At 60.1% G+C, this 113,586-nt stretch carries 114 protein-coding genes and 2 pseudogenes (1 of these 116 only partly in view); 43 read left to right on the forward strand and 73 right to left on the reverse strand.

The genetic code is table 11. The annotated features are described in order from the left end of the window. Positions 1–453: 453 nt before the first annotated feature. The 6 genes from ACAX43_RS29535 to ACAX43_RS29560 form a co-directional block, all read right to left on the reverse strand. Positions 454–2,775, reverse strand: a complete 2,322-nt coding sequence (locus tag ACAX43_RS29535; protein ID WP_370711880.1) for an SMC family ATPase — start codon at positions 2,773–2,775, stop codon at positions 454–456. Further along, positions 2,763–3,317, reverse strand: a complete 555-nt coding sequence (locus ACAX43_RS29540) for a hypothetical protein (protein WP_370711881.1) — start codon at positions 3,315–3,317, stop codon at positions 2,763–2,765. The genes ACAX43_RS29535 and ACAX43_RS29540 overlap by 13 nt, the downstream gene beginning before the upstream one ends. 204 nt (positions 3,318–3,521) lie before the next feature. Continuing rightward, a complete protein-coding gene (locus ACAX43_RS29545) occupies positions 3,522–4,904 on the reverse strand; it encodes an exonuclease SbcCD subunit D (protein WP_370711882.1) in 1,383 nt (460 codons plus the stop codon). A gap of 118 nt (positions 4,905–5,022) precedes the next feature. Beyond that, positions 5,023–5,265, reverse strand: a complete 243-nt coding sequence (locus tag ACAX43_RS29550; protein WP_370711883.1) for a hypothetical protein — start codon at positions 5,263–5,265, stop codon at positions 5,023–5,025. A gap of 156 nt (positions 5,266–5,421) precedes the next feature. Beyond that, positions 5,422–6,816 (reverse strand): hypothetical protein, encoded by a 1,395-nt coding sequence (locus ACAX43_RS29555; protein ID WP_370711884.1) that lies wholly within the window; start codon positions 6,814–6,816, stop codon positions 5,422–5,424. Next, complete coding sequence (locus ACAX43_RS29560; RefSeq protein ID WP_370711997.1) at positions 6,813–7,079, reverse strand: hypothetical protein; 267 nt, start codon at positions 7,077–7,079, stop codon at positions 6,813–6,815. The genes ACAX43_RS29555 and ACAX43_RS29560 overlap by 4 nt, the downstream gene beginning before the upstream one ends. A gap of 622 nt (positions 7,080–7,701) precedes the next feature. Between ACAX43_RS29560 and ACAX43_RS29565 the strand changes: the two genes are divergently transcribed. Together ACAX43_RS29565 and ACAX43_RS29570 are read left to right on the forward strand one after the other, a co-directional pair. After that, positions 7,702–8,331, forward strand: a complete 630-nt coding sequence (locus ACAX43_RS29565) for a DUF1845 domain-containing protein (protein WP_370711885.1) — start codon at positions 7,702–7,704, stop codon at positions 8,329–8,331. Positions 8,332–9,301: 970 nt separating this feature from the next. Continuing rightward, complete coding sequence (locus tag ACAX43_RS29570) at positions 9,302–9,697, forward strand: polymer-forming cytoskeletal protein (RefSeq protein ID WP_370711886.1); 396 nt, start codon at positions 9,302–9,304, stop codon at positions 9,695–9,697. 134 nt (positions 9,698–9,831) lie between these two features. Here ACAX43_RS29570 and ACAX43_RS29575 read toward each other — a convergent pair whose 3' ends face one another. The 14 genes from ACAX43_RS29575 to ACAX43_RS29640 form a co-directional block, all read right to left on the reverse strand. Beyond that, a complete protein-coding gene (locus tag ACAX43_RS29575) occupies positions 9,832–10,572 on the reverse strand; it encodes a hypothetical protein (RefSeq protein WP_370711887.1) in 741 nt (246 codons plus the stop codon). A gap of 15 nt (positions 10,573–10,587) precedes the next feature. Then, complete coding sequence (locus tag ACAX43_RS29580; RefSeq protein WP_370711888.1) at positions 10,588–12,294, reverse strand: ATP-dependent helicase; 1,707 nt, start codon at positions 12,292–12,294, stop codon at positions 10,588–10,590. Between the two features lie 15 nt (positions 12,295–12,309). Then, positions 12,310–13,191, reverse strand: coding sequence for an ATPase (locus tag ACAX43_RS29585; protein ID WP_370711889.1), 882 nt, complete (start codon positions 13,189–13,191; stop codon positions 12,310–12,312). Between the two features lie 609 nt (positions 13,192–13,800). Next, complete coding sequence (locus tag ACAX43_RS29590; protein ID WP_370711890.1) at positions 13,801–14,406, reverse strand: DUF4400 domain-containing protein; 606 nt, start codon at positions 14,404–14,406, stop codon at positions 13,801–13,803. Next, positions 14,396–14,680, reverse strand: coding sequence for a hypothetical protein (locus ACAX43_RS29595; RefSeq protein ID WP_370711891.1), 285 nt, complete (start codon positions 14,678–14,680; stop codon positions 14,396–14,398). The genes ACAX43_RS29590 and ACAX43_RS29595 overlap by 11 nt, the downstream gene beginning before the upstream one ends. Then, entirely contained in the window at positions 14,637–15,155 is a 519-nt protein-coding gene (locus tag ACAX43_RS29600; protein ID WP_370711892.1) for a hypothetical protein, read from the reverse strand. Before ACAX43_RS29600 ends, ACAX43_RS29595 begins: the two co-directional genes overlap by 44 nt. A 10-nt stretch (positions 15,156–15,165) precedes the next feature. Next, the gene (gene traD, locus ACAX43_RS29605) at positions 15,166–17,034 is read right to left on the reverse strand and encodes a conjugative transfer system coupling protein TraD (RefSeq protein WP_370711893.1); all 1,869 of its coding nucleotides are present in this window, start codon (positions 17,032–17,034) and stop codon (positions 15,166–15,168) included. Then, complete coding sequence (locus tag ACAX43_RS29610) at positions 17,031–18,419, reverse strand: TraI domain-containing protein (RefSeq protein WP_370711894.1); 1,389 nt, start codon at positions 18,417–18,419, stop codon at positions 17,031–17,033. The genes traD and ACAX43_RS29610 overlap by 4 nt, the downstream gene beginning before the upstream one ends. After that, on the reverse strand, positions 18,416–19,456 hold the full coding sequence (locus tag ACAX43_RS29615; RefSeq protein WP_370711895.1) for a type IV secretion system protein: 1,041 nt from the start codon (positions 19,454–19,456) through the stop codon (positions 18,416–18,418). Before ACAX43_RS29615 ends, ACAX43_RS29610 begins: the two co-directional genes overlap by 4 nt. A 20-nt stretch (positions 19,457–19,476) precedes the next feature. Further along, on the reverse strand, positions 19,477–20,211 hold the full coding sequence (locus tag ACAX43_RS29620) for a DUF4141 domain-containing protein (protein ID WP_370711896.1): 735 nt from the start codon (positions 20,209–20,211) through the stop codon (positions 19,477–19,479). 175 nt (positions 20,212–20,386) lie between these two features. After that, positions 20,387–22,849, reverse strand: coding sequence for a VirB4 family type IV secretion system protein (locus tag ACAX43_RS29625; RefSeq protein WP_370711897.1), 2,463 nt, complete (start codon positions 22,847–22,849; stop codon positions 20,387–20,389). Beyond that, positions 22,843–23,106 carry a conjugal transfer protein gene (locus tag ACAX43_RS29630; protein WP_370711998.1) on the reverse strand — a complete coding sequence of 88 codons (264 nt, stop codon included), beginning with the start codon at positions 23,104–23,106 and terminating at the stop codon, positions 22,843–22,845. Before ACAX43_RS29630 ends, ACAX43_RS29625 begins: the two co-directional genes overlap by 7 nt. Before the next feature lie 40 nt (positions 23,107–23,146). After that, entirely contained in the window at positions 23,147–23,524 is a 378-nt protein-coding gene (locus ACAX43_RS29635) for a TrbC/VirB2 family protein (RefSeq protein WP_370711898.1), read from the reverse strand. A gap of 17 nt (positions 23,525–23,541) precedes the next feature. Next, positions 23,542–24,591, reverse strand: coding sequence for a CpaF family protein (locus ACAX43_RS29640; protein ID WP_370711999.1), 1,050 nt, complete (start codon positions 24,589–24,591; stop codon positions 23,542–23,544). A gap of 287 nt (positions 24,592–24,878) precedes the next feature. Between ACAX43_RS29640 and ACAX43_RS29645 the strand changes: the two genes are divergently transcribed. The 3 genes from ACAX43_RS29645 to ACAX43_RS29655 all read left to right on the forward strand — a co-directional run bounded on the left by ACAX43_RS29645 (position 24,879) and on the right by ACAX43_RS29655 (position 26,296). After that, entirely contained in the window at positions 24,879–25,337 is a 459-nt protein-coding gene (locus ACAX43_RS29645; protein WP_370711899.1) for a zinc-finger-containing protein, read from the forward strand. A gap of 12 nt (positions 25,338–25,349) precedes the next feature. Next, complete coding sequence (locus tag ACAX43_RS29650) at positions 25,350–25,814, forward strand: hypothetical protein (protein WP_370711900.1); 465 nt, start codon at positions 25,350–25,352, stop codon at positions 25,812–25,814. 173 nt (positions 25,815–25,987) lie between these two features. Beyond that, on the forward strand, positions 25,988–26,296 hold the full coding sequence (locus tag ACAX43_RS29655; RefSeq protein WP_370711901.1) for a hypothetical protein: 309 nt from the start codon (positions 25,988–25,990) through the stop codon (positions 26,294–26,296). 76 nt (positions 26,297–26,372) lie between these two features. Here ACAX43_RS29655 and ACAX43_RS29660 read toward each other — a convergent pair whose 3' ends face one another. The 22 genes from ACAX43_RS29660 to ACAX43_RS29765 all read right to left on the reverse strand — a co-directional run bounded on the left by ACAX43_RS29660 (position 26,373) and on the right by ACAX43_RS29765 (position 43,682). Continuing rightward, positions 26,373–27,596, reverse strand: coding sequence for a VWA-like domain-containing protein (locus ACAX43_RS29660; protein WP_370711902.1), 1,224 nt, complete (start codon positions 27,594–27,596; stop codon positions 26,373–26,375). A 7-nt stretch (positions 27,597–27,603) separates the two neighbouring features. Further along, entirely contained in the window at positions 27,604–28,530 is a 927-nt protein-coding gene (locus ACAX43_RS29665; protein WP_370712000.1) for a hypothetical protein, read from the reverse strand. 100 nt (positions 28,531–28,630) lie between these two features. Beyond that, the gene (locus tag ACAX43_RS29670) at positions 28,631–29,689 is read right to left on the reverse strand and encodes an ATP-binding protein (protein WP_370711903.1); all 1,059 of its coding nucleotides are present in this window, start codon (positions 29,687–29,689) and stop codon (positions 28,631–28,633) included. 123 nt (positions 29,690–29,812) lie between these two features. Continuing rightward, positions 29,813–30,058 (reverse strand): DUF3717 domain-containing protein, encoded by a 246-nt coding sequence (locus ACAX43_RS29675; protein ID WP_370711904.1) that lies wholly within the window; start codon positions 30,056–30,058, stop codon positions 29,813–29,815. 243 nt (positions 30,059–30,301) lie between these two features. After that, positions 30,302–30,766 carry a hypothetical protein gene (locus tag ACAX43_RS29680; RefSeq protein ID WP_370711905.1) on the reverse strand — a complete coding sequence of 155 codons (465 nt, stop codon included), beginning with the start codon at positions 30,764–30,766 and terminating at the stop codon, positions 30,302–30,304. Between the two features lie 134 nt (positions 30,767–30,900). Next, positions 30,901–31,221 (reverse strand): hypothetical protein, encoded by a 321-nt coding sequence (locus tag ACAX43_RS29685; RefSeq protein WP_370711906.1) that lies wholly within the window; start codon positions 31,219–31,221, stop codon positions 30,901–30,903. Between the two features lie 30 nt (positions 31,222–31,251). Next, positions 31,252–32,775 (reverse strand): hypothetical protein, encoded by a 1,524-nt coding sequence (locus ACAX43_RS29690; protein ID WP_370711907.1) that lies wholly within the window; start codon positions 32,773–32,775, stop codon positions 31,252–31,254. Positions 32,776–32,857: 82 nt separating this feature from the next. Beyond that, on the reverse strand, positions 32,858–33,268 hold the full coding sequence (locus ACAX43_RS29695; RefSeq protein ID WP_370711908.1) for a hypothetical protein: 411 nt from the start codon (positions 33,266–33,268) through the stop codon (positions 32,858–32,860). Between the two features lie 219 nt (positions 33,269–33,487). Further along, a complete protein-coding gene (locus tag ACAX43_RS29700) occupies positions 33,488–33,961 on the reverse strand; it encodes a hypothetical protein (protein ID WP_370711909.1) in 474 nt (157 codons plus the stop codon). 8 nt (positions 33,962–33,969) lie between these two features. Then, positions 33,970–34,362: a hypothetical protein gene (locus ACAX43_RS29705; protein WP_370711910.1), complete on the reverse strand. Its 393-nt coding sequence runs from the start codon at positions 34,360–34,362 to the stop codon at positions 33,970–33,972. Positions 34,363–34,454: 92 nt separating this feature from the next. After that, complete coding sequence (locus tag ACAX43_RS29710) at positions 34,455–34,916, reverse strand: hypothetical protein (protein ID WP_370711911.1); 462 nt, start codon at positions 34,914–34,916, stop codon at positions 34,455–34,457. 73 nt (positions 34,917–34,989) lie between these two features. Further along, positions 34,990–35,376 (reverse strand): hypothetical protein, encoded by a 387-nt coding sequence (locus ACAX43_RS29715; protein ID WP_370711912.1) that lies wholly within the window; start codon positions 35,374–35,376, stop codon positions 34,990–34,992. Positions 35,377–35,777: 401 nt separating this feature from the next. Next, on the reverse strand, positions 35,778–36,608 hold the full coding sequence (locus ACAX43_RS29720; RefSeq protein WP_370711913.1) for a PRTRC system ThiF family protein: 831 nt from the start codon (positions 36,606–36,608) through the stop codon (positions 35,778–35,780). After that, positions 36,605–37,246 carry a PRTRC system protein A gene (locus tag ACAX43_RS29725; RefSeq protein ID WP_370711914.1) on the reverse strand — a complete coding sequence of 214 codons (642 nt, stop codon included), beginning with the start codon at positions 37,244–37,246 and terminating at the stop codon, positions 36,605–36,607. The genes ACAX43_RS29720 and ACAX43_RS29725 overlap by 4 nt, the downstream gene beginning before the upstream one ends. 3 nt (positions 37,247–37,249) lie before the next feature. Further along, entirely contained in the window at positions 37,250–37,972 is a 723-nt protein-coding gene (locus ACAX43_RS29730; RefSeq protein WP_370711915.1) for a PRTRC system protein B, read from the reverse strand. Continuing rightward, positions 37,969–39,129: a PRTRC system protein F gene (locus ACAX43_RS29735; RefSeq protein WP_370711916.1), complete on the reverse strand. Its 1,161-nt coding sequence runs from the start codon at positions 39,127–39,129 to the stop codon at positions 37,969–37,971. The genes ACAX43_RS29730 and ACAX43_RS29735 overlap by 4 nt, the downstream gene beginning before the upstream one ends. A gap of 96 nt (positions 39,130–39,225) precedes the next feature. Further along, positions 39,226–39,444 (reverse strand): PRTRC system protein C, encoded by a 219-nt coding sequence (locus ACAX43_RS29740; RefSeq protein ID WP_370711917.1) that lies wholly within the window; start codon positions 39,442–39,444, stop codon positions 39,226–39,228. Between the two features lie 8 nt (positions 39,445–39,452). After that, on the reverse strand, positions 39,453–39,908 hold the full coding sequence (locus tag ACAX43_RS29745; protein WP_370711918.1) for a PRTRC system protein E: 456 nt from the start codon (positions 39,906–39,908) through the stop codon (positions 39,453–39,455). A gap of 81 nt (positions 39,909–39,989) precedes the next feature. Then, entirely contained in the window at positions 39,990–41,654 is a 1,665-nt protein-coding gene (locus ACAX43_RS29750) for a PRTRC system ParB family protein (RefSeq protein WP_370711919.1), read from the reverse strand. A gap of 286 nt (positions 41,655–41,940) precedes the next feature. Continuing rightward, complete coding sequence (locus ACAX43_RS29755) at positions 41,941–43,002, reverse strand: N-6 DNA methylase (RefSeq protein ID WP_370711920.1); 1,062 nt, start codon at positions 43,000–43,002, stop codon at positions 41,941–41,943. After that, positions 42,999–43,379 (reverse strand): hypothetical protein, encoded by a 381-nt coding sequence (locus ACAX43_RS29760; protein WP_370711921.1) that lies wholly within the window; start codon positions 43,377–43,379, stop codon positions 42,999–43,001. Before ACAX43_RS29760 ends, ACAX43_RS29755 begins: the two co-directional genes overlap by 4 nt. 81 nt (positions 43,380–43,460) lie before the next feature. Further along, positions 43,461–43,682: a hypothetical protein gene (locus tag ACAX43_RS29765; protein ID WP_370711922.1), complete on the reverse strand. Its 222-nt coding sequence runs from the start codon at positions 43,680–43,682 to the stop codon at positions 43,461–43,463. Positions 43,683–44,192: 510 nt separating this feature from the next. Between ACAX43_RS29765 and ACAX43_RS29770 the strand changes: the two genes are divergently transcribed. The 10 genes from ACAX43_RS29770 (at position 44,193) to ACAX43_RS29815 (ending at position 50,756) form a co-directional block, all read left to right on the forward strand. After that, positions 44,193–44,717 (forward strand): hypothetical protein, encoded by a 525-nt coding sequence (locus ACAX43_RS29770; RefSeq protein ID WP_370711923.1) that lies wholly within the window; start codon positions 44,193–44,195, stop codon positions 44,715–44,717. A gap of 154 nt (positions 44,718–44,871) precedes the next feature. Next, positions 44,872–45,069, forward strand: a complete 198-nt coding sequence (locus ACAX43_RS29775) for a hypothetical protein (protein ID WP_370711924.1) — start codon at positions 44,872–44,874, stop codon at positions 45,067–45,069. Between the two features lie 37 nt (positions 45,070–45,106). Further along, positions 45,107–45,817, forward strand: coding sequence for a hypothetical protein (locus ACAX43_RS29780; protein ID WP_370711925.1), 711 nt, complete (start codon positions 45,107–45,109; stop codon positions 45,815–45,817). Further along, the gene (locus tag ACAX43_RS29785; protein WP_370711926.1) at positions 45,802–46,245 is read left to right on the forward strand and encodes a hypothetical protein; all 444 of its coding nucleotides are present in this window, start codon (positions 45,802–45,804) and stop codon (positions 46,243–46,245) included. The genes ACAX43_RS29780 and ACAX43_RS29785 overlap by 16 nt, the downstream gene beginning before the upstream one ends. Before the next feature lie 65 nt (positions 46,246–46,310). Continuing rightward, complete coding sequence (locus ACAX43_RS29790) at positions 46,311–47,546, forward strand: DUF1173 family protein (RefSeq protein ID WP_370711927.1); 1,236 nt, start codon at positions 46,311–46,313, stop codon at positions 47,544–47,546. A 60-nt stretch (positions 47,547–47,606) separates the two neighbouring features. Next, positions 47,607–47,969 (forward strand): hypothetical protein, encoded by a 363-nt coding sequence (locus ACAX43_RS29795; protein WP_370711928.1) that lies wholly within the window; start codon positions 47,607–47,609, stop codon positions 47,967–47,969. Then, positions 47,966–48,325 (forward strand): ASCH domain-containing protein, encoded by a 360-nt coding sequence (locus tag ACAX43_RS29800; RefSeq protein WP_370711929.1) that lies wholly within the window; start codon positions 47,966–47,968, stop codon positions 48,323–48,325. The genes ACAX43_RS29795 and ACAX43_RS29800 overlap by 4 nt, the downstream gene beginning before the upstream one ends. A gap of 274 nt (positions 48,326–48,599) precedes the next feature. Beyond that, complete coding sequence (locus ACAX43_RS29805) at positions 48,600–49,094, forward strand: hypothetical protein (protein ID WP_370711930.1); 495 nt, start codon at positions 48,600–48,602, stop codon at positions 49,092–49,094. Then, positions 49,091–49,975: a phage Gp37/Gp68 family protein gene (locus ACAX43_RS29810; RefSeq protein ID WP_370711931.1), complete on the forward strand. Its 885-nt coding sequence runs from the start codon at positions 49,091–49,093 to the stop codon at positions 49,973–49,975. The genes ACAX43_RS29805 and ACAX43_RS29810 overlap by 4 nt, the downstream gene beginning before the upstream one ends. Before the next feature lie 106 nt (positions 49,976–50,081). Continuing rightward, positions 50,082–50,756: a Lar family restriction alleviation protein gene (locus ACAX43_RS29815; protein WP_370711932.1), complete on the forward strand. Its 675-nt coding sequence runs from the start codon at positions 50,082–50,084 to the stop codon at positions 50,754–50,756. Positions 50,757–50,978: 222 nt separating this feature from the next. Here the strand turns inward: ACAX43_RS29815 and ACAX43_RS29820 are convergent, their stop codons facing one another. Further along, positions 50,979–52,121 (reverse strand): integrase domain-containing protein, encoded by a 1,143-nt coding sequence (locus ACAX43_RS29820; RefSeq protein ID WP_370711933.1) that lies wholly within the window; start codon positions 52,119–52,121, stop codon positions 50,979–50,981. A gap of 1,111 nt (positions 52,122–53,232) precedes the next feature. On the opposite strand from ACAX43_RS29820, the gene ACAX43_RS29825 reads away from it, so the two are divergent. From ACAX43_RS29825 to ACAX43_RS29840, 4 genes are all read left to right on the forward strand, one after another. Next, positions 53,233–54,249 carry a PRTRC system protein D gene (locus ACAX43_RS29825; RefSeq protein WP_370711934.1) on the forward strand — a complete coding sequence of 339 codons (1,017 nt, stop codon included), beginning with the start codon at positions 53,233–53,235 and terminating at the stop codon, positions 54,247–54,249. Then, on the forward strand, positions 54,246–54,605 hold the full coding sequence (locus ACAX43_RS29830; RefSeq protein WP_370711935.1) for a hypothetical protein: 360 nt from the start codon (positions 54,246–54,248) through the stop codon (positions 54,603–54,605). Before ACAX43_RS29825 ends, ACAX43_RS29830 begins: the two co-directional genes overlap by 4 nt. Before the next feature lie 97 nt (positions 54,606–54,702). Further along, positions 54,703–54,849: a hypothetical protein gene (locus ACAX43_RS29835; protein ID WP_370711936.1), complete on the forward strand. Its 147-nt coding sequence runs from the start codon at positions 54,703–54,705 to the stop codon at positions 54,847–54,849. Between the two features lie 3 nt (positions 54,850–54,852). After that, positions 54,853–55,107 carry a hypothetical protein gene (locus ACAX43_RS29840; RefSeq protein ID WP_370711937.1) on the forward strand — a complete coding sequence of 85 codons (255 nt, stop codon included), beginning with the start codon at positions 54,853–54,855 and terminating at the stop codon, positions 55,105–55,107. Between the two features lie 65 nt (positions 55,108–55,172). Here ACAX43_RS29840 and ACAX43_RS29845 read toward each other — a convergent pair whose 3' ends face one another. From ACAX43_RS29845 to ACAX43_RS29870, 6 genes are all read right to left on the reverse strand, one after another. Further along, positions 55,173–55,397: a hypothetical protein gene (locus tag ACAX43_RS29845; RefSeq protein ID WP_370711938.1), complete on the reverse strand. Its 225-nt coding sequence runs from the start codon at positions 55,395–55,397 to the stop codon at positions 55,173–55,175. A 98-nt stretch (positions 55,398–55,495) separates the two neighbouring features. Beyond that, positions 55,496–56,641 (reverse strand): primase-helicase zinc-binding domain-containing protein, encoded by a 1,146-nt coding sequence (locus ACAX43_RS29850; RefSeq protein WP_370711939.1) that lies wholly within the window; start codon positions 56,639–56,641, stop codon positions 55,496–55,498. A 238-nt stretch (positions 56,642–56,879) separates the two neighbouring features. Further along, positions 56,880–57,455: a single-stranded DNA-binding protein gene (locus ACAX43_RS29855; protein WP_370711940.1), complete on the reverse strand. Its 576-nt coding sequence runs from the start codon at positions 57,453–57,455 to the stop codon at positions 56,880–56,882. Between the two features lie 10 nt (positions 57,456–57,465). After that, the gene (locus ACAX43_RS29860) at positions 57,466–58,296 is read right to left on the reverse strand and encodes a hypothetical protein (protein WP_370711941.1); all 831 of its coding nucleotides are present in this window, start codon (positions 58,294–58,296) and stop codon (positions 57,466–57,468) included. 8 nt (positions 58,297–58,304) lie between these two features. After that, entirely contained in the window at positions 58,305–58,733 is a 429-nt protein-coding gene (locus ACAX43_RS29865; protein WP_370711942.1) for a hypothetical protein, read from the reverse strand. 119 nt (positions 58,734–58,852) lie between these two features. Further along, on the reverse strand, positions 58,853–59,233 hold the full coding sequence (locus ACAX43_RS29870; protein WP_370711943.1) for a hypothetical protein: 381 nt from the start codon (positions 59,231–59,233) through the stop codon (positions 58,853–58,855). A gap of 549 nt (positions 59,234–59,782) precedes the next feature. On the opposite strand from ACAX43_RS29870, the gene ACAX43_RS29875 reads away from it, so the two are divergent. The 6 genes from ACAX43_RS29875 (at position 59,783) to ACAX43_RS29900 (ending at position 65,028) form a co-directional block, all read left to right on the forward strand. Beyond that, the gene (locus ACAX43_RS29875) at positions 59,783–60,481 is read left to right on the forward strand and encodes a nuclease-related domain-containing protein (protein WP_370711944.1); all 699 of its coding nucleotides are present in this window, start codon (positions 59,783–59,785) and stop codon (positions 60,479–60,481) included. A gap of 245 nt (positions 60,482–60,726) precedes the next feature. Beyond that, positions 60,727–61,983, forward strand: coding sequence for a hypothetical protein (locus ACAX43_RS29880; protein WP_370711945.1), 1,257 nt, complete (start codon positions 60,727–60,729; stop codon positions 61,981–61,983). 41 nt (positions 61,984–62,024) lie between these two features. After that, positions 62,025–63,218 carry a FlhC family transcriptional regulator gene (locus ACAX43_RS29885; protein ID WP_370711946.1) on the forward strand — a complete coding sequence of 398 codons (1,194 nt, stop codon included), beginning with the start codon at positions 62,025–62,027 and terminating at the stop codon, positions 63,216–63,218. After that, entirely contained in the window at positions 63,202–63,384 is a 183-nt protein-coding gene (locus tag ACAX43_RS29890; RefSeq protein WP_370711947.1) for a hypothetical protein, read from the forward strand. Before ACAX43_RS29885 ends, ACAX43_RS29890 begins: the two co-directional genes overlap by 17 nt. Positions 63,385–63,400: 16 nt before the next feature. Next, the gene (locus ACAX43_RS29895) at positions 63,401–63,766 is read left to right on the forward strand and encodes a hypothetical protein (protein ID WP_370711948.1); all 366 of its coding nucleotides are present in this window, start codon (positions 63,401–63,403) and stop codon (positions 63,764–63,766) included. A gap of 257 nt (positions 63,767–64,023) precedes the next feature. Then, on the forward strand, positions 64,024–65,028 hold the full coding sequence (locus ACAX43_RS29900; protein ID WP_370711949.1) for a CAP domain-containing protein: 1,005 nt from the start codon (positions 64,024–64,026) through the stop codon (positions 65,026–65,028). 890 nt (positions 65,029–65,918) lie between these two features. Here ACAX43_RS29900 and ACAX43_RS29905 read toward each other — a convergent pair. From ACAX43_RS29905 to ACAX43_RS29975, 15 genes are all read right to left on the reverse strand, one after another. After that, positions 65,919–67,115, reverse strand: a complete 1,197-nt coding sequence (locus ACAX43_RS29905) for a hypothetical protein (protein ID WP_370711950.1) — start codon at positions 67,113–67,115, stop codon at positions 65,919–65,921. A 10-nt stretch (positions 67,116–67,125) separates the two neighbouring features. After that, positions 67,126–67,719 carry a type 4 pilus major pilin gene (locus tag ACAX43_RS29910; RefSeq protein WP_370711951.1) on the reverse strand — a complete coding sequence of 198 codons (594 nt, stop codon included), beginning with the start codon at positions 67,717–67,719 and terminating at the stop codon, positions 67,126–67,128. Between the two features lie 12 nt (positions 67,720–67,731). Then, on the reverse strand, positions 67,732–68,862 hold the full coding sequence (locus ACAX43_RS29915) for a type II secretion system protein (RefSeq protein ID WP_370711952.1): 1,131 nt from the start codon (positions 68,860–68,862) through the stop codon (positions 67,732–67,734). Beyond that, entirely contained in the window at positions 68,859–71,057 is a 2,199-nt protein-coding gene (locus tag ACAX43_RS29920; protein ID WP_370711953.1) for an ATPase, T2SS/T4P/T4SS family, read from the reverse strand. The genes ACAX43_RS29915 and ACAX43_RS29920 overlap by 4 nt, the downstream gene beginning before the upstream one ends. Before the next feature lies 1 nt (position 71,058). Continuing rightward, entirely contained in the window at positions 71,059–71,631 is a 573-nt protein-coding gene (locus ACAX43_RS29925) for a hypothetical protein (RefSeq protein ID WP_370711954.1), read from the reverse strand. Further along, the gene (locus tag ACAX43_RS29930; protein WP_370711955.1) at positions 71,618–72,910 is read right to left on the reverse strand and encodes a hypothetical protein; all 1,293 of its coding nucleotides are present in this window, start codon (positions 72,908–72,910) and stop codon (positions 71,618–71,620) included. Before ACAX43_RS29930 ends, ACAX43_RS29925 begins: the two co-directional genes overlap by 14 nt. 8 nt (positions 72,911–72,918) lie before the next feature. Then, entirely contained in the window at positions 72,919–74,547 is a 1,629-nt protein-coding gene (locus ACAX43_RS29935) for a type II secretory pathway protein (RefSeq protein WP_370711956.1), read from the reverse strand. Between the two features lie 4 nt (positions 74,548–74,551). Next, on the reverse strand, positions 74,552–75,109 hold the full coding sequence (locus tag ACAX43_RS29940) for a toxin co-regulated pilus biosynthesis Q family protein (RefSeq protein WP_370712001.1): 558 nt from the start codon (positions 75,107–75,109) through the stop codon (positions 74,552–74,554). 12 nt (positions 75,110–75,121) lie between these two features. After that, entirely contained in the window at positions 75,122–75,547 is a 426-nt protein-coding gene (locus ACAX43_RS29945) for a lytic transglycosylase domain-containing protein (RefSeq protein ID WP_370711957.1), read from the reverse strand. Next, positions 75,544–76,803 carry a TrbG/VirB9 family P-type conjugative transfer protein gene (locus tag ACAX43_RS29950; RefSeq protein ID WP_370711958.1) on the reverse strand — a complete coding sequence of 420 codons (1,260 nt, stop codon included), beginning with the start codon at positions 76,801–76,803 and terminating at the stop codon, positions 75,544–75,546. The genes ACAX43_RS29945 and ACAX43_RS29950 overlap by 4 nt, the downstream gene beginning before the upstream one ends. Further along, a complete protein-coding gene (locus tag ACAX43_RS29955; protein ID WP_370711959.1) occupies positions 76,800–77,606 on the reverse strand; it encodes a transglycosylase SLT domain-containing protein in 807 nt (268 codons plus the stop codon). Before ACAX43_RS29955 ends, ACAX43_RS29950 begins: the two co-directional genes overlap by 4 nt. After that, a complete protein-coding gene (locus ACAX43_RS29960; protein WP_370711960.1) occupies positions 77,599–78,888 on the reverse strand; it encodes a TrbI/VirB10 family protein in 1,290 nt (429 codons plus the stop codon). Before ACAX43_RS29960 ends, ACAX43_RS29955 begins: the two co-directional genes overlap by 8 nt. An 11-nt stretch (positions 78,889–78,899) precedes the next feature. Further along, positions 78,900–79,781: a TrbG/VirB9 family P-type conjugative transfer protein gene (locus ACAX43_RS29965; RefSeq protein WP_370711961.1), complete on the reverse strand. Its 882-nt coding sequence runs from the start codon at positions 79,779–79,781 to the stop codon at positions 78,900–78,902. After that, positions 79,778–80,479, reverse strand: a complete 702-nt coding sequence (locus tag ACAX43_RS29970) for a type IV secretion system protein (RefSeq protein ID WP_370711962.1) — start codon at positions 80,477–80,479, stop codon at positions 79,778–79,780. The genes ACAX43_RS29965 and ACAX43_RS29970 overlap by 4 nt, the downstream gene beginning before the upstream one ends. A 237-nt stretch (positions 80,480–80,716) precedes the next feature. Continuing rightward, positions 80,717–80,971 carry a hypothetical protein gene (locus ACAX43_RS29975; protein WP_370712005.1) on the reverse strand — a complete coding sequence of 85 codons (255 nt, stop codon included), beginning with the start codon at positions 80,969–80,971 and terminating at the stop codon, positions 80,717–80,719. 117 nt (positions 80,972–81,088) lie between these two features. On the opposite strand from ACAX43_RS29975, the gene ACAX43_RS29980 reads away from it, so the two are divergent. The 4 genes and pseudogenes from ACAX43_RS29980 to ACAX43_RS29995 all read left to right on the forward strand — a co-directional run bounded on the left by ACAX43_RS29980 (position 81,089) and on the right by ACAX43_RS29995 (position 84,304). After that, positions 81,089–82,348, forward strand: a complete 1,260-nt coding sequence (locus ACAX43_RS29980) for a tyrosine-type recombinase/integrase (protein ID WP_370711963.1) — start codon at positions 81,089–81,091, stop codon at positions 82,346–82,348. Next, on the forward strand, positions 82,345–82,779 hold the full coding sequence (locus ACAX43_RS29985; protein WP_370711964.1) for a hypothetical protein: 435 nt from the start codon (positions 82,345–82,347) through the stop codon (positions 82,777–82,779). The genes ACAX43_RS29980 and ACAX43_RS29985 overlap by 4 nt, the downstream gene beginning before the upstream one ends. Before the next feature lie 14 nt (positions 82,780–82,793). Beyond that, positions 82,794–83,156: a tyrosine-type recombinase/integrase gene (locus ACAX43_RS29990; protein WP_370712002.1), complete on the forward strand. Its 363-nt coding sequence runs from the start codon at positions 82,794–82,796 to the stop codon at positions 83,154–83,156. A gap of 141 nt (positions 83,157–83,297) precedes the next feature. After that, a pseudogene (locus tag ACAX43_RS29995) lies at positions 83,298–84,304 on the forward strand (tyrosine-type recombinase/integrase). Positions 84,305–84,404: 100 nt separating this feature from the next. Here the strand turns inward: ACAX43_RS29995 and ACAX43_RS30000 are convergent. From ACAX43_RS30000 to ACAX43_RS30010, 3 genes and pseudogenes are all read right to left on the reverse strand, one after another. Continuing rightward, a pseudogene (locus ACAX43_RS30000) lies at positions 84,405–85,776 on the reverse strand (IS66 family transposase); the annotation flags it as partial. Between the two features lie 52 nt (positions 85,777–85,828). Next, positions 85,829–86,062 (reverse strand): IS66 family insertion sequence element accessory protein TnpB, encoded by a 234-nt coding sequence (gene tnpB, locus ACAX43_RS30005; protein WP_370712003.1) that lies wholly within the window; start codon positions 86,060–86,062, stop codon positions 85,829–85,831. Positions 86,063–86,172: 110 nt separating this feature from the next. Beyond that, positions 86,173–86,637, reverse strand: a complete 465-nt coding sequence (locus tag ACAX43_RS30010; RefSeq protein ID WP_370711965.1) for a transposase — start codon at positions 86,635–86,637, stop codon at positions 86,173–86,175. Between the two features lie 272 nt (positions 86,638–86,909). On the opposite strand from ACAX43_RS30010, the gene ACAX43_RS30015 reads away from it, so the two are divergent. Beyond that, positions 86,910–87,863 (forward strand): IS5 family transposase, encoded by a 954-nt coding sequence (locus tag ACAX43_RS30015; RefSeq protein WP_370711966.1) that lies wholly within the window; start codon positions 86,910–86,912, stop codon positions 87,861–87,863. A 364-nt stretch (positions 87,864–88,227) separates the two neighbouring features. Here ACAX43_RS30015 and ACAX43_RS30020 read toward each other — a convergent pair whose 3' ends face one another. Together ACAX43_RS30020 and ACAX43_RS30025 are read right to left on the reverse strand one after the other, a co-directional pair. Then, complete coding sequence (locus ACAX43_RS30020) at positions 88,228–88,443, reverse strand: hypothetical protein (RefSeq protein WP_370711967.1); 216 nt, start codon at positions 88,441–88,443, stop codon at positions 88,228–88,230. A gap of 193 nt (positions 88,444–88,636) precedes the next feature. Further along, positions 88,637–90,043 (reverse strand): replication initiation protein, encoded by a 1,407-nt coding sequence (locus ACAX43_RS30025; protein WP_370711968.1) that lies wholly within the window; start codon positions 90,041–90,043, stop codon positions 88,637–88,639. A 1,063-nt stretch (positions 90,044–91,106) separates the two neighbouring features. Between ACAX43_RS30025 and ACAX43_RS30030 the strand changes: the two genes are divergently transcribed. Beyond that, entirely contained in the window at positions 91,107–92,318 is a 1,212-nt protein-coding gene (locus ACAX43_RS30030; RefSeq protein WP_370711969.1) for a ParA family protein, read from the forward strand. Then, complete coding sequence (locus tag ACAX43_RS30035; protein ID WP_370711970.1) at positions 92,315–93,292, forward strand: ParB/RepB/Spo0J family partition protein; 978 nt, start codon at positions 92,315–92,317, stop codon at positions 93,290–93,292. Before ACAX43_RS30030 ends, ACAX43_RS30035 begins: the two co-directional genes overlap by 4 nt. 1,383 nt (positions 93,293–94,675) lie before the next feature. Here the strand turns inward: ACAX43_RS30035 and ACAX43_RS30040 are convergent. After that, the gene (locus ACAX43_RS30040) at positions 94,676–95,821 is read right to left on the reverse strand and encodes a hypothetical protein (RefSeq protein WP_370711971.1); all 1,146 of its coding nucleotides are present in this window, start codon (positions 95,819–95,821) and stop codon (positions 94,676–94,678) included. A 42-nt stretch (positions 95,822–95,863) separates the two neighbouring features. Further along, the gene (locus tag ACAX43_RS30045) at positions 95,864–96,445 is read right to left on the reverse strand and encodes a hypothetical protein (protein WP_370711972.1); all 582 of its coding nucleotides are present in this window, start codon (positions 96,443–96,445) and stop codon (positions 95,864–95,866) included. Between the two features lie 1,233 nt (positions 96,446–97,678). Between ACAX43_RS30045 and ACAX43_RS30050 the strand changes: the two genes are divergently transcribed. Genes ACAX43_RS30050 through ACAX43_RS30065 form a run of 4 tightly spaced genes read left to right on the forward strand, consistent with a single transcriptional unit; the run spans position 97,679 to position 101,316 of the window. Beyond that, on the forward strand, positions 97,679–98,317 hold the full coding sequence (locus ACAX43_RS30050) for a hypothetical protein (protein ID WP_370711973.1): 639 nt from the start codon (positions 97,679–97,681) through the stop codon (positions 98,315–98,317). Then, positions 98,314–100,314, forward strand: coding sequence for a hypothetical protein (locus tag ACAX43_RS30055; protein ID WP_370711974.1), 2,001 nt, complete (start codon positions 98,314–98,316; stop codon positions 100,312–100,314). The genes ACAX43_RS30050 and ACAX43_RS30055 overlap by 4 nt, the downstream gene beginning before the upstream one ends. A 5-nt stretch (positions 100,315–100,319) precedes the next feature. After that, positions 100,320–100,712, forward strand: a complete 393-nt coding sequence (locus ACAX43_RS30060) for a hypothetical protein (protein WP_370711975.1) — start codon at positions 100,320–100,322, stop codon at positions 100,710–100,712. After that, entirely contained in the window at positions 100,690–101,316 is a 627-nt protein-coding gene (locus tag ACAX43_RS30065; RefSeq protein WP_370711976.1) for a hypothetical protein, read from the forward strand. The genes ACAX43_RS30060 and ACAX43_RS30065 overlap by 23 nt, the downstream gene beginning before the upstream one ends. 1,661 nt (positions 101,317–102,977) lie before the next feature. Here ACAX43_RS30065 and ACAX43_RS30070 read toward each other — a convergent pair. Both ACAX43_RS30070 and ACAX43_RS30075 read right to left on the reverse strand, forming a co-directional pair. Continuing rightward, positions 102,978–103,283: a hypothetical protein gene (locus tag ACAX43_RS30070; protein WP_370711977.1), complete on the reverse strand. Its 306-nt coding sequence runs from the start codon at positions 103,281–103,283 to the stop codon at positions 102,978–102,980. 139 nt (positions 103,284–103,422) lie between these two features. Next, complete coding sequence (locus ACAX43_RS30075) at positions 103,423–104,181, reverse strand: IclR family transcriptional regulator (protein WP_370711978.1); 759 nt, start codon at positions 104,179–104,181, stop codon at positions 103,423–103,425. Between the two features lie 146 nt (positions 104,182–104,327). Here ACAX43_RS30075 and ACAX43_RS30080 point away from each other — a divergent pair, with 146 nt between their 5' ends. The 7 genes from ACAX43_RS30080 to uxuA all read left to right on the forward strand — a co-directional run. Then, a complete protein-coding gene (locus ACAX43_RS30080) occupies positions 104,328–105,599 on the forward strand; it encodes a Rieske 2Fe-2S domain-containing protein (RefSeq protein ID WP_370711979.1) in 1,272 nt (423 codons plus the stop codon). 60 nt (positions 105,600–105,659) lie between these two features. Beyond that, the gene (locus ACAX43_RS30085; RefSeq protein WP_370711980.1) at positions 105,660–106,439 is read left to right on the forward strand and encodes an SDR family NAD(P)-dependent oxidoreductase; all 780 of its coding nucleotides are present in this window, start codon (positions 105,660–105,662) and stop codon (positions 106,437–106,439) included. Between the two features lie 11 nt (positions 106,440–106,450). Further along, positions 106,451–107,416, forward strand: a complete 966-nt coding sequence (locus tag ACAX43_RS30090; RefSeq protein WP_370711981.1) for a 2Fe-2S iron-sulfur cluster-binding protein — start codon at positions 106,451–106,453, stop codon at positions 107,414–107,416. 100 nt (positions 107,417–107,516) lie between these two features. Beyond that, the gene (locus ACAX43_RS30095) at positions 107,517–108,767 is read left to right on the forward strand and encodes a nitrate/nitrite transporter (RefSeq protein WP_370711982.1); all 1,251 of its coding nucleotides are present in this window, start codon (positions 107,517–107,519) and stop codon (positions 108,765–108,767) included. A gap of 93 nt (positions 108,768–108,860) precedes the next feature. Further along, complete coding sequence (locus ACAX43_RS30100; protein WP_370711983.1) at positions 108,861–109,946, forward strand: porin; 1,086 nt, start codon at positions 108,861–108,863, stop codon at positions 109,944–109,946. A 473-nt stretch (positions 109,947–110,419) separates the two neighbouring features. Continuing rightward, positions 110,420–112,105, forward strand: coding sequence for an EAL domain-containing protein (locus tag ACAX43_RS30105; protein WP_370711984.1), 1,686 nt, complete (start codon positions 110,420–110,422; stop codon positions 112,103–112,105). 514 nt (positions 112,106–112,619) lie between these two features. Next, positions 112,620–113,586, forward strand: the 5' portion of a protein-coding gene (gene uxuA / locus ACAX43_RS30110) for a mannonate dehydratase (protein WP_370712004.1). It continues 92 nt past the right edge of the window; 967 of the gene's 1,059 nt are visible here — the first part of the coding sequence; the start codon lies at positions 112,620–112,622; its stop codon lies off the right edge, out of view.

Genomic DNA, 113,586 nt, shown 5'->3' on the forward strand with positions numbered 1-113,586 from the left:
CGTGCGTTTCGTTGACAGATCCAGACCAAGGCCAAGTTGTGCCATCACCCACCCCTTAAATTCTCCTGCTCCCAGGATAGTCCACGCTCACGTCAATGCCAGGACTTTTGCAGACTTTCCTTAACGGCTACGGTCGACCGCCTTGCGACTTCGCATGCCGGCTGAGCGGTTCCATCGATCCGTCGGAATCGGCCGGTCGAATCCGCAGTCCGAAGTGGTCATTGTGCACGCTCCAATTCGGCGAACAGAGCACACGTCGGAATGACGGGACCGGTGTAAACACCGATCCCTAGCGTTTGCATGTCTTACGATGCATTCATACATACATCACAAGAGTGCGTACAACTCCTCGCTGGTAAAGCGGAAAACCATTAGCCCTATCAAAAATGCGTGATTAAGGTATAGGAACTGTGGGGAGCATTCCCCACAGGGTTAAGAAAGAACATCTGACGCTCAGGCTGCAAGCGCTTCGACGTCGATAACAGCGTCAGCTTCTGAGACCAGTTCAGGTGTTTGCGAGATAAAGAACTCCCGCTCGTACCCGCCCTGCCTCAGCACTTCACGCTTCATGCGCATGAACTGCACCTTGCGCTTCGGATCGAGCGGACCGTCGGCCTCATCGCTGAACAACGTCTGATACGGCTGTCCAGCGTTGCGTGCGAGGTACAGCGCGATGCCACGCGTCAGGCACTCGTTGATCCAGACCTTCTGGCCACCTGACATCACCGATACCGCTTTGGTGTTGTCGTTGTCGGCGTCGTGCACGAGGATTTCAAATCCCTCGCGCAGTTCGCCACTGGTCAGCTCCCGTTGGGTCTGAATCTCGACGGTAAAGCGCATGCCGTAACACGCAAGCAGGAGGTCGTTGACCGTCTGCGTGAGTGCCGGGCCCGCGTCGTCGATCGTCAGCGCGATGACCCCTTCGTTGCCGAGGCCTTTCGCGGTCAGCTTCCAGCGGGCAATTTCGTCGGAGATCCGGTCGGCGCGCGACTGCGTTGCGTCGAACCCGGACCACTCCTTCGCCATCGCATCGCGTTCAGCTTCACGTGTTGCCTGCGCGCGGATCAATGTTTCGATCCGCGCGTCGATCGCAACAGTCGCTTCGCGGTTCGTCGTTAACTGACGGTCAAGCTCCGCGATTGCGCCCGTAACATCAACGGCCGCGAGGCGCGCAGTTTCAGAATCAACCTCAAGCAGCAACGCATTCAGGCGGGTCGTTTCCGCCTCCCGGCGTACAAGACCCTCCTGTTGCTCTGTCTCGACTGTCGCCAGTTCCTTCCGGGCAACATCGAGACCGGTATCGGCCGCATCGAGCAACGGCTTCTTCGCCGCCAGCTCAGTCGCCTTCTGAAAGTCCAGGCGCGCCGCCGAGAGCGCGGTGTTGACAGTACGCAGTTCAGCCTGCTTCGCCGCGAGTTGCGCGACCTGAGGCGTCAGCAGCTCCGATTGCTCCCGTTGCTGCCGGAAGTTTTCGCGAAGCCTTGTCAACGAGATGACCTGCTCGGCCGCTTGCGACGAGGCGTTGCGCGCCTGTGCAAGCAGCGGACACGTGGTGTGCATCTCGTGTCCGGCGCAAGGAACCTCGCTGATCACCGCTGCCTGTTGCTGCAGCGTCTTGAGCAGAGCCGCCTGCGATGTTCCCTGCGACTGGAGCCCGCTAAGGCTTGTCGTCAGGGAGGTCAGCGATAGCCGCTTCGTTTCAAGTTCTGCGATAGCCGCCTGGAGTGGTTCGACCCGCGATTCCTCGCGGCCGATCCGCAACTGGGCATCATCACGCGCCGTAGCTGCACCGACGATCGCGTCGCGCTGCCGCAGCGTGGCCTCGTGTCCAGCGATGGTCTGCTGGATGGTCGTGCGACGCTGGTTCGCGCCCTGCATTGCAGCACTCTGCTCCCCGGCGACCGTCTTCAGCGAGCCAAATAGCTCGTTGCGTCGGGCCGCCAGTTCCCGCAAGCGCGTCTCGACAGCCGCGTTCTCTCCCTGTTTCGCAACAAGGGAAGCACGCTGCGTATTGAGGTTCGCCGCGGTCGAGTGCAACGTTTCCCGATCCTGGCGGGCCGCCGCAAGCGTCTGTCCATCAGCCACGATCGCGCGTTCGGTTTCTGCTATCCGTGCGCGCTTTCCAGACAGGGCAACGAGTTCCTGTTGCACGGCCGCCAGTGTTCGACCGAGCACTTTCGCCACGTCGCTGGCTTTCGCCGACAGCGCGCGAAGGTGGTCGATCTTCAGCAACTCCGCGAGCAGCCCCTTGATCTCGCTCGCGCCGTAGGACGCAAGTGGACGCCGGTTCTGCGCTGAGAACACGCTGGTAAAGAACGACTCCAGCGAACCACAGATCGCCTCAACACAGCGGTCGTAGGTTTCGCCCTTACCGTCCGAAACGGTGCCGTCAGGCAGCGTGAACGGCGTCCACGTGCCGTCGGACGCGAGCCAGGCAAGGTAGTACTCGGCCTTGCCGACCTTTCCCGGCTTGCGGAATGCGAAGGACGAGCGGTAACGGATGCCGTCGTGCTCCCATACGAGCTCTTTCAGGGCATGGGTACCGGAAATGTTGTCCCAGTACGAGAATGCGTCGACGGACAGCTTCGTCGCACGCGAAGGCATGATCCGGTACGGATGAAGGTTGTCCATAATCGTCGACTTGCCGGCGCCGTTCTCACCTGTCAACGCGATGAGACCCGTTGGCAGCGATTCGAGATCGAGCGTCAGGCTGTCGCGCTTCATTCCGTCACGAACACCGTAGAACCCTTCGAGCGTCAGTTTCAGAGGTCGCATGGCGCTCCCCCCGGAATGGGCGAATCGAAAAGGTAATCTGACGGCAACCAGGGCACGTCGTCATCGTTAGAGAACGAAGCCGACAGGACCGGATCCGGCCTTGCATCGACCGAAGCGGTCTCGGCTGGAGCCGGTTTGACGAGTGTCCCGTCGACGGCCTTCTGTACGTCATCGCAGACTTTCGCAAATTGCGCAGCCGCCTGCTTCAGGACGCTGTCCCAGTCGTCGCAGCCCGTCAGAACCTTGAGTTCCCGGCTGCCCCACTGGTTTGCGTACCCCGAGTTGAACGACCACAAGAGGTTTTGCATCTCGACATCGGGTACGACAACGAGTTCGGGCCGATCGGAATCGATTGAATTCGTCAGCACAAGGCAGCTATCGCGTTGAGCGAGTACGGCGCCACGTTCAGCGCCAAAAGGTTGATGGAAAATGCCTGCAGTAAATCGTGCGTGATTCACAAGATCCTGCTGAAGCAAACGGGCAGACGCGGTTGCGTTGCAATGCCGGACCCAGTTGGAGCCAGCGGGATACAGTCCAAACATGGTCACACTCCACAGAAAAACGGCGGAGTGCTCCCGGTAGGGATCGCTCCCCGCCAGGGTCTAAAAGAAAATGGATGCAGCTGACTGCTATCGATGCGTCGTTGACGCGGGTGAAACCTCGTTTCGATAGCCCGTGATGGCTATCGGAACACGGCTGTGTCCGCGTGGGAGCGCCGTACTGGCCACTCCCACGAAAAGGCGGCACTACGCCGCAAAAAGATCATCTGTCAGCCACGACAACGTCGTCGGTTCGGATGGTTGCGTCGCCTGCGGCGTACCGACCGCCAGCTTGCCCGCCGTTTCCTCCGACTCCGCCAGCGTCAGCGTTGCACCAACCAGACTGAGCGACGGCGCGATCGGTGCAGCATCGACGCCGGCAAGCACACGAGCCGCGATCGCTTCCGCGTCCCCGGTCTCAAGCAGTTGAAGACACTCTACGACCGGTGCGGGCTCGATATCCGTGAGCTCGCACCACCGGGTGACCTTGGCTTCAACCGTCGTTTCCAGGCTGATCCCCTGGGCACGGCTACGAACCACCGGTAACACACGGCCTTCAACTTTCAGACCTGCGGCGCCAGCGAACATCGCCGCGATTGCGTCGCGGTCGACCAACTGCCGGTGCTCCTCGTCGATCTGCCAGCGAACCCGGACGAACTTGTCGCCCGCGCTATCTGCGATCTCCTGGAGCTTCTTCATGTCGGGAGGACCCTCGAACTCGACACTGATCATTTGCCGGGAGGGCGTCGGGATCAGCAGCGAGTCGGCTTCTTCCGGATACACGCCCCACAGGAGGTAACCTTTATCGCCTTGCTCGCCGTAATGAAAGCGCCCGATTGATCCCGGGTAGGCAATCCGCTGGCCCCCACGCGTCCAGAACTGCTCCTTGTGGATATGCCCCAGCATGAAAGCGCTGCATTGCGCATCGAACAGCGCGCTGAGCGAGAACTCATGGTCGAAGCCCGCCATCGTTACGCCGTGTTCGGTCGTACAACCGTTCACGGTGCCGTGCGATACGCCAATTGTCGCGATTCCCGCCTCGCGAAGCTCTGCGTTCACCCGGCCCGCCGCCGCCAGATATGCGGCAAGCACTTCGCCCAGTTCCGTGCCCGCAGCGAGCGCGCCAACGCTCACTGCGAGTTGGCCCTTGTTGACCGTAGGAAGGCAGGTGAATACCGCTTCCGGCTTTACGCGGATGATCTCGCGCAGCGATTCGGGGGAGAAAACCGGTCCCTCGGACGCCCAGAATTTCCCATCGATCAACGCGACCTGCGACACACGGTCAGCAATGTGCACATGGTGCGCGCCACCCATCAGCGCGAAGTTATCGAGCGTGCCGGGCGGCTCGTGCGAGAACGTGCCTTGCAGCATCAGGACGGGCATCGCGACTGCCAGCCGGTGCACCTGGGTAGCCAGCGCGTGCAGTGCCGGCGAATGTGCATCAAGCCGGTGATCGGTTGAGTCCCCGGAGATCACCGCGACCTCAGCCCGGCGCCCGATCGCGTCGCCAACGGCGAACGCGAAGCAGCGGTCAGCCTCATCGAGGTTATCCGGCGCGTAATGCAGGTCAGAAAAATGTGCGACTTTCAATTTCGCCTCCTTGAATGCTAAAGGGCCACCCTTAGGCAGCCTCAATGCGTAGGCGTCAGAAAACGACGCGAGTAGAGAATGGAATGGAAGAACGTCAGATTTGCTGGAACGGCGCCGCTCAGAGCGGCTCAATTGTTGCGTTCTGGATCTCCGTTCCGGCTGGCGGTGCGCAAGGGTCCAGCAATGTCGCAAGACATGCCCGAACGTCGATCGATCCGTCGTCGGTGAGCAGCGGCAATGTTTCCACTGCGCTCAGGAGCGTTCCTGGGTCGTTGGCATGATGTTCTGCCGAGGCATAAAGCGCCTGCTGATCAAGCACGCGTATGTCGAGCGATATGCGAAAACAGTTTGTATCGGGCATGGATTAGTCCGTCGTTCAATAGATGGCCGCCGAAGCGGACGTTTTCGATGCGCGGGATGCGCGGTCGAAAGCACTTGAGCAAGCCAGCTTGCTGAAATGTTCTCGTCGAGGAAGAGAAACCAGCCCCGAAGGGCTGGCAAAGGGTGAAGGAAAGAATCAGATCAGCAACGACTGCTGCCGGGCGTCCGCGATCTCCTGTGCAAGCAATGCGGGAGCCGACAGTGCCTGCTCCAGCCGCCTGTTCATCGCGTCTACGTCCTGCGCGCGTTCGACCCAGCCACGCCCGTACCGGGCATGGGCAAACACCTTGAAATCGTGTTTGCGATCTTCAGCGCCGAGACCCAGCCGCTTGAGCAGATCCGACATCTGGTCCCGCTTCTCCTCGATCGACTCCGTGTCGGCGTTGCCGTCCTGACGCTCGCCAGTCCGATCCATCACGTGGGCGAGCAACGAGCCAGAAACCGATGGCTGGGCAGCTAGCGAAGCTTCAGACTCGGCATGCGATGCCGCCGGCTCCCCCTGAACCGGGATAGCGGACTCCGGATCGCCAGTTTCGGTGCTCCCGTCGACATGCAGCGGAAGAACGTTGCCACCAGCTTCGACGAGTGCGACCGCGCGGTTTGCGGCTTCCAGTGCCGGTTCGGTATCGTCGGCGCCGTCCAGCAGGGAGCCGATATCGATCTCCGCGTCCAGCACCGTGAGCATCTGCTTTGCCCGCAAGGGTTCGCCGTTATCTCCAATGCGCGTGATGTCGAATTCTCGTTTCGATATCCAGAAACGGGTGCCCGTCAGCCTGCCACGTGCGAGTACCACGGTCTGCATAGCCGAGTAGGCCTTCTGCAGCACGTAGATACTGTTCGTCGGCAGCTCGATCAGTCCGAGTCCCTTGATATCGGGGACTGCGAAGATAAAGCTCGCCGAGAGATTGCACTGGCGCGACTGATACTGTGGGCAGCGCTCAGGATCGCATATGCCGTCCGGAATCGCATCGTCGTGACGCACGATGATGTCCCGGCCGCCAAACGTGCGCGTGGCGCGCTGCGCCCGGGGATCACGCTCGACCTTCGCGTAGGTCTTGCAGTAGCGCTGGCCGTCCTTTCCGTACTCGGAAAAGAACTTGCGGCCAGTGGTACCCCACGCGGTCATCTGGTTGGGCAGGTTGCACATCCAGTCGTTGAACGCGAACAGCACCGGGAAGCGGTAGAGCTTCACCCCCTGCCCTCGATCCTCACCGTACAGGCGAAGGATTTCGGTGGCCACATCGGGGTTCGTGAAGTCGGATCGCCGACATGTGAAGTACGGGGAGTTTCGCGGGATCAGCGCATTCTTGAGACGGAACCGTGACTCGAGCACCTTCTCGATCGTCTCAAACGAGTCGCCGGCAGCGACCATCTCGTCGTATGTCGCAACCGCGTTGGGATTCGCGGTGGCAATCGCCTGCTTGAGCACCTTGATGCCGGGCCGGATCTTCCCGATCGTCGGCGGTCGCAGCGCTCTTTCTTCAACGATGCTCCGGGGAGGAGCGCCGGTCAAACTGAGAACAGCGTTCATGATGGTTTTCTCGCAAGAAAGAATATCGCCGACGTGCGCAACGCCCTGGCTGACTGCTCCAGATCCGTTGCAGCCGCTTCTCCGCGGACTTCGGCAATGTGGGAAAGAAAGACACGGCGCTCGGGGTCGCTATAAGTTGCGATCCGGGCTACCTCGCACCGCTGTTGCCAGACTGGCGAAGCGGTATCAGCAGAAGCGCGCTCCTCGTCGATCGTGTTGCGGATCGTTTCGGCAATTCGCGCATTGAGACGGTCAGGAAGCAGCAAGACACCTCCGGTGGTCAAGGGACGAAAAAAAAGCGCGCTCCCCGGTGAGAGGAACGCGCTTCGGATTCGGTGGTAGATGACCCGGGCGCCACAACCCTTCTGGGGTTGTGGCGCTCAGGGAGCCGTGAGGCTCATAGTCGGGAACGTTAGGTCGTTCCCGCGCAGCATGATCACGCTGCGCAACAGCCCATTTTCGGAAAATACATTCCGCCGCAGGATCACGGATCAGTCGACTACGATCGTGCTACCCAGATGGGCTCTGGAGAGAGAACACCCGGTATCCGGGTCCGAACGATGTCGCGGCGCAAATGCATGCGGCCGGCGACGAGTTTTATGACTGAAAGATGGGGAGCGCGGGCGAGGCGCTCATCAACAGAAGGTTTCCACACCAGCAGCCAGCTGGTCGGAGCATGCTCAGAGGCACGGCTTGTACAGAAGATGGACTCCGGGCTAGCCGGGTCAGAGTCGATGCGTCGGAGACGCGAGAAGTAGAGTCAGTATTGCCGAAAAACGCCCATGGAAAGTCCGGAAAGCTGATGAAATCAGCGCAGCTTTTGCCCGCATTCGTCAGACGGGACGCGAGCACAATGGCCAGTGAGAGAGACCACCCGAAAACCACATGGCCGCCGTTCTTGAACTTCCGTCAGACCCGGACCGTCCGGCAGACTCTGACGACGCACGCCCCGCACTCGCGCTCGCAGCTTCGAGCGCGGAGCCGGTGCCCCCAGCACCTCCCGCGTCCAGCGGGCTGAAGCCTATCGCGCGTCTGACAAGCGACTCGCGCGTCGCGCGCATCATTCCCGAGTCTGACGCTGTCACTGTGCTGCTATATAGCTCGCAGTTTGCGCGTGACTTCATCCGTTCCGACTACAACTTCTGCGCAGCGAAGATCGCCGTAGCACGCGGAGGCAAGGTCCGGGCACTGGAGACGGCACTCCGTGATGCTGCGAACTGGTTTCGCAAGACCAACGAGTGGATCTCGCGTCATGACGCGCGTGCCATTGAACTGCCTCACGAAACAATCCAGCTGACCATCACGCGGCCGCTTGCCGGCCTGCTGGTCCGTTGCCTCACACAGTTCGACCGGGTCTTCGTCGGAACGCTCGAAGCGCTCCTCGCCGAAAAGATCTCGTCGACCGATCGCGCGAACATTCTCACGAACGCAGAAAAGCGGATCAAACACATCGTCCAGGTGTGCATGCCGGATAACGATCAGTACGACTTCGACGGTGAGCGCCGAGGGCAGTAATCGGCCCCGTCACCACCCACCATCTTTCGCCCGGCTGGATTGACTTCCTGTCCGGATGAGTACGCTCGACTTCTCACTCTGGAGACGAACAATGGATATACGGCAAATTCAGGCGTTACACGCGCAATACTCGCCACACCCGGTGGTGATTGACATCGCTGGCCACGCGTCGGCCATGCCCGCGCTGCCGGCGCCCGAACGCCGCCCTGGCCCGCGCTTTGGACGCGCGTGGAATGTCACCGGGGTCGCAGCGAAACTCCGGAAGGCCGGCCGACCGGCACTGCTTTGTTTAGCGATCGCAGCGATCGCCGGCGGTGGGGGCATGAGCGCCGCAAAAATCTGGCGCGTCATGCACGATGGCGCCGCGGCACCAGTCTATCCGGTAGCGCACGTAGCAGCCGCACCCGCACAGGCACCGGTTATCAGCGAGTCAGCGATAAACGCTACACCGGCCCGTCCTCTGACAGCGTCCGACTTCGGACAACAGCCTGGGGGTACTTCCGCCCTCGCCAGCGTGGACCCGCGCTCGCTCGCAAACAGCGCACAAACGGCTGAGCCTAGGAGCGGACAGGCAGGCGACAACGCTACCAACAGCACGCTCGCACAGGCGGCGGCTTCGTCGATCCACGTACAGCGCCCTGCGCCGCCCACACAGCCCGTTGTTGTGCAGCCGGTCGCGCAAGCCGCTCCGGCGGCGACGTCGGCACCTGTCCGGCCAACGGCAACGGCTCAGGCGCAACAGGCAGTGACCCCAGCTCCAGCCCCGGCGCCCGCGAGCGCGCGCGCTGCGAGCGCCTCTGATGCACCGGCCGTCAGACCCGTATTGCGGCAGATCCGGCATCTGAACTCCCATCACGCTGCGGTCACTGCGAGCGAGCCGCCGGCGACACCGGCTGCGCCGACACAGTCCGCGCCCGCAAAAGCCCCGGCGGCAAAGAGCGGCGACGTTCAACTTTTCTGACAGACACCGATGAAAACTCAACCTCTTAGCGTCACTCTGCTTGCGGCCGGCGTGTCGATTCACGGCGACATGATTCTCGATCACGGCGTAAGCACGTTCGGGATCATCGACGGCAATCTCATTTCGAATGCCGGGCTACTGCATGTGGGCCAGGGCGGCATGGTCAAAGGTCAGGTCGAAGGCGAGCACGTTCGCATAGACGGCAACGTTGAGGGCGACGTGCACGCCCGCGGCATTCTTGAAATCAACGGCCGGGTAAAAGGCAACGTCTTCTACTGCGGCACGATCCGTCTCGGGCCGCGTGCTTCTCTCGAAGGGCAGATCAGGCGTAAGGCCAGCGAACTGGCCATTGAGAACGCCGCGAGCAACGTTCGGCAGATCTCGCGCACCTCGAACGCAGTCTGATTTTCGTCAACATAAGTGAAACGCGCCTGATCGCAGGGTCAGGGTGGCATGGTGAATACGAAAGTGGCCGGGCACGTCGACGACGTCCCGGCCACTTTCTTTTACCAGCAGGTTTACGGCCGACTGCGAGCCGGTCAGAGACTTTGATCCGCACGGTAGAAAAGCGCCTGATATCCCGGTAGATGGACCAGCCCGTTCTCGCGATCCACTTCGACGCCACGCGACTCCAGCCAGATGGCCAGCCATTCGAATACGCGTTCAAGTGCCTGATCTGCTGCCTTGATGGACGAATGGATCGCCTGGTGAGAAACAAGCGAAGCGTATGCTCGCGAGTTGGCGAGAAAGAAAACCGGCGAGTCGATGTGGGTACGCTGCCAGGTCATCGCGAACAACGATGCCATCTCACTCCCCTCGACGAACGGAATCACGTCCCGTTCGAAGTTACTGGTGTCAACCGGTGCTCGCACTGGCCCGGATACATCGTCAAGGCGGTGGCCAAGCGAATGGAGCGTGTCGACATTTGCCGATCGCCACGAATCCAGGATTCCGTCGCACGAGCTGAGCCACAGGCGCGACCGGATGCCATCGTTCAGCGTGTCATGGCAAGCAGCATTGGCCGCGAGCGAGAATCCGACGACGGCCAACGGTGGCCAGTCGTCCTTTCCAACCGCGTAGCTGTAAGTGTCCTCGCCCTCGCGATACCAGAAACATAGGTCATCTCGGGCAGCGCCTGCGAAACGGAACACACCAGCGGCTTCGCGGTGCGGCGGCATAGGTGGTTCAGACGGTACGGGATCGTGCGCTGGACTGTCGTTCACCAGCGACACCGCAGGCGCCGACACATAGCCAAACATTGCAAACAGCCGGTTCAGCATGAGTACTCCACAAGGTTATTGCACTTCCGATTCAATCACGAACCGCGACACGGGATTCTTCTTGATGGTCGCAATGGTGAGTCCGTCACGCGCGCGGGTCATGGCAACATAAAAGAGCCGCCGTTCTTCCGACTCGGGGCTCTTTTCGTCGGGCACTACACCCTCCTCGGCGCGCGTGATCCAGACGTGTTCCCACTCGAGCCCCTTTGAACTGTGCATCGTCGTGAGCACGAGTGCGCCGGCCGCGGGCTTGTTGTTGTCGCGCTTAAGGAATTCAATGCGTTCGGCAAACGAGCCGTTCAGCCGCGAGATCACGTCGTAGGTGCCGCGAATTGCGCGGATAGCCTGATCGCCTTTTGCGTGGGTCATCATCAGTTCCAGCACGCCTTCAAGTGCCAGCGAGTAAAACTGGCGTTCGCACAACGCCTGCCACTCGGCGAGGCGTTTCATGAAGCTGCGGTACGCAGTCGCCGTGTCCTCGCCAATACCCAGGGCGACGAGATCCTTCTTCAGGCGTTGCGTCAACTCCGGACCCATGTCGCGGTGCAGCGCGCCGAGGTCGCTCGAACTCATCCCGGTATAGCCAAGCACGGCGTCCAGACCGTTGCGTTTTTTGCCTTCGACGATCTGCAGCAGGTTGCACATCATTGCGCCCTGCGCCCGATTCAGGACCGAGCTACCCGAGGCGCGGTAATACGCAACGCCGTGCGACCGGCAGACCGACTCGATCGGATCAAGTATGCGGTTTGTACGCGCGAGAATTGCGCATGAGCGTCCCGCCGCCAACAGCGGCTGAAGCGTTTCGACGGCGGCCACCGCGTCAGCATACTCGTCGTCGGATCGCCGGGTGGATACGCTTCCGCCGGTCCCCCGTTCCGCGTGGAGCACCTTCGGGATACGATCGACGTTATTCCGTATGACCTTGTCGGCCGCCAACAGGATTTCGCTCCGGCAACGGTAGTTGCTCCCGAGCACGACCCGTTGTGCATCAAACGAAGCAGCGAAATCTTCCATTCCGCGAAAGCCTAGCGCAGCCCGGAATCCGTAGATGCTCTGGTCGTCGTCGCCAACTACCGTCACCTGTGTGCCTGCCTTCGCATGGAGTTCTACCCAGCGATACTGGAGCGGATCGGTATCCTGGAACTCGTCGACGAGCAGATCGGTAAGCCCGTACGGCTGAATCTCCCCGTTCTCCATACCCGCGACGGACAGGCGGAGCATGTCCTGGAAATCGATCTTGCCGTTTCGCGAGAGCGCTTCCTGGTAGGCGTCGTAAAGCTGCGCATCGGCGGTGCCAGCTTCCACCCGGCCAAAATTCGTCTTGATGCGCTCGATAACCGGCACGACTTCTTCTGGCTTCCACGCGAGGCCGAGCTCGGCTATCACCCGCCCGAGTAATCCCACGCGGTCTCCGTCCGACGCAATGTCACGCTTCCTTCCACCGGGCGGCGTCAACTGCCTGAACGCCAACGAGTGAAATGTGCCGGCGATGAGTCGGCGCCTGGCGTCCGACCCTGACAGCGCGAGAATCCGGTCGCGCAACTCGACGGCCGCGTCCTTGCTGAAGGTAACGGCGCCGACGATCGCCGATGGATCGGCGAGCAGCAGCGCGGCCTTCGCCGCAATGGTTTTGGTTTTGCCCGCACCGGGGCAGGCGATCGCAACGCAATGGCGGCGCAACTGCGCCACCTCACGCTGTTGCGGATTCAGCTCATCGAGCATGGCATCGACCCGGGATTACCGGCCCCGCACCGTGCTCATCAGACGCAGGTGGGTCATGTAGCCACGCACGCCGACCGGATGGAACTTGCGCAGGAAGCGCGACGTTTCCTCGTCGATGTCCGATTGGTCACGCACGCCATTCCAGACGAGGAAATCGAAGTTATCCATAACCTTGTCGAATTTGAGCATCAGCGACAGCAGGCGCATCGAAAACCGTGAATACGCCTCGACCTCGATGTCCAGCGAAGGCTTGGTGACGCTCGGCATGAAGACGATATCGCCCTGGGCGAGCATCTTCGATTCCGTCTTGTCGCGGAATCCTTTCGCCACCGTTAATTGCTCCTCGACGTAAGATTCCAGATCCCCGATCTGCTTTTCGAACCAGTCCGTGACGACAGCCTGATCCTCCGCCCCGAATGTCGAGCGCCCGAAGCGTTGCATATTGATACTCATGCGGTTCAGGTACGGCCACCATTGCTCGAACAGAGGTTTCAGACGGGTATGGTTCAGGCGCACCGCGGCAATAACCACCGCCGCACCCGAAAGCTGACGGCTCATCAGTTCGCGGCCGATCTCGCGACGGCGCTGCACGATCGCAGCGCGCTCGGCTGGCGACATATCGCGGAACAGCTTGCGTGTACGCGCGACCTGTTCACGCTTCTCGGCTGCCTCAGACTCGCTGATCATCCCTTCCTTCTGGAGGGTGGTCGCGGCGTCTTCCATCTGTTGAAGCTCACGCTCGATCTCGCCGTCGTCCGCACCGTCCGTCGTGGGGGGCAACGTTGAACCAGTCGCACCGGGGGCGACTGCCGTCGAGAGGCTGGGATCGGGAGCCGCTCCGTGAGCGCTGGTTCCCTCGGCGTCTGCGAGATTCGTCTCTTCGTTGATGGTGCTCATATATGTCCCTGTGGTGAGAGCTCGCGCACGCGCGCGGCATGCAACCTATTGTTGCGAGGTTCGCCTTTCCCATCGGCGCAAAACATGAATGATTTCGGCTGTCTTTCGCTTTTGCGCGCGCCGTGCTGATCGCGCTCGGTCGCGTACGCGCCGGGGCATCGCAGACAAGCCCGGCGAACGGGTTGAAATATCCGGTAGCAGGTGTGTTTGATTCGGTCTGCCGCCAATGAGGGCTTCCGGAGCGGCCGCGTCTGACGGCTTCGGCGGACGCGGCCGTCATTGCGGCGCATTGAGCGGGCCGGAGATCGAGGAGGTTCGCGGGATCGTGCGCGGGAAACAGCCGAAGTGGAATGCGGAGTGGTTCTGACCTGTCGCAACGGTCCCGGAAGTTGGCCTGTGGGCGACCGCACGTATGCCACAGGACTCTCGTATGCAGACTCTCACCACCCACCGAGAAGCGGAGGAGAATCGGCAAGTGGATTGCCGAATGCGGCAATCGGTAGTGTGGAACCCTGCACCCCACGCTGCGGACCGAGGCCTTCAACCGGTTGAAGGTCTTAACCCGGAAAGGTGGGCGTTTTACCGCAGCTTTCCGGGGTTCACCCTTCCCTATTGATAGGAAGACGAGGCCTTCCAGAGGAGCGCGCCCAGAACGGCTGCCATCACGACCCAGACCTGTGCGAACAACGGAACCGGCGCAACCAGCACAGCAAACGCCAAACCAAACACCATAAGGATGCCGTGCCCTGCCAGATGGAACGAAAGGGGGCTCGCAAACCCTGCAGCAGACGCCTTGATCTTGCGACGCACCGAGCCATCGACGAACGCTGCGGCGCAGAATACCAGCGTGCCCAGAATCCACAGCTTCATGACCGTCGCGCGATACACGGCCCGATAAACCTCGAGCCAGAAATTATGCACCCACGTGTGTGCGAAGTCGGACACGCCGCCGTCACCGATATCGCCACTCCCGGTCGCGTCGATCGTTGCACGCACAAGACCCGTCTGGACGAACCATCGCTTGAACCGCTCATTCGTGGCCGTTACCGCCTCCTCAGCGCGTTCCGCGCCGACGATCGCCGCGACCGAATCGGCCTCTTCCGGAGCAATCGAAAACAGCGACGGTTCTGGAATGGCTGGTATCAGGAACAGGGCAAGCAGCGGCACGAAAAAGAACCACCACTTTATGTGCGAGACGAAGCGACTACCCGCCATAGCGATGCACTCCCCACTCTACAAGAAACGTTGCGATACGACCCAGCATGTACAACGTAAATACAATCAGGCCGGTCAGCCCCAGATAGAAGTGCACCGGCCTGCGGTTGATGAACAGCGCTAGAGCATAGGCCATTGCCCCGGAACCACGCGAGAACTCTCGCGGAGGCGTTGCGTTCATCTCGTCCTGTGCCTGCGCGGTCGACATCGCGCGCCGCGCAAAGTCGTCGTCAACCCGCGAGAGCATCGCTATCAGAAAACGCGTGAGCGACATCGTAGTCCTCGAAATAGAGACGGAAGTTTTCACCGGTCAGCGCACGTGCGGCCAGCTGGAATGCCGCCGAGCGCTGCGTAATGCTTTCAGGGCAACGCTCATCGACCATGCCCGTTTCCAGTCCGTCGTGTCGTGCTTCGAAGAGCGGGATCGACTCGAGCATCGGTGGCCACACGTGATAGCGCTCGCCGTCGCGTGCTACGTAGCGTCGTGAGTAGAGCCGGTGCGCATGTTCGAACAGGCCCTGCATGAAAGCGACGTGCGGCTCGCCCGTCTTGCGCGTGCGCTTGTACGCGGCCAGCCCGTTGTCGAGCATCTCCTTGACCAGTGGCTCGCTCTCGCCCATGAACTTCTCCCCGATGAAATCGGCCACGCGCGCGCAGGCGAGTTCAAGCTCCGGCGCCAGCGTGAAGACCGGGATCAGGCGGGAGGACAGCTTGTAGTCGCGAATGATTTTTTTAAATACGGCAGACATGCGTAGGTTTTCAGCCTTGAAGGATTGGAATACGGCCCTGATACACGGCAGCGCCCGAAATCCGCATGAAGTACTGCAGGTTCGGCAGGCTGTGAATCAGGCGAGTAGGAATCAAAGGAACCTTTTCCATCTGAAGCGAGCGTGAAACGGAGCCGGTAAATTCGCCGACGTGCGCTTCGCTTCCCGTGCTGGTGCTTCCGGTCATCACGAGATTGCGGATCGCGGTTTCCCCGACCTTGTCGGAGAACCACTGCGCCGTGTCGGTGTCTTCCAAGCGTAAGATGATCTGGTTGTTCAGGTTGCCCAAAACCTGCAGCATTTTCGCGGCGTTTCCGAGCTTCGCCTCCAGGTCCGCGCGTGTCTGGAACGCGACGAATGCCTTGAAACCAGCACCGCGACCCTTGTTCAGAATCTGGATAACCTGTTCGTTAATTGCCTCGGCAACCTCGTCGATAATGAGGACGACGTCCGGGGGCACGTCGTAGAAGTTGTAGATAGAACCGCAAACGGCGGACACGTCAGCAAGAAGCATCGATGCGATCGCCTTCGCCACGATACTGTTCGACAACGAATCAAGGCCGATGTGAAGTACAGCCTTCTGGCGAATAACCTTCTCGATCGTCCAAACTTCGCGTTCGTCCGCAAAATCATCGACCTTAGGCGCGAGCATCAAGCCCGTTTCACCGGTCGCCAGCATCTGCAGCAAAGGCAGCGCTGACGCGATGATCCGCATGTAGTGCTCCTTGTCGTGCGTATGCGTCGCGACCAACCCATCCAGCGTCTCATGCCCCTTGTCGAGTGCTACGAACCGAGCGTTGTACAACGCCACCATGCCGTCGACGAGTGAGACGCCCGGTTTGTTGGCCATCTTGACCGTGTCCTGCGCGACGAGTGTCTCCCAGTCGAGAAGGCCGCTTTCCCGAAAAAAGCGTTTCAGGCTCTTTTCGAGCAGCGTGGTGATCCCCGATTGCGCATATTTCAGGATCGATCGGAGGTTCGGCTTGTCGCCGATGTAGAGTTCGCCTTTCACCGCACGGTCGATGAACAGGAACGCGAAATCGCGGAACGGACCCTCGTCCATCAATTGTGCGATACGGCTAGGGATTTCCGACGGCTGCGACCAGCTATCGAGCGGCTCGAGCCGTACGGACTCGGACGGCTTGGCCTGATTGAAGTATAGAAATTTCCGACCGGTGCGTTGGCACTCACGCTCGGCGCGCAGCTTCCAGTCCTTGTCGTTCTTCGGATCCACGTTGATCAACACGTCACCGAGATGGATCACCTGCGTCGAGATCACCTCATAGGTCCGGGTCTTTCCTGAACCCGTGGTGCCGCCGACAGCGGTATGACCGCCCATCGCCTTATAGTGGAACGGCACCAGTCCTTTCTTTGGCTCCATGCCGTGAATCCACGAGGAGCCTTGCGGCATTCGGTCCCGGATGCTGTCCTTGGGAGCGAAGATCGATTCGATCATCTCCTCGAACTTGCGGCCTGTTTCGGTCTTCCCAAGCCAGCGTGGCAGTCCGGGAATATCGGTCGTTGGCATGCGAATGATGTCATGCGCTATCTGGCAATGCTTCTGCGTCCACTCGTATCCGATACCCAGATACATCGAATTCACTTCCTTGCGCATCCGCTTCTGGATTTCCAGAAGTTTCGGGACATGCAGGGTCGTCAACCATTTCGTTGAGATTGCCATGCGGAATTTCAGCGCCTTCCATATCTGCAACGAGCGAACCGTCAGCACGAGCAGCCCGAATAGCGCAAACGCCCATCCGTACGGCATGCCCGACAATGGGATAAGGAAGATGGCGCACAGCCAGAAAGCGGCCGATCTGACCTCGTAGATCGGACGAAAATGATTGATGTAGCTGATCATGCGGGTTTGTCCATGATGAGTTGGCCAGCGCGTGGCCCGAGCGTTATTTCGCCCTGGTCATTGCCAACGAGCAGACTGCGTTTGCGCAGGTGTTCAACGAGTGTGTCGCTCGCTACTCCATAACTGCCAATCAGCCGCTTGGGAACGGCGAGTCCTTTGTCGTTCCATGAGACCTTTGCGGTGCCCGCCGCGACGTCTTCGCGCAGCGCCTTGAATAGCTCCCTGATCATGTTCGGCGTCCCCTTGAGAACCTCCTCAAAGAGCGCTGTCGGCTCTGGGCTGGCTGTGTTGTCTGCTGGGACTGGCGATGTGCGCATGGCGGCCGGATCGACCGCGGCCACGTGCTGTCCAGCCGCCGTGCTGTTGTCTGTCGCACAGCCGATTGCTTCAAGCAGGGTTCGCGGCTCTGATTGCGACAACGGGAGGGACATCTGCGCAGCGGGCGCGGCCGGCGGGTCGGACTGCAGGTCGCCAGGCCCTGCTCCGGGCTCCGTCGCCGATGCGGCGACCGATGCCGACGCAGCCTGTGCCGGAGGGGCTGCCTGGGCCGGTGAAGCCCCGGCAGGTGGCGCTGGCGGCGTAGACGCGGGCGCTACGGCCGATACCGTCGCTGCAGGCGGCGCCGCCGCGGCGGCCGGCTGCAATTGCGCGGCCACGTGAATGGCTGACGGCACGGAAAACTGCACCGGCTCGAAAACGGCGCGCTGTGCCTTGCGGTCGAACTCGACGGCCGTGTCCACCGCCTGCCGGATGACCTTGTGCAGCAGGGATTCGGCCTCAAGCGGCTTCGTGCTCGGGTTGATCGCGCCAAACAACTCCGACAGCACTTCGGCGTCAAGGCCAGTGAGGAGCTCCGAGCCGATCAGCATCTGGGCGAGCATGCCGGTGCGCATCCGCTCGATCGGCAACGGCGCGGAGCGACGTGCTACGCGATACGGGGCGCTGCCCAGCCACGGGCCAGCCGGGCCGTTGACCGACGGATTCCACGCCGCGCGATCGCTTTCGCGCTCGATCGTGAAATGCCGGTAGGGCTCGTCCAGACGCGAGCAGACCGCCGCGAGGAACACTGCGTAGTTATATTGCGGCTCGATCCGGCGACGCTTCTCGGAAGGCAGGTTGGTGCCGAACTTCTGGCCACCTGCGAGCCGCATCGCGTAAAACGCCGTCTCAACGGTGCAGCGGAACGCGCCACCCGGTTCGCGATAGATCTCGGGGTTCAGAGGCATCGACGAAAACCAGCCCGCGCAACGCTGGAGGATAGCCAGCCATTTTCGCTGGAACTCCGTCTTTGCCGCCTCGTTGGCGCACTGCTCGATCAGGTCGACGCGGCGCTGATGATCGGCAATCAGCGTCGCCGCTTCTATCGGGGAATGAAGCACGGTCATACGATCCCCGCCGTGGCCGCCTTGCTAACCTTGCCGATGATCGAGCCACTCGCATTCGCCCCGCCGCCGAACATCCCCGCCATTTTCGGAATCTCGAAGGACACGAGGAACACAAAGAGCGACAGGTCGAACACATAGGCGGCGGCTCCTGGCGTCGAAAGCCCTACCGTCACAGACGTCTGGATTGCATCGGTCAACGTATGTGTCACGAGCCGCACGAGAATTGCAGCCACAACCACATACATGCCCGCGCTGATCATGTAATCCAGCCACGTCTTGAAATAGCCGCGCGTGAAGCTTGAGAAGCCAAGGGCGAACGCGATCTGACCCATTACCGTTCCGACGGCGAACTGTAACTGGCCGAGGTTGATGAAGAAGACGAACACGATTGACGTGACCGACAATACAAGCCAGGCGAAGAACAACGGACCGACCGCCATCAGAACGGCAATATATTGCGTCCAGCTGGCGGTTTTGAGCGCGCCGATGAATGCGTCGAAGATCTGCCCCGCGGCGTTCCCCATGATGCTGAGTGCGCTGCTCATGTTCGCGCCGCCGATCGTATTTGCCATCCCAAGGAACCACTGATAGAAGCCCGGTGCCCAGGATGCAAAACCGACATAGAACGCCGCGAAGATACCCAGTATTCCGAGTTCTTCGAACACGACGACCCATGCCATCACCGGATCGCGGGTCGCGGCGTACCTCACTGCTGCGAGCACGATCGTGATCACCGCCAATCCGCTCGCGAACTTGTCTGCCTCGGGCTTGATCAATGCACTTACTGAAACCGCCGCATCGATGACCGCGGTGAACATGCCCGCAATCTTGGTGATCGCATTCTGGTTGCCCTTGCCAATTTCGCCGGGTTTGATGAGGTCCCCGACGTTCGCAGTGGCCGTTGCTGGCGGGGTCCCTGCCGGCAGCGGGACGCCATCCGGTGTCGTCTCCTGTGCGAACGCCGTCGACACAGTGGCAAGACCGAGCACCAACGGGATAAGCGCGGCAGCAATGAGAAGCCTGAGGCGACGAAGCATGATTTGCTGTTTCCCGTTGCTCAGAAGCCGTACGCGGCGCGTTCGGCAGTCTGCTGATCGACGAAGCTCTTCGCCGCGGCGGCTTTCGCCTTGTCGTCCTCGTTGGCAACGGACTGCTGTTGAGCATCGCGCTGCTGTTTGGCAGCGGTCATCTGAAGCAGATCGCTCATCTGGCTCGAGACCATGTCAAGGTAGTGAGTGGTCAGTTCGGCGGTCGCCTGTGCAGTTGGCGTAAGGGACAGTTGCGACTGCAGATCCTGGCGACGCTTGCCGAGATCTTCCGCATGCTTCATCACGTTGTTGCCCATCTGAAACAGCGCCGTCGCCTGTTTGTCCCTCTGGTTATAGAGGGTCCCCATATCGGCAAACCACTGCGCGTTCGACTTGCCGGAACGCGAAATAAGCGTCTGTACGTGGGTAATCCACTGGCTGCCGTCCTGGAGGTCGCCATACATATCGGTGAGCGTGCCAGTGAGCTGCTTGTATTTGTCGATGTCACCGGTAATCTGGGTGTACTGCGCTTTCATCGCCGTCGGGTCGAGATTCGTCGCCTGCAGCAACTGGTTAGCCATCATCTGGTACTGGTAGGCGATATTGCTGTCCTGGTAGATCTCTGTCTTCACAGCCTTCATCGCGGTGATCATGTTCTGCGCGAGGTTTGAGGGGTCAATGACGACCCACTGAGCAAATGCTCCTAGCGCTGCGCCGAACGTCAGGCCCACCGCTACTGCGAGCCGAATGAGTGTCTTCTTCATCGTTGTTCACCTCGAGGGGATTGACCGCGTGACGCGGATAGTGATTTCTCTCGTGAGGGCGCCAGCGGATTGGTGGCCGCTGCCTCCGCTGCGCACGGCTGCGCGGACGGACTGCCAACAAGGGTGCGGGCCGTCGCAAACCGGAAAATGCTGCGATTCATCGTCTGCTCCGCTATCAGTCGAGGGTCATCATTTCGCGCAGATACGCTTCGCGCCAGCCAGGTGCACCTGACGTGTAGTGCTTGTCGAGCACGGCTTGCGCGCGACCGTCCGAGCGCAGCACGGCCAGCGTTTCCTTGGGGAAGCTCGCCTGCAACATCCGGGTCTGGTCAGGCGTGACCCACAGGTAGTCGCGGTTAGGGACCGCGTCAGAGATCATGGTGATCTGATCGGGCGTCAGGCCGAACTTGTCCTGATAGAGGTGCAGGTTGTTTTTCGCATCCGGGTTGGGCAGGTAGATGATGTTCGGGATGTTTTCCTTGAGCACTTCGAAGTCCGCGATGCGCGCGACCTGGACAAGCGATTGTGTAGCCATCATCAATGTGGCGTTCAGCTTGCGGATGGTCACAGCCCAGATCTCCAGGCGCTTGTAGAAGCGCTCGTTCTGGAAGAAGAACCCGGCCTCCTCTACCTCAATAACCGTGTAGCGCTTGCCGTCCAGCCATTGCGCAATCCGATAGAACGCGTAGTCCATGAACAGTGCCGCCGCGACCGGGAAATTCTGGAACAGATCACCCATTTCGATCGAAATGTCGTCCGACAGCGCAAAGGCGTCTTCGGCGTGATCGAAGAAGCGCCCGTTCTTTTCCCCCTGCGTCCACACGGCGAGCCGCTCGCGCAACTCGTCGGGCAGGAATGTGTTCAGGTACGACAGGGTCCAGAGTTCAGGACCGTATCCGTCGCCGAGCGTCTCCACTGCCTGGAAGATCGTCCGCTCCTGAGTCTTGGTACACCGGAACTGGTCGTCCTCGATGGCCATCTGCACCCACTCTGCAACGTATGGATAGTGCTTCTTGTCGTGCAGCAGGGACAGCGGATTGACTGACGTCGCTGCTTCAAACCGGCCCGTCGCGTCGATGAAACGGCCACCTGCGAGCACCGTCGGAATCCGGGTCGACCGATCCTTGTCGAACCGGACGCGGCGCGCGCCGTGCCGCCCCGTCTGCGACATCAGGAAATTCAGCATGATCGATTTACCCATGCCGATCGGCCCGAGGACGAGCAGGTGCGATGCACCTCCGGGTCGGTGCAGGTTGACGCGTTGAAGCGTCTTGTGGCGCGTCGGCAGCATGGTGAGCGGGCCGGTCGTCTGGCCCGACTGCTGCGTGAGCCACTCATTCACCGTGCCACCCTCGGAGACGCTACGTACGGGCGCGATGTCGGACGCCGCGGCTGTCTCGACAAACTGCAGGCGACGCTGCTGGTCCCAGCGCCCAGGCAGTGTCGACGACCAGGCGGCGAACAGATTGTCGCGCTCAACAATCACCCCGAAGCCGGCGTTACCGATTTTTCCGACGACGGCGCTAGTAGCGTCCTCGCATTCCTTGAAGGTGTCGCCATAGACGATCACAGACACGTTCGCGAATCCGTACTGCTGGCCGTCGGCGACCAGCTTCTCAAGCGCGTCTTCCGCCTCGTCAGCCAGCCGCTCGCGACCCTTGTCGTTCTTCTGTTCTTCCTTCGAGAAATACGCCTTGAGGATCGCCCATGGATTGAAGGCAGCGAGCTTGTAGAATTTCCGGATCTTTTCGATATAGCCGGTTGCCTTCGCCGTATCGAGGAAACGGAACATCACGCATACGTCGAGCTCAGCATCGACTTCGGCGAGAACATCGAGCGCCGCCTCCTGAAAACCCAACCATTCCTTGACGGCAACAATCCTGGCGTAGCGCTTGCCGTAGGCGGAGTCGAACATCAGTGTGTCCGCACCAACCGTGATCTCGCTCTCGGTCAGGTGTGAGTCGAGCATCGTCACCGGATACCGGACACGGCGCGGCGGAACGGAAGGATTGGCGCTCTGGTGCAGGAAGGCGAGCGAGTCCTGTAGCAGCAGGCGCGTCATCCTCAGGCGGGTAACGCTGCCCTTGAAGGAATCGAGCACCAACTCAAACCGCTTGATGTCGGTGGTCAGCCGTTCGATATCAAATACAAACGCGCTGCGGGCGAGGATCGAATCCTTCGCCGCCTCGATCATCGCCGAAAACATCGACTTGCCGCCCACCGTCATGTGATAGGCAATCTTGTCGAAAATCTTGTTGACGCCCGTTTCGGGTGTATAGGCAAGCGCAAGCGAGTGCGTGTTGCGGAAATACTTCCCGCTGCCCACGTGCTTGCGGTTTATCGAGTCGATTCGCTCGTCGATGTCTGCGGCGAATTCTCCCTCGATTTCACCCTTTACACGACGGTGTGCCACCCGCCACCATGCAGTAACGCGGTGATCGAAGCTCTTGCACGCGCGATCCAGGTTGTCACGCGCCGCCGAAATGTCCGCCGTATTCGGGCTGTCGGCATCGATCCCGCCGAACGTAAAGTTGGTCAGCAGCGACCCGTCCTTGTTCAGGACAAGTTCAGGCGTGACCATCGTTGCCCAGGGCGCGATCTCCTGGATCGAGCGGGCCAGAAGCTTCTTCTTCAGCATTGAAGATCCTGATCGAAACCGTAGGGGCGCTTGAAACGCGCCGAGAACTTCGTGGTCGGCATCGGCTGGTACACGTCCGCGTAGCGGTTGTAGACCGTCATCACCTGCTTCCACCATGGGTCTTTCGAGCTTTTCCACCGCAGCAGCCAGTGCACGGCAATGCCAACCGCGAGGAAGGTCGGCGTCATGCTCGAATAGCAGAGCAACACCGTCATCGTGCCGTTGGCAATAGCGAGGCCGCGGTCTGCCCCACCCATCTGGCGTGGCAGCGAAAGACCTCGACTGACCTTGGTCGGCTTACGCACAGGCGAACGTGATGCCGAGATGGTTCTTGACGATGTTCACCGCGCAAGCCGCCAGACCCAGGCCGACGAAAACGGACGAGATAATCTTCCCGATCGTGCTTTCCGAGTTCGCGATTGCAACTGCGCCGACGATGATGAGGACGATGCCAATGCCGTACAGCCAAGGCCCGCTGATGTAGGCCTGAATCAGGCAGATCACGTCGGTGGCCGGCCCAAGGTCCGTCATGCTCACAGCCGAGGCAAAAGGGGCGAAGAAGGCAAGCGCGCCAGCGACGAGCGTGGAGCGGATCTCCCGGCGGCTGAGAAAGCGCTGAAACGCGCGAGTAGCGAGTACGCGCAGTCGGGTGCGGGTTGAGGCGAAGTACTTCATTGAAAAACTCCAATCAGTTAGAAAACACGATTGAGGACATAGTCCCCATCCTTGAAACCCTTGATCTCAACGATCTCGGAGACGTGGCGCATCTCGCCCGTGCGGCGTAGATGGATGACATAGTTGAAGCAGTCCGCGATCGATTTGCGCATGTCAGCAACGTCCCACCGGCTGCCTGGCGGGATGCCGAGCATCGCAAGGCTTTCCAGACGGCTTAGACCGCCGCGCGCGTTGTTCGAGTGGATTGAACCGAGGCCGCCGTCGTGCCCGGTGCTCAGCGCCTGGATGAAGTCGAATGCCTCGCCCCCGCGAACCTCACCGACGACAATCCGGTCGGGCCGGAACCGTAGACACAGCGCGACTAACGCCTGTGTCGTGACGCCCTTCTCGGGGTTTGAAAGGAAACGCACGAGGTTGGGCACGCGCAACTTCAGCTCCATCGTGTCTTCGATGGTGATGACACGCTGATCCGCAGGAATCTGCGTGGCCAGCGCGTTAAGGAACGTGGTCTTGCCGGTCGACGTGCCACCAGCGACAAGAATGTTTTTGCGCTGAAGGATCAGCTCGCTCACCGCGGCCATCAGCGCTTCGTTTTCGATGCCCGGAAAGAAGCGATTCTCGTCAGTGCGGTCGTGGAGCGCATGAACCCGCGAGAACGCGCCCATCGCGACGTAGTCGGTGAGCGATAGCTGCTTGTCGTGGTGCTTCCGGATCGAAAGCGCATGACCGTCGATCGCCGTCGGTCGCATCACGGCTGCGATACGCAAACCCTTGTGACCGGCGTTGATGATCCCCTGTGACGTTCCGGCGCGCGCCGATTTCTCGACGGACGCCGCAAGAGACAGAACCGCTCCATTGAGGGTCGCCTGATTCAGTCGCAGATCGAGCCGATGCATCTGCCCACGCCGCTCGACGAACACATTGTCGAAATTGTTGATCATGATTTCGGCAACGTCAGACGCCTCGAAGTGCTCACGTAGCGGGCGGAGCGACTCAAAGAACATCTGGACCGCACTCTCTTCGAGCGGGTTGAGCCTGAGCAGGGGATTTTCGGCGGATTCAGTCATGCTGCTATTGTTCAGGCTGGCAAAGCCCGAAGCAGACCGAAAGAGCGACCAAATAAGGGAGCTTTTGCCAACAGCGGGGCACAGCGGCGCGCGAACATCAATCTCCCGGTTCAACGTCGTCGAATCCGCGCCCGATCGCAGTTCGTTGATCGTCGGCATAGTCCCGGGCCGTCAACCGGTTGACGGGCTTAGCCCGGTAAGCTCACGAAAATCGTATAGCTTTTGCCCATTTTCGATAATCCGCTTACTGTCATGAATCACCCTGAAGCTGCCGTGGAGGCGCCAAAGTGCGCGTAGGCAAACCCGTCAAGGCATTGCCGCAACCGTTGTGCAACTACTGCGGTGGGCGCGCCGCGCTCGCCCGTTGCGGTGATGACACTTATCCCTATCGCGATGACCATGGGCCCGTGTGGATCTGCACCGCTTGTCAGGCCTGGATCGGTATCCATGCGCGCAGCACGCGTAACGTGCCGCTTGGCCGACTGGCGGATGCTTCGTTGCGGGATGCGAAGAGCCGACTGCACGATGCGCTCGAGCCGCTCGTCGCGGGCAAAGTACGCCGTGACCGTGTGAACGCGTTCGAAGCCCGAGCGAAAGCGATCCGCTGGGTCGCAGCCGAGTCAGGCTTTGATCCGGTGCCGGCGTCCATCCACGCGCTCACTCTTGACCAATGCGAACAGGCGCTACGCTATGTCGAGGCGTTCAAGGCCGCGCGCCGTTCGACGTCGGACGACGATCAGACTTAACCACTTTCAACGATGGCAAAAACAATTCCGTTCAACCGAAACCCGCAGGCGGCCCGCGCACGCCGCGCGAAGACCCTGTTGCTGCCGATGCCCCGCGCATCGGCCGACGAGCTTTCGCTGCAGGTTCATATCGCGCTGGACGCGCTCAGGCGCGGCTGCGGCAACGTACAGGCTGCGCAAACGATGACCCAGGCAATGATTCTCACCGGTCTGCTGGCCGAGGCTGGATATGGCGCGGCGACTTTCGATCAGATGCAGAGCGCGGAAAGCGTCATTTCGGCGGCATTTGATCGCGGCCGTGACACCGGTGTCTGGATCCTCGACGAGGATGGATTCGCGCAGTTTGCGACCATCGCAACCACTTACGATTACCAGTTGCAGCGCGCGCCGTTATCGGTAATCGCTGATGCCAGCGACCGACTTGACCGCTTCCGGGCAGGCGAGTCCTTCGAACAGGTCGCACGCAAGCGCGCCTGAGTGCCCGTTTTGCAATTCAGTGTTGTTCGGGCGATGCATGCAGCTTTCCGGATTCGGGTTTATACTTAATTCCGTCTCCTCCATGTCTCCTCCGATATGGATTCAGCCCGCCCTCGAGGCGGGCTTTTTTCTGCCTCTCGTTATAATCCGGCAACCTAAACCGGTATTTGAGAATGAAAGGGAAAATAGCTGACGGCGAGGCGCGCGACCGCCTCATCATCTGGATCCGCCGCCGCATGGCAGAGTTCGGTATCACATTCGAAGCGCTGGGCGCGTCGATAGAAGAAGATCTCGCACACCCGCCGATTTATCGCGACGCGCGAGGCAACGACTGGAACGGGGTCGGTCCGATGCCCGACTGGCTGGCGGCCGCCAAACACGCCGGCGTTGACCCGGACTTCTTCCGCATCGAGGAGAAGCCAAAGGAAGCGCCCCAGCGCACACGGAACGTGGTCTACACCCAGGCGGACCTCTTCGAATAACCGCGCGCCCATAAAAAAACCCGGCTGCATCGAGCCGGGTTTGGGTAAGGGAAACGGGCAACAACAACATGCCCACTCAACAGATCACTTCCATCATCTCGCCAAACGGTGCCTGCTTGGCGCGCCGCAGTGGTGTAGTCGACGCCCAGAGGACGGGAAACCCGGGTGCCTCATCCGGGAACCGCCCGTCCATATCCGTCAGATAGACGAGAAATGCGGGATTAATCCCCTCTTCCGCGACACGCGCGAACGGATCGACGAACGCAGTGCTACCGCCACCCCGGACAGGCAGAAGATCGATCGGGTCGCCCCGTTCGAAGATCTGCACCTGGGTGACGCGCACATCGCAATCCATCACGATGAGCCGCCGCGGCCGCAGACTGTCGTTCACGGCGAGAATCTCCGCGTCGAACTGCGCCTGCGTTTCGTCGAATACCGAGCCGCTGGAATCGCGCACAAACACCGCATCACCCACAGCCGGTTCATGCAGCGCCGGCAGGTACAGGCCCCGATGCAGATAGCGACGGTTAGGCATCGCGAAGCTGTAGTCAGTCGGCGACGCCTGCTGCGCAAACCGGTGCAGGATCGAGCGCCAGTCGACAATCGGCTCAACTGCCTGCCCGACCATCGCCTGCAGCCCGCCGGGCAGACCAACGCGCATCTGGGCCGCTTTCGCAGCCTGTAGCACGGCGACCTTCCACTCGGCCTCCTTCACCGGCTTGTCGTCGCCCCGATACTGGCGTACCTCGCCGCACGAAGGCGCGGATTTGGGGCTCGGGGTTGCGTTCGGAGTGTTCGCGCCGTTCGCGGATTGCGGCGGGGTATTGCCCCCGGATTGTCCACCTGACTTGTCGCCGGGCTTCCCATCCGTTTTGCCACCATCCTTCTTCCCCTTCTCCCTCTTCCGCGCCTCCTGCGCGAGGATCGAGTAAATCTCTTCGGCCGCCATTCCTGAAAAACGAGGATCGATCAGAGCCCCGGCCGGCAGAATGAATCCCGCCGATTTCAGGACCGGGTTGATCGCATGGTCGCAGGCGTCGTTCCAAAGGTCCGGGTCACGATCGCCCATACGCCAGCAGTGACCATTGGCCACGTGCAATACCTCATGCGCCAGCACGCCCCGAACTTCAAGATCGTTCACACTTGCCAGATACGTCGGGTTGTAACCTACCCGCTCCGAGTCGGTCCAGAACGTCTCGCAGGACGGATCCTCCACGACGGCCAGACGAAGCGCCAGCGCACCGAAGAACGGCTGGTCCAGAACAAGCGCGGTGCGCTGCTTTGAGATTCGCGGATCCATGCGTACCTCAGGCAACGAGTCGCAGAAGCGGCGTCTGATTTTCCAGCGCCGGCGCCTGATCCTGCATCGGCTCCGGCGCGCCGCCCATAAACGCCGCCATCAGCCCTTCGATTTCCTGGGCTTTGGCGGCAACCTGCGAGCGCAGCGCGCGAGACTCTTTCAGATCCGCACCGGTATGAACGGCAAGGTGCCTGTTCGCCTGATCGAGAATATGCGTGAGCTTCGGATCGTTGCTGAAATTCAGCTTCGGCAGCAGCTCGCACAGTTCGCGCACCTGATTGGTCACGTCCAGTCGGACGTTGCCTTCCGCGTACAGCCGGTCAGCCAGCTTCGAGGTAGCCTCATACAGACGGCCGACCAGATCGTTGTTGGCCGTCGAAATGCTGGCCAGAACGTGCTGATCAATCTCGCCTTGAAGCGACGAAAGTACGTCGCCTGGCAGGTCAATACCGAACTGGCTTGCGTCCGGAAACGGCAACACGGCCATCTTGATGCCGAACTTTCCGGACATCTGCGCGAGGCTCGGATAGTCCGCTTCGTTGAACAGGCCGTTCAGTTCCGCGCGCGCCTGTTCCTTCAGGTCAAGATAGTCCGTCAGGAAAACCGAAACGGCCAGGTCGAACTCATCCTTCAGCTTGCGCATGTGGTCGGCGAAGTCCATGTAGATCATCGTCGGCAGGAGGCGTACACCCAGCTGGTCGTAGTCCAGCGAGTGATCATAGTAGTACGCCCGGATGCGGTTCCCGATCGACACCGCTTCCTTGTAACTCGGCGCGTGCTCCGGCATCAGCCGCTTGTTAAAGCGCCCGATGCCTTTGGCCTGATGCGACTTCTCGACCTCCTCGGTAACCTTCCCGTCGAAACAACGGGCGTGCCACGCGGAGATCGTGACCGACGACAGCATGACCTTCGATTTGATATCGGTGATGTTCATGGATAACTCCAGCAAAGTAAGGGTATGGATGAGGCAGACAGAAAAAAGCCACGACGCGCGGATGCAGGTCGTGGCCAGAAACAGCAGAAAACAGAAGGGGTTAGTTGCCCTGGATGATCTTTCCGATCTCACCGCCCTGGGCACGAACGAATGCGTCGGTGTTTGCAAGCGTCGGGGTGCGACGAAGCGCATCGCGCACAAGCAAAGCCCCGAACTCACGGTGCCCACCACCGATGATCCGGTCCGTGTACGTCAGCACGCGATCGAAGTTGCCTTCGTTGGAGTACGCAGCGAGAGCCGCGGTCACCGCATAGAGCGCCGAGGTGTTTTCCGGGATCGGGGCGGTATCGGGATTCAGCAGAATCGAATCCGGTGATGGAAGCTGCCTGTAGATTCCGAGGAAACTCATGAACTCTGCCGCGGCTTCGCCGCCGACCGTTCCTGAGTACGAGAGAAGTTCCAGTCCCCTCGCCACAACGGGCATCGTCTTTCCCAAAAACCCCCAGCTTCGGGGACTCGGCGAGTTCTCGATGTCGCGCCCTCTCTTTGGGACCGAGAGCAGATCCGGACGGAAACGAAGGAATGCGATCAGCTCGACCGGTTGATTGTTGCGGACCGCCCACGCCGTCCAGTCGTTGACCGACGGCTGCAACTCAACGACCGTCGCGAAGCGTGAAATGACGGGATCGAGAATCCCCGTAACCCCAGCGTTGTCCGTACGACGATTGGTGGCAGCGACGAACGTCACATGCGGTGGGAGGGCATGGGTACCCACGCGCCGTGCAAGCAGCAGTTGCATCTTGGCCGCCTGAACGGCCGGAGACGCCTGCCCGAGATCGTCCAGAAACCAGATGAGCGGCTTGTCGCTGTTGACCGCCCGCTCGAGATCGCCAAACGGGAGGTGCGCCGCCGTCATGCCGTCTTTCGACGGAAACGGCAAGCCCTTGGAGTCAGTCGGATCCTCGACAACCGGGTGACTGATGAGCAGATCGTGATTAGTCGCTTGCGCGACCTGTTCGACGATGTCGCTCTTGCCGATGCCCGGACTGCCGGTGATGAGCACTGGCAGTTGTGCCGGCACGTAGGCCGTGAGCAGTTCGAAGAGTTGAGCCGGATTGACAGTGGGTCGCGTGGCGACCGGGGATGAAGGTGCGTTCATGGGTCTTCCTGAGAAAGAAACCCCCACACGAACGACGCCCCGCAGGGACGTGGTCCCTGTGGGGAAGATGGAATGCCGCGATGCGGCAGATCGATGCGTCAATTGACGCGGAAAAATGCAGTACTACGGTTTCGCCCGTTCCAACGCAGTTTTCTGCGCGGCGGAGATTTTCGCTATCGGCACGCTCGTGCGCCGTTCCACGATCATGCGCCCGTAGAGGTCCGCAAGCGTGCGTGCCTGGGTGCAAAGGATCAATGGCTCGTCGTCGCTTACTGGCGAGGGCGACCGGTTACGCCAGACGTTGATCGCATTCTCAACCTCGACGATCGTTACATCCGGCTCTTCAGGTGGTGCGGGCTGCTGGTTCATGGGATACCTCATCGTGAGCCCCACGAACGACGCCCGAGGGGACGTGTTCCCGGCGGGGCAAAGTGGAATGCCGGCATGCGGCGGATCGATGCGTCATGGACGCAGGTGATTACTGAAGTCTAGGCGCCTGCCGTGATAGCACTCTGCAGAAAGGTTCGATTTTCGACCCAGCTTTGGGCAGGCGAGCAAACCTGTAGCTCAAAAAAAAGCCGACGCGTAAGCGCCGGCCCGTTCAAACGATGATTAGAAAAGCGCCAGGGAACACTCAGCATCGAGCTGCTTCTCGATCTGTGCCCGCAACTTCGCGACTCTGGCGCGATACTGCCGCGCTCTTTCGTTAGCAGCCCCGCTGTGCTTTTCGACGACGTAGATGAAATAGCCGGCTCTCGCCGGACCTCGCCAACCTGTCCACTCGGCGATGATCTGCCCGCGAACGCTCGGCTCACACGCGAAGTATGCGGCCCTACCCTCACGCCAGTGCTTCGCCTCGAGGTTGCGCATACGCTGGTCACCTGCAAGCGCCATCCGTTCCCGACGCTCTTTCTCGGCGTCGACGTCATTCATCGGTGCCGGTGCAAACTGATGCGCGAACAGCGGATACTCGCGGTCAATCTTCTCCTGAGCCCGCTTGTGCCGCCGCAGGTAGGCAGCTTCCCTTCGTGCGGTCCACGTCAGGCCTTCGACACGCGGTCTGCGGTCAAAACGCATATCGGTCTCCAGTTAAAAAGCAGCGCCGGCAAAAGGCGCTGGAATCGGGTATAAAAAAGCCCTCCAGACGCAGTTGCGCGCGGAGGGCTGAGAAACGACGACAAATACATTTCGTGGGGCGGTGTTTTTACGGCTTATTTTCCTAACAGACGAACCGAATACGCTCCTGCGATCTTGCGCTCCATCTCGACCACAAGCGCCGCGACGGTCTGCTCGATTTCGCTCTGAAGCATGCCGCCTGGAAAAATCGCATGGCTCGCGGCCAGTACATTTTCGCCTGCACTGGTGAAGTCCGCGTTGGTTAGCCACCACCGATTGCCCTCCTGACTGGAACTCAACCAGATGCTGGCCTGCTTCGGCGCAACAACGGTCTCGAATGTCTTACTGAAGGCATCGACGATCCGGTCTTTTCGCCAGCCAAACCGCCCAAGACACTCAACGATCATGTCTTTCATAATTCGCTCCTGAAACGGTAACCGAAAGGATCAGGCCGCGAGCCGCGCATCCAGCACGGTCCTGGCGTACGCCAGGGTGCCGTCTTTCGCGCGCAGCGCGCGACCTTCCTTGCTGACAGGGTTCACAAGCGCATACTGCCGGCTCGCACCTTTGCGCCAGTCGCGAAGTTCGACAAAGCCCTCCGCGATCGACTCGTCGACGTGGGCCGCACCGCTCACCAGGGAGCCATCAGGACGTCGGTACTTCGAGCCCTCGGCCGCCTCTCTCGCCCGTCTCGCGTCCTCCGCGCGCTGTTCCGCCTCGCGCCGGACTGCCTCCGCAGTCTCCCATGCAGACTGGGCCGTTTCATCGAAACCACAAAGGGCGAAGACCGCGCGACGTCGATCGGCTGGCTTCAGACCGCGGAGTTTCACGCCAAGCACCTCACGCACTGCCTGCTTGCTGATCCGGTTGCGATCGTCTGCCGTATCGAGCACCGACAGCAGGAACTCCACGTTGCGCTCGGCGAGCCCTGTGGCGAAGCGGTTCGGCCATTCGTAGGTCGACCGGCCATGATCGAGGAGCGCCATCTGGTGTTTCAACCGGTATAGACGCTTGCTGATATGACCTTTGGCAAGCTCGTCCTCGGCTCGCTGAAGATCAACGGCGCGCCGGTTATCCGCCACCAGCTCACGCAGGCGGGTTGCAAGCGCCGACACCGGCGTGCCGAGATCGAGCGGAGACATGAACCGGTCTGGCAGCGGTAGTGATTGCAGCAAACCGACCTCATGGAGCCGATCGTCGACGGCGAGCGGGTTGAAGTCGTCCGGCAGTGACCTCACAGCGTCGAAGTACACGGACACGGTCTCGCTGGTGAGCATGATCTTCTCGTGCCGGAGAACTTGCGCCAGCGCCGCCCACTTGCGTGGGTGCAATGCACCACGCAGTTCAGGCACGTCGAGCAGCGGGCGCGCCCATTCCAACCCATACTTGAACGACTCCCCCATCGCACGGTAATCGGCGATGACCGATTCTGGAACCGGTCGATTGGCCACAAGCGCATAAGCGACATGCACCTCGTGCCGGCCATTCATCTGACGGCTAACCGGTTCAAGGGGGCCGTTGAACCCGAACCCCAGGCGCTCCATCGCAGCCCGGTCGATGCAATTGGAAAACTGGAAGTACTCGCCGCAGGCCTTTGCGGCTGCCTTCTCAGCCTCGATCTGGCTGGACGAGAACAGCATGCGCACGTCCCTGTCCAGGCGAAACAGCGCCTGGAAGCTTTCCCAGTGTTGCGGACGAACTTGCCATGGTGCTGCTATCTCGCTGCCCCGGTCAAACCAGGCGGTCGCGGCCTCGTCGACGAGCGACGCAGCGAATTCCGCTGCCGCCTGCGTGTGACGGATGGTCAACGCCCCGTTGAAGCGCGTCACGTTCACCGGCCAGTCGTCGCGGTAAAGCTGGACGTCGGCCGTGGCCACCGCCTTGAAAGTCGGTTCGCTCTGGAACAACTGAAACACTTCGATCAACGTCTGAAGTGCAAACTGGGAAGTAGGAGTAGTCAGGGTGTACATGCTTGCCTCATGCGAATAAATGAAGAGGCAATCACCCCGTGGGGCGATTGCCCCATATGGGAAAAGATGAAACGGGTGATGCTCAGTCGATATCGAGCAGCCGTGCGACGACCGCCGCAACCGTCCAGGCTTGCGAGCGCGATAGCGATTTGATGCGCATCAGTGGAATGCTTTGCCAGCCGCTGCCATCGGCCTCGTCAACTACACAAACGAAGTCCGCCTGGATGATCCAGCCCTCCGACGTGCCGCGTTCAACCGAGAGACTGACCCGGTGGCGCCGCGCGAACGTGGCGGGCCATTCGGTCGCGGGGCGAAGACCGTACTGCTTCTCGTTTGGATCGTCCATGTAGTTGGCTATTGACACCCACTCGGGCTCGATTTCGGTGCGTCGTAGGGTTCGAGCAACCTGATCAACGACCTTCGCGACGCTCTTGCCGACCGGGTCAAACGGGGCCGCAGCAAGCTCGACTGGTAAGTCCATGAGTTGGGACATGAATGCGTTCCTGAAATGAAAAAAGGCCACACCTTTCGAAGGTGCAGCCTTTGATTGATGGCGGGCTGCATGGCGCAGCCCAAAGTCAGTTTTTGGTCTAGTGGGAAACACGAGAATGACTGCGCTCGCGATCCGCCTTGCGGCCCCGGTTGGTCATGTACGAGCCATACGCACAGACCGCCAGGCCAATGGCCAATGCAAAAAGTCCTAAACCCATGTTCATTCTCCGTTCATGGAATCCATGCCTCTTAAAAACAGTACCACAAACAGGACGACGAGGGCCGAAACGTTAAACACGGCAGCCAGCGTCCAGACCGTTATCGAATGCCCGTAGCCGACGGCGCCCGCGGCGGAGGCGGCTGACAACGTATGAGCAAAGCGCCCAAACTGCTGGCGTTGGTCCTTGCTCCACGAATGTCCGAAGTTGAACAGACGAAACCGGGAACGAGACTTTTTCGCGGAAGCGCTCTCGCGCGACACAGAAAACGTGCCGTCCACCCGGGCATCGAGGTGCACCGAGACGCCACCGATCATCGCCGTCACTGCTGGTGGTGCTTCGGACGCAGCCAACTCGCGCAGGATCGCCGCAAGCCGCTCGGAAGGCGCCACCGTTTCAAGTTGCTGAATGAACGTCGCGCGGTCGGCGATGCTCATGCCCGACGGGTATTCGACGAAGATATCCACGATTTCCATGGCGTCTCCTATCGGCGTTCCGCGTCGAGCCCAGCGGCGAGCCGCAGGCCGCCCAGCAACGAATCGTAACCGTCACGAGAGGACAGCTGCTCGAGCGGTACCGCGTTGTCGCCGCCACCCGACAGATCGGCGCGACCGCGACGTGTGCGGAACGACATCGCTACTGATTGCCTTGTGGGCGAATCAGCGACTTCCAGCATGACAGCGGGGGTACGGAGGGTAACTCGACAGCCGCGACCGCTGCGTGCCGACTCAGCGACGATCTCGTGCTCGCCGGAGCGAAGGCGAAGATCGCGCGCCACGCGGCGCAACATGCGCGTAGCGTGGTCGGTGATGACGGCGTCTGCTGACACGCCCGCACTGCGGCGATCGGCGTAGAACACCTTGGGGATTTTGAGCATGAATGACTCGCGAAAAGAAAAAAGCGAGGCTCCCTTTCGGAAGACCTCGCTATGCAGGAAATGTCCGGCGGATGCCGGCGTGGTGAATTGCGTTAATGCGTGACGCGCAGTCCTGAGTTGGACGACACGAGAAGCACGTGATCACCCGGAGCGAACGCCTGATCGTCGGGTTGCGCGACGACGAGCGTGCGAACAGCGTTCGTACGCACGATGATCTCGAGCCCAGCGTGATGCGACAGGACCGACGAAATCTTCTGCGTGATGAAGCCGGAAGCGGCTCCGGTAAGGGCGCCAGCGATGTAACGACCGTTGCCATTGCCGATGGTGCGGGTGCCAAGAAAGGCGCCCACCCCCGCACTCAGGAGAGAAGTCAGCCCGGAGTTATCCGAACTGGCCTCGATCGTGATGTTGCGTACGCGAACGACAGTGCCCTCTTCGAGCGTGCCTGCGCGCTGGACGTCGTAGCGCTGATACGTGTTCGGCGAACCGAAGTCGGTACCTGCACATGCCGTCAGAAGGGAAAGAAGAACGATGCTGGTGATGAGCTTGAACATGGTTGCCTCGAAAAATGGACGGCAACCGGCCCGTTAGGGTGGTTGCCCTAACGGGAAAAACTGACGGAGAAAATCAGATGACTTGTGCTGCAGCGAAGTGCAGGCCGCGGCGCGGCGATGCACCGGAAAAACCGCGTGCGAGCAAGACGATTGCTGCGACCAACGGCGCGACGAAAAACACGACCCAGAATCCAGCGCCCTGCAGAAAGGCGCCATGGGCGTAACAGTGGCCCGTCACCGACTCCAACATGAAGGCGGCAAAAGGCAACTGATGGGACGAGATATGGCCCACGTATACATCGAGCGCAGCGCGACCTTCGCCCTGCAACAGATGCATTTGCGAATTTGCCTCATATACACAGCCGTAAATCACCATCGCGCAGCCGATCGCAAGAATCAGGCAGACGGTCATGGCGAGGTTTGCAGCAGCGATGAAGGCAACCGCCTTTTGCTTGAACATGGATGTGGCTCCTAAAAAAACGGGAGCCGTGTCCCGTTGGGAATGGCTCCCAACTGGGTTGAAGACGAGCAGAAACTCGCCGTAGACGACCGATATTCGTCGGTCCAAAGTTTGAGCACTCGGGCAAGCCAGAGCGCTCGTTCGATGCGCAAAAGCGCGGGTAATAGAACAAGTCTAGGACAGTGCGGACAGCACGAAGCCTGGAAACGTCGCTAGATCAGCCTCGCTTTCGATATCCGGCGATTGCGAATGCAAAAAAGAAGCCGCTCCCCTTCGGGAACGGCGCCGTTTTCCATGAAATTGACGCGGCTCTACCTCTTGCCCAAGTCGGTCAGATAAACGTCGAACAGTTTCCGGTTCGACCAGGAAAAACGCCGCCCCCTGGATAGGAAGCGGCGTCGTTACGCTGCGGCGGACTTCCGGCTTTTTCGAGCCTTCTTTTCCTTTGGTGGAGGCGCTTCGTATCCGAAGCGCGCCCATGCCGCTGGGTCAATCGGGATCGGGTTCGTTCGCCCCGTTGCAAGGTTCACGAACACGCCCGAATACTTCAAGGTGCCAGTGCTGTATAGCGTCCAAAGAAGATTGAACGCCTGGATCGCAATGGCCGAGTTGATAACCAGCGACTGCTTGCGCAGCGCCTCGGCCATGGAACAGCTGGGCGTCTCATCTGCCGCGTCCTGCAACGCATCGATGAGCTCCGGGAACAGGTCGCCGACGTGTGGCAGTCGATGCGGACTTTTCTGCAGAGCGGTCTTGGGCATCATCTGCCCGAGAATCACCTGCCCACGGTCCGTATCGTTGCCACAATCCAGGTAGTACACGGACGCGCCGGCGAGCGAGTCGAGAATCGTCTTTCTCGCTGCGCGCGTATCCACACACCCGATCACCAGGTCGACGTTGTACATCGCCGTACGACCAGTGAGACGCTGTGTGACCGCCCGCCAGCGGGTGCCCATGAGGACATTCAACCTGTTGACGATCAGCGACGCCTTGTGACTGCCGACATCGTTGGGGTAAAACCCCTGGCGCCCCACGTTTGTCGCACTGACGACATCATCGTCGTAGACGGTGCAATCGATCCCGCCGGGATGGCCGAGTTCGAGCATCGCATGGTGCAGCCGGGCAAGCGAGGGCAATACTGCACTGCCCGTCCCCCCGGCCCCGACCACGACCACGCGCCATGGTTGGCTTGCCATGTGTCCAGGCATCTTATGAACAATAGCCTCGGTCATACAGCCTCCGTCGCCCAGACAGCTTCGTACCATGCCATCGGCACGCGCTCGGTTTCCTCGAATATTCCCTTCGCGCACAGGCGTGCGGCAATACTCGGCTTCAACCGGTCGCAGTTGCCAATGACCAGCGCCATCTTCACGTCGCGACGGTCATCCTTGTCGTCTTTCGGCGAGAATCCGGCCGGATGCCAACCGTGTGAGTGGCAGTCCATAACCAGTAATTCGTCGCCCAAAAGCGCTGGCGGCTCATAGTCCAACGAATCACCGTCGTTCGAGAGAATGCCAACGGGAGCTAGCCGGAAGGCCTGCGTCGTTGGACTCCACACGATCCACGCACCCGTTTCGTTGGGATGCGCCTTGCGCGCCATCGTTGCGAATTGCCCGATGAGATCGGGCGGAACGCGATCAAAATACAGCCTCGTCGATTCCACCACACGGCCATACGGCACCGCGGTGCGGACGTGAAATTGCGCCACCTGCCTGACCAGACTGATCCAGCTCCGGCGTATTTCAAGAAACACCCCGTTTTCGGCGATCAGCAGGCGCTCACCGGCCGACTGCATCTCGGCGACCGCCTCGTTGCGCGGCACCATGACGGTCGGAAACGACCTCTGCAGCGTCATATCAAGAATATTCATGTTTCAGCCTTTGGGGCCCTGGGCGATCAGATCGCCCAGAGTCCGGTTCATGGGGACGAGACGCTTCAGGGGGAACCGCTCGCCGTACTTGCCGGCCAGCATTTCCTTCCAGAACGCGTATTCGCCACGCGGATGATCGACACGCTTCCCACCAGCGTTGGGGTGCGTGAATGCAGATTCAAAAAAGCCGCTCTCCCAGCCGCCAATCGACGAGGCGTCGATGCGATCGGGAACATCCGCGCTACCGATGCAGATGCTGCCGTGATCCCATGTGTTGAAATAGGGCGGCTCGTATAGGGCCGTCTCAGGCGTGGGCCGTCCCGATCCAGCTAGCGCGTACACGTAAAAGCCCGTGGTGCTCGCCTGAAAGATCAAGCCCGGGTGAGGCACAACGGCGCTGACTGTCCCGAGTTCGCGGCAGTCGAAGAACACACGCCGCGTAACGGGGCGACACCACCAGGTGATGGCCGTGGGGTCGATCGAAAGCACGGTGTCGGGCAGAAACTGGCCTGCCACCGCGCAACGCCTGGCGAGCGCGTTCACGCTCTCGAACAGCGCCTTGCGATCAACCGGCCGACCTGCGCCGATGACGGGACGCTTGCCGCTGTGCGTGACCGGATGAACGGTCGCGTACATCGGGGTGTTTCCCTGTTCCGCGTAAATGAGAATCGCGCTGGTCAACGAGAGCTCGTCGCAACGGCTCGACCCAAGATGAACATGTTTCATTGAGATCCCCCTGCAGGGTCGCGAGTAATAAGGGCTGCCACGCGATCCACGTGACGAAGCATGGAAAAGCCAAGCGACAGGTCGGCGTACTGCCGGCGAATGTCGTCTGGAGACGTTGCAAGCGCGATGAATCCGTGAAAAAGCGATCCGTCGCCGCCATTGCTGAAGTAGTTGTAGTGCGTGTCGAGCACGTCGGTGACGTGCTCGTCGTCGCTCGCCGCGATGGACGTGGCCGCATAGACGGTCTCGGGCCTGAATGACCAGTCGAACAGAGGTCGCTTCCCGGCGCTCGCCAGTAGCAGCGTTAGCTGCTCCAGTTCCGCGCAGAGATTGCGGATCCATCCTGTCTGGGTCCATGCCAGGCGTCTGAGCTCGGTGATACCGAGCGCGGAGAACGTCCGCCAGCGATGCCGGCGCATGTCGTAACGTCCGATCTCCATGCCCTTCGGGCACAGTTCGTCGCGGACGACAGACGGAAGAAAATGATGAAATTCCTCCGTGTCTTCGCCGAACCGTTCCTTGAGCATGTCAACCGCGTCGTCGTCCGTACACCACGGATCTCCATCCCAGTGCCATTGCGCAAACAGGGAAAGGAAGTCGTCCGGCGTACGCATGACTAGCGTTCGAAAGGATGCGCGATTGATCAGGATGAGTGCGCTTGCGAGCAACCTCGGATGTGCCGCGGCGAGTGCCGCCGCACGCTCCTCAATCACGAAGACGTGGTCCTCCTCGGTCTCGATGCCCAGATACAGCGGCGACGTGACTTCGAACTCCCCCTCGTTATCCAGATACATGATCTGGTCGCGAACCGCTGGCACATCGAACAGGACTGGTGTGAAACGAATGCGCTGGAACGCGCCGCACCTGCGCGCGACCCAGGCAAAGAACGCCTGGGCCATCGCATCGCCGGCCCCGTTGAACGTCTTCACGTCCGATGGGTTGAGATATCCGGCTTCGAAATGACTACCAACCAGCGCTGCAACTTCACGGTCGGTGCGCCACTTCAGCTTCGCATTTCCCGATACCGCACCGGATACATCCGGAAGCGTCAGAAAATCATGGGTAGTTCGACGTCCGGCAATGGCATTGCGTGCCGGTTGCCAGTCGATGCCGTTTGCAGCGAGGTCTTGACCAGTTGTGCGAGGATCGAAGAGCATTGCTCGATCTCCTTGTCATGAAAAAAAACCGCCCTCTCGGGCGGTTCAGTCGATGTCTGCATCGCTTCATCGGCGATGCTCTGCATGAGCGCGCGCTTACGCATCGCTACCCTTCGCACCCGCAGCACGCCGGAACGTGAAGCGGGCGACGTCGCCGATGTACTCCGGGCCTTCGATTGCGGCCGTCGTGAGTTCCGGATACTGCGCGGAATACAGATCACGCACTTCCTGCGGCGAGAACGTCGCACCGGGGTCAGCGAAATTCACACCGTTGTAGACGAATTCACGCAACAGCTTTGCGATTGAGATGGACATGGATACCCTCACTTGATCAGGGAGAACAGGTCGGTGCCAGCAGGCTCCTCGGCGACGGGGACTTGGGATGAAGGCGTCGATGCGTCGGAGCTTGCGCCCGCCTGATCGTCGTCCTCCTCCTCGCTGTCCGCGTCGGTTGCCGCCCGGGGGACAGCTTTGCCGCCCTTGGCAAGCGACTTCTGCGCTTTGGATGCATGGCTTTTCTCAGCTTCCTGCAGGATCGCCGTGGTAGCCGCGACCTGCTCGGAAAGCGAAGCGTGAACAGCCGAATACGCGCCGATGGCCGCGGCGAACCCCTCATCGAGTTCCGCCGGTGTTCCGGTGAGAACAAGCGGCTGACGCAACGCAACCTCTTTCGAATCGCCCTGCGGTATCACAACCACCGCCAGCTTGTCGCCGTCCGTCTTGAGCACCATTTGCAGCTTGCCGCTAGCTCGCACCAGCGCGTCCAGTTGTTGGAACATGAAAAACTCCTGAGAAAAAGAAACACCGCTCGGTGGCGGCGTATGAAGTTAGCGACTTGACGCCGTAAGCGTCATGCTGGATCAGAACTTGAGGACCTTCGGCAGCTTCCCTGCGTAGTCGAAACCTTCGACTGCAAGTAGTGCTTCAATGACCTCGGGCTTCGATTTGGCGAAGACCTTTTTGAAACTGTCTCCAAGCGCGGCACGAATGCCCAGCTCGTCGGCCAGCACCATCATTTCGGACTTGGTAATCAACTCCAGAAACTCCTTGTCGAGCTTCCAGTGTTTTTTCAGGTCCAGTTTGTGGGTTTTGCAGAGCTGCGTCAGGTAGGTGACATCGAGCCCGTCGATCGCGGAGAACAGCATTCCGATCATGAGGTTTGCCAGCGCGGTTTCGCTAGCTGCCTGCACAACTTCGACGGCCTTGGGCAGGTTGCTCACCGGCGCCTCGGTTCCAGCGATCCGCTCGAACAGCTTTCGGAACACGCTGTCATCGATTTGCCGCGCGTGGCCACTGAGCACGATAGCGATCAGATACTGCCGCGCCAGATCGTGACTCATCCCGATGTCGGCACGCAGCGCCTTACGCCAGAGTTTGACCCGATAGGTTTTCACCTTCTCGGATTCTGCAATGACCGTGACCGATGGATTGGTCGACGTCGAAGCACCTGTGGCGCCACCAGTTGCGCCTTTAGTTGCCGGCCTGGCCTTGTCTCTGGCCGGTTTATCGGGCTGAGCGGCGGCCTTCTCCTGCTGGATGCGCTTCCCGACCATCTTCATGTTGCAGACGGTGTCGAAGCACTGACCGCGATAGACCTTGCCGATCGAGTCGGGAAGCGCGCTCACGGCCGCACCGTAGTTCGCACAGGCATGGCAGGCTTTCGCCTGTTCCAGTCCGACGCCCTTCGGTCCGTCAACAGCGAGCTGCACGCGGGTGTTGTTGTCGCCCGCGCGGACAATTCGCACTACCTGAAACTCGTCGCGCAACGGCATCGCGACGGTCTCAAGCTGCTTTTCCGTCTTTTCGTTGAAGCAGGTTCGGTTGGTGCAGTTGCCCGTCCCGATCGCTTCGCCGAACATTTGCGCTTGCGTCGAGGAATTGTGCTGACAACCAGCGCAATCAGCCTTGTCAAAAATAGCTGACGTTAGCGCGCAGGAAGCACTCTCTACGAGTTTCCGGACATCGGCGATCGAGCGCTTCTCGGCGACGATCACCGGCAGAACCTTGTCCTGATTCTCTTTCGAGAGCGCGGCGAGCAGCTCGGCGATGCCGAGGCTGATTCGTCGCGCGTTTGCCGCCTCAAGAACAGCCTGAGAGCAGTTCATAAGCGCGAGACGGCTATCCACCGTGGAGCGCGACCAGCCGAGGACCTTCGCGACTTCGTCGCGGTCGCCGCCGAGCAGACCGAGCATCTCCGCCGCGTCGATAGCCTCCTCCGAAGGGGAGAGATCATCGCGCTGCGAGTTTTCAGTCAGCGCAATGATCCGCGCATCGACATCGCCCACATCACGGATCGAGACTGGCATCGGATACTCCTCCCCGTGGGCCACCATCGCAGCGCGATATCGGCGCCCACCGGCGATCAGCTCGAAATCGACGTCGTTCAACGGACGCACGATGACAGGCGTATCGACGCCACGTGCGCGAACGGACTCAGTCAGTTCCGCCATCTTCTTCGGATCGAAGTAGGTCCGAGGATTCCGGCCGAGCTTGATGTGCTTGAGGGGAATAGTAGGTTGTTGCATTGCAGGTTCTCCGGAGAGGGAACCTGCTCCCGTTCGGGAGTGGTTCCCGATGGGGTTTAACAGCGTGTTGCCGGGCATGCCGGCGGATCGATGCGTCAGAGACGCGGTAGGTACAGCAAAGATACCTTCAGCAAACACCGGCGATGCGGCGGAAAGACGCGGAAAACATAGCGTCTTTGACCCGCTACAGGCGAAAAAAAACCCGGTCGTAAGACCGGGCCTTAAACACACTTCGCGTTCTCGTGAATGCTTCTCACGTGAATAGCCGCCAGAGATTAGCCGACCATTAGAACAATGTCATTTGCCCAATACGATCAAAGATCGTAGTCTCGCGTTGAACCGCGCGAGCGTTTTCAGTCAACTGGTCGAAGAGGTCCACGACCGACTCGCAAGTACCGGCTGCATGGAGTCCGCCTTCGCTGCGGACCGCGACAGCAACGTCGCCGTCGTCTTCCTCGCAAACAACTTCCGGATGCTCCAGGCAGGCCGCCAGCGTCGGCTGTGGCGCGCTCGATATTGGCAGGTCTGGCATCACAGGACGGGGCGTCTGCGCTTCGTCCTGTTGCCGACGCCGCAAGGCTGCGTCTGTTTCCGCCTCACGGCATCTTCGGAGCTTGCGATTCCATCCGACAAGAACATGCGCCGGCGTGTACCAGACACCCCAGACCTCGAGTGACAGCGCATTGCCGTGAACCACGACCGCGGGGATACCTAGCAACGACAACTGGACATACGCCATGTGAACGCAGCGGGGATCGATGTCGACGCAGGTTGCGTGCAGAGTCTCGGGATAGTTAAGACCGGCCTGATGCATCGCCTGCGCGGTCGCCACCACCATGCCAGCCGACCCGCATGCCGGCTCCTGCAGCGTGACGAAGCCCTTCTCGCGTACATCGGCGCCGTCGCCCACCGTCATCATTGCCATCAGCAGGGACACGCTGAAAGGCGTGAAGAATTGACCCGCGCGATCGTTGCCCAGCTCGAGCGCCATGAAAAGCTCGCCGAGCACGTCGCCCAGTCCGCTATCCGGCACCCATGTGCCACCAGGGTCTCCGATCGCGTCGACGCGCGACCGATAGCACAGTTGAAGTTGCGCAAACATCGCGGCAAAACGCTGGACCTCCTCGGGCTTGTACTTCCCGACGATCTCCAGATACCGCTTCTCGCGTGGCTCGAACTGCGTGCTATCTACACGGTTGCTGATCGCAAGCGCACAGATTTCAACGAAGTCCGAGAAGACGGAGTAAGGATCATGCGAATGCGAAAACTCTCGCATCGACTTGATGATCGCGGTCTTGTATGGATCGCTGCCCATTGCCGCGCGCTCGACCCGCTGGCGACGGCTCATTGCAGCTCTCCGGCCGCGGCGCCGATGCCACCGAGTTGCGCCTCGAGGACGGCCCAGAGGCGGTCAAAGTCCGGCACCTCACCCAGCGTGAGTGAGCGTTCGATGTCGAACCCTGCCCGCGAGAAAACCCCTTGCCGGTTGACGACAGGTTGTGCTTCACCCCGCGAAAATTGACGCCTCGCTTTCACTATGATCCTCGAAGCGAGCGTCTCATACGCGTGGCGCAGCTCGGCAACAACCTCGTGAGTGGCAGGCACTTTGACCGCCTGTTCCCCACTCGCGCCGAAGAGGCGCCGTTCTGTTGCAGCGACGGCACTGTAATGGCGGTGCGCTGCTGTCTGCGCGTCGATGAAAGTATTGATGAAGTGGTTGTACATGCCCGACTCCTGAAATGAACGAGGCATGCCCCTTAGGGCAGATGCCCCAAAGGGAAATGAAGATTTGTGGACAGCGAGCGATCAGATGCCGTAATGCTTGCGCACGCGGCGACGCCGTTCCGCGAACGGTTGGCCGCCGGTCACCGAGAGCGGTGCTTCGATGACAAGATGGCGCAGCGCGGCGGCACGGTAGTGCGTCGAGTAGCGTCTTTTCGCCTTGGCGATACGCACAAGTTCGCTATTGGACAGGCCATACAGGTGATACAACATCATTCCGAAGCGGAGGATGCGTTCGCGATTCATGGTGCTCCCGTATCTGGAAAGACGGGAACACTCCCAGGACGGGCGTGCATGCCCGTCGGGGTAGTTGAAAGCACCCGCACGGCGCGGGCGTGGGTCGATGCGTCTGAGACGCGGAAGATCGAACAATCGTAACGGCACGGATGCACGCGCGGATTGAATATGGGCGCGCAAACAACGCAGCTTTCATCGACAGGTCAACCAGACTTATCCACAGATTCTGTTCATAAACCTGTGGATAGAGCGCACCTGCAGAGCCTCAATGTGTGCACCCCGGCGTTTGCATTGCGCTGGAAGCGCCTGCGTACCGTCAACCGGTTGAGGGGTTTAAGCCGGAATGCTTCACAAAAACGTATAGCTTTCAACCTGACCGACGAACGATCTGGCCGCAACGGGCCAACTTGAAAAGACGCATGATCTGATGGCCCTTTCGAGACCTTGACTTCGAAAGAGCGAATTCAAAATGGGTGTAGGCCGTACCGTCCTCTAACGCTCACCCAATTGAGAACCCTCATGCTCAAGAAACTACTGGTTTGTCTAGCCGCACCGATCATCCTCTCTGGCACAACGGCCGCAGTCGCCGCCGACGCGCCTCCGATCGTCTATACGCTCGAGTACCGGCTCGTCGACGCGTCCGGAAACGTTGCCGCGAGTGGGCGCGTGACCCTCTCCAAACGAAATCCGGTGGAGATGAGCACCAGCTACGTCCGCGTCAGCTATGTCGCGTCATGCCGTCCGGACTCAGGAATCGTCACCGATGAACCGAAGTGCCGGATCGAAACCGAGGACATCGGCAACACGCTGCAGCTAGCGCTCGCCGACACGACGCCTGATGCCGTCTCGCTCGCCGCGTGGGTGAATCGCCAGACGCTCGACGGCATGCAAACGATCCAGAACGATGGCTTCGCGACGCAGCGCCCACTCTCGCATGGCTGGAACGACAGCACGACCGCAAAGGTGGCCTTGGGCGATTCGGTCACCGTCTCGCTGCGCGATCAGTACAAGCTGACGCTGCATCCGACTCGCGCAACGGAATAAAAGTCGCGCTTCTGCCGCCAACATCTCTTGATCGATGACGCGAGAAACGTAAAAGCGACTGCAAACCTTGTGTCTTTTGCGTCCGATCACGGTTGCATCCGGAACGACAATGGATTACACCCGCGCGCGGGCACGATTCCGGAGATCCGAGCCAATGCCTCACGCCCCGCCCCTGCCACACGACGACACGTCGCTGTGCAAGCGCCGCGTGCGATATCCGGCAGAAAACTCCAGGTTCGGCGAGGGCTTTGTCACCCGCCATGATCGGGCGACTCGTACCGTGATCGTGCTCGATGTCGCCGACGGTTCATTCTGGCGCGGGTCCGATTCCGAAGTCGAAGTGATCGTCTGAACGCGCGTTTTCTTCTACAACCGTATTGGGACCAAATATGGCCAGCGTGAACTATCCAGTCAACACCCCCGGCAGCATCGCCTTCACATCTGCCGTCGCAGCGTGCGTCTTCGCCTTCCTGCTCCCCTTCTGCCATGAAGGCGGGTATCTCCAGCCAGCCTTCCTGTCCCTATTGGCCGGTGTATGCGTCGAGGTGGCCCGTCGCAATGTAATCCGTAAGCTGGTCAACGAACTCAACGCCTCGAGTGCAGGCCCGCTGCTTGCCGTCGTTGTCAACGGCGCGCGGGTCGGCGAGATAACCGGGACAGACCTCATTGGCCTCAAACTCGATGCACTCCGCGATCCGCGCAACTACGCGGCGCAACTCCACAATGTCATCGGCTTTGGCCTTCGCAGCGCGGCCGTGTCGCTCGTGCTAACACCGCTCCTTCTGTTCTGGACGTCGGTGATCAGTGCGTCTATCGCCCCCGCATCTTTCCAGGCAGCGATGTCGGCGATCGCGCACCTGCAAGCCGGCGACATCCCGCACGCCGCCAGCACGCTCATCCTGCTCGCGCAGACCGTGTTTATTCTGGTGGTCGGCGCCAGCTTCAGTTTTGGATTTGACCTGGGTCTGGCTAACGTCTTCCGACGCGACGTGCATCGCCGGATTCGCCGCAGCGTCAATTGCGCAAGCGACGGCACGCTGTCGTTGCAATCGACTACGGATGCGAACGCGGCGGCAAAGCCGGCGTGGACCAGCCGATGATCCTTGAATTCGTGATCGTCCCCGCAATTGCAGGCACCATCCTTCTTGCCGCCATCTGGCGCGTGCTGGATAGCGTGGCGCTGACCCACCATTGGCCGTCGTGGACACCGATTGCGTGCATCTCCGGCGCAATCGCGGCGCTCGCCATTCTCGCGACGATCCGCGGCGTCATCGATGAAGTTCGTATGAGACGCGAACGCAGGGAACTGTCCGTGATGGAGCAGCGCCACCCGGGCTGTCACGTTCTCAGACTGTCCAGCGGAGAGTGGTTTCTAACCGACAGGGCCACGGGCCGCGCGTTCGAACCGGACGGCGTTCCGGTGCACTCGTTCACGTTTGGCAAGACCATGGACGCAGGCACCGCTGCGGCCACGCTGCAGCCGGTGCCGGACAAGCCAGACACTTACCGGCGCGGCACAGGTCGATGATCCGGGCCACTCTGTCATATTGAACCATGGCCGCTATGCGCGGCCATTTTCTATGGTGCTTTCTCATGTTCAACGTATCTTTCGATGGCGAGACGTTTCCGCTGAGCGACGTCCAGGAGAACCCGGCGCGCTACTTCAAACGCCTTGAGCGGGCGAAGGTCACACCCGGCTACGCTGTCTGCCTCTGCGAGACCAACACCGCACCGCTGCAACTCGTGATTCGCCGCTACGGCTCGCTGCTTCACCTGGCCGGATGGCCAGACGACGGTCATCGTCACAAGCGCGGTTGCGCTTTTTACAAGGACCCGAACGCGGCAAAGCCGACTGGCGGCGGCGACAGCACAGCGGCGATCATAGCGACACCTACAGGGCTGAACGTGAAGCTGGACGTATCGCTCACCCTGCGCGAGACGACGTCCGGCTCGCGCGGCTCGCCCGCACAATCATCAGACCGCACCAGCCGCCGGTCAGCCAGTCTTCTCGCATTCCTTCAGATGCTGTGGTCCGAGGCGGCCCTTAACCAATGGACGGGCCTAGGCACGGCGCGTCACTGGGGGCTATGCAACGCAATGCTGCTCGCTGAAGCCGGCACTGCACTGATCAACGGCGCTGACGCGCAGAAGGTACTGCACATCATGCGACGCTTTGACGAAGCCGATCGTGCTGCGATCAATGCGGAGTTTGATGCTTTCATCGCGCGACTCACAATTGACGATAAGGGCGCAACCCATCGCGGCCTCGTGATCGGAGAAATCAACGAAATCGCGCCCACGAAGTATGGCCACGCCCTTAGTCTGCGCCAGAGCGCGCGGAAATACTACGCCAGCTCGAACCTCATCGACCATGCGTCGCGCGCCTACCGGTACGCCTGGAGCGCCCTCGGCGATCGCGCCGCACGCGTCGTCGCCCTTCTTCTCGTTGAACGCACACCGAAGGGGCATCTAAAACTGATCGACCTGGCCGCCATACTCTGTTCGTCGACCTTCATCCCGTGCGATTCCATGCATGAGGTGGCGATGGCCAACCGCCTCGTCGCCGAGCATCGGGATTTCCTCAAACCTCTTCGCATGGCACCGGATGATGCGATGCTGCCCGACTTTGTCTTGCGCGACACCGACACGCCGACCCATATCGAGGTCTACGGGATGAATGGGCTCGCCTCCTACGAGGCGCGAAAGGAACAAAAGCGCGCGCTGCGCCTCGCCCGTCGGATTCCCGCGATCGAATGGGACGTCGACCGGGAGGCACTCAATGCGATCCGGCTTCCGCCCGTATGCGCGAAACGCGTCGCCACCACTTGACTAAGCGGTACGCGGTCTAACGTGATCGCGATGTCATCCCAAAGTCTTACTGGAGTTTTCATGCTGCCCCAACTCACCGAGATCCTTCAGGACTTGCTCAACGTCACGCGCTACGCGGCAGCTCCGTTCGTCCTGAACGGCCGACCCGATTCGGTTCGCCAGTGGCTTGAAGTGCTGCGCGACCGTCTGGTTGCTCTCACCGAGAAAACAACCGCCGCGCTGACTTCGTTCGAGCACGACGACGCGGTCGATTGCGCAGGCTGGACGGACGAAGAACGCATCCTGAGCAGCGCCTGGGTAACCAAAAACTATCCCAGCGAATCGAACGAGGTGCAAGCTGCTCTACGGAGAGCCTGGCGCGACGGCCAGCGACTGCGCGTGCAGTTGTCGGCACAACCCCTAACAGCGAAAGTAACGCCGTGAGCGCGACGGTTCTATTCCTGCCAATGAAAGCGTTCTACTTCGACGAGATACGCGCAGGGCGAAAGTCGGAAGAGTTCCGGCTGGCCAGCGACTACTGGCGCACACGTCTCGTCGGTCGCCGCTACGACTTCGTGCTGCTGACGCGCGCGTATCCGCGCGCAGACGACTTTGAGAAACAGCAACTGCTGCCGTGGCGCGGCTATGTGCTGCGCACAATTACCCATCCGCACTTTGGACCCGCCGCGGTCAGCGTCTTCGCCATTGATGTCAGTGGAGAGCGTCTTCCGGATTGCGCGATCGCCGCGCTCAGGTCCCAGTCTGCTGGAGCACAATCCGCCCGCGCTTGCCAATGTTGATCAGCTTGTTTCGTCGCCGGCAAACCGGACAGATGAAGTAGATACCGAAGCTGTCTATCCCAGGTTCGACAGCGCTAAAGTCGATCAGCAGATGGCACCTGATGCACTTCCACATAGCCCCCTCCTCTCCCGCGCGACGCCTCAGTCCAGCATAGAACATGTCCCGGCCGTTCGTCGCCGGAAGCCGGCGTACCGGTTCCTTGACATCGCCAGAACTCAGGCAACCTGTTCTCAAGACGTGCGGATCTTCGCACGCAATCAACGCGAGGTTCCCATGCAGGGCAAAACTCTTTTTATGGAGCGTGTCATTTCCAGAACGCGTGACTGGCAATGTCGGTTTCCAGCGCTTAGCGCGTCCAGCCAGATTGCCGACTCGATGTCACACGGCCGCCAGATCGTTGCGGCCGCAACCAGTTCCGCGGGCGTGCGTTGCGTGTTCTTCAGCAACCACGGATCGGTGCTCGACTTCAGCGCGACCTGGGACGAGCTCGAGCGCGCGAAGACGTGGTGGTACTTCGTCCGTCGTTGGAACTTCTGGGTCGTCAGCACCGACGCTGAACTGCGTGCGCTTCGGATCGCCGACGATGAACCAGTCCTCGGCGTCACGCTGAATGTGGCCACCGTCGAATGTGGCGAGACGCTTCGGTTTTTCGCCCTGCTTGATGCGGCTGAAACACGCGCGCGTGGCTTCATCGACGTAATCGCCGCAATATACGCCCCGGCAGCGGCGGCCTCTAACCCTGGTTCGCCAATGTCGGAGGCTGCGTGAGCGAATACTCAGCTATCGAATGGACGGATCACACGTTCAACACTCACTGGGGGTGTAGCAAGATCAGTCCCGCCTGTGACCATTGCTACGCGGAAACGCTTGCCAACCGCTTCGGCTACGGCTGGGGGGACGATGCCGCCAAACGCGAGTTCAATAAACAACACTGGAACGAACTGCTTCGCTGGGACAGAAAAGCGGCGAAGGAGGGGGTCCGCCGGCGGGTCTTCGCGAACAGTATGTCTGACCTCTTCGACAGGTTTGCCCCTGCCGGGGTGCGCGAACGTCACTGGGAATACGTCTCCCGCACACCGAATCTCGATCACCTGCTGCTCACGAAACGCATCGGTAACGTCGCGCGGATGGTGCCGGCAGCCTGGCTTACGCCGGGCGGCTGGCCAACGAACGTCTGGATCGGTGCCACCGTAGTCAATCAGAAGGAGGCGGATCGCGACATCCCGAAACTGACTCTGCTTCCGGCCCGCGTCCGGTTCCTCTCGATGGAGCCGTTGCTCGGCCCGGTCAGCCTCCCTGCCGCACTATTGCGCCAGATCGCCTGGGTCATTGTCGGGGGCGAGAGCGGTGCAGACGCACGGCCAATGCATCCCGCGTGGACGCGGTCGTTGCGCGATCAGTGTGTCGCCGCAGGCATCCGTTTCTTTTTCAAACAGCACGGTGAGTGGGTCGAGATCGACGCGGTCGCTGGCCACAGCCTTGATCGGGATATGCGCCGCGGCCTCGTACGGATTGTAAAGTCGCGTATGGACCGCGATGGTGGTTTCGGATCGGATGACGTCCTGATGCGCCGCGTCGGCAAGCACGCGGCCGGGCGGATACTCGATGGCCGGCTACATAACGACTTTCCCGGTCTGGAGATGCGGTAGCCCACGCAAGCGGCGCATAAACCTTTCAATCCCCATTAAATCTGGCTTGGCGATTTCAACGCCTGCGACAATAATCGCGATATTAATATCGCACCAAGCCGAGAAAATGATTGAGCAGCTCTATCCCTGTGACCACTGCGGCGGTCGCCCGACCCTTGGCTACTCACAACGGGTAGTCGCGCAGATAGGCGAGTCTGGCTTCGACTACGGCAGATTTGGACGGGAAGCCGGACCGCCTGTAATGGGCGACACGATACGTAGGCCTCTAGGAGCACCGCAGACTGAACGACTGGTCTGCGTTCACTGTGGCACCTGTGGCATGCAGACCCCATGGGTCGCTGTGAAAAACAACGATGAACACGCCGCGATGGCAGAGTGCGGATTGATCTGGAACAAACGACTGAGCCGTCCACCCGTAGAGAGCGGCGAGTTGCGCGATCTGGTAGAAAAAGAACTCGGCGCCTGCGACAGCCAGCTCGTAATCGATCTGCTGGCCCGCAACGAAGGCGAATGGGAAGAGCGAGGTCCGATACTCAAAATGCTCGCCCAACGTCTGATTGACGCGGCAATCGTGACTATCGATAGCTGGCCGATCGACCCCGTCCTCAAGGATGCGGCACGATACCGGAAGCTGGTCCAACTCGCAAAATGGGTCGATATCGACGGCGAACGGTATGTGTCGTTCCCGAGAATCCCAACCCCGTCTGAGCATACAAACTTTCTGTTCGAGGATCGCATCGCGATAGCGGTTGACGCGATGCCAGACCGGAATCGCTGGTGAACTCAAGCTAGGCCAGGTCATTGCGTCGCGCCGCGCCGCGCACGATGTTGCTCGCTCCGCAGCCGAAAAAAAAGCCGGCAGTTGCGCCGGCTTGAAATGTTCTAGCGTTTTCCGAGGGCCGCCGCTAGAACCTGAGAGAGATTCCATTGTGAGCGGATATAGGCTCGGTGACTGGGGCATAACGCGCGCTGTATTGACATCCATTCCGGGGTCCGATGCACGCTACGCTGATTCAACCACCGCACCAAGGATTCGATACAGCGCCTGGCGTGATATGCCCAACGCTTTCGCGGCATGGCTCTTGTTGCCAGAGGCAGCGACCAGTGCGTCCCGCACCGCCTCCACCGTGGGCAACGTTTTTTGCAGCCGCTCCTGAGTTGCAAAGGTAGACAGGTATGCGTTGGCCTTGGTGACGCGACTATGTCCCGCGGCTTCCACGACCCGTCGCATCGCCTCCTGATGTACCTGCGGATCAGGACGTACGCCAGCCCGTTTGACTGGCGCCGGCACTCCGCTCTCCTGTTCGTAGAGCGATTGCAGATAGCCATGGCGTAGACCGTGGCTCGTCACACCCAGCCCGCTTTTTGTCACCCCATGCCTGGCGAGCACGTAGTAATACCAGTCACGCCACTGCTTCAACGTGCGATCCGCTGGAACCGTCGATCCGCTCATCCCGTTACTGAGTCGAGCGGCCTCCTCGAGGATCGCCAGCTTCCGCTCGATTGGCACTTCACGCGGACGGCCCCCCTTCGTCCCGCGCGTAACCGCCAGCGTCTGCGGGTTTCTGACAGCTTCGACAGGCCGCATCAGGAAGCTCTCTTCGACGCGAAGTCCGAACGCCGCCTGCAGCTTCAACTGAACGGCCGTATAGGGACACGTCTGCGCTATCGCGTCGATCTTCGCGGGCGCGTCAATACCATGCGCGTCCCATGACTTGTCTTCGGTCGCCACGTAGCTGCGCACGAGACCATGCTCCCGCCGGTCGACGTAGTCGGCAAGCGTGCCGACCAGATTCGTCTTACCCATCCACTGCGCGATCGCGCGCAGGTAGGTCAGCTTGTTTTCAATCGTCCCGCCGCGCTGTCCTTTTGCAACCCACGCGCGCACGAGATAGTCCACGTGCTTACCCTTCAATGACCACGGGCTCTGCAATGCGTAGCCTCCCGCCTTCAATTCCATGAAGGCCTTGCACAAAACCGTCGTACGCTTTTCCTGCGTCTTGATCGAAAGAGCCTTGCGGCTGATGCGCGTCGTGCTGTGGATCTCCGCAACGTGCTGGTCGAGCAGCTTGAGCAGAGCGTCCCGAAATTCGGGTGCCAGGCCATAGCCGCGGACGATCGCGCGGACATTCAATATCGCTGCCATTCCAATACCCCATGCGGCATCGCTTCGCGAAATCCGCCTCCTCGTTGTTCAGTTCGAGCCACGCCCGGTCGCAGCATCCCTACCTGATGCCGTTTCCCGACCTGCGCGGGCCTGCGTGCGCCGCTCCTGCTGCGGCTTCGCCGTATCTCCCCGGCGCGGGGTTCCTGCCTTCCTGTCCTTTAGCGATTCCATCTGATCAGCCCGTTGCATGGGAAGAGCATGCAGTCCGACTGTCCAACCTGCTGCGGTGCCGGCGGGGATCGCGCTTCGCGCAATCTCTCGCTGGCATGTTCGCGTGCCATCACTGCCGTCGCGCTGCGCGGATAACTCCCGCACGGTGCAGCTTCGTGGCCACCCTGCCAGCCTGACGCTCACGCGTCTCGGGCCGTCCGCCGTGTGGCGGGGACGGCTCCGGGCTGATGCCGGGCAAATCCGTTGCGCATTCTGGTTCCGGCTGCGCCTACCGTTCTGTCTTCCGTACAGGGAATCGCGAGTGCTTCGGTTTTACCCGGCTCGCAAGACTTCCCCCGCCCCAAAGCACACTCATGTCCGCCGCCGTGTATCGGGCATCCTGAGTGCACCCAGCTTCGTGTGCTGAAAGGGCGCGTACAGCACGTATGAGGTGGGACGCGAACTGTCCAACTGTCCGCATCCACATGTCCTCATCCGCGCACATCGCGACAAGCTGCCGCTGATCGTATGGATATCGCACTGTCCGGGGGTCCTCACTGTGGACCACTCTGGACTTGATCTGATTCAGAAAAAGGCCGCCTCACTGTGCGGCCTGGTCACTCGGGTGTTACTTGCCCATTGCGGGCTGGGGAAAAGACGAACGGGTGCCTTGCACTCCGTTTCGATGCGTCCGTGGACGCGGTAGGTAGAACCAAGAATAGGTGGTTTCGTCCCGCACCAGTTGTTGAAAGCTGCCCGGAACCTGATGGCTTTCGACAACTTGACTTTGCCGCGCGCTGGCTAGACTGGAAACCAGGCAGAACTGACAGAAAAGTGTCAGTCCGCTGATTCGGATGCCGAGGGGGCGGACAGACTGACACTTAAGTATCAGTTATCTGTCACTTCGGCGCGAAGCCATGACCTTACCTTTGGAGTCACCTTGAAAACTTCCGTCTTTGCTGTCGATGTCGGCTATGGCAACACCAAGTATGCATACCGCGCAGCCAGCGGCACCATCGCGGCGGATATGTTTCCCTCGCTCGCACCGCTTTCCGCGAGCCGCGCCATTTCGGGCTACGGCGATGGCGTGCTCGCATCGCGCAAGGTAGCCACCATTGTGATCGACGAAATCGAGTATGAAGTTGGCCCCGACGTCGCGCTCACTGCGGCATACGGAAATACCGGCCGCGCACTGTCCAACGACTTCGTGCTCTCCGACAACTACGCCGCACTGCTGGCCGGCGCGATGCACTTCGCTGGCGTCACACATATCGAGCGGCTCGTTCTCGGCCTGCCTGTCCACAACATGCAGAAGTATTCGGACGCGCTGAAGCAGCGCTTCACTGGCGATCTGGAGTTCGGCGTGGCGCGCGTCCGGGTCGACAAGGTCGTCGTTATCCCCCAGCCGCTCGGCTCGCTCGTGTCCGCGTCGAGCAACCGGCAGAAGGAGTTCGGTCGCGACAGCGCACACCTGGTCATCGACGTCGGCTACTTCACCACCGACTGGGTGTACGCCAACGGCTTCACGATGGACGACAAGCGCAGTGGTGGCATGCCCGGCGGCGCTTCGCAGATCTATCAGCGTATCGCGGGCCTCCTCGCGCGCGATCAGGACGAACAGGTCGATGACCTCGAGCGCATCGACAAGGCATTGCGCGAGCGCAAGCCCTTCTTCTACTATGGATCGGACATCGATCTCGATCCGTACCTGGAGAAGTCGCAGCCGCTGATTGCGGGCGTCGTCAAGGAAATGCAGAACAACGTCGGCCAGCTCACGAATGTCCGGTCGATCATCCTCTCAGGTGGCGGTGCAGCACTTTATGCGTCAGCGATCCGCAAGGCTTTCCCGCGTGTGACTCTGGAAGTGATCGACGCGCCATGTCTCGCGAACGCCAAGGGCTTTCTGGTAGTCGGCGAAGCGGGCCTTGCGCGGGAGCGATCGACTGCTAAAGCATGAGCGAGAAATTCGACATGAAGCTGGTCATTGACGAGGTGACCACGCCACTGCTGCACGCCCGGCTGAGCGCGGCGCGATCGCCCCGGGAGCGTGCTGCGGTGCTCCGCTCTCTGGCAGAATCGGCGCTCCGGTCGGCGAGCGGCGGTGTCGTCTTTCATCCCGACAACGTCGCTGTCAGGTTGCCGGATATGGATACCGTGGCGTCACGTCCGATCGCGAGTGATCGGGCGACGCCGATAGCTTCCCGCTCGACCGATCCTGGCCAGGATGTAAATCGACAACCGGTTACCAACGAGCGACAGTCTGGCTCGCACGACACACAATTGCTCGCCGACGAGTTCGCGGGGTACTACTGAGTGGCGACTTGACTTTGCCTGCCAGATGCGAAGATGGGTCATGCATCGGTGTTCATGGCGCGACGCGTCGTACACCGGTGCGTAAACCGGAGGGTACATGACTGAATTGATCCAGATGGCTGCTAGCAAACTCCACGATCCGCACACGTGGCTCGGGCTTGCAGCGTTGGTAGCCTGCTGCGTGGCAGGCTGGTATTGCGGCGATATCGCGCATGCCGTATCGGAAAAACTCAAAGGAGAGTAAGCGATGGACATGCTCGATCGGCTCGTGCCGTATTACCGGAAATTCAACGCGCTGCCGTTTGTCGTCCAACGCACCGCGCTGATCGCGATGTGCCTCGCCTGCTTTGTTGTCGGCGTACAGCTGCTGCCCTACTCTGAGCATCTCGCCTTCATCTTTCTCCTGACCTCGCAGGTCGGCATTGTTTGGGCTACGGGAGCGTGGCGGCTCTGGAAGCCAATTGCTGTCATTCTTGTCATTTGCCTACGAATTTTTTACTGAGACGAGAATTCGATGGACAAAAAAAAAACGGCACCCTTTCGGGTGCCGCTGTCGTTTCAGGAGTATCAATGCGGCCGGGTGGCTGCAACGATAGCAATGCGACGCGTGCAGAAATCCCACGCCGCATCAAAGGTCTGGTCGCGACACGCGTACTGCCTGTTGCCCGCCGATGTCCTGTCGATCACGTCATAGGCCACCGCATCGGACTTCATCGCCGGCTGCCTGCCACCGGCAGCACCGGTAGTGCCAACGATCGCAAAATCACCAACGAGTACACGGAAAGAGCTCATTTCCATCTCCAATGAAAAATAGCCCGACGAGATATTCCCGGTGGGGAACTATCCCCACCGGGCTGGTTAAAAGATTGATCAGCGGACGCTCGCCCCGCTCACGCAGCGACGGAGATCCGCCGATCGGTTCCTGCATTTCGTGAAACCGGCACAGCCAGCGCCGGTGTAAAAGATTTCGCCAGCCATTCGTCAGCGAAGTCAGTGCCACGCTTCTTCGGGCGATGAACCAGCGCAGTGAAGCCCTCTGCGCGCAGCCGCTTTGCAAGCTCGACACCGGCTGCAACGCCAGGCGATTTGCCGTTCTTCGGATCAACATCGTCAAAGTCGACGAAAATGTGCACGACGCGAATTCCAAGGCCATCTGGAACCACGAACTGGCTCAACAGGATCCGGTTCAGGCAGTTCCATACCGGAACGCCAAACTCCATGTGCGCGGCATAGGCTGTCTCCAGTCCCTCCGCAACGCCGATCTCACCGTTCACAGGATCCATCAGTCGTACCGCCCCGCCCCTGAGAGGATTGAGCGTCATGTCGTTGAGCTTGTTGTCGAGAATCTCGCCATCCGCCGAAACGATCCGCGCCTTTTGTGGCACAGACCGCTCCAGGAAGGTGCGATGCAACGTTCCAAGCCGTCCGTCCGGCAGTTCGAATCGCGCAAGAATGCCAGGCCACATACCGATTACCTTTTTCTCATGTCGATACTCGAGCATGCCGAGACGAAGGGACTGCGACGGAGGAGCCGACAGCCCCGGCACCCGTGCGTGAAGATAGAGTCGCGACAGGTCGCCCTCGCGCTGCATATGCGAGCGCTCCCACATCGAGTTCAGGCGTCGCTCGACAAACGCCGGATCCGCCTTTCGCTTCGGGGACGGCGCTGCAGGTGCGCCAGAGGCCGCGAGGCTTGCGCTGAGCACAGGCGGCTTGCCGTCGATCTCGGTCATCAGGCGATACAGGCCCATCCGGTTGATGCGCGTGATCAGCTGGAGGCCGTCGCCAGCCATTGCTTTGCCATTGCCACATTGACGGCATACCCAATCACCACGCCCACGCTTGTTGTCGTAGGTGAAGCGATCGGTGCCGCCGCAAACCGGACATGCGCACGCGTTGCCAGTAAGACGATCGGCCGGCACACCATAGCTCACGAGGAGCGAGATCCACTGCTCCGGGGAGAGCGCGAATTCCTTCAGCTTTCGCTGCAGCCACGCGTATTGCTCCGGCGTGAGCTCTCTTCCATTCAAACTCATAATCACTCTCCTTCGGGGAAGTGGGTTAGGTCGGTGCCTGAGACAGGCGTGAAAACGCTTGCTCAAAAAAACCGTCCGCGCAGCAATGGCGGGCAGCTTTTTTCAGCAGGCAGGTGTTCTGTCAGGAGCGCGAGAAGCGCAAGAGAATTCGCTGCACGACACACCGGGAGGCGTGCCGTGACAACGAAAGGTGAGGAACTACGGGAGAAGGAAAATGCTTTGGTGAGCCTTTACAGGATCAGATGATCGACCACGCCGCTCGTGTGTGAAAGCCAAAGAACGGTATGTCGTCCATCTCATCGAAGCCCCCACCGCGCGGAGCACCGCCGCCGGCATAACCGCCTTGCGGTGTCGATTCGGGCTGATTCGCGGTACGAGCAGCAGGTTGCCGTGCGCCTGCCTGTTGCACGGGAGCGCGACTGCGACCTTGCTGTTCAAACCCTCCATCATCGTCGGACTGCTCGCTTTGGCTATTGCCGCCGCGGCCACCGAGCATCTGCATCTGTTCGGCAACGATCTCTGTCGAGTAGCGATCGGTGCCATCCTGCGCCTGCCACTTGCGCGTACGGATGCGACCTTCGATGTACGCCGACGAGCCCTTCTTCAGATACTCGGCCACGATTTCAGCGAGCCGGCCGAAGAACACCACACGGTGCCACTCGGTTGCTTCCTTCATTTCGCCCGACGCCTTGTCCTTGTAACGGTCGGTTGTTGCGAGACGGATATTGGCCAAAGCGTCGCCGCTGGGCAGATAACGCACTTCGGGGTCTGCGCCGAGATTGCCGACGAGGATGACCTTGTTCACAGATGCCATAAAGAACTCCTTATTTAGAAATTGACCAGAGCCACTTGTCCCACATGACCTGCTTTCCATCGACAATCTTCGGGCTGCCATCGCGTCGGATAGCGGGCACCTTGATCTTTCTCAGGCGACGCACCGATACGTAATCGCCAACCATGCACCCTGACTCGGCAATTGCCTCCTTCAGGCCTTCGCCCTGCAGCGTGCGCTCGCCCGCTACGGTGTCGATATGCATTGCAAACGACGTGTAGAAGCGCGACGCTCCGACTGACTTCCGATCAGGGAATTTTTCCTCGCCCCACGAAACGACACGCCCCTCGACTGCGGCCATGTCATAACTGTGTTCGCGACGAGGTGGCGCCCGGCGCGCTGTGGAGCCGTCCGAAGAGCTATCGGCCGGTAGCGGTTGCGGGACTTCAAACGATTCGGACGCCGCTGTTGCAGCAGCCGGCACCGCTGGGAGTGGCTTTCCGGCGGATCGTATCGCTGTCGCGATCGCTTCTTTCAGCGAACAGCGATGGATATGAAACTGTGACCAGTGCGGGGCGAGTTCCGGGAGGATTTTCAGGCCGAACTGCGTCTGACTGGCCTGCTCATCAAAAGCAGGTTTGAACTGAACGACGCAGTTCGCCTCCTCCACGAAGAGATTCGGCTCGTCCACAATCGTGATGAGGGTTTCATCGGCAGCACCCTGCCCGACTACGCGGGGAGGCGTATCTACTACTGGCGCGCCAGCGGGAACCGTCGACTGGGTCGATGATGTCGCGGGGGTTGGAGTGGAAGTTGGCGCGGCAGGCTTGCCGGGAAAAATGTCCGCAAGGACTCGAGAAAAGAAAGCTGCGTTACGTGCCATGAAAGCTCCTAGAGCAACGTGCCGAACGACATGCGCTGAAGTTCGCTTAGATCACGCGCGAGCAGCGGCGTGTTCAGGATGAAGTCGCGAAGGAACTCCGGGTCGGTCCCGCTTACCTCGCACACATGCTGGTACGGGAGCGCCCCATCCCAGTAGCCCATGATCCAGCCGAGCGTCGCGCGATAGTCCTCGACATCAAGCTTCCGGTTGCGAAGACGGTCGGAAATCATGTACGCACAGTCCATCAGCGATTCCGGCATCTTGTCGCCGCGGCGACTATCTCTCGCGAGCGAGATCAACGCGTCAACCATCTTGTCGCGAACGGTCTCGCTCCAGAGATGGGGGTCAGGCAGGGGGTCGGGTTTGATGACGGGTTTGAAGACTGGCGACGAGTCGCCAAACATGTCGAGCTGCCAGGCAGCCACATGTGGTTCCATGAGATTGCTCCGGGAACGCCGGCAATCTCATAGCCCGTGACCGGGAATGGATTCCCGGCTGGGGTAGAGGGCCGTCTCCATGGAAATCCACGGAGACGGTAGAACTGACGGCGACCCTGTTAGAGGGTGCCGGTCTTGAACGGAATAACGACGGCCGACTTGGCATAGCGCCGGGTGGACGTCGGTGCGGCAGCGGTCGTATCGTTCGCCGCACTCGCTGCCGAAGCAACTGATGCGGTGGCGACGGTTGCCCTTGCGGCCTCGGCAGCCCTTGATGCAGCGGCGAGCTTTTCGGCTTCGACGCGTGCGACTTCGGCTTCAGCCTCGGCAGCTTCAATCGCCTTGGCCTTCTGTTGCATGGCTTTGTGAAGCCAGCGTACAGCCAGCAGCAGCAGGAAACCGGCAACGAAGAGCGACAGACTGGCGAGATACATCACGAAGCACAGGGCGACCAGCTTGCCCGGTATCTTGATCGCATCTTTCAACAGGACTTTCAGCATTTTTCTCTCCAGAAAAATTCACTCACAAGGGAATGTCCGGACGACGTCCGGGGGTTTCGATGCTCAGAAGAGCAGGGAAAACCGGCGCGAAGCGCTTTCGTTCATGCCCGGGCGGGCACGTACGGGAATGCTTTGCGCGGGTGATGGGAGAGATACGCGGCTCGCACCGCAAGATGGCGTGACGCGATTCGTCACGTGTAGTCGATGCGTCAGAACGACGCCGGAATATCCCCAAGGTTAATGCGGGCGCAACGCTCTTGCAGAGTGAATGCTCAACAAACGCGTGCAGCTTTGAGGAACAGCCGGGCGGCCAACGCGTCATCTGTCGCAGCTGGTCACGTCAACCGGTTGACGGGCTTAACCCGGAATGCTCCACCAAAACATACCGCTTTCTCAGGTTCATCGAAGGCGTGTGGTAAGTATTCCCGGTAATCACAGCTCTCTTACCATCCGATCCCCAAAGTCACCGCATCCGGAAACCGATTGGCGCGACTTGACTTTGCGTAGAGCACGTCAGACTGGACTCACCTCAACGACGAAGTGACCACCATGCCCACCCTACTGATTCTGCTGACGCTCGTTTTTTTCGTTTATCGGAGCATGCAGCGCCGTCGCAAGCCGGCCCCATCACGTCCGATACCCGTGACACGCAGCCAGTTGCAGGGCGACGCCGGCGAAGCGCTTGTTCAGGAGGAGCTTCGTCGAGTGTTGACGTGGCTCTGTGGCACGAACTTCTATCTGTATCCGACGGCGCTGCTGCTCAACCACGCCCCGGGCACGCCGTATCCAACCGCCGAGGTGGACCATCTCGCGATTACGCCCTTCGGTATCTTCGTCATCGAAACCAAAAACTGGACGGGCGCGGTTGAGCCCGGCTGTGATGCGGATTCGGTCATCCGTATCGGCTCGGACGGTCGACGTGAAGAACGTCGCTCGCCCCTTCGGCAAAACCGATCGAAGGTGGCGTTCCTGCGCACGATGCTTCCAGGCATATGGGAGATCGAAGGGGTCGGCGTATTTGCCAACGACGCCTGCGTACTTTCAGCTGCCTTGCCGGCGAGCCTGATTCGCCGCTCCGACCTGGGTCAATGGCTTCGGGAAAGGAAGTCCCGTCATGACGCGTGCGGACGCAAGGGCATCAACATCAATGCGGCCCGCCAGTCGATCGAAGCGGTCAGGGCAGTCGACCCATTAGGCATAGCACTCGCGAAACATCGCGCGCTAGTCCGGGCTTACCCTAGTTTTTAGGGGGATATTTCCTAAAGTTACACCCGATTTTGCCGATGGGTAAACGGTTGCGATTGCAATATTTCCCTGCATTGACATGAAAGCAGCATGTTTTTATGCACCTTTTACGCCTGCCGCGATGGAAACGGAGCGTATTCTGGGCTGCGATAGCCGAAATTAGACCACTCGGCGTCAGCCTTCTGTAATTGCCTCCTCATGACAAGCCCGCGGCCACGGGCACGCAAAAACCGAATGGAGTTCGTAGCATGAGCAATAAAAAAGATTTGAAGAAGAATTCTGACGAACTGTTTGATCCGACCCGTCTGGAAGGCGCGACGCCGGACGATGGCGCGGTCGAAGAATCACTTCCCCCCACATTCGCGCACATCCCGTCCGAACGGGAAATCAGCTCGATGGCGCGCAGCATGTTCGGGTCAGAATTGCCCGAAGCTCTGATCAAGACGATCGTTGCGGAGAGTGAAGAGGTCGCGCATTCCACGCGCAAGATCCTCCAGGAACACATGCGTATCGGGGGAAACTTCGCTCACATGATGACGCGAGTAATCAACCAGAAGGTTGGGGAGCTCGGCGACTTGCCTGCGGTACGCAATCGCGCGAAGGAACTGGTGTACGACTTTCTGGAGCGACTTTTCCGCCGTAAGCGGTCGTCGGTCAGGCTGTACATTCGCTGCTATGAAAAGTTCAGCACCAACAGCGGTGCAGTCGCCATGCTCTCGCATAGCGACATGTCGCTTCTGGTCGGCAATGACATTGGCGATGACATCGTCGACGCGGTGATTGAGGCCAAGCGGGACAATCCCGACATGAGCAAGCGCGAGGTGGAGAAGCTGATCAAGGATATGCGCCAGGCGCGCGAGCAGATTGCGGAGAAAGACACCCGCATCGAACTGGTCAGCAACGAGCTCGCGAATATCGTCGGGCAACTCGATCAGGCTCAACTCGACAACCAGCGGCTCGCAGAGGAAGCGGAGCGTCTTCGCCAGCACATCGAGCGGGACAAGGAAAACGCCAAAAGCACGCTGGTCGATCTGGCCGACGTCAATCGGCAGGTTAGCGTGTTGCAGCAGGAACTGGCAAATCGCGAGCGCGATCTTGAAACCCGGAGCCGCCAGTTGCTCGAGGCGTCGAGCAAGGTAGAGACGAAGGAAGTGCACGTACCTACCGTGCCTGAGGGGTACAAGAACCTCCAGGAAGCAATGGAGGCTGAGCTTGCCCACCTTAAGTCGACCACCAGCGCGCTCGAGGAAAAGCGCGCGGAACTGGCGCGACTGGAAGAACAGGTTGCCGCCCAGACCGAAGCGATCGAGGCCAGTCAAACGCTTGAGAAGACCATGAGCGGGCTCGTCCAGCGATTCGGCACCTTCGTCCAGGAGTATCACAGCGCGCAGTTGATGGTGACGGCTGGCGGCTCCCCTGCCCGCTTCGTGAATCTTTTCAGCGCACTCGCGGACCTCGTGGGCAAGTTTCACTCCGAACTGCTTGCAGCCACACGCGCGGCCTGATCAGGGCGGCCGCCCCACACGCTAAGAGAGAAAAAGAACAGATGGACAATAAGAACGAATATCGCTCGGTCGAGCGGCTGTATATCCAGGACTGGCTTCTTGATCAGATCCAGGTCACGAACTTCGAGCTCGTCGACCATATGAAACTGATGCTTCAGCAGGACGGCCGGTTCAACGAAGTGTTCCAGGTTGAACGCAAGGAAATCGAGCATCTCAAACAAAATCAGTCGTCGCTACGCAACCTGCTGCGCACCCCGTTCCTGATGGTGGAGCCGACGCTCCAGCGCGTCGAAGACTGGCGCTGTTTCGTCGACGATACGCCCACGACGCTAACGGTCGATGTCCTGCGGCGGAAAACGCCCCAGCTCGATTCGCTGGGGAACTATGCGGTCGGCAATTCGAACAGGCTCTTCCTCTCGCTCGTCACGCAGGTGATCCACATGAGCGTGCTGTGCGCACCGCTCCTCGGTATCACGAATGAACTGGCGCAGTATCTTGCATCGGTCCCGCCGTGGAAACTGCATTTTGCGCTTGGCCGTATGAAGGGCTTGCCACTGTTCCGCTGGCGCTTCAACAGCCAGACCTTCTGGTACGAGTTCGTGGCCAGTTCGTTGACCGATGAAACGATCGCGCATCAGATCATGCTGACGTCGCCGATCAGATCCGGCGACCTGCCGCTCATCGCTGGCTGGAGCGAACTGCGCCTCGAGCGCGCCCGCAACGAAATCTACGCGGCCGCGATGATGGCGCACGGCTTGCGCGCGTCGACGGCATCAACGCTTTTCCGGCTGAACCAGAATGCCATGCGGATGCTCTACGTGAAGATCCACGACGCCAGTTCGCCCTGCGGGAACGTCCCGACGTCGCTGCCATGGTTCGTTGAGACCCCACAGAACCGTCTGCACGCGACAACCTACATCTGGCTGTATCGCTCGGCGATCGCGATGGGCGCCAACGCTCCAGAGGCCCTGATTGCAACGAACGACATTTACGATCGTCTGTTCGGCGGCAAGCGACTCATTTCTGCAGATCGCGGCTGGAACCTGACGCGTTCGATGGCAGCTGACACGCGCCTGACGGTGGCCCCTTGCCGGCAATGCAGCACGCACTATGTCGTGTCGAACAACGATACGAAGATCGAGATGCATAACCGCTTCACGTGCCCGGCATGTCAGCAGCAGCTTGGTCCCAAAAAGCGTGCCGCCCGGAGGAAGGTGAATGACGCAGCCAGCTAACGTCGAACAGGATCTCCCTGCGGGGCTGATTGTGTTCAGCGCCGACGGCCGCGCTCAGTTCGGATGGCGCAATCCCGAAACCGGTGAGCTTTACGCCGAGGCTGACGGAAGCATCATAGTCAACGCCATCGGCGCGGTGGACTGGCACGCCGGCCGCGCTCATTGATCAGATAGGCCTCTCAATGGAAGATTTCGACTACCTCGCAGCCGATAGCAACGCGGCGTGGCTCGATGGTCGTGGAGACGGACGGTTCGAGCGGTACGAACGCTTCTACCATCAGGAGCGGGCGCAACAGGCCGAGAAGTTTGATCTGGAAATGACCAACGAAGGCTATGGAGAATGGGCAAGCCGTCAACCTGCACTGATGCTGTCTTTAGTTAGCGGCCCGTGGTTCGGCCAGGTTGCGGTCGCCTTTTTCAGCGTCTATATGGGATCTCGCCTCGTACCCGCACTTGCCGGCAAATTGCCGGTTGCGACCGGTGCGATGCTTGCCATTGCCTTTGTTGGTCTGCGCATTTTTCACTGGCGACGGCGCAAACGGAAATAGCCAGAATGCATTCGGACCAGAACAGCCGTCAAGACCCGTCGAAAGACGGGTTTTTTCTTGGCCGATGAAATACGGCTCAAGAGTTATGAATAATTTCCGATATCTCTAAAGTGTCGTCGCGCCGCAATTGAGAATTTATGAGAAATCAGTCCGATGCGAATCTCGAGCCGGACAAAGCTTGACTTCGCGAGCGGATCAGTAAGATGAAATCAAGGTCGCGCAAGGGGCACGGCCAAAACAAAAATCGAGGAATTGCAATGAAGAACAACAAGATCACTCTTACCGCTTTGTCGCTCGCGGCAACGATGCTGCTCGTTGCATGTGGTGGCGGTGGTGGCAGTGGCTCAGCAGGGTCGGCCAGTCCGTCAACCCCAGCAAGCACGTCGACTCCAGCGAGCGCGGCGGTGACCGGCACGCAGTCCACTCCGCAGTACGCGGCCAGTAGCGCGCAACTGGCAATGTTTAACCAGGTGAACGCCTACCGCCAGCAATGCGGTTTCCCGGCAGTTCAGCAAAACACGGTTCTCGATCAAGCTGTACAAGCGCATGCGATGTGGGAAGGATTGAACAATCAGGTTGCGGACAACGAAACGGCTGGTCAACAAGGCTTTACTGGCGTGAGCTACGTTGATCGTGCCGTCCATTTCGGATTTCCGTCAGGCGCAATTGCTGGCGGTGTGAGCGCGGCCTACTACACCACAACGAACACTTCCGAAACGCAGTACGGCCAGACGTTGGTGAACGAATGGTTTTCCGGCGTGTACCATGCTCCGGTTCTGCTGACACCGATTACGAAAATCGGTGTTGGCGAATATGAAACCGCGTTCAACGGTTCGCCGGAAGTGTGGGGCTCGCTGACCCTCGCAGATACGTCGATGCAGCAACTCACCACGAGCGGCCCGATTACGTTCCCGTGCCAAGGCACGACCGGCGTTCCGCCCAAGAGCTATCTGGAAAATCCGACGCCGCCGAATACTTCGGGCCCGTGGGGCACGCCGGTTATTGTCATGGGCAACGCGACCGATACGATTGCGCTGACTTCCGGCACGATGATGGACCCGTCCGGCAACGTCATCAACCTGCAATTGCTCTATTCAGCCAACGATCCGAACAAGCGGCTTCAGTCGTATCAAGCCGTGGCTTACCCGACGACGCCACTGGCTCCGAACACCACGTACACGGTATCGGTGTCCGGCACGGTGAACGGCAACGCTTTCACCAAACCGCCGTACACGTTCACGACCGGAAATATCGTCTGGTAATCGCCGCCGCAAAAAGGGCTCTCGCGGGCCTTGATCGAAAACCGCCAGCATCACACTGGCGGTTTTTTTATTTCCGAAATCGTTTTTGACACGCTCCAATGGAGAAGGGGTGCAACCCGCAAAAGCTGCACCCCTTTTCCGCTACAACTTGTCTTGGTCAGGTTTAATTTGGCCCGCCACAAGCCGCAGACCCCGGCGAAGTTGTATTTCCCGTGAGCTGCCCGAGAGCGCTCCCGTCCGTTCGACTGACTGGGCAATACAACAGGTATGTGTTGCCGGAGTTACCGCACGTGTCGGTCCAGACGGGCCCGGTTGCTCCATATTCGACGTTGTTGTACGTGCCATAGCCATACGAGCCATCGAATTTTATATAGTATCCCGTGAAGGGGCCCGATGTGCCATAGCCGTTGGTGAGCGTATATCCCTGAGACTGCGCTTCACTGGCGCACGTTACCGTAGGCGGCGGTGCGTTACAGGTATACGTCCACGAACTACCGGTCCATGTGGGACCACTAGCGTAGCCGTACTGACAGGGGTTTGTTGGTGCCGCTGGTATCTGACAAAACGGACCTGTCCAAGAACTACCGGTCCAACCTGGAGACGCCGTTGTTATCCATCCTGGCGGGCAACTCGGCGGTGCCTGGTAGTTGCACTGTGGAGCGGAGTATTGCGAACCGATCCACTTCGCAGGTGAAACGGTGGTCCACCCAGCCCCGCTAGAGCAGGTCGGCGCGACTTGAGGCGAGTTAGAAAGAAACGTCCCGCAGGTCGAATCCTGGTAGCCGTACGAGCAGGTGACGGGCGCCGCGAACGCCCCGCGACCGGACAGGAGAATCACGCCGAACAGCACGACTCTCACCCACAATTTCCAGAATCCCATTCCTTTTTCCTCAAAACGCACAATAGGTTGAAGCCGAAACCTGACCAGGTATGGGTGTGCTCGTCCCGTCCAGGATGTAGACAATCCACGGTCCCGTGCCAGCGAATCCGTAATTAACCGTGGCGGTCGTATCCACGTAGATGCTCCGCGGATTAACAAGAATTTGCGGGGTGCCCCCGCTCGAGCAGAGTGGGGCCGGCACACCCTGCCCGCTTTGCACCGTGTAATAGGCGTAGCCCTGAATCCGGCCACCGATCGGCAGCCAAACGTTGAACTGGCAGGACAGCATCTGACCCGAGCCGTCACTGTTTCCCGCGATAGCGGTTCCAGTGCAGCCGGCTCCTGGCACCGCAATATTCCCCAACGTCATGGTGCCGGTGACGACCGCGTTCCCATGGATCGTGGCCGCCCCGCTGTCGATCGGCGCCGGGGCGGTTCCGTTCTGGTTCTGCACATATAGCGTCGCCGGCGAACGAACCGCACTGCTAACGGCGACATTCGACGCTGCCACCGTCGGGGCGGCAATCGTCCCGGTCGCATCGATGTTGCCGACGTTATGCAGGTCGACGCCGTTCACGTTCTGGCTGCCCGTCCATGTCAGGCTACCGTCTCGCCGGATATACACCGAGTTGCCATCCGTGGCGTTCGCGTTGGTCGCAACGATAGCCGCAGCGGGCGAGCCGGCAAGCGGGTTAGCCGCTGTCCAAGCGCCGTTCAAACCTGTGACCGTCCCGGAGTTCTGGGTCTTCGAGAAGCCAAACGCGGACCCACCCGCCTGAGCGATCTGCGACGCCCCGATCACATCCGGCTGACCATTGCGGGTAATCGGCTGCGAGGGATAGAGGATGTACGAGACGTGGCAGTTACCGGCGCTCGGCGAACAGTTCGCGGGCACCATCGTCATCTGGATGGTGTACACACCGCCCCAGAACGGGCCATTGCTATGCGGCTGTTTCAGGCTGCCACTCGTAAAAAGCGCATCGATCGTGGGAGGAGTCAGCGGTTGCGGATTGGCCGGGTTGTACTGCGCCAGCAACGTCGCATAGTTATCCGTCACCCAGGACGCAAGCGCCTGGTTGATGGTCGCCTCGTTCTGGCCTTCTGCCGCGAGTAACGTCGCGCGGCGGTGCGCGACGTCCTCCTTGATGCCCTGAAGAGTGAGCAGCGCAGATGCGACCAGAACGACCACCATCTCGATAATGCTCATATACCGGCCTTCAGTTGTTGTGCGTCGCGTACATGCCGATGCTCGCTGTCGCACCCGCGGAGGCGCATGCCGTCCCCGCCGTCGCATCGTTATATTGCGTCGACGGCCCCGAAATGGTCGTGCCGTTCACGGTGACCATCGTGTATGCCCCCGCCACGGCGGCAACGGACAGCGAGCAAACCGTTGCAGGAACTGGATACGTCATGACCATCGCATCATTGGCGGTCGACACCAGGCCTGAAGCCGCAGTGACCGACCCACCAAAAAGCCCAATGAGAGTACCTGCCGTCTTGTTCACGCGTGAGCCGGCCGAATCGAAGGCGTGGTTCGTCGCCAGCGTCTGCAACGACTCCCCAGAGAAATCCACCTCGTTGGAGGAGGCATCCTGAATACCGCTGCGAAACAATTGCGCCTCGCTCTTGAATTGATAAGCGTGGATGCGGTCCATCACAAATCCACGCCCTTGATACACGGCGAGCGCGAGCAGTGCCGCACCCGCCATGACCGCCGCGCCTTCGATAATGGACAGCTCGCCGGACTGCCGCCGACGTCGTGCCATCTGAATGAGTGTCGTCTTGCTGCGACCCGGTGTGTTCTTTTGCATAAAAGGCCTCTTCTATCGGACGGCGGACGTGCCGGTTGTGTCAAAGCTGGCAGCACCGGTCGCCACGTAGGAACCGATGCCGAAAATCAGAAACCCTGCGGCCGCGATGCCGAGCAGGACGTAATGGGTGATCCTTGCGTTGCGCCGTACCGTTTCGACCACGCGCGAGAGCGACTCGCGACCGAGATCCTTGATGGCCTGAATGAATTGGTCCCGGCCGGCGGCATCCGCAATCGTGTCGATCACCTCGTCGGAAAAGATCCCGGTGTTCAGGGCACGCATCGGCTCGTGCGGCGTTACGGTCAGACGGCGGCTCATCCTGTTCAGGTGCCACTTCATCCACGGATCGGCCGTCTTCGTCAGCCGGTCGAGTGCCGCCCGCAACGTCAGCCCCGAGTCGAAAAGACCCGACAGCGAGACAATCAGTAAAGCGGCGCGCAGGTCGCGCCGGTTGCGCCACATGAGGGGGGCATTGTCGAGACGGTTTCGCAATTCGCCAGTCCAGCGTCGCATCGTCCAGAAATAGCCAAAGACCGCGCCAAGCGTGATCGCGCCGGTGAGCCACCAGTACCGGTAGCAGAACGTGTCGACCGCATAGAGGAACCGCCCAAACGGGAACCACTCTTCGAGCGGTTTGAAGTCCAGCACCGCCGGGAAAATCTCTCCCCCGAACATCATGCAGAATCCGTACATGTAGACAATGATCATTGCCGGGTAGGCCATCTGCGTCGACGTCGTACCGGAGAGAATCCGTTTGGCATTAGCGGCCATTTCAGCGAGTTCCAGACCGCGCACCGCCGCATCCTTTTGCGTCGCCGCGGCAGCGAGCTCGAGCAGCGCGTACTCGTCGCTGGGAATGAACGGCTTCATCGCCGCAGCGAAATCGTCACCCTGTTGCATGCGTCGCGCGACGGCCTGAAACACGGGCCAGACGAACCCCTTGCGCCCACGATGCCGCTTTTCGAGCACCGTCAAGCGCTCGAGCAACGTCTCGCGGTTACGCACGCCTTTGGACGCAACGACGTCAAGGCGCGTCTCGCGATAGAAGGCCTCACGCATCCTGCGAAAGCTGATCGTCGCAATGTGCATCCGCTCCCTGTGCGGAAGCGACATGAAGACCGGATAGACAAGCCACTTGATCACGATGGCATCCTCCCATCGCGATCCGCAAAAATTCGGTAGTCGTCAAACGTGCGCATCGAATCGTTGATGAAACGCGGATCAATGATCCCGGTCGAGGCCTTGTACAGCGCGTGTTCGTAGATCGTTTTGCCCGTCATGTCCGGGTCGTCGAAACCGGTCAAACGCGTGGCGCGCCAGACCTTTTCCGCGCCGCGCCAGTCGCGCACCGCAATGCGATCGAGGAACTCCGGGCTCGGACGGAACAACTCCATAGCGAGCGTTTGTCCCCTGGTGCCGCCCGCGACCTTGCCTGCGCGCGTTACCAGCCCCTTGAGACGGCAGTGCTCACACCCTTCTTCAGCGCGGCAAGCCATCGCCGACGTATCAAGACCAAACTTCGTCTTGAGCAGGTGCAGGTCCGACTGACTCATCATGTCGCGCGCCGGCACCTTGCAGTGCGGACACAGGAGCGGGATCAGCTTCTGGTTGCCGACCGCGTTCACGTATTTTTCGGACGACACCTCATCCATGGGCAACTGGAGACGCCCGCCCGCGAGGCGCATGAACACACCGATCGCGCTGTCCGCGTGCAAGGTCGTCCGGACCGGGTGGCCTGTTAGCGCCAGTTCGGTCACAAGCGCCGCCATCACGGCGTCGCGGACTTCTGTCACGGTCAGATCATCCGGGTCCATCCGCATGAGCGTGCGGATCACTTCCGCAGCTTTGCGGCTTGCATCCTCTTCCGACTCATCGGGACGATGAGGGATCGAAATTTCCGACAGCCAGGGGTTCGGAAATTCGGCCGGCTGGCTAACCGCGTACTGTTTGCGCAGATCGCGGGAAGTCATCATGTACGACAGCGCGCGCAGCAGCGTCGATTTGGCCGAGCCCGTTTCACCGCTGAGAATCGTGACGCCGCCGCTCACATTCCCGAGTGCCTTGACGATTTTCAGCTGGCTGGTTTCCAGCCCCATCTGTTCAGGCATCAGAACCTTGTAGTGCCTGAAATTGCCATCCAGCAAACGGAGGGCAACGTCGAATCCGCCGACCAGAGGCGAGCTCTGCCAGCGCAGGTTGACCACGTCGGTCTGCACCACGAGTGGAATCATCGCGGACTGCGGCGCGTTCGGCTGGAAGGTCTCGGCCGAATTCGTATTGCGCTGTACGAGATCCTGGTACGAGGCCGACAGCGCCCGACGAACGAGCGCCTTGGGCATGTGGCGATAGGTGTACAGGTCGCCATGGACGCGAAAGCGGATTTCAACTTCATCGTTGAAATCCCGGTATTCGTAGTGGGAGTCACTCGCACCATATCCGTGAGCCGCTTCGATCACGTCACGGAACATGCCGATGGCGCGGGATGCTTCGGGAATGACGGCCGTGGACCGGCTTTTTTCGGTGCCATAGATCGCTGCGATGACCTCTTCCGAAGCGACCATCTCCTCCCGCACCGCGATGTCCGCGCGGGCGAGATCTTTCAGATACGTCGAGTAGAGCGCCATTTCGCGAAACGCGCGCGTAGCAACAACGATGGCGACACCCGCCTGCAGGTCAACCGCCACGAATTCGCGGCGGGCGGCATCGGTAATGCGCAACGCAGCGTCCGGACCGCGCTCGCACAGGATGCGCTTGAACGTCAGCGATTCAGCCGAGACAAGTTGCGGAAGACCGGCCAGGATAACCTCGACGTCATGTGCCGCGAGCTCGGCCACCAGTTCTTCGGGAACGGTGGCTCGATGGCCAGCAGTCTCGACGGCGCGAGCACCTTCGACGAACGCCGGCGGTGCATCGTGGTGCGTCACGTCGACATGGACGGCTTCTGCCGGGTCGACTGCTGAGGCTGCAGCGGCTGCGGCCGCAACGGGCTGATCGACGGATTGTCGATCGTTCGCGAACCGGCTTTCATATGGTTCGCCGCGCTCCGGTGCCGATACGGCTTCAGGTGCGGCCGCATCGCGCGCCTCGACGTCCGTAATGTCTCCGTCACGCAGGCGCATACCCAGCGTCACATGCTGCGGTTGAACCGGTTTGGCTGGCTTGCTGGTTGTTTTGAAGCGTGGCTCTTCGCCCTGGACTGCCGCGTGCCCGCCCGCGATCGGCATGCTGTCGACCGATGACGCGCTGGACTCGCTAAAGCTGCTGCGCCAGAACTTCAGACGGCCAAGAATGCCGCCGCCTTCCGGCTCTGCGTTCTCGTAGTTCGAAAAAAGCGACATGTCATTGCCCCGGTCTTGAGAAAGGTACTGGTGAAATAACTGCGCCGGGCGGCAATGGACCGCCCAGGTCACTGAGTGCTCTCAGCGCGGGGGAAGAAGAGGGATCGGGACCGGCACTGCTACCTGCAATCGGCTCTGTCCACGGCTTCCCTTTGCCTTCGCTGACGGTGACGAGGTAGCCATCAACCTTCGTGACCTTCCAGCCGTTGAGCAGATCCGACCCGACGAGGGCCGGGTAGATCGCACTGCGGAATTCGTAGAGGACATGCATGCCGCTCCCGTCGCGGTACGCACCAAGAAAAGAGACGCGCTCGGCGTGTCGGGCGGGCTCCGCCCGGACCGCGGGCACGACAACCGGTTTTGCAGCCGCTCCGGCCGGGCCCGGTACCGGCAACGAGAGATTCGATACGCCAGCTCCCTGCGCAGACCCGTCACCCTCGCCTTTGAGATTGCGCACGACCTTGTCGCGCGACAGCTGGTCAATATCGTCCAGCGTCAGATGGGGCGTCTCAGCGTGTGCAGTAACGATGCCAAGTGCGCAGGCGAGGCCGACAAGATGTTTAGTCCTGAACATAATATTTACCCTTCGCAGTGAAATGGATGCCGACTTCGCCTTTGGTGCGCAACTCGACGGTGAGGGTCTCGAGCGACATGCTCGGCGGGAGCCTTGAGAGCAGAACCGCCTGCCAGCGATACCCATCGATCTGCCACGTACCCTCGCGGATCATGTGAGGGATACCACCGGCGCCTGGCGTGCCGGGCGATGCTGCAACGAGCGGGTGCGCCGGCTGAAGCCTGACCTCATACCCATGGCTGTCAAGATCGAACGGTTTGACCGACAGTTTCTGTGCGGGGGTCTGCAGCATGTCGATCAGCGCCTGCTCGGATGGCCACAACTTCGCCGCGTCGACCCGAACTGCCGCGACTTTCGGCACTGCCGCTCCATGAGTGCTGAGGTGCTTGCCATCCGCATCGAAAGTGATCGGGCGCATTGACGCGGGGGCCGCCGCATCGAAACCGGCGAAGGTGCCGCCCACACGCGTGTAGGTAGTCAAACAGTATCCAGCCGCAGGGCACAGCACCCGTTCGACGAGCCAGCCCTCCACAACACTCTCGCTCCCTCCAACCTGAGACAACAAGAGCGGCGCAAGCCGGGACGCGAGCGGCGCCTGAAGTGAAAACGTCTGTGCGACCGCCTTCGCATACTTCTCCTGCAGGGTCTCCTGGTGCGGCGGAGGCGGTGGCGGGGAGAACGCGTCGAACATCTCCATCGTGATGAGCACCACGGCCACGACGATGACCGTGACAGGCACGAGCGTCGGAACGGCAAGCGGCATCTTCCTGACGCGGCCGGCCTTTTTATCGGCCAGCAGCGCGAGAGCCGTGAAGCTTTCGTCAACGTCACCGATGTTGGCGCCAGTCCCAAGCGTGACGAGCGGCAGGTTCTGTTTCAGGCACTCCTGCTCGATGGCGAGCCGTCGATCGCCCACGTCTACAGGCGTGAGCACTTCATCGGTGCGTACCGCGCCGCGTACCACGAATATCGCGTGCACGCGCTGCGCGTCATCCTGCAGGAGTACGAGGGCAGCGGGCAACGCCTTGATGCGCGCGTGCTGCGCAATGCGCGCGGCACCCGAGAATAGTTTCGAACCCGGATAGTCGGCCGATTCCGGCGCCGCAAAGCCGCCGATCATTTCATTGCCGACCTTGTACTCGACGTAGTGCGTCGCGCCGAAATCGTCCGCATATCGACGGCGTTCGGCCCGTGCTCCCTTGACGGGATAGGCGCGCCAGTCGAGGCCGAAGATCAGCCTCGCTTTGCTGTTTCCCGGTAGCGGCTCGGTAATGTGCATGCCGGCGCTCACATCGATGGCACAACGGTGGCTGTAAGCATGACCACCTGGAACGTGCGCGCCTTGCTCCAGTTGCCGGTAAGGCCCGCGATGCCCGTATTCGTCGTGCTATCCGCCTGATCGGTCATCGCGCCGTACAGCACAATCGTCTGGCCGTCGGCGAGCGCAACGATCTGGTCATCCTTCTGGCCCACCGTATGCGCCAACTGGATCTGCTGCTGTGTCTGGCCGGAGCCGACAGTTGCCGACGTGAACTGGCCGTTGAGCTTTGAGCTGTCGCTCCAGTAGGCGAGCACAATCTGGTTGTGGTCATTGACCGACGGCAGGACGTTCACGAAGTCCCCCGTTGTCACCGTGCCAGGTGTCAGGCCCGGAACGCCACCCGAAGTCGCGGTGAGCGAGCCAGCAGAAGGCGACGTTGATCGCAGGTAGTCGTCACTCTGGAACGACGCGATCGAAACGGGCAGCCCGTTGAGCGTCATCTTCGTGACCGTGTTGTCCTGGACGGTGCGGCCATACTGGTTCAACGCGTTCACGACAGCGTTCGTGCCCGAGAAAGGCGCGTCGGGACGCAACACCGACACGCCAACCGAGCCACCGCCCGAGGCGAGAGACGTCGGCGAAACGAAGCTAACCGCATATTTCGCGAGGCCGCCCTGGATGCTGGTGAAGACGACATCCGCGTTCATCCCGGCCTGGCTGCCCTTGTTCAGCGCGATCTGCAGCGTGCGCACCCGGATCGCAACCTGACGCGTCGAGATCGCGTTTTCGTGCTTGAGAATGTCCCCCATGCGATCAGCCGCTTCCTTCGTGTCGTAGACCATTACGAGACGACTCTGCGGATTGACGACAACTCGGCCCATCGGCGAACGGACGCGATTCAGCTCATCCGCGATAATCTGCATCTGGTCGAAGTCGCCCGTCCGCCCGCTCGAAGTCGTAGCAGAGAACGAACCGGTATTGCCGCCCGAACCACCGGAACTGCCGCCGGACTGGTTCCCGGTCGACGTGTCCATTCCCTTCGACATGTCTGACTTGATCGACACCTTGCCCGGGATCGCAGCGATCTGGTACATCCGGGTAACAAACCGCGAGATGTTGATCGACGACCCATCGAACGACCAGTCAAGCCCAAGATCATCCGAGACGCCGCGCAGATACTGACCCACGCGGCCGTTGTACGGCTGCGCATAGACCGGCTCTTCCGAGGTCTTCGCGCCGAGACCGGCGAGACCGCCAGTCGTTGCCGACTTGCCATCACCCGACGCCTCGCGAGGAATCAGCGAATCCCGAGGAACAAACACGTCGGGGCTCAGATGAACCGGGTACCCAGTGGCGCTGGAAACCAGTGTTGCGATTTTCCGGATCGAAAGGTTTGCCGGGAACGTCACAACCTTGTCCCGAAACACGGCGGGCAGATTCGCCTCGTAGGCGACGGGAACAAGGCGGTCGCCCAGGAAGGCGGTCGGCACGTCTTCAACGAGCGGCATCGATTGCGGGCCATCGCCCACCGCTCCGGTCATGGTGCGGTTCGCGGCATCATAGGCGCTATTCACATCGGACTGGCTGACGGCACAGCCCGCGATCGTCAGGGTTGCGGCGACGGCCACAGCGAGTCGCATCGGAAGATGACGCATGGTGTTAGTCCTTGCAGTTGGCCGCGCGCGCGACGACGCGGATGACCTTGTTGGTATGGCGGCACACACGGGTCGGCGTGCGCATGTGGTTGGTCGCCTGCATGACCTGCGTCAGCACTGAGGTGAAGTCCCCGGTGAAAGTCGCGTTGAACTCAAGCGGCAGGTCGTCGTCGATCTTCCAGGCCAGTTGCCACCCCTGCGTTTGCAGCCAGCGGTCGAGCGCGTTACGCAGGTTGACGTCCTGAGGTGTGATGGCCAGCGTCAGGTCCCCTGAGGGAGCAGACGGTACGCCCGGCAATACCACGGGTGCGACCGCGAGCGACTGCGCCGGAGCACCGCTCTGAGACGCGCTCGGCACCGCCGTCATCGACGTCGACGGGGCGTGGGAATCCGAAGCTGGCGCGGCTGCCGTGCCAGAGAGGATTTGCCAGTCGTCGGCACCCTTCTGCTGGCCGGGTTCGTTCGCGGCGGAGCACCAGGTCGCGAAACCCGCGAGCGCGAGTGCCGCGAGGATCTTCGCGACAACGCCTACGCGACGGTATGTTGGAATCGTCAGGTTCATGTCCATGGTTCTTCAGTGCTCTGCCCGCTGCAGGCGTCGGTAGATTGCGTTGGCGTAGACAAGCTGCTTGCTGGTCGAGCGCGCGTTATAAGCGCCGACCGCTTTCCAGGTAGGTCCAAACTCTTTGATGTTCGAGGCGAGAATCCACGTGCCGACGTAAGCGTTCACGCAGGCATTGAAAAGATGCTCGCGCCGGATGCCGTAGCGCGCGAGCTTTGGCAGCCACGAGGAATTGATCTGCATGAGGCCGATGTCCTCGGAGCCATCACCGTTCACGTTCACCGCGTTCGCACGCATGCCCGATTCGTGTTGCGCGATCGCGCGCACGAGTTGCGTGCTGATGTGACGGTATGCAGCCGCGTCGTCCAGGCAGTCGGCGTGGCACGGAATAGCGGTTGCGGCGCCCGCGAGCAGCACGACAGGCATCAGGCGCGTCATGAGCGCGCTCCCGTTGCCGCCAGCGCATTGCTGGTCGTCGCGTGCTCTACATACTTCACGTCACGGCGACGCGTCACATTGACGGTGTTGCCATCGGCCGTGACGATGAACTGTTCGGACGTGCCCTTGAACTGGTAGTACCGCCCTTTCTGAGCACCCGAGCCGAGGTGATGCACGTCTGCGACCGTCACCTGAACGACGGACTCTGCAAACTTGAAGTACGTTTCGCCATCCTTGTCAAAGACCGCCTCGAGGTGCGCCGGACTCGTTGAGTCGAAGTCATAGACGGTGGCCGCAGCGCGTTCCACTTCGACACTTGATGCGCCGTCCGATACAACGAAGCGCAGTGCCCGCTCGATCGTCATGACGTTGGTCGCGTCGTCCCACTTCGGACGCAGCGACTGACCGTCCATGCTGCGGAACGTCAACTCCTTCGAAGGCTTCGCTGCAAAGCGGATCTGCGTATGGGTGTCGTCTCCATCGCGAATCGCCTGTGCGCCAAAGTTTTGTGCGAGCAACGACGGCTGAGGCGCGACAGCCGCGATCTTCAGAACCGCCGTTGAGGCGGTGTTCTGCTCGCCCGCCGCATAGTTCAGCGCGGCTGACTTCGGCGCATCACGGTGCAGACGCACATGCCGCGCACCGAAATCCACGTCGGCGTACAGCCCTGACTGCGCCATCAACTGGTCAAGCGCCTGCAACCAGTTCTCGCCCGTGCGTGTTGCGAAGCCCGCCTGATCGTTGAGATCCACATCCTTCTGTGCAGACCCGGTCCATCCCTGCGGCACGAGCGCCTTGACCAGATTGGCGACAGGCATCGTAGCCTTCAGGCCGCGTACGGGTTCGAGTGCTCCGTGCGAACCGATGAGGATGAGGCGGTTGGTGAAACCATCGAACGTCGCGGGCTGGTCGTCGCGCAGTGATGCAAGCGCGCCGCGGCCGCCGACGAACGAGTTTGCTTTCGTCCAGCGTGCGGTCGCGGCGCGACCCGCAACCGTATAGGTGATCGTCTCCGGCGTGCCATCCACGACGACATACGGGCCTTCTGCATGACCGCCGACGGCAGTGATAACCTGTCCTGCGCGCGGCTGGATATAGGTCTTCGATCCATCGTTGAAGATGAGGGCCGGCCGCTCGGCGATGCCGCCCGCGATCTCATAGTCAAAATCGAACGGGTCCGTGTTCGCTGCCTGCGACGCCATCGAACCTAAGGCAGCGATACAGGCAACAGCAATTCGGGAGACTGTGCGCTTCATAGGCCTGCTTGAATCTGGTTGAGGTGCCGCGCGAAACGCGCGAGGTACGCCTGTCCCGGTGCCGGGTTGGCGCTGTGGTACCAGGCAATCGCTTTTGCCACCGAATGGGTCTTGCTGTAGTTCTCGTTGAGAATGGCTTCGGCGACACGGATGTTCGTCGACGGCCGAAGCGCGTCCCACGGCGAAGCAAAGCGCTGTGCGTGGTACCGCCAGCTAATCTGCATCAACCCCACATCGAAGTCGCTTCGGCCTGCGCTGATCAGCGACTGGATCGCGCGATACGCATCCGTGCGCGTCCTGAAGAACAGGCCCTGCCCCGCAACGTTCAGTGTCCACGGCCAGGCGTGCCCGTTCAGACCCGACTCGTTGAGCGCGATGCTGGCGAGGACCATGGGATCGACACTCGTATGCATCATCTCGAACGGCGCTGCGGCACTCGCGCATGCCCAGCCTCCTCGTCGTTCGGTAATCGCCGCCTGCGCTTCATCATCCAGGACTGCGGGCTGCAACCACCCGCGGCTCACAAGCAATCGCTCGAGCGACACGTCGCGCGCATCGACAGACACGGTGATCCCGGCATCGGGATTACTGCCTACCGACTGCCCCACGAGAGGCGTTGCCCATGTCGTGAACGCCTTCAGCCCGCAATAGAACACCGGCTTGCCGTCGAACGTCGCAACGTTGCGGGCGCCGGCGCTCGCGAGCACAACGCTCGTCGGACTGATGACGTCTTCAATGGTCGCGGCCTGGCTGCTGCAAACGCACGCACTGAGGGACAGGGTGAGGAGCACGCGCTTAATCACCGCGATACGGCTCCATGTAAATATCGCGATTCACCTTGATCATGAAGCGACGCTCACCGGGTCCGCTTGAGATGGTCGGCGGGATGTTCTTGTAACGGTCCAGCACCGACTGGGCCGTTTGTGCTGCGACCTGTCCACCCGTGCTACCGACTTGGGTGACGCCGAGCGGGCCAGTCGTGCTTGACTCGTCACCGCCGTTGAACTTGCGCAGGAGAATCGCGGTGAGAAACGATGTCCCGAAAATCTTCAGGAAATGGTTGTTGACGTCCCCCGAGAATCCCGCAGCGCCATCGGCATCCGCGCCCTCACCACCAAAAAGAGGTACGTGTTTTCCGTTCGGCAGGCGCAGCTCAGTTGCAGCAACGAGGATGGTTTCCTGTCCCGGCTTGATATCCGAGCTGTAGGGCGCGGTAATCATCGCGCCTTTGGGAATCATCAGGCAGTCGCCCCGGATGCTGTCGTACACGTCCTTCTCGACCATGAGCGAAGCCGTTCCGGGGCGATCCGAATTCAACCCTTCAGCCCACAGCACCGGAATGTGGTGCGGCGGCGACAGTACACAGCCATGCGCCTGACCAACGAAGCCGGTGCGAGCGAAGTCCTGCCCGTTGCTCGACTGTGCAGCGACGTTTTTAATAAAGGCGGTGTCCTGGTCCTGTGTGCTCAGTCCGCCCGCGCGTCCCGGCTGCTGGCCAAGACCAGCAGTTGCCATTGCGGCTGCAGCCTGCGCATTGGCGGACCCCATTGCCGCCTGCTGCGCCGCGGCCTGCTGGGCGGCGATCTGTTGCGGCGTCAGGACGCCTGCCAGTTGACTGATTTGCTGCGGTTGCTGGTCCTTGACCTTCAGACCCGCCCGGAAAATCGGCGACGCATAGACGGAATCGGTATCCGCCTGCGTCTTCAATTCGCGCACCCGCTGGTCGGCTACAAAGCTGTCCGCATTAAGACCTGGCGTCGCGGACGGCGTCGACGTCGCGTTCGGTGCCGCAGCAGCGCGTGCTTCTGAGGCGGCGATGCGGCGTGCCGCCGACTGCTGATCCTCGATGATCTTGTCAACGTCCTGCGTGCTGTTGGACTTGTCGACGACCTCGGCGGCCCTGGCCTTTTTCTGCAGCTGCGCTTCTTCTTCGAGCTTTGCGCCTTCCTTGACCTGGTAGTAGAAGCCGAGCGCTGCAATAACTACGGCCGCCACGACACCCGCGCTGATGAGCGCGTTACGCGGCGATTTACCTTTGACGATCGCGGCCTGATCGCTGGTCGGTTGGTTGTTCGGCTGAGCCATGATGCGTGCGCTCAGAAACCGAACAGACCGGGACGGCCGCGCGTGATGGTGACCTCGTCGTCAGCCGCGCGCAGTACGATCTTGCTGGCCATTTCCTGCACCACGATGTATTGCCCACGACGGATGAAGTTCGGCGTGACGGTGTCACCGTGATCTTTCACGATCGGCACGGCAAAGGGCGCATCTGCTGGCAGACGCAGCCAAACCGACTTGCCGTCGTCGAAAACTGTCTCGGGCTTGAACGGCGCCGAGCCCTTCACCGTGTAGTCGAAATTGAGCTTGTCGGGCGATACGCCGATTGGTCCCGAGTCAGTCGGCGACGGGCCGCCCTCGCCTGTGTCGCCACCCGCACCGGAGCGATCCTCGCGCGCCCGGACCTTCGCCATCAGCGCTCCAGGATAGTTAAACCGCACGGTCTGGTAGAACAGCCCACCTATCGGCGACGAGACGAGCGTCATGTCGTACTCGCGCTGGTTGGTCGTCAGGTGCAGCGTGTTGACGAGACCCGGCTTGATCGGCTTGATGAAGATGTGGTTCGCACCATCGGTATCGACCATCCACTGGATCGAGTCGCCGAGCGCGGGCTCCGTCGCCAGCGCCTCGCCACGCGCGAGTTCGATGGTCGTGGTTTTGAGCGGTGCCGTCATGACCCGGTAGATCTGGTCACGGCTGTACGCGAATACAGCCATACGGGCGTCGCCTGGCATCGTGATCGGATCAGTGCCGGCGTTGTACGGATTGACCGGACTCATCGGATCGCTGATCGCGCTCGCCAGATCGAACGAAGCAGCCGACACGGGCGCGCCCTTCTTCGCGGCAACTGCAGGCTGACAGGCGGCGACGCACGCGATGGCGGCCACCCACAGGGCGAACATGCGGGAGTCGATCATCATTGGGTCTTCTGGATGGAGAACAGCGGGTAGAAGAGGCCGAACGGGTTCGCGCCGAGTGCGTCTTCGGAGGCCGGGGGAACAATCTGGTACCGGAACGTCAGTGCGTATTTCTGCACCACCGGTTTGTCTGTAGGCGACTGCGTGGTGATCGTCGAGAACTCCACAACGGCAGTCGAATCCTCGAGCAGGGCAACGTTGGTCACCTTCGGCTCACGGACCAGCTTTGGATTAAGCGTGATCGCCTGAAACGGCGCGTCGGCCTTGACCCAGTCGCCGAACTGGTTGCGCGCGTTCCCAACCATCATGCCCTTGACGCCGTTGATATTCCGGGCCATGCGCGACTTCTGGATGTCATCGGTCAGCACGGGCTCAATCGTGAACCAGCGGTCGACGGTTTCGCGCAGAGCAGTGCGAATCGCCTGGTCATCGGGCTTGTAGGCAGTCAATTGGGTTACGACGGGATGCCCGTTCGCGTCAGATGACACGCCATATGACTTGACCTCTGAGGGAGGAGGATTGCGCGTGTACACCGCCCCGCCGGCGATAAACGCCAGGATGAAGCAGAAGGTTTTCCAGTGGTTCGCCTCGACGCGCAGACGAGCGCCGTTATCGAAGATGATCTTTTCGGGATCTTCTTCGGAATAGCCGCCTGGGGCGACAGCAAGGGCAATCTGCTTTTTGCTTCTGAAAAGACGCATGATGGTTAATCCAATTGGGCCGACTCAATTGAATCAGCCCGCATGGGAAGCCAGTCACGCAAAAGGACCGTGATTTTTGGGTGCTTTTCGGGCGGGGCGGTCTCCGCCCACAAAGCGCGACTAGTCCGTCAACCGGTTGACGGGCTTAAGGTGAAATGACGCTAAAAAACATGCAGCTTTTGAGATTAGAAGAGGCCGGAATCCAAGTACCATGCGTGCCGCGCTGTTTCACATGTTTCACACTTTTTCTGTCGAGCGCCCGAAGCATTTTTTTTGTTTAGATTCAGCCGCTTGCAGATCTTTTAGACCGTCAACCGGTTGACGGTGTTGTTGCAGAAAAATGAGTTCATGCGGGCAGATCCGATCAGGCTGTACATCACGGCTGCACGTTCTCCGCCTGAGTCCGCACCGGCAAATAAAAAGTTTTTGCGACAATGCAATTATGTGCATTGTCGCAATAATGCGCAGCCAGAAATTATGCGGAGTTTGCATGGTACGGCTCGTCACGGGCGTCAGTGCGACGCGCCTTGCATGGATCGTTGGGTAGCAGCAAGCTACACATAAAAAGTGCTTTCCTGTTTGGGTTGTAACCCATTCAGGAGAAACATCATGATCGGCTTGGTTCCTCTACGACCGCAGCCTCAGGCGTGGTTATGGCGCAACGTCCTTTCTCCTTTCGCGGAGCGCTACTGCGAATATCTCGTTGAGGCCGGCTACGCGGCTTGCACCGTCAGCCGTTACGTGAGGTGCGTCGCGCACTTTGCGTACTGGCTCACAACACGCCGCATAGCCATAGCTCGCGTCGACAATCGACTTGCCTGCGGCTTCGTGAATGACCATTTGCCTCGATGCACCTGCCCCGATCCGATTCCGAGATGTCGGACAGACGTCAGCGCGGCACTTCAGCATTTGCTGGTCGTCCTGGGCGCGTGCGCTGTCCCCCGGTATCTTTGGGCAGAACCGGATTCGGTACAACAGGAGGTGTGTCGTTTCACTGAGTACCTCAAGGACGTTTGCGGCCTTGCCGAGTGCACGCGATATCAGCGTGGTCGAATCATTCGCGATTTCTTGCATCAACGCTTTGGTCGCGGACCCATCGACATGGAGCGGCTAACGATTCGGGATGTCCGTCGATTCGTGACACGTTACCCTGACGGGTGCAAAGCCGGAACAGCACACGTAGCGGGCATAACGTTGCGCAGTTATCTGCGATTCAGGAGCATGCAATATAACGAGCAGGTCGCAGAGTTGATCGCGGCGGTGCCGAACGTAGCAGGATGGAGGTTGGCGGCATTACCCCAAACGCTTTCGGACGCAGCGATCGGACAGCTCCTGAATTCCTTCGATCATGAAACGGCGGCCGACTTGCGTGATTACGCAATGGTACGTTGTCTGGCAGATATTGGACTGCGTGCTGCGGAAGTCGTGCAAATACAGCTCGACGATTTAAACTGGCGCGATGGCACGCTGCAAATCCGTCGCACCAAATCGCGACGGGGCTACGTCATTCCGTTGCCGGAGCCAACAGGTCATGCGATCGCCGACTATATCCGGTTAGCCCGAAGAACAACGACGACCTCCCGCGCCGTCTTTGTACGGCACTACGGGCCTGCCGACCTTCCGTTGGGAACCGGGCGTGTCCATCAGGCAGTGCATGCCGCATATGTTCGCTGCGGCTGGACTGAACAATCTGGAACTCATCTTCTGAGGCACAGCGTGGCCCGACGGCTGCTTCGTTCCGGCTCGTCGTTGAAGGAAGTGGCTGACGTACTGCGCCATCAAAGCATCGACACCACCGCGATTTACACGAAGATCGACCTGCAAAGCATGGAGGCTGTCGCGCTCCCCTGGCCGGGGAGCAAATCATGAAACGCTCCGTCAACTCGGCTGACACTATGGTATCGCTGGCGCAAGCATATCTCGCAGAACGACGCTGTCTTGGCTTCGACCTCAAGATCTCTGGGCACGTATTGATGAACTTTGCCCGCTTCGCGGACGCGCTGGGGCAGCGTGGTCCGATCACGGAAGATCTGACTCTTACCTGGGCGCACTCGACACCGAGCGAAAGGGCCATTACATGGGCGCGTCGGATCGAGGTAATCCGCCCCTTCGCGAAGTATCTCAAGCAGTTCTATCCCGATACAGTTGTTCCGCGACGCGACCTGTGCGGGCGGGCCCATCGTCGTCTGGCGCCGCACATTTACACGGAGCAGGAACTCGGCGAACTCCTCACGGCGTCGGTGGCAATGTTACCCGTCGGTTCGATCAGACGCTTACATATGAAGCGCTGTTTGGATTGATTGCCGCAACCGGCTTGCGTATCTCGGAAGCCATCAATCTCTCTCGAGATGACGTGAATCTTGCAGAGGGCACGCTTACGGTGCGTGAGACGAAGTTTCACAAATCGCGCGTTATTCCGATGCATCCTACCGTAACTCTGTCCATGAAGCGTTACGCTACTCGCCGTGCGCTGGTCGTCGCCGCAGAGCCGTGCGTTTCGTTCTTTGTGAATCTTGATGGCAGGAAGTTGCAGGCCCGAACGGTGCATTGGGTGTTCGGTCGGCTTCGCGAGCAACTCGGGTGGACTTCTCGGGGTGACCACGCGTTGCCCCGAATCCATGATCTTCGCCACACGTTTGTGTGCCGGTGCATTCTCAAGTGTATCGGGACGGCGTAAACGTCGACAACCGGATGATTGCGCTGTCGACATATTTGGGGCACGTGAAGCCGAGCGATACCTACTGGTATCTGACTGCGGTTCCCGATCTCATGGAAATCGTGAGTCAGAAATTTGCGTGCTTTGCTGAAGGGGTACGTCATGACTAAAACCTGCCTGGCTCCTTCCTTCGCGACGCTCCTGCAGGACTTCTTCGTCGAACGGTTGATGCAGCAACGCGCGGTGAGCCCGGAGACGATATCGAGCTATCGCGATTCGTTTCGTCTGTTTCTTCAGTTCGCATCGGATCGCCTCGGGAGGTGCCCAACTGATCTGACGCTGTCGGACATGGATGCGCCTCTGATCCTGGCGTTTCTGCGACACCTCGAAGTTGAGCGGCGCAACAGCACGCGGACCCGCAACGTTCGACTCGCAGCGTTGCGCTCGTTCCTGAAGTACGCAGCACACCGTGACGTCGCGTCGTTGGCCGTTATACAGCGTGCACTCTCCGTGCCGATGAAGCGTTGCGATAAACCTATGGTCGGATTCCTGTCACGCGAAGAGATTCAGCAACTGTTGACGGCGCCTGACCCGGACACTTGGGCGGGTCAACGCGACAGGGTTTTGCTGGCAACGATGTATAACACGGGGGCGCGCGTCTCGGAGATCCTGGCACTACGCGTCAGTGATGTCGTCCTGGGTACATCACCCTTCGTTCATATTCTTGGCAAAGGACGCAAGGAACGAACGGTGCCTTTATGGCGATCCACGGCAAGGCTCATCAGGGGTGGTTGCCGCAGATCCAGGATGCATCAAGTCAGAGGCTCTTTCCAAATCGATCGGGAAACGCGATGACACGCTCCAATGTCGCCGATCGGATGAGAATTGCCGTATCGCGCGCGAAGGACCAATGTCCGCAACTCGCCAAGCGACGTGTTTCTCCGCACCTGGTTAGACACGCGACTGCCATGCATCTACTTCAATCAGGGGTCGACCTGTCGGTCATCGCCTTGTGGCTGGGACACGAAAGCCCGTCGACAACACGTGGCTATATGGAAGCTGATCTGACAATGAAGGAGCGAGCGTTGAACAGGATTCAGCCGCCGCAAGTAAAGAATCGTCGATATCGACCACCGGACCGCATCCTTCAGTTCCTGGAGTCGTTGTAATTATGCGTAGCTCGCCGAACCGCGAATCCTTGCGGATCGCTTCGGCGACTCGCATGGCACTATTCGACAGTGACGGACTCAACATAATTTCTGGCTGCGCATTATGTCTTCCGATTGCCACGCCGCGCAACGCGCGCTCGGCAATCAGATTGTCAATCTCGGCCTGACGTCGCTGCAGTAATAGACCAGTGCAGGCCAGCGATTCAACGAATACTGGATCGCTTTGGTGGTGTCCGATTTCGCGGAGAGTGTGAGAAGCGTCGTCTCGAACCACCGTTTCATGTCATCAAGCAGCGGCACAGCCTTCTCCTGACGAACGCGCCGACGTTCTTCAGGCGGCTTGCCACGAATGTGCTCTTCGATGCGATAGAGTGCGCCGATGCGCTCGAGTGCTTCGCTGGTGATCGGTGATGCCCGAACAGCATGCAGATCATGTAGCTTTCGACGTGCATGCGCCATGCACGCTGCTTCGCGAATCTGACCGCCGAGGTACAGATCTGCTTAACCGGCGAACGCATCTGCCTGCAGTACGCCGGTGAAGTTGGCAAGGTGACGTTGTGGATGTTCGCCGCGACGATCCGGTGCATAGGCAAACCAGACGGCCGGCGCTTCGTCCGAACCACTGGGTCGATCATCGCGCACATACACCCAGAGCCGGCCGTCTTCGTCCTGCCATTGCCCGGCGCGAGCACCGGCAGCGGGGTGTCGTCGGCGTGAACCTTGGTGCCACCAAGCGCGTGGCGGCGCACCGCGTCGACCAGAGGGTTGAGCAGCCATGTCAGACTGCCCAGCCAGTGGCCCATGGTGCCCGCTTCGATCTCGACGCCGTCGCGCGCGTACATGACGGACTGGCGATAGAACGGGATATGGTACGCGAACTTCGATGTCGTGATGTGGGCGAGCAAAGCTGGACCGGGCAGGCCGCGATCGATGGGCCGGCTCGGCGCAGCGGCTTGCACGATACAGTCGCAGCAAGAACAGGCGAATTTGGGACGGCGATGACGGATGACGCGGAAGTGCGCGCGCACGTATTCAAGCTGCTCGGATACGTCTTCGCCCAGCGGTTTGAGTATGCCACCGCATTCCGGTCAGTCTTCCTCGATGGGTCGATGCACACGCTCTTCGCGTTCGAAGTGATCGGGCAGCGGTTTGCGACAGGCGCTCTCGCGGCGTTGTCGCGCCTTCTTCGAATCAGCCTAGGCGGCCGCACCTTCATCGGCCTGCAGGTCCTCAAGTCGCAGTTCGAGCTGCTCGATCTGACGCTCCACCTTCTCAGACTTGCGACCGAACTGCATGCGGCGCAGCTTCGCAATCGTCAGCTTCAGATGTTCGATCTCGATTACGCGGGAGCTGAGTTGGTCCTCCAACTCGACGACCCGCTGCGCGTTTGCATGAGCTGACGCCGCATGCGCGCGCACCAGCGCCTTGAGCGCATCAATGTCGTCGGGCAGGTCAGAATCAGTCAGATCCATCGTGACAGTTTACGACTGTCTGCCGCACGTAAAGGCACGCGGTAACAGACGTTTACAAAGCACTGCGCGGGCGTGCCGCTTCGACTGGTTGTCGCCAGTCAAACCCTTCGAGCAGGAGCGAGAGTTGAGCGGTGGTCAACGCCACGACGCCGGCGTCGGCGCGGGGCCATGCAAAACGCCCTTTCTCAAGACGCTTCGCAAATAAACATAGGCCGCCATCGCTCCAGTACAACGCCTTCAGCAGATCACCACGGCGGCCCCTGAAGATAAAACATGGACGCCGTATGGATCCTTCTCAAGCACCATCTGTACCTTCGCCGCCAAGGGAATTGAAGCCGGAGCGCACGTCAGTGACGCCGGCAGCGATCCAGATCCGTGTGTTTGCAGGCGGCCCGATCATCGCAGAATCCGCTCGAGGACCAGGCACAATATCGTCGTGTCGGGCACGCCTTCTATCCGGACCGATGTATTGCCATGCTGAAGCTGAATGCTGCCCTTTGCTGCCTCCCGAGGCGCCGGTGCGTTCGTCGTCTCCGGAGCACGGGCCGCCGGTCGATCAGACCGTACATCGACAACGACGGGCAACATGGTCTCCGTCTGCGCATCTTCGATCAACAGACCCTGAGCGTACAGTTTGCGCCAGGCCCACACCTGATTGGCGTTGATGTTATTGTCGCGAGCGACCCATGCGACCGACGCGCCGGGTTCAAACGTCTGCTCGAGGACCGATCGTTTCCATTCCAATGGATACCGTCGGTTCTGGCGCTTGGCAGGTAACTCGACTGTCTGAGGCACTGTGTCCATTCCCGCCGTTTGTGGACAGAGTCGGTCACTCGTGTCCGTCGCAGGCGATGATTGCATCTTCTACGCGAAGCGGGGAACGGTACAGCTTAGATGCTTACCAACCTTGCCATCGGGCAGCATGCCGTCTTACGCTCGGAGAAGGCGACCGCCATCGCGTACGGGCGATTCTATGTAGGCTTACTCAAACAGGGTGTATGGGAGAGTCAGTCGGAATTGGCCGCTAGCCATTCGGTTTCGAAGGGGCATGTTTCTAAGGAAAGTCTGCAAAAGTCCTGGCATTGACGTGAGCGTGGACTATCCTGGGAGCAGGAGAATCTAAGGGATGGGTGATGGCACAACTTGGCCTTGGTCTGGATCTGTCAACGAAACGCACGCGCAAGCGGGAATTTCTCGAAGAGATGAGGCGCGTGGTGCCGTGGCCGCAGCTGATTGCCCTGATTGAGCCGCACTATCCGAAGGGTAAAACGGGACGGCCGCCATTTCCGATTGCCACGATGCTGCAGATTCACTTTATGCAGCAGTGGTTTGGTCTGTCAGACCCGGCGATGGAAGAAGCGCTCTATGACGTACCGCTGTATCGCGACTTTGCGGGGCTTGACGACGGCATGACGCGATTGCCCGACGAGAGCACGATCCTCCGGTTTCGTCACCTGCTCGAAGCGCACGGTCTGGCTGTGCAGATGCTCGCGCTGGTCAATGAGATCCTGAGCGGGAAAGGTCTGATGCTCAAGGCCGGGTCGGTAGTCGACGCCACATTGATTTCTGCGCCCAACTCGACGAAGAACGCCTCAGGTACGCGGGACCCGGAAATGCACCAGACGAAGAAGGGAAATCAATGGTACTTCGGGATGAAAGCACATATCGGCGTGGACGCGGAATCTGGCCTGGTTCACACGGTCATCGGCACAGCCGCCAACGCTCAGGACATCAATACAGCCGAAGCGTTGCTACACGGCGAAGAGGCGGATGTGTACGCTGATGCCGGATATCAGGGTATTCAGAAGCGATGCGCGGACGGTTCAGTGCGCTGGCATGTCGCAATGGGACCAGGCAAGCGCAGAAAACTGGATCTGAGTGATCGTCTGGACGCGATATACGATCAGATCGAACGCCTGAAGGCCGGCGTCCGCGCCAAGGTGGAGCATCCATTCCGGATCATCAAGCGACAGTTTGGCTATACGAAGACCCGATACCGGGGCCTAATGAAGAACACTGCCCAGATCACGACGCTGTTTGCGCTGGGCAATCTGTGGATGACGCGTAAGGCACTGCGCAAGGCGTGAAACACGCGGGCGCAGATGTCATGAGTTTCGGCAAACGCACGTTGCCACGGTTCGAATAAAACTGTGATCGAGGTCCCAGCATCTTCGCCGCCACTACAACGCGGGCAGCAAACCGCGCGACGTGCAGGAAACGGGTTGTGCAGACCTTCCCTAAAGCAATTAAAGCTGCTCGCCTCCCCCATCCTATCGTCCAAGCTATTGGCGCGGAGAGTCGCGTGTCGTTCCGAGTCGTCGAGGCTCTTGACGAGCTTATCAAGGTGGTTGGGATTGAAAGATTGCGCGAACATGCAGCTCAAATCGGGCCGTGCCCTGACGTACCGGTGTCGCAATTACTCCCGGCGCTAGCGGTCGGCGAACGGCCGGACTATCGGCGCATGCCGTTTCGACTTTCCATAGCGCGCAACGGACGGTACATACGGATCGACTCTCCTGAGATAGCGGCACTAATTTCGCGCCTCCCAGAGGTTGAAACGGCACTCAACTTGACCGCAGTGGTCACCGCATCGATAAGCGAGTCGATCGCCATCTTGCTTTCACTTTTCGCGGCGACGACCGTATCAACCAGTTCCTGCTCAGTCATCGTTTGTCCCTGTCGAGTCGCAATGGACCGTTCCCGCGGACCGGGGCCGCCGGTTACGCCACCTTACCGCATGGCGGCGCATCCGCGCAAACGGGACGCTTCCTTTAACTCCAGATATTCCACAGGCTGCCGGTGATTCAAAAAGGTAGTGAGCGCGGACCGCTTGGAAACGCGCAGATGCCCATGCTGACACTCACGGCGATGAGCGAGACGAACTCATGCGCCCAAATACGAATTGCCCTAGGTACCAAACCAGTTCCGTATTCGCAACGATGTCCTCCTCCACTACAGTTGCGGCCTCGAGCTTCATACGACGCAGCATCAGCTTGCCCTCCCTCGACGCAACCCACGCGCGGACCAGTTCCTTGCGGGTTTTGGCGTCCGCCGCGTTGAAGTGTTCGCGGCCCTTACGCGACTCCTCATTCATGCGTGCACGGACTTCTTCTTCGCGCGAAGCGAGGCTGCGAGCGACCGAACTCTGGGTTTTGGTTTTTACGACATCCGCTTCAGTCTCTTCGGTAAGTAGCTTCGCCTGAACCTCGACCATCTTGCGCTCGGCTTCAGACATCTTCCAGTTATCGCGTAGGGCTCGCATCAGGTAGCCGGCGGGACTCCTTTTTATCTGTCCACGATTGAGCTTGAATCGCGTGTATTCGACAGCCTGCTGGATGTGCGCATCGGTCCAGACTTCGCGGTTCTCGGAAATCTCGCTGAACTGCTTGGTAGACAGGTTGAATTCTTCTTTGAGAATTTTGTACAGATGACTGGCGTCAGCCAAGCTGGCCAGCGCAGCGTCGGCGGTATCCTTGCGCTTGAGCAGGAACCTTATGCGGTCGATTTTTTTCGACGTGCTGGACTCGGTCCTGGTCTCGTAGGACAGCTCGATGTCCGACACCTCATTGATTTCACGCACAGCTGGTTCTAGCCAGTCGCGCTTGAAGTATTTAAAGATGGCGGCGTTCGCTCCCATTCTGCCGGGCCAGTTTCGCATGTCTTCAAGCGGTATCCATTCCGTTCGGCCATTGGGAACACTGGGAAGGACCTGGTCATAAATCGCGCGCGCTAGGCTGCGAGTAAAAGCCGTCGATATACGCAGGCTCAACCAGTGAGATTTTTTTGGGTCACGGATTTGCGGGACCAAGCGAGGATGCACGTCGAATCGAATGCGCCCCCTGTGGAAGCCGACCATACCCATCAACTGGACTGATACCCACAGGTCGTTTTCGTTGGGGTCCCGATCGAGCGGTGTATCGGTGACCTGGATTTTCGCGTCCTGAGCTTCTTCCGCAATAGTGCGCAAGTGCTTGAGATTGCGGCTGTCATAGCGCATCAACCACTTGAAGTAATTCAACTCAACGTCGTACTGGTCTCGTGCTTCCTGCTCCTGGGCGACAATGAAATATGCGGCGTCAAGAAAGCGCCGCGCCGGCAGCCCCATGTTGACGACTTGGGTGAAAAAGTTGTTGCGCTGGTATCCGATTTCACGTTTCGCTTCGGTGATGGGCAAACCCAAGTCGAACATGTCCTCGAACAGCGCGAGCGCCATCTGTCGCGGTGTGACTTTCGACTTGCCTTCTTCTGGACTGTCCTCCGCCGCCATATTCTCATCCGCTCTTCATTTTCGCTTTCGGGAATGTAGCATTCGTGGGTGAGCTGTCAACACATACAACCTCACCATCAGCCGGCCGCACTGGCTGGCTGTCGCCGACGCTCATCCGCCATGCACAATGAACCTCACCGCAGCACAATCAACCTCACCACGACAGACACGTATCTCCCGTCAAACCCTTATCCCGTTTGATTAGAATTAGTTTTTGCGCCGCTATGCACAGCCAACCTCACCGTTGGACAAGCGAGCGAATTCCGCACATCTGACCTCACCTTCGTGTGAAGCCGGCCTCACCTTGACCACACAACGAATCTCACCTTCGTGCACATCCGATCTCACCTTTGACACACCTGATCTCACCTTTTGGAGGTTAAGACTTTGAAAATAAACAAAATCAGATTCCTCTGTTGGTTTGTGGGGTTGTTTGATTTATAAAAAAACAAACCAACCCGTCACTAGGAAGCAACTTGCCGAGCGGCCATGATGGTGAGGTTGATTGTGCTAAGCAGCAGCTGCGGCTCAGCCCCTGGTTCTGTTTTCACAGAAACACGTTTTCGATCGGTAAAGCTGTGGATTGAAGGTGAGGTTCATTGTGCAGGCGTTTGCACAGACACCTGTATAGAAACCCCGGCGCGTGCGATTCGGTGAAGATCGAAAAGGAAGGTGAGATCAGTTGTGCTGGATGAGACAGCTCTGAGCGAGCCGATGCGTTCGTAGCACAATGAATCTCACCATGTGCTGTACTTTTGTGCAAAGTTCGATTTGCGTGTCGATACTGCTTTCAGAATTAGCACAATCGACCTCACCTTGAACGACCGTCTGGTGACCGGCGCGCCAACTACAGGCCTTATCGGTGACAATACTGCCGAATGGCGTTGGTCGAAAGAGCGGGAAGTTCCTCTTTTAAGCGTGTCGGCCGCACTCCAGTCAACCGCAAACGCCCAATGACGAGTGGTTTTCCAGAAAGTCTTCATGAAAAACAGCCTCTTATAGAGCAATTTTTATGTGTTTCCTGTATTCTGAGGTTCATCGAAATTTACGGATAAACCTCAGAATGGTGAAAACGAGCCAACTTCCTGCTGTGGACCGAACGGTTCCTCTTGAGCAGATTAGCCAGTTCGCTGAAAAGGTTTCAATTTTCACTGATGAACTGCGTAACACCATTCTTGCACCCCGACCGCGAAAAGCTGCTCCTGTTTTCAAAACAGGGGAAATTGCTGAGATGTGCAACATCTCTCATTCTCAGGTCCAATACCTCGCAACGAAGAGCGACGGAGAGTTGCCGCCAGGCACCGCTGCCGGTACCGGCCGGACCCGCACATTCACTCTGGAGGAAGCACGCCTCTGGGTCCAGAAAGTCTCCGACATTTATCAGACTCCACTCGTTACGGGAACGCGTGAGCCGGAAGGGAAAATCGTCATAACGGCCCAGTTGAAGGGCGGCTCGGCAAAGACAACCACAACTATGTGTCTCGCGCAAGGACTGACCTTGCGCGGGCGCAAGGTGCTTGTCATAGACCTCGACCCTCAGGCCTCGCTTTCTGAACTGTGCGGCTTGTACGCGGAAAAGGATGTGACGCCTGACGACACCGTGTTGCCGTATATTTACGACCAGGACGTCGAGGGTGGCCTGGAAACAAGGGTTCAGTCGACTTACTGGGATGGGCTTGACGTGATTCCGGCTCACACCGAATTGATTGGCGCAGAGTTCCATCTGCCTGCGATGCAGAAGATGAGGCCAGGATTCCGGTTCTGGACAGTGCTTCGCCAAGGTCTCGAGCCATTACGCAAGCGCTACGACTACATCCTTATGGACACGTCGCCTTCCCTGTCGTACCTCAACCTGAATGCACTGTTGGCGGCGGATGCCATGGTCATGCCGATGGTTCCGGAAAATCTGGACTTCATCAGCTCGCTATCGTTTTGGCGACTGTTTTCAGATGTATCCAAGAGTTTCATCAAGTATGAGCAAGACAAGAAATACGACTTTATCTCACTGATGCTTTCGAGGGTCGATTACGGGCGCACCTCCTCCGCACCTATCGTGCGCGCATGGGCACAGAGCGCATATGAGAGCTGGCTGCATTCGATTGAAGTGCCGGCAAGTTCCGTGATGAGCACAGGAGCGTTGGCATTTTCAACTGTATTCGACGTAAGCAGCACCCATAGCGCGGCTAAGTCGTTGCAGCGTGTACGACAACCCCTTGTCGATTACTGCCGATGGGTGGACGAGATATATTCAGAAAAATGGAGGAACGCGCAATGAGCAATATGCGAGAGCAACTGCTGGCCAAGACGTCCGGCATCCGGACGACCTCATCTATTAAGGAAGATGAGGTCAAGCGTAGTAACCGAACGCAGACGGCGCCTGGCCTCGCGGGTGCGCTTGCCGTAGCGCAACTACGTGTCCAGGAGCTGGAGTCCACTGGCGCCGCGTCGCAATTATCGGTGTCCGACATCGTGCCGAACCCTTGGCAGCCGCGGCGGGTATTCAACGAGGCAAAGCTGTCGGAACTGGCCGAGTCCATTCGTGAAGTCGGGCTTATGCAGCCGATCGTGGTCCGTCGCGCCGAGGATATCTATCAGATTGTGGCAGGCGAACGTCGGTGGCGCGCACATAAGATGGTGGGACTCGATGCCGTCAAGGCTGTCGTTGTGGAGTGCTCCGACGAAGACATGGCTGTGCTAGCCCTCGTGGAGAATGTTAGTCGTGACGACTTGTCGGACTATGAGGTCGCCATGTCCATGAGGCAGACCGAGAAGGAGTTCCCTGACCGTAAGCGGATGGCAGAGGCACTGGGTATGTCTCGCAGCGGGCTCTACCAGTTCCTCTCGTTTGAAAATTTGCCGGACTTCATCAGAAAAGACCTCGATATCCAGCCGCGGCTGCTTGGCGGGACTGCTGCCCAAGCCATTGTTGCGGCCATCAAGAAACACGGCGAAGACGGTGCGAACGCAGCAATGGAACTCTGGCCGCTCGTTGTGAAGGGCGATATGGATCAGGGGAAGGTGGCAGCGGCGATTAGGGCGTTGGCGACTCGTCGAACGACGACGACTAATTCTGCAAGCGAGCGGAGCATCGACAAGTTTTTCTCTGGCAAGGAACACGCCGGTTCCATTACCAAGGACATTGGTGGCATCACGGTAAAAATTAAGGCCGGCGTTCTCACCGACGCGCAGGAGACGCAGATTCGGGAACTTATCAGCCAGATGTTCCACGCTCAGCCGAAAACGAACTGAGGAACGCCTCACTCTTAACCATGCCCCGCCTTGCGCGGGCTTTTTTTCGTCCAGCCGTTCCTAATGTGTCTAGAGTCTAGACACACCGCCGGTTGCGTCGCTATCTGGCCCCGAGCATTCGTGTCTAGACACTGGGTTAGACAGCAGTTGGCGGCCACCGTGCGGCCACGCGGGGACCAATGAAGGGCTGCGCCCCCCCTCGGCGTGTCTAGACTCTAGACACGCCAGAGGATAGTTGTTGGTTCCGGGTAGCGCGGTCTGGATCTAAGCAGCTCACGGCTCCCGTAAGCGTCGATGGTTGCGGACGAGGGATTGAGCGTGTCTAGACTCTAGACACACGTTCAATCGAAGCAGCCACACAGCAGCGAGGCTGTTATTGAGAAGTTGCGATCGAGGGTCAGTAAATCAGCGCCGTCGCAGCAGCCTGATCAAGTTGAATGCGAAAAACGTGCGGCCCAAAGAGCCCTTCGGCTCAATCCCAAACTTCCGACAAACATCCATCGCAACTGCAAGTAAGCGTTCCTGTTTACCGTACCTTCGTCTGGAAAGTTGCTGATTGTTGAGCAAAACCCACTCGCGCAACCGGCCTCGGATTCGAGAAGATGCCTGCCGAGCATCCACCGCGACATTCACGTGCGGTGCTCTGGTACCTTTGAAGGACGCAGCGCCGCCCCGCGGCAACCCCTAAGATCGCGACGAACTAGACTGCTGTGATCAGCAATGTTCGACTTTGCGCGACTATCTCCTTGATGTTGTTTCAGGCCATGGTATTTCCTCTTGCAATTGTGTCCATGCCTTTGTGGAGCAAGCAGGCGTGATTGCCATGACAGCATGGTGATGCGTTTCTATTACTGAGTGCTCAAGTAGCGTCGCACTGGAACTTCCCTCTTTTCGCTCGCCGTCGATGCTACCTGGAAGCACCTTAGACTGGTCCACACGCAGATCAACTCTCTCTCGAAGTATCGAGACGATTTCAGTCGTCAGGCCCGGCCCGGGCGGGCGGCTGTCCCATAGGCCGGTCGCCCGCGGCGCATGGCCTCCGCGATTTGTAACGCACTGGCCAGTTGCGCGGGCAACAATTTCTCTAGTATTTGCGGTGAGCGCCGAATCGTGATCGACGAAAGACGTCGCGACAATGACAGATCATGACGTGCGTGAAGGTCCGGTGCACGTTGCGGCGGAGCAGGAGCAAGCGGCCCTCGTGAAGGTCCAGCGCATCGACAATCATCGCTGCGCCGATCATAGCGACGAGAAGACCTTAACTGTACGGTGGCACTTGATAGTCGTGGGACACTGACGGTTACCTTGTCACGCGTGAACGGGCTAGCTGCGTCGCCAGTGCGCGCTTTAGTGGTTCGTCGTCCACGTACTGGCGGAAGGTTCTCAGATCGCTGTGTCCCATGTTTTCGAGCGCCGCAGAGGCGTCCAGGCCGTCGCGGACCGCCTGCGCGAGCCCTTTGGCGTAGGTGTGACGCAGCCAGTGCGTGGAGGCGCGCTCAAACCGGTCGGCATCGACCCGCCGGCCGTGGGCGCGGGCGTAGGCGAGCGCCTGGCTGCGCAACCCGGTGACCAGTTTCCAGATCGCCGCGCGGCTGCGGATGCCCCTGAGTTCACCCAGCGGGAGCGTCGCACCGACAGCAGCAGCGGCAGGTTCTCGTCTGGCAGTGGCACCGGGGGCAGGCCAAACGCGATCCGGTAGGCCTGCAGCGACAGCGCAATCTCGTCGCACGGCACCCAGTGGGTCTTGCCGCCCTTGCCGCGCTCGACGCGCAGTAGCCACTGGAAGGGCGGGGCATCCGGAAACTCGCGACGAAGAGTCTGCGGTACCGGCTCGATGCGCACATGCCCCATCCGGCATTGCACCGCCTCGGAGGTGCGCAGACCGGTCCGTTCAAATAGGTCCTCCAAGAACAGGTCACGCGCCTGCGCCAGGCGCGCTTCCCGGCCGGACTCTGCCCTTGGGCGGGAAGCAATCGCTTCGCGCAGCGACGCCGTGTCGTCCGTTGACAGGAAGCGCGCCTGCTCATCCGGCTCGCGCCGGCCGACCGTTGGCAGTCCGGTGGCCGGATTCAGCTGCAGGAAGCCGACGTCCCGCAGCCAGTCGAACAGAGACGTAACGATTTTCTGGGTCTGGCCGGCCGAGCGGTCGGTGAGCGGCCCGAGGAACGGCCGCCAGTCCTCCGAGCCGCGCCGTACGCCAGGCTTGCGCACCGCCCACGGCGCCGGCGCTTGCAGGAATCCGATGTAGGCGGAAAATTCGTCCAGCCCCCAGCTCGAGATGGGCATGCCGGTCTGCCGCGCATACCAGAAGAGGCGCTCGACCTCGGTGCGGTACTGCGCGAGCGTGGTCGTGGCCAGGCGCCCGCGACCAGTGGCTTTGGCCGCGAGCCAGCGCCCGACGACGTCCTCGTCCGACAGGTGCGGCGGCAGGATCGGACTCTGGAGCCGGTTCGGGCGGTGGGCGACAACTTCCGGCAACCCGTGGGCCGCGACGACGGCGTCCGGTTCAGTACGGTCCACTGCGGTCATCGGGATGCTCCGGAGTCAGTTGTGCTCACACGCCAGACGCAACTAACGGTCTGTGCACCGTCCGCCAGCGCGGGCGACAAGGTCATGCAGCGCGGCGGAATGGCCGTCACGGTTGGGGGCAAGGGCAGGGCGGGGCCGTTCACAGGCAGTCTCCGTCGACGGGCTCGTCCAGTGTGAAATCCCGGTTCGCCTCGAGCGCGTCGGCCAGTGCGGCGAATTCGACCTGAATTCGTGGGCGGGATGGTTAAGGCCCGTCCGGCACAGCACCGCAAAAAACCCGCAGACCGCCCGCGGGTGCTCGATGAAGGGCCGTTCCGGTTCACTAGAGGGGATCGTCACGTCAATCAGCCCGGCCGCGGTGCGGATCACCGAATGCGCCGCGAACCGGGGCGTGACGCCGTTAAAGTCCTCGTGCCGCCAGCCACGGACCGCGCGCGCCTTCGGGTAGAGCGCTACCCAGCGGTCTACGTTGTCGTGGCATTCGCCGCGCGCCGGCTTCCAGCCGGCCAGCCGGTCGCCCTGCTGGTCGGCGGGACGGGCGCTTTCGAGCAGGGCGAGTAGCGCCGTGGCCAGCCGGTCAAACGGCTCACCAGCCGGCATCGTGCGGATGTCGGGGGTGTTCACGATCTTCCAGCCTCGACGCTGGCCGGCCCCAGCCCCAGCTTCTGTCGTAACCGGTCGAACGGTCCGCGCAATGCGGTTCGGGAGAGGCCGTCGATCTGGTCAACCTGAATGAATACCGTCGCCGCGGGCGCGGGTACAGGCTCGCTATGTATGACGCCCGTCGCCGGGTGTCGGATTCCGGCCTCGACGCCGTCCAGCCGCAGTAACGAAAGGGAAACGAGGACGGGACCAGTCAGGTCAAGTCGATTGAGCGCCGCACGCACAGCCGGGAGTCCGTCTTTTCGAGTGCCCCTTCATACCCCGCGGTGTCGAAGATCACAGCGTGTCCATCCGCGGTGTGGACAAACGACGAGGCGGTGGTAACCAGTTCGATCTGCCCATGGCGTGTCAGGTGGGCATAGGCATGCGACGCGGTGCTCGGGTCGCGTTGATCGGACGCGCAGACCAGTTGCGAGTAGCGGATGTTGCGCGACGGGCGGAGGTGGTATCTGCCGCACCGGGCCGATTCTAGGTCGACGTGGGATGAAGGCAAAGTTGCAGCACGCTCGGTCTGCCTGTCATTGCCCAGGCGTGGGTTCCCGCCGGTGCCGTGATGACTTTCGCTTCTGTGAATCAAGAAGGCAAATTCACAAATGCCAGATGAAGGAAGAGAAACTCTGAACGTGGAAGGAAAGGAAGCTTTTATCTGACCCTAATTTATGCCGGCCCGCCGGGCAAGGCTGCGACGCGGCCACGTTAAGACTTTCACTTCGTACTCTAACGAAATGAAAGTCTTAAATCTCGGCCATTCGATGGGAATGTCTGAAATCTCGGAGTGTGAAGGCTGCCCGGCACGTCAGCTATGCAAGGACGAAATATGAGTGTTGGAGCCACCCGCGGGCTGAAGGCAATGATTTACGAGGGCGCAACGTCGATGACTTTCGGGGATAGGGCGAACGGAGCCTTCGTGAAACATATCGCGCAAAACCGGGATAACTCCGAGATACAACACCCATAGGGCGTTCAGGCACTTTTAGCTGCAATTTTCCACCGTGTTTCACGACGGTACGCGAGTAAATCGTCAAGTGCGGAGACCGGGCGATACGACGATGCGCCGCAGCATCCGAAGCGTAACATTTGCTACGTATTTTGTAGTGATTGTACGTTAGTGCGAGGGCAGACTGTCAGTGTGACCACTGACGCGCTCGGTCGATCCAATTTGTACTAAAACAATGATATCAACTGGGAGCGGCCATGATCCCACGATTCACACGGGCGGTCAGCGACACCCGCCCGTACGGCTCCCATCGGTATGACCTGTTCGGTCCGAAGATCGGAAGACGACTGACCCTGTTCGGTCGGCGGGCGGTTGATCTATGGGTCCGCCTTGAAGCAGATCCGCGGGTGCTTATTTACTGCGAACGGCCTGTACAGATTCCGGACGTCACGCCGTCCCGCCTGGTCGATTTCTGGGTCCGCACACGCGATGGTGAGAGATTGTGTGTTGTCCTGCGTCCGGCGGAATTGACCTCGGCCGCGCTGGGACATCTCCTGTTTCCCGCATTCGACTCCTGGAGCATGGCGTCTTCGATGCAGTTGCATCTGGTCGATCCACAAGAGCTCGACGATCCACCGACGCTACGCCAGAACAGAGTCACAATGCTGCATCATCTGGCCGGTACGCACTCCCTTCCAGTCGAGCCGTTGATGTGCGGAGTGACTGCCGCCTGCCGACATGGCTCGACGCTCGCTGAACTGGAACTGCGCCTGGCACCCGCCGACCCGATGCTGGTCCGCTCGGCGGCATTCAGACTGGTGTTCGGCGGCAAAGTCCGTTGTCCGACACTGGCGGTTGAGCCACTCGGCGCTCATACCCGTCTGGAACTGGTATGAAATCGATCGCTTTTGGCGCGTTGCGATTCGATCGTCATTCGATACCGCCCGAACTGAAGCACGTCGACGAATGGCCACGCGTTGACGATAGCGCACTGTCCGAATCCGGCCGCGACATTTTCAACCGCCGCATTCGTGCGATGACCTTGTTTCTGGGAGAAAATACGCCTCTGCGTGAGATCACTCGCGAAACTGGCTTGGGCTTTAATGATCTGTACCGCACGTTTGAACGCTGCGTTACAACCCACGAGGACGGCCGCATATTCGGGTGCCGGGCGCTTATACCGTATCAGCATACGAAATCCTACGGCCGTTGCGCGCGGGTCGATATGTCCGGCGAAGGCGCCGTGAGCAATGCAAGCGGCGCATTTGGGCAGCTGCTGCAGCATTATCCGGACATTGCTCGTTGGCTCGAGCGGAGGATTGCAGAGCGAAGTCGGGAGCACGCAGAGTTGGCTGAAGTGCATCGCCAACTATGGCGCCTGCATGGCGCGTTCCTCGACCAATGCCGGAAGGCGGGCATTCAGGCAAGCGAGTATCCGTTTAACCAGAAGCACTTGGGCGAGCGGACACTCGCAACGTACGCCCGCAAGCTGGCCAACCGGCATTTTGACGCGGCAGCACGTGCCGCCGGCGCCGGGCAAATCGCCCATCCCTGGCACGACGATCCTGAATCCATTCGCAAGCCCGCGACGCGTCCGTACGAGGCCGTTGAATTTGACGGGCACAAGATCGATGTACGTCTGACGCTACGTATCGACGACCCGTTCGGCTTTGAGACGCTGCTTGTCTTGCACAGGATCTGGATACTCCTGCTGCTTGATGTTGCGACGCGCGCAGTGATTGGCTACGCGCTCGCGCTGGGCCGCGAGTACAACAAGGATGATGTTGCGCTGGCCTTGCAGGCGAGCCTGATGCCGCACACAACCCGTGTTTCGAAGATCCCGGCGCTGAAGGTCAGAACCGGCGGAGGATTTCCGTCTGAGGTTTTACCCCAGACTGCCTGGGCTTGCTGGGGTACCTTCCGCTTCGATGCCGCCAAGGCGCATTTCGCGAACGCGACGCTCGAGCGACTGACCCAGGTCGTCGGCTGCATGACCGACAACGGGCCACTTCGACAGAAGAACGAGCGCGCGCTGATTGAACGCTTCTTCGATCAGGTTGCGTCGCACTTCGCGCATCGGTTGCCGGGCACCACGGGCAGCGCCCCGGGCACAGTCGAACGCGTCCTCAACGATGTCGGCACCGACACGTCGCTCATGATGACGCTCGATGAGCTCGAGGATGTGATCGACGTGGTGCTTGCGAACTATAACGGCGAGCCGCATGCGGGACTGGGAGGGCGCACACCACTCGAGGCTATGCAGTTCCTGCTTGCCAGGAAGGACGAGCTATTGCGTACGTTGCCTTTTGCCCGGCGCAGCAGCTTATGTTTGCTGCAGGAGGCACGTGTCGTGACAATCCGCGGGTGTGTCAGTCGTGGGGAGCGTCCGCACATTAATTTCGAACACGTGCGTTATGACAGTCGGGTGCTGTCTGGCATTGCCGGGTTAATCGGCAAACAGCTTCGCATCTATTTCAACGTAAAGGACATCCGGCATCTGCATGCCTTCCATATGGACGGATCCGAACTCGGCGTGCTGACCGCGGCGCGTCCCTGGTGCTTCACGCCGCACGCCCTGCGCGTGCGACAGGAAATCTTTTCGTTGATTCACCAGCGCAAGCTTGCCTTCCGGGAAGGCGGTGATCCGGTCGCCGCATGGTTTGCGTACAAGAAAGAACAGGCGCGAACGCATACGCATGATGCCAATGACCTGGCACGCATGCTCACGGACCGCGCGAAGAACCATGAAGGGTCGCCGTCTGTCGGGATTCCGCCCTCGGAGGAAACCGCAGCGCAGGAACCCACCAGAACAGCAGAAGCCACGAAGGCGGAAGCCAGAGCGAGCAAAGCGCCACCACCACTGTGGCTTACGCAGATCTTTACATTCAGGTGAGTGTGATGCTCGATACTCTGAAGCGCCCTGTCGATCCTTCGGAGCACCCACTGCTGAGCAAGACGTACATGGTGCCGACGCCGGCGATCGCAGAAATGTACGCGCGAGTGCGTCAATGCATCCGGCGCGGGGTTACCGGCGCCGTCATTTACGGGCACACCCGCTGGGGCAAGACTTATGCAATTCGCTACTGCGTGAGGCTATTAAATATCGAGTTACCTCGCGCGGCGGTCCTGACGATCGGGATGCCGCGAAACCCCTCACGGTCAGAGGCGCTGTTTTTCGGGATGCTGCTTGAGGCGGCACGGCATGAACGTTCGGACAGTGGATCGGTATTGAAGCGGCGTCTTCGGCTCTATCACAAAACTGGGCGAAATGGTCGAGCGCGTGGCTGGTAATACGCTGGTCGTATTTGTCGACGAGGCGCAGCGGCTGGAATTGGACCATTACGAATGGCTGCGGGACGTGCAGGACGAACTCGGGCGCCGAGGCGTGCGCATGTTCATTTTCTTGGTCGGCCAACCCGGCATTCTCAACCGCAAGAGCTCGTTCAGGCAGAGTGTGGATACCTCGCAGATCGTGTCGAGGTTCATGGTCGACGAGATGCGTTTTCAGGGCTTTCGCACTGGCGATGATCTCAAAATGTCGCTCGGCGCGTATGACACGTCCGTCTTTCCCGACGGTAGCGATTGGCCTTATACGCGCTTCTTTTTACAACGCGCGTTCGACACCGGCTTCCGATTGGGAAAGCAGCAGCAGACCGTGTGGAAGGCCTTTGAAGCCGCCCATTGTCGTGCGCGGTTCGATTTCACGATGGAAATTCCGATGGAGTATCTCGCCCGCACGGTCGAGATAGCACTGACTGACAACATGGAGCATGACGGTGCCGGATTCGCGTTGAGCCCCGCATGCTGGGCTCGGGCGGTTGAGGAGTCCAACTTCGTTGCCGCCCTCGAGGCATTGCGGATCATCTTTGTCGACGACGCGGCATACCGGCAATGAAAAGACGTTTCAACATCCTGCTCGAGCCCACAGAGCCAACTTCCTGCGCATCGTGGTGCTGGCGTGAAGGGTGGCACATTAAGGGCCAGTCAGCGTTCATCCTTTTGGCAAAATTCCAGCGCCTCAACGTGCTGTCGTCCGCCGCGCTGACGCAGTATTTTACTAGCCACGACGATCGCGCAACGCCATTGCAGCAGACCGACTTACGTGACGCGCGTCAGTTCGATATGCCGCGCATGATGGGCATGCTAAGGTTGCCTCTGGAAGACGTCGCTGCAGCCTTTGTGATGCCGTCATATTTGTCCCAGACCGTTGCTGCTGCGACGCTACGGTGGTGTCCGCAATGTGCAGGCGAGGGTGTGCATCTGACGGAGTTTCAGTTTCACTCGCGTGTTACATGCCCAATCCATCGCGTCGCGCTAGTTAACCGTTGCCAGAGGTGTAGATCGAGGATCCCCTATCGTTTGGATGCCGAGATTTTCCGGATGCCTTTTACTTGCCCAGCCTGTTCGTGTCCATGGGTTCGCCCAGCGCGAGGGTTCGACGACTTTAGGATAGGTGAGGCGTATCGGCTCCAGGTGTCCGATCGTGCTGTCAGCGTTGATTGGGAAGGGGAACGCTTGACAACCGGAGAGGGGTCTTGCCTGGGTGGAAAACATGTGGAAGTGGCCGAGCGGCCGGAAGATAAATGGCCCGCGTTACATCGCGGCGGCAGGTCACCGCAGTCACCTCTCGATTTGGTGGCGCCAGATGCGATAAACCGATGGGAGAGCGTTCTTTCGGAAGCCTATGGTCATTACAAGGCACTGCGAAGGGCGATCATGCGAGTTCATGGTAGACAACATAGGGCGTGCATCGTAAAAGCCGCGCGACATTTCTCATGGCGACTTGACGGGTGCACAACTACTCCCTTCTGTCCGGCCGCGCATGCAATATTGCGATGGCGTATGAAATGGGAAGGAGTTGGGGTGCCGAAGGCGCTACTGGATGCGCCTGTTCATGGCCCTCTCGGCATTGTACTTTGGTTCTTGCTCTACGCGCCCAATCCCGGCAGTCAATACAGCGAAGCTGCTGCTCGCAGGATAGTAATACACGCGTTCGTTTCGGCCTGCCTCGGCTGCTTTCGTTCATATTTTGTGGAGGCAGTTCAAGCGAGAGCGCATGACCGGATACTGTGGTTACCGTTTCCCGCGCACGACTTTTACAGGAGCGACCTTCTCGTTGCAGGTAACGATTGTGTGTCCGGTCAGGTGCGTTGGACGTCGCTATCAGAGACGCGGCAGAGTCTCGATGCGTGCATCGGTGATTCCACGCGTCGTATTGTTCACCATCGGCAACATGTCAGATTGCTGGCGAACAATTCGGCGGCTAACAACCAGTTTGTTAGGCTCGCCAGCGCTCAATCGGAGCTGAGTATCATCAAAGCATCGACGACCACTGGCGCTCAGTAGAGCGATGCCAACGAGGATCGTGGTCCCGGTCCGGTGTTCATCTTCCTTTCGTTGACGTCGAGCGGGTAACGGCGGTCGATACCATCGATGGAAGCTAGCATGCAAGCCTTGGCGTGGGCCGCTAAAAGCCCAACTACCGGGCGGAGAAAGGTTGATACGGACTATTTAAGGCGCTGCCACTTTTACTTCCGAAACACTGCTACTTTCGCTTCATCGCACGGCCGCCGTGACCCCATACACCTTAACCTGCACTCTGCCAAGAGCAGTAGAAAAAATCCGGGAACGCCAATCCTTGATGCGCCGATACCTGCCGCATTCTCGGCGAAGCTTATCGTAGGCGTTAATCTGGTCTCGCGTCACGAGTTTTTGCAGCGTAGCCAGTAGTTGACGACCTTCGGCAAGAGACAATCCGAAATCAGCAGGGTCGCGCCGTTCACTGGGCGGCGTAACGGAACAAACCGGGACCGTCTCGTCCGTTCCCGGTCGTTGCAGAAGAATCTTCCAGCGCAGTTCCATGGCCGTCTCCCCAGTAGGTCAACTGTCGCAGTTTACCTTGGACGTGCCTCCCCCAGATTCGTCCACTCCCATCAATTGTGAGCGCCAACAATTGTGCTGAGCAATGAGAGCGTCCCTGTCGGGCCATGGCCCCAAATTCTCACGACACTTGCTGGCCCAGAAGCCGAGATAGAGCGACGGTTGCACGCTTAAGCAACTCTGCGAACTGCTCGACCCGCTGCTCGGTGACACGGACGCTCGGACCGAAGATGCATAGCGAGCCTGCGACCTGATTGGCCCCGTTGAAGAACGGGGCCGCCACGGCGACCGCGCCATCAATCAGTTCGTGGTGACTCGTACCGAACCCTTTCATACGGATTTGTTCGATGTCTTGAATCAGCGCCGACACATCTTGGGTAGGGTCCACGAGATAACGCGTTAACTCGTCTGGTGTGAGTCGCATCTGCGAAAGAATGGTGCGGCCGCTGGCGCCGCGCACAAGCTTTTCGCGGTATCCGACGCCGCGTCGAAAACTAAGCGGCTGATGACTCTCGAGTTCCGCCACGCAAAGTCGATACGTGTCGTCTGGAACAAACAGAGCCACAGTCTCGGACGTCGCCTCCCAGAGGTTGCGCAGAACCGGCTGCGCCAGTTCGGCGATTCTGTGTTCGCTCAGCCAGACGTGTGCTAATTGAGCCACCGAGCTTCCCAGGTGGAACCGCTGCGGTTCACCGGTCGATGCGAGGAATCCGGCCTGCTCCAATGTGTTTAGCAGCCGATACAACGTCGGACGGCTAAGGTTCACTCGCCCAAGCAACTCAGCGACGGTTAGAGATTCATCTCCTGGCCTGAACGCCAAAAGTATTTCTAATGCTCGCTCAACCGCACGAACGCTCTCGTGCGCCTTTTTTTCTTCCATATTCCGCTGTCCCCTTGGGCGATGCCATCTGCGCCATTGTAGAGAAACTACCTATTCGTAGAGGCTTGACTTCAAATTTCGTGTCCGTAGAATGAGAACGCAATCTCACTAGACGGACAACGTCACATACGATTTGGAGTTTGAGCATGGACAAAAACATGTCGGAAACGCTTGTGCGCACGGGTCCAGGCACACCAATGGGTAACCTGATGCGGCGCTACTGGGTGCCGATTCTGCTGGTAAGCGAAATTGCGGAGCCAGACTGCCCTCCGGTGCGGGTGCAAATCCTTGGAGAGAAGTTGCTGGCGTTTCGGGATTCGGACGGGAATGCGGCGCTGATTGACGAGTTCTGTTCGCATCGCGGCGTGTCGCTCTATTTCGGGCGCAACGAGGAGAACGGCATCCGCTGCTCGTATCACGGCCTCAAATTCGACCGAAATGGAAACTGTGTCGAGGTGCCGTCCGCGCCGCAAGGGTGCAAGCACATGAGCATCACGGCATACCCGTGTATCGAGCGCGCCGGCATTGTCTGGGCTTACATGGGCCCTAAAGACAAGCAACCGGCACCGCCGGACCTCGAATGGTGCAACCTGCCGGCGGACCACGTATTCGTTTCCAAACGTCTGCAGGAGTCCAACTATCTGCAGGCTATGGAAGGCGGCATCGACACGAGCCACGTCTCGTACGTGCACCGCTACGAAGTCGACGAAGACCCGATGCACCAAGGCACCAAAGCGCTCGAGTACATCAAGGCGGATGGGAACGTCATCTTTGAAATCGAGAAGCAGCCGTTCGGCCTCACGCTCTTCGGGCGTCGCAATGGCGAGCCCGATTCTTACTACTGGCGAATCACGCAATACCTCTTCCCGTGGTACACGCTCATTCCGCCATTTGGCGACCACTCGCTCGCAGGTCACGTCTGGGTGCCGATTGACGACCACACCTGCTGGGCGTGGAGTATCAACTTCCGTCCGGACCGCCCGTTGTCCGAGGAAGAGATGAACGACCTGAACGCAGGTAAGGGCATTCACTGCGAATACGAGCCGGGCACGTTCCGTCCGAGGGCGAACAAGAGCAACGACTATCTGATTGACCGTCAGGCCCAAAAGGACAAGCGCGCATATTCAGGCGTCTTCGGGTTCGCGATGCAGGACGCGTCGCTGCAGGAAAGCATGGGCCCCATTCAGGACCACAGCAAAGAGAAGTTGTTGCCGACGGACCGCGCCATCGTAATGGCTCGACGCATGCTCTATGAAGCAGCTACCGCTTTGCAGGTTGACACCGACCCGCCTGCAATCGATGCAGACCAGCAGCGCGTGCGCGCGGCCGGCGCCTTGCTCCCGCGCGACCAGAAACCGCAAAAGTGGGCTGTCATCCATCTCTCGGATGGCACGGGCCAGCCGATTTACTCCATCTGAGCGAGCTCATCGCTCATTGTTCAACTCTGCATAAGGAGGCCGGCATCGCGCCGGCGTGAGATGCAAGGTTCAAGACTAGAAGACAGAGTTGCGTTGATTACGGGCGGCGGAGGCGGCATTGGCGCTTCTACCGCGCGTGTGTTCTGTGACGAAGGCGCTGCAGTCGTCCTCGTCGACGCAAATCCACAAGCGCTCGCGAACGTCGCGGACGACTTGCTCAGCCGTGATGCCGCGGCAAGGGTTCAAACGTATGTCGCTGACGTGGCGAACGCCGACCAGGCTGTTGCAGCCGTCGAGATTGCCAAACGTGTGTTCGGCCGGCTTGACGTGCTCGTCAACAATGCCGCGATGCGTAACTACAGCGCGCTCGCCGACGCGACGCCGGAAGAATGGCAAAGCATGGTGTCAGTGAATCTGGTGGGCACCTCGAACTACTGCAGGGCTGCTTTGCCGTTGTTGCGTGCGGCGGGTTCGGCGAGCATCGTCAACGTATCATCCTGCTACGCGGTCACCGGCCGCAAGGGCATGGGCCTCTACGATGCAACCAAGGCCGGAATGCTCGCGATGACTCGCACGCTTGCCTTCGAGGAGGCTGCACACGGTGTGCGTGCCAACGCAATATGCCCAGGCTCGACGCTGACTGATTTTCACGTCAATCGGGCGCAGGCTGTGGGAAAGAGTGTAGATGTGCTCAAAACACAAAGGCAAGACACGTCGTTGTTAGGACGTTGGGCGTCTCCTGAGGAGGTCGCATGGCCGATTCTGTGGCTTGCGAGCGATGAGGCATCGTTCATCACCGGCACCACGCTGATGGTCGACGGCGGCTTGTCGATTATGTGACGGTGGTGGCCATGAAGAATTCCACAATGATGGTGCGGGTTGCGCGGCGCAATATCGAGGCTGACGGCATCGTCAGTTTTGAATTCGCAAGTTTGGACGGTCGTGATTTGCCGGCGTTCGATGCTGGCTCACACATCGATGTCCACTTGCCAACGGGGCATGTGCGGCAATATTCGCTTTGCAGCGCGCCCCACGAGCGCTCGCGTTATCAAATTGCCGTGTTACGCGAAGAGCACTCGCGAGGTGGCTCGGCCGGTATGCACGATGCAGTAAAAGAAGGGGACGAACTGAGCATCAGTATGCCTCGCAATCACTTCGCGCTCGCGTTCGTTCCTGCGAAGCACCTGATGTTGGCCGGGGGCATCGGACTGACTCCGTTGCTTTGCATGGCACAGCACCTCGACCGTACCGGTAAAGATTTCGAACTGCACTACTGTGCACGCTCGCGTTCGCGTGCGGCTTTCCTCGAGCGGCTCGCGGACGTGTCCTGGGCTGAGCGCGTTCACTATCATTTCGACGACGAGGATGAGCACCAACGCCTTCGTCTTGACGCGCTGCTCAAGGATGCAACCCCGGACACGCATCTCTATGTCTGCGGGCCGCAAGGCTTCATGAACGCGGTGCTTGACGCGGCGCGTGCGAGCGGGTGGCCAGAGAGTCGAATGCATTACGAGTTCTTCTCGGCTCCCACCGTCGACACGTCGGCCGATGGCAGCTTTGAAGTGTGCCTTGCACGCACTGGAAAGACGGTGACCATCCCCGCAGACTGCACGGTGGCGCAGGCGCTCGCGGACGCTGGAGTTGACATACCCGTTTCATGCGAGCAGGGCATTTGTGGAACCTGCCTTACCCGCATTCTCAACGGCGAGCCGGAACATCGAGACCTGTTTCTATCCCCGGAAGAGCAGTCGCGAAACGACCAGTTTCTACCGTGCTGTTCGCGCTCGAAGTCCAGGAGACTTGTGCTGGACCTGTAACGCTACAGCCCCGCAACACACTCCCGGCGCGCCTTAAGTGCCGGATGTCAAAACGGAAGAAGAATACGGGCGGCGTACGCACGCCCTGCATGGAGGAGTCGTGGGAAAAAACCTGACGTCATCGAGTGACGTATCGGGCGCGGACTGGGCCGCGTCAAACGTCGGTGAAACGGCGGCGAGCCCCTATCGCTGGGTTGCTCTGTTCATCGTGTGGGCAGCATTTCTTCTCAGCTATGTCGACCGCGTCGCATGGAGCACGGTTGCGGCGCCTGTTGGAGCATCGCTCGGTATCAAGGTGTCGCTGCTTGGTGCCTTTGTTACGGCGTTCTATGCGGGATACGTGGTTGCAAACATCATCGGAGGCATGCTGACCGATTTTCTCGGCGGACGGGCGATGATGACGCTTGCCTTGCTTCCGCTGGGTGTCTTCACGTTCTTCTTTGGCGAGACGACCTCGTTGACCGTGGGCATTCTGATTCAACTGGCAATGGGCTTTGCAGCCGGAGCTGACTATTCGGCCGGGATGAAGGTGATTCCTGCGTGGTTCACGCGAGACCGCGGTCGAGCGATGGGCATTTACACCACGGCAACATCGCTCGCCGTGGTCCTCGCCAATGCAATCGTGCCCACTATTTCCGCGCAATACGGCTGGGCCAGCGCGTTTCGCATGCTCGGCATTGCCACGTTCGCCTGGGGCATCGTCTCGCTTCTGTTTCTCAAGAATCGCCCGGTTGGCGAGCGAGCTCCGGCTCGCAACAGTGCGAAAGAGATGCTTAGTCTCTTGCGCAATCGCAATCTGATTTTTCTTTCCATTGCTGGTTGCGGCGGTCTTTGGGCGACTGTTGGCTTCGGCGCGTGGGGAAATGCGCTGATGACGCGGCAATACGGCATTTCTCCTGTCGTGGCCGGGTCGATTATCGTGTCTTTCGGCATCGGTGCGGTCATTGCGAAACCCACGCTCGGTTGGATTTCCGACCTGCCGGGAATCTCGCGTCGCCTCATGTCCATTCTGGTTCTGGTCGCGTTTGCCATCACTCTTGTGGTGTTCGGCATGTGCTCGACCGTCACGCAGTTTTATATCGTCGCTCCGGTTCTGGGTGCATTCTCTTATGGTTACCTGCCGGTGCTTATGGCACAGGTGAGCGACGCATCCGGAAAGCGTCTGGCTGGAGCGAGCGCTGGGTGGACGAACGCCATTTGGCAAATGGGGAGCGCTGTGTCTCCTCTGGCAGTCGGACACGTCTATGGCGGCACACATTCAATCGTGCTTGCGGTTCTTACGCTTGCCATCGGGCCGGTCATCGGTCTTGTAGCGATGCTTTTCGTGAGCAAACGCATCGCACAGGTTTAATTCGACCCGCGTGATTGGATGCAAATAGGAAAGTCGTCGGTGTGTATCGACACCGTATTACATTGCATAACTACTCATAATAAGGAGGCTAGTATGAAATCGAATCGCGGTATGCGGCTGTTGCGGGTAGCGCTCGCCGCTACGATATGTTCGTCGGCAACTGTTGCAGTTCACGCTCAGTCATCGGTAACGCTCTACGGCATTCTTGACTCTGGCGTCGAGTACGTCACCCATGCAGCCAAGCAAGGCTCCGGGAACCTGTTTCGTGTCAACACCGGCAATCGCATCAATTCTCGCTGGGGTTTCACTGGCAAGGAAGATCTTGGGGCGGGTCTGCGCTCGATATTCACGCTCGAATCGGGCTTCGCGACGAATAATGGTACCTTGCAGCAGGCAGGACGGTTGTTCGGCCGCCAGGCGTTCGTCGGCCTGGAAAGCGATAAGTTCGGTGCGGTGATGGCTGGCCGGCAGATGACGCCTATGTATCGCTTCTTCCTGGCGCTCGACCCTCTCAACTACTCCAGCTATGGCTTGTCGGCCCAGGATGCGCAGTTTGTTGGACGGGCCGATAACGCGCTCGAGTATCTGGGGCACGCCGGTCCGTTCGAGCTGAACGCGCTCTACAGTTTCGGCTACGATTCGACGATTGCGAATGGTGCCCAGGTGCCGGGAGAGTTTCGCGTCGGCAAGCAATTCGATGTTGGCGGCCGGTATCGCCAGGGGCCATTTAACCTGACCTTCGTTTATGAGCAACGCCAAGGGACGAGTGCTGCCTCGTCCGGCGACAGCGAGCGGCGCTATCTCGCGGGCGGTTCGTGGACTATCGGCAATGCGACCCTGTACGCTGGATACGAACTCCTTCTGAACGACATTGCCGCTACGTTCGCGGCGTCACCGCCGCAGACCATGGCATTTGGAGGACTTCGCTATAAGGTAACGCCGGCGTTTCAAGTTTCGGCGGGGTCGTACTATCACGCATTTCGCACGGCTTCGGCGCATGCCATCAGCTCAGGCGTCAACGCAGACTACCTGTTATCCAAGCGCACCACACTGTACACAGATGTCACGTACGTCATCAACAGCGCAAGGTCTGCGTTAAGTGCGACAGGGTCGACCACCCCGGTCGCGACCGGTGCCAACCAACTCGCGGTGGTAGTTGGAATCGCACATGCTTTCTGAGTCGTGCGAAGTCGGCTGAACTGTGCGGGCTGCGGATAGGGCCGGCGCCGCTGGCGCGTGTCCGCGCCTCCGGATGGGCCATCGTAGAAAATGGAGCCGGGGGAGGCAATCGCGTGCAGCAACGAATCGCGCAGACGACGCGGGACGACAAATTGTTCGGCGTCGGTTCCGCGAGCAGGACGTGTAGCTGGTCTCATCCGCGCCGGCTTCACTGCGCAACGTTGGCGACGGCTGCGCCTTCCGAGAGCAGGTCCTCTATCTCGCTTGACGAGTGGCCAAACTCTGCGAGAACAGCGAGGGTTAGCGCTTCAGCCGGCATCCGCTAGCAAAATTAACGATCTACAACTGGGCGGCGCCCCTGCTCGGCAAAGCTTTTCAGTTCACAAACACTGTCCATCCTCCTACGATACGCAATGTTGGCGATTTCAAACATGGTGGGACCGCGGGATTGGTCCGTCGAGGGGGACAAAGGCATGGAAGATTTTCAGGTGCTCGACCACATCACGGACGGGGTGATGTCGCTCGACCGCGAGTGGAAGTTTCGAAACATCAACCGCACCGCTGCGCGACTGCTGAAGCGCCGGCCGACGGACCTGCTGGGTCACGAGATCTGGGCCGAATACCCGGACCTCATTGGATCGAGCTACGAAACGGCCTATCGGCAGGCGGCCGAGACCGGTATGCCCAGCAGCGCGACCGGCTTCTACGCGCCGCTCGGTACCTGGTTCGAAGTGCGGGCGTTTCCATGCGAGGACGGCGTCACCGTGCTGGTTCGCGACGTCACCGAAGCGCGTGCGATCTCCGAACTTTTGTCGCGCCAAGCCACGCACGATGAACTAACCGGGCTCATCACCCGGCGCGAATTGCTGCTGCGCCTGAACCGTCTCGTCGACGAAGGCGTGGCCGATTCCGTCGATCTGCTCTTCATCGACCTCGACCGCTTCAAGGACATCAACGATTCGTTCGGTCACGCGGCGGGGGATGAGGTGCTGCGCGTCGTCGGCGAGCGTCTTTCGGACTTGCTCACCGAACGCGCCCATGCATCTCGCATCGGCGGCGACGAATTCGTGATTTTCCTCGTCGACGCGTCCGAGGGCGAGGCCGCGCGTGTCGCGCGCGACGTCATAGTACGCATGCGCGAACCTATCCAGACGCCTTCAGTGCGGGCGTCGGTGGGCGCGAGCATCGGCGTGGCGCGCTACCCCGTGTCGGCGTCGGATGCAGGCGAGTTGCTACGCAACGCGGACACTGCGATGTATCACGCGAAGCGCGCAGGCGGCTCGCACGTGTGGTCGTTCGGTAAGGAGGATGCGCAGCGCCTCTCTCATCGCCTGCGGCTACGCGCGGATCTGGAAAGCGCGAGCGCCTCGCATCAGTTCGAACTGCACTACCAGCCACAGTTGGATCTGGGCACGGGCCGTATCTACGGCGCTGAGGCGCTTTTGCGATGGAACCATCCCAAACTGGGCCTGCTCATGCCGGGCGACTTCCTCGACTTGCTGCTTGAATCGCCTGCCTATGAGGCGACGGGCGAATGGCTAATTCGTCGCGCGTTCCGCCAGGCGGCGCAATGGCAGGCACCGGACCACATGCCGTTCAAGATCGCCGTTAATCTCTCGGCCACGACGATCCAGAATTGCGATCTCGCGGCACTGGTTTCGGAGGCGGCCGAGGCATCGGGCGTGAGCGCTTCCGTACTCGACATCGAAGTGACGGAGACTGCGGTCATGAGCGACTTCGTCGCGGCGTCGCGCTCGCTTTCGGCCGTGCGAAGGCTCGGCGTGACCGTCTCGCTCGACGACTTCGGCACCGGCTACTCGAGCCTGGCGTACCTCACACAACTGCCCGTTGATCGCATCAAGATCGACAAGTCGTTCGTGCAGGGACTTACCGTTGAGGAGACCTGTCATCAGGCTCGAGCGATGGGCGAAGCGATGGTGGCGCTCGCGCGCGCGTTGGGTATGGGAACGGTCGCGGAAGGCATCGAGACCGAAACGCAACTCGCTCTCGTCAGGGAACTCGGGTGTGATGCCGCGCAGGGTTACCTCATCGGCCAGCCGATGTCGGCAGCGCGCATCGAACCTTATGTAGACGCGTGGTTTGGCCCGGCGCCGACTGCGCTTTCGTCGTCGCGGGGCGCACGAGGCGGATCGCACTAGCTTCAACGCGTGGTCGCCCGGTTCGCATTGCTTCTGGTTACGGCCGCCGAGCCGGCATCTGCGTCCGCGCGTCTTCACGCGTGCGAAGCGAGCAACCCGCTATCTAACGGCGATGCGCCGCAACCGAAGCGGCCCAATTTGGCCTTCGGAAGAAATTTCGGCGGCTCCGCATCGCTGTTCAAGCAGACTGATTGCCTGGGCGCGGATGAGTTGCTGAACAAAAAGAAGACCGTGAACGAGTCGCCCGTGCCGTTTCTGGCAGCAGGCGGGCGGCACCTCTGCAGTTGTTGGTATTCCATAATCGTATAGATATGGCGCTATTTTTCATTATAAAGGCATGTCAATCGTCGCTAGTATGCAGACTCCCAACTGCGCGCCACGCGTGAACCCGACAGGCCCACGGCGTCCATCCGCCGCGTCGCCGCGCTGGGCCGACGCGGAAGGGCTCACCAACCACTCACTGATACGCAGCGTCGTCGAAGGCGAAGCGAGCGTGTGGGGAGAAGACTCGAACATGAAAATGACCTTTCGCTGGTATGGCGACACGGACCCCGCGTCGCTCGCTTATATCCGCCAGATCCCCGGCATGGTCGGGGTCGTCTCGGCGATCTATGACGTGCCTGTGGGCGGGGTGTGGCCGATCGACAGGATCCTGTCGCTGAAGGAGAAGATAGAGACCCACGGCCTGACACTGGAAGTGATAGAAAGCGTGCCGGTGCACGAGGACATCAAGCTCGGCAAACCGACGCGCGACACGCTCATCGCCAACTACGGCCAGACGCTGCGTCACCTCGGCGCCTGCGGCGTGAAGGTGGTCTGCTACAATTTCATGCCGGTTTTCGACTGGACCCGCACCTCGCTGGAAATGCGCCTGCCCGATGGATCGACGACGCTCGCGTTCGACACACAAGCGATCCGCGAGCTCGACGTCAGCCAAGGTATCCAGCTGCCCGGCTGGGACGCGAGCTATCGGCCCGAGCAGTTGAGAGCCCTGCTGCGCGACTACGAAGCGGTTGACGAAGCCGGTCTCTGGGCCAATCTCGACTACTTCCTGCGCGCGATCATTCCGGTGGCCAAAGAAGCCGGCATCAAGATGGCGATCCACCCCGACGATCCGCCGCGGCCGATTTTCGGGCTGCCGCGCATCGTGAAGAATCGCGCTGACCTGCAGCGCGTGCTGGCTATTGTCGACGATCCCGCCAACGGCCTGACGCTGTGTTCGGGGTCGCTGGGCGCGGACCTGCAGAACGATATTCCGGCACTGGTGCGCGAGTTCGGCGCGCGCGGCCGGATTCATTTTGCACACCTGCGTAACGTGCAAACCAATGCCGCGGGCGATTTTCATGAAACGTCGCATCGCTCGGCCGACGGCTCGCTCGACATGGCGGAAATCGTCAAGGCCTACTTCGAAACCGGCTTTGAAGGCTATGCAAGGCCGGACCATGGGCGAATGATCTGGGGCGAAACGGGCCGCGCCGGCT

The sequence above is a fragment of the Paraburkholderia sp. IW21 genome (assembly GCF_041321145.1).
GTDB lineage: Bacteria > Pseudomonadota > Gammaproteobacteria > Burkholderiales > Burkholderiaceae > Paraburkholderia.

Excerpts from the sequence above, each read along its gene's own strand:
- ACAX43_RS29740 (WP_370711917.1), bottom strand. The coding sequence starts at position 39,444 with ATGTCCATCTCAATCGCAAAGCTGTTGCGTGAATTCGTCTACAACGGT.
- ACAX43_RS29665 (WP_370712000.1), bottom strand. The coding sequence starts at position 28,530 with ATGAACATCACCGATATCAAATCGAAGGTCATGCTGTCGTCGGTCACG.
- ACAX43_RS30015 (WP_370711966.1), top strand. The coding sequence starts at position 86,910 with ATGGCACAACTTGGCCTTGGTCTGGATCTGTCAACGAAACGCACGCGC.
- ACAX43_RS29780 (WP_370711925.1), top strand. The coding sequence starts at position 45,107 with ATGGCCAGCGTGAACTATCCAGTCAACACCCCCGGCAGCATCGCCTTC.
- ACAX43_RS29715 (WP_370711912.1), bottom strand. The coding sequence starts at position 35,376 with ATGTTCAAGCAAAAGGCGGTTGCCTTCATCGCTGCTGCAAACCTCGCC.
- ACAX43_RS30040 (WP_370711971.1), bottom strand. The coding sequence starts at position 95,821 with ATGACCGCAGTGGACCGTACTGAACCGGACGCCGTCGTCGCGGCCCAC.
- ACAX43_RS29685 (WP_370711906.1), bottom strand. The coding sequence starts at position 31,221 with ATGAAAGACATGATCGTTGAGTGTCTTGGGCGGTTTGGCTGGCGAAAA.
- ACAX43_RS29755 (WP_370711920.1), bottom strand. The coding sequence starts at position 43,002 with ATGAGCCGTCGCCAGCGGGTCGAGCGCGCGGCAATGGGCAGCGATCCA.
- ACAX43_RS29805 (WP_370711930.1), top strand. The coding sequence starts at position 48,600 with ATGCAGGGCAAAACTCTTTTTATGGAGCGTGTCATTTCCAGAACGCGT.
- ACAX43_RS29730 (WP_370711915.1), bottom strand. The coding sequence starts at position 37,972 with ATGAAACATGTTCATCTTGGGTCGAGCCGTTGCGACGAGCTCTCGTTG.
- ACAX43_RS30085 (WP_370711980.1), top strand. The coding sequence starts at position 105,660 with ATGCAAGGTTCAAGACTAGAAGACAGAGTTGCGTTGATTACGGGCGGC.
- ACAX43_RS29820 (WP_370711933.1), bottom strand. The coding sequence starts at position 52,121 with ATGGCAGCGATATTGAATGTCCGCGCGATCGTCCGCGGCTATGGCCTG.
- ACAX43_RS29535 (WP_370711880.1), bottom strand. The coding sequence starts at position 2,775 with ATGCGACCTCTGAAACTGACGCTCGAAGGGTTCTACGGTGTTCGTGAC.
- ACAX43_RS29845 (WP_370711938.1), bottom strand. The coding sequence starts at position 55,397 with ATGAGCTCTTTCCGTGTACTCGTTGGTGATTTTGCGATCGTTGGCACT.
- ACAX43_RS29630 (WP_370711998.1), bottom strand. The coding sequence starts at position 23,106 with ATGGGTGGGGCAGACCGCGGCCTCGCTATTGCCAACGGCACGATGACG.
- ACAX43_RS30070 (WP_370711977.1), bottom strand. The coding sequence starts at position 103,283 with ATGGAACTGCGCTGGAAGATTCTTCTGCAACGACCGGGAACGGACGAG.
- ACAX43_RS30105 (WP_370711984.1), top strand. The coding sequence starts at position 110,420 with ATGGAAGATTTTCAGGTGCTCGACCACATCACGGACGGGGTGATGTCG.
- ACAX43_RS29600 (WP_370711892.1), bottom strand. The coding sequence starts at position 15,155 with ATGTCTGCCGTATTTAAAAAAATCATTCGCGACTACAAGCTGTCCTCC.
- ACAX43_RS29885 (WP_370711946.1), top strand. The coding sequence starts at position 62,025 with ATGGACAATAAGAACGAATATCGCTCGGTCGAGCGGCTGTATATCCAG.
- ACAX43_RS29815 (WP_370711932.1), top strand. The coding sequence starts at position 50,082 with ATGATTGAGCAGCTCTATCCCTGTGACCACTGCGGCGGTCGCCCGACC.
- ACAX43_RS29650 (WP_370711900.1), top strand. The coding sequence starts at position 25,350 with ATGGCAAAAACAATTCCGTTCAACCGAAACCCGCAGGCGGCCCGCGCA.
- ACAX43_RS29985 (WP_370711964.1), top strand. The coding sequence starts at position 82,345 with ATGAAACGCTCCGTCAACTCGGCTGACACTATGGTATCGCTGGCGCAA.
- ACAX43_RS29870 (WP_370711943.1), bottom strand. The coding sequence starts at position 59,233 with ATGCTGAAAGTCCTGTTGAAAGATGCGATCAAGATACCGGGCAAGCTG.
- ACAX43_RS29670 (WP_370711903.1), bottom strand. The coding sequence starts at position 29,689 with ATGAACGCACCTTCATCCCCGGTCGCCACGCGACCCACTGTCAATCCG.
- ACAX43_RS29910 (WP_370711951.1), bottom strand. The coding sequence starts at position 67,719 with ATGCAAAAGAACACACCGGGTCGCAGCAAGACGACACTCATTCAGATG.
- ACAX43_RS29975 (WP_370712005.1), bottom strand. The coding sequence starts at position 80,971 with ATGCAAACTCCGCATAATTTCTGGCTGCGCATTATTGCGACAATGCAC.
- ACAX43_RS30050 (WP_370711973.1), top strand. The coding sequence starts at position 97,679 with ATGATCCCACGATTCACACGGGCGGTCAGCGACACCCGCCCGTACGGC.
- ACAX43_RS30080 (WP_370711979.1), top strand. The coding sequence starts at position 104,328 with ATGGACAAAAACATGTCGGAAACGCTTGTGCGCACGGGTCCAGGCACA.
- ACAX43_RS30090 (WP_370711981.1), top strand. The coding sequence starts at position 106,451 with ATGAAGAATTCCACAATGATGGTGCGGGTTGCGCGGCGCAATATCGAG.
- ACAX43_RS29655 (WP_370711901.1), top strand. The coding sequence starts at position 25,988 with ATGAAAGGGAAAATAGCTGACGGCGAGGCGCGCGACCGCCTCATCATC.
- ACAX43_RS30020 (WP_370711967.1), bottom strand. The coding sequence starts at position 88,443 with ATGACTGAGCAGGAACTGGTTGATACGGTCGTCGCCGCGAAAAGTGAA.
- ACAX43_RS29960 (WP_370711960.1), bottom strand. The coding sequence starts at position 78,888 with ATGGCTCAGCCGAACAACCAACCGACCAGCGATCAGGCCGCGATCGTC.
- ACAX43_RS30065 (WP_370711976.1), top strand. The coding sequence starts at position 100,690 with ATGGTCGAGCGCGTGGCTGGTAATACGCTGGTCGTATTTGTCGACGAG.
- ACAX43_RS29970 (WP_370711962.1), bottom strand. The coding sequence starts at position 80,479 with ATGCGTCTTTTCAGAAGCAAAAAGCAGATTGCCCTTGCTGTCGCCCCA.
- ACAX43_RS29880 (WP_370711945.1), top strand. The coding sequence starts at position 60,727 with ATGAGCAATAAAAAAGATTTGAAGAAGAATTCTGACGAACTGTTTGAT.
- ACAX43_RS29775 (WP_370711924.1), top strand. The coding sequence starts at position 44,872 with ATGCCTCACGCCCCGCCCCTGCCACACGACGACACGTCGCTGTGCAAG.
- ACAX43_RS29855 (WP_370711940.1), bottom strand. The coding sequence starts at position 57,455 with ATGGCATCTGTGAACAAGGTCATCCTCGTCGGCAATCTCGGCGCAGAC.
- ACAX43_RS29570 (WP_370711886.1), top strand. The coding sequence starts at position 9,302 with ATGAAAACTCAACCTCTTAGCGTCACTCTGCTTGCGGCCGGCGTGTCG.
- ACAX43_RS29895 (WP_370711948.1), top strand. The coding sequence starts at position 63,401 with ATGGAAGATTTCGACTACCTCGCAGCCGATAGCAACGCGGCGTGGCTC.
- ACAX43_RS30025 (WP_370711968.1), bottom strand. The coding sequence starts at position 90,043 with ATGGCGGCGGAGGACAGTCCAGAAGAAGGCAAGTCGAAAGTCACACCG.
- ACAX43_RS29635 (WP_370711898.1), bottom strand. The coding sequence starts at position 23,524 with ATGAAGTACTTCGCCTCAACCCGCACCCGACTGCGCGTACTCGCTACT.
- ACAX43_RS29795 (WP_370711928.1), top strand. The coding sequence starts at position 47,607 with ATGCTGCCCCAACTCACCGAGATCCTTCAGGACTTGCTCAACGTCACG.
- ACAX43_RS29745 (WP_370711918.1), bottom strand. The coding sequence starts at position 39,908 with ATGTTCCAACAACTGGACGCGCTGGTGCGAGCTAGCGGCAAGCTGCAA.
- ACAX43_RS29640 (WP_370711999.1), bottom strand. The coding sequence starts at position 24,591 with ATGACTGAATCCGCCGAAAATCCCCTGCTCAGGCTCAACCCGCTCGAA.
- ACAX43_RS30035 (WP_370711970.1), top strand. The coding sequence starts at position 92,315 with ATGAGCAATATGCGAGAGCAACTGCTGGCCAAGACGTCCGGCATCCGG.
- ACAX43_RS29700 (WP_370711909.1), bottom strand. The coding sequence starts at position 33,961 with ATGGAAATCGTGGATATCTTCGTCGAATACCCGTCGGGCATGAGCATC.
- ACAX43_RS29765 (WP_370711922.1), bottom strand. The coding sequence starts at position 43,682 with ATGAATCGCGAACGCATCCTCCGCTTCGGAATGATGTTGTATCACCTG.
- ACAX43_RS29760 (WP_370711921.1), bottom strand. The coding sequence starts at position 43,379 with ATGTACAACCACTTCATCAATACTTTCATCGACGCGCAGACAGCAGCG.
- ACAX43_RS29935 (WP_370711956.1), bottom strand. The coding sequence starts at position 74,547 with ATGCGTCATCTTCCGATGCGACTCGCTGTGGCCGTCGCCGCAACCCTG.
- ACAX43_RS29580 (WP_370711888.1), bottom strand. The coding sequence starts at position 12,294 with ATGCTCGATGAGCTGAATCCGCAACAGCGTGAGGTGGCGCAGTTGCGC.
- ACAX43_RS29875 (WP_370711944.1), top strand. The coding sequence starts at position 59,783 with ATGCCCACCCTACTGATTCTGCTGACGCTCGTTTTTTTCGTTTATCGG.
- ACAX43_RS30060 (WP_370711975.1), top strand. The coding sequence starts at position 100,320 with ATGCTCGATACTCTGAAGCGCCCTGTCGATCCTTCGGAGCACCCACTG.
- ACAX43_RS29725 (WP_370711914.1), bottom strand. The coding sequence starts at position 37,246 with ATGAATATTCTTGATATGACGCTGCAGAGGTCGTTTCCGACCGTCATG.
- ACAX43_RS29890 (WP_370711947.1), top strand. The coding sequence starts at position 63,202 with ATGACGCAGCCAGCTAACGTCGAACAGGATCTCCCTGCGGGGCTGATT.
- ACAX43_RS29945 (WP_370711957.1), bottom strand. The coding sequence starts at position 75,547 with ATGACGCGCCTGATGCCTGTCGTGCTGCTCGCGGGCGCCGCAACCGCT.
- ACAX43_RS29930 (WP_370711955.1), bottom strand. The coding sequence starts at position 72,910 with ATGCACATTACCGAGCCGCTACCGGGAAACAGCAAAGCGAGGCTGATC.
- ACAX43_RS29850 (WP_370711939.1), bottom strand. The coding sequence starts at position 56,641 with ATGAGTTTGAATGGAAGAGAGCTCACGCCGGAGCAATACGCGTGGCTG.
- ACAX43_RS29690 (WP_370711907.1), bottom strand. The coding sequence starts at position 32,775 with ATGTACACCCTGACTACTCCTACTTCCCAGTTTGCACTTCAGACGTTG.
- ACAX43_RS29840 (WP_370711937.1), top strand. The coding sequence starts at position 54,853 with ATGGACATGCTCGATCGGCTCGTGCCGTATTACCGGAAATTCAACGCG.
- ACAX43_RS29575 (WP_370711887.1), bottom strand. The coding sequence starts at position 10,572 with ATGCTGAACCGGCTGTTTGCAATGTTTGGCTATGTGTCGGCGCCTGCG.
- ACAX43_RS30010 (WP_370711965.1), bottom strand. The coding sequence starts at position 86,637 with ATGCAATCATCGCCTGCGACGGACACGAGTGACCGACTCTGTCCACAA.
- ACAX43_RS30100 (WP_370711983.1), top strand. The coding sequence starts at position 108,861 with ATGAAATCGAATCGCGGTATGCGGCTGTTGCGGGTAGCGCTCGCCGCT.
- ACAX43_RS29905 (WP_370711950.1), bottom strand. The coding sequence starts at position 67,115 with ATGAGCATTATCGAGATGGTGGTCGTTCTGGTCGCATCTGCGCTGCTC.
- ACAX43_RS30055 (WP_370711974.1), top strand. The coding sequence starts at position 98,314 with ATGAAATCGATCGCTTTTGGCGCGTTGCGATTCGATCGTCATTCGATA.
- ACAX43_RS29720 (WP_370711913.1), bottom strand. The coding sequence starts at position 36,608 with ATGACCGAGGCTATTGTTCATAAGATGCCTGGACACATGGCAAGCCAA.
- ACAX43_RS29735 (WP_370711916.1), bottom strand. The coding sequence starts at position 39,129 with ATGCTCTTCGATCCTCGCACAACTGGTCAAGACCTCGCTGCAAACGGC.
- ACAX43_RS29830 (WP_370711935.1), top strand. The coding sequence starts at position 54,246 with ATGAGCGAGAAATTCGACATGAAGCTGGTCATTGACGAGGTGACCACG.
- ACAX43_RS29625 (WP_370711897.1), bottom strand. The coding sequence starts at position 22,849 with ATGCTGAAGAAGAAGCTTCTGGCCCGCTCGATCCAGGAGATCGCGCCC.
- ACAX43_RS29660 (WP_370711902.1), bottom strand. The coding sequence starts at position 27,596 with ATGGATCCGCGAATCTCAAAGCAGCGCACCGCGCTTGTTCTGGACCAG.
- traD (WP_370711893.1), bottom strand. The coding sequence starts at position 17,034 with ATGATCAGCTACATCAATCATTTTCGTCCGATCTACGAGGTCAGATCG.
- ACAX43_RS29705 (WP_370711910.1), bottom strand. The coding sequence starts at position 34,362 with ATGCTCAAAATCCCCAAGGTGTTCTACGCCGATCGCCGCAGTGCGGGC.
- ACAX43_RS29750 (WP_370711919.1), bottom strand. The coding sequence starts at position 41,654 with ATGCAACAACCTACTATTCCCCTCAAGCACATCAAGCTCGGCCGGAAT.
- ACAX43_RS30075 (WP_370711978.1), bottom strand. The coding sequence starts at position 104,181 with ATGGAAGAAAAAAAGGCGCACGAGAGCGTTCGTGCGGTTGAGCGAGCA.
- ACAX43_RS29950 (WP_370711958.1), bottom strand. The coding sequence starts at position 76,803 with ATGAAGCGCACAGTCTCCCGAATTGCTGTTGCCTGTATCGCTGCCTTA.
- ACAX43_RS29710 (WP_370711911.1), bottom strand. The coding sequence starts at position 34,916 with ATGTTCAAGCTCATCACCAGCATCGTTCTTCTTTCCCTTCTGACGGCA.
- ACAX43_RS29940 (WP_370712001.1), bottom strand. The coding sequence starts at position 75,109 with ATGAACCTGACGATTCCAACATACCGTCGCGTAGGCGTTGTCGCGAAG.
- ACAX43_RS29675 (WP_370711904.1), bottom strand. The coding sequence starts at position 30,058 with ATGAACCAGCAGCCCGCACCACCTGAAGAGCCGGATGTAACGATCGTC.
- ACAX43_RS29590 (WP_370711890.1), bottom strand. The coding sequence starts at position 14,406 with ATGGCGGGTAGTCGCTTCGTCTCGCACATAAAGTGGTGGTTCTTTTTC.
- ACAX43_RS29620 (WP_370711896.1), bottom strand. The coding sequence starts at position 20,211 with ATGAAGAAGACACTCATTCGGCTCGCAGTAGCGGTGGGCCTGACGTTC.
- ACAX43_RS29695 (WP_370711908.1), bottom strand. The coding sequence starts at position 33,268 with ATGTCCCAACTCATGGACTTACCAGTCGAGCTTGCTGCGGCCCCGTTT.
- ACAX43_RS29900 (WP_370711949.1), top strand. The coding sequence starts at position 64,024 with ATGAAGAACAACAAGATCACTCTTACCGCTTTGTCGCTCGCGGCAACG.
- ACAX43_RS29555 (WP_370711884.1), bottom strand. The coding sequence starts at position 6,816 with ATGAACGCTGTTCTCAGTTTGACCGGCGCTCCTCCCCGGAGCATCGTT.
- ACAX43_RS29565 (WP_370711885.1), top strand. The coding sequence starts at position 7,702 with ATGGCCGCCGTTCTTGAACTTCCGTCAGACCCGGACCGTCCGGCAGAC.
- ACAX43_RS29965 (WP_370711961.1), bottom strand. The coding sequence starts at position 79,781 with ATGATGATCGACTCCCGCATGTTCGCCCTGTGGGTGGCCGCCATCGCG.
- ACAX43_RS30030 (WP_370711969.1), top strand. The coding sequence starts at position 91,107 with ATGGTGAAAACGAGCCAACTTCCTGCTGTGGACCGAACGGTTCCTCTT.
- ACAX43_RS29595 (WP_370711891.1), bottom strand. The coding sequence starts at position 14,680 with ATGTCGCTCACGCGTTTTCTGATAGCGATGCTCTCGCGGGTTGACGAC.
- ACAX43_RS29860 (WP_370711941.1), bottom strand. The coding sequence starts at position 58,296 with ATGGCACGTAACGCAGCTTTCTTTTCTCGAGTCCTTGCGGACATTTTT.
- ACAX43_RS29585 (WP_370711889.1), bottom strand. The coding sequence starts at position 13,191 with ATGAGCACCATCAACGAAGAGACGAATCTCGCAGACGCCGAGGGAACC.
- ACAX43_RS29925 (WP_370711954.1), bottom strand. The coding sequence starts at position 71,631 with ATGTTCAGGACTAAACATCTTGTCGGCCTCGCCTGCGCACTTGGCATC.
- ACAX43_RS29540 (WP_370711881.1), bottom strand. The coding sequence starts at position 3,317 with ATGTTTGGACTGTATCCCGCTGGCTCCAACTGGGTCCGGCATTGCAAC.
- ACAX43_RS29680 (WP_370711905.1), bottom strand. The coding sequence starts at position 30,766 with ATGCGTTTTGACCGCAGACCGCGTGTCGAAGGCCTGACGTGGACCGCA.
- ACAX43_RS29835 (WP_370711936.1), top strand. The coding sequence starts at position 54,703 with ATGACTGAATTGATCCAGATGGCTGCTAGCAAACTCCACGATCCGCAC.
- ACAX43_RS29920 (WP_370711953.1), bottom strand. The coding sequence starts at position 71,057 with ATGTCGCTTTTTTCGAACTACGAGAACGCAGAGCCGGAAGGCGGCGGC.
- ACAX43_RS29865 (WP_370711942.1), bottom strand. The coding sequence starts at position 58,733 with ATGGAACCACATGTGGCTGCCTGGCAGCTCGACATGTTTGGCGACTCG.
- ACAX43_RS29610 (WP_370711894.1), bottom strand. The coding sequence starts at position 18,419 with ATGACCGTGCTTCATTCCCCGATAGAAGCGGCGACGCTGATTGCCGAT.
- ACAX43_RS29550 (WP_370711883.1), bottom strand. The coding sequence starts at position 5,265 with ATGCCCGATACAAACTGTTTTCGCATATCGCTCGACATACGCGTGCTT.
- ACAX43_RS29790 (WP_370711927.1), top strand. The coding sequence starts at position 46,311 with ATGTTCAACGTATCTTTCGATGGCGAGACGTTTCCGCTGAGCGACGTC.
- ACAX43_RS29980 (WP_370711963.1), top strand. The coding sequence starts at position 81,089 with ATGATCGGCTTGGTTCCTCTACGACCGCAGCCTCAGGCGTGGTTATGG.
- ACAX43_RS29615 (WP_370711895.1), bottom strand. The coding sequence starts at position 19,456 with ATGCTTCGTCGCCTCAGGCTTCTCATTGCTGCCGCGCTTATCCCGTTG.
- ACAX43_RS29770 (WP_370711923.1), top strand. The coding sequence starts at position 44,193 with ATGCTCAAGAAACTACTGGTTTGTCTAGCCGCACCGATCATCCTCTCT.